Origin of the sequence: Pseudomonas laurylsulfatiphila (genome assembly GCF_002934665.1) — a bacterium.
Taxonomy (GTDB): Bacteria; Pseudomonadota; Gammaproteobacteria; order Pseudomonadales; family Pseudomonadaceae; genus Aquipseudomonas; species Aquipseudomonas laurylsulfatiphila.
On the sequence record NZ_NIRS01000006.1, the window covers coordinates 345,192 to 460,534 of the forward strand.

A 115,343-nucleotide genomic window follows, 5' to 3' on the forward strand; every position below is an offset into this window, starting at 1 on the left:
CGCTGTACAACGACTCCGAAGACTTGGAACGGTTTTTTGAAGCCCTGGATCAGGCGCTGGAGCTGCTGCGATGAACCTGCCTGTCGATGCCGTGACCGCACTCGATACCTTTGGCAAAGCCGCCGGCTGGGAACAACGCGCACGCCTGCTGATGCAATGGGGCGAGCGCCTGCCTGCCTTGAGCGACGCGCAAATGTGCGACGCCAACCGGGTGTACGGTTGTGAAAGCCAGGTGTGGCTGGTGGGCGAATTGCGCGACGGCCATTGGCAGTTCAGCGCCAACAGCGATGCACGGTTGATTCGCGGGTTGGTGGCGTTGCTGCTGGCGCGGGTCAACGGCTTGTCGGCGGCTGAATTGCAGCAGGTGGATTTGCCGGACTGGTTCAATCAGTTGGGGCTGGGACGACAATTGTCCGAGTCCCGCAGTAATGGCTTGAATGCCGTATTGCAACGCATGCGCGAGTTGGCTGCCTGACTTTATGGATGCGTGAAATGTCCTTGTAGGAGCCGGCTTGCTGGCGACCCAGGCACCGCGGTGTATCAGGATCGCCGCCATCGCTGGCAAGCCAGCTCCTACAAGGATTGTGTTTCAGGCCTCAGGTTTGATGCGCTCCGCGGGCCGCCGCACTCCCGCCACGATCTTGTCCACAGCCTTGGTCGCCGCGACCATGCCAAAGGTCGCCGTCACCATCATCACCGCGCCAAACCCGCCGGCGCAGTCGAGCTTCACGCCATCACCGACAAAACTCTTCTGCAGGCAAATGCTGCCGTCCGGTTTCGGATAACGCAGCTGCTCGGTGGAAAACACGCACGGCACGCTGTAATGGCGGGTCACGGTGCGTGAGAAACCGTAGTCGCGGCGCAGCGTAGAGCGCACTTTCGACGCCAGCGGGTCGTTGAACGTGCGGTTCAGGTCGCAGACCTGAATCAAGGTCGGGTCGATCTGCCCTCCCGCACCGCCGGTCGTGATGATCTGGATCTTGCGACGCTTGCACCAGGCGATCAACGCAGCCTTGGCGTTGACGCTGTCGATGCAGTCGATCACGCAGTCGATGTTCGGCGTGATGTACTCGGCCATGGTGTCGCGGGTGACGAAGTCCGGTACCGCGTGCACCGTGCAGTCCGGGTTGATCCCGCGCAGACGCTCAGCCATCACCTCGACCTTGGGTTTGCCGACGGTACTGTCCAGCGCGTGCAACTGACGATTGGCGTTGCTGACGCAGACGTCGTCCAGATCGAACAGCGAAATCTCGCCCACGCCACAACGGGCCATGGCTTCCGCTGCCCAGGAACCGACACCACCGACGCCGACAATCGCCACATGGGCTGCGCGCAGGCGCTCAAGGCCTTCGATGCCATACAAACGGGCGATGCCAGCAAACCGCGGATCTTCTGTACTCATGACCATTACCCCAAAAACCGGCGCGCATTATAGGGCTTCGCAGCAACAAGATTTAAGTTTCAAGCGACAAGTGTAAGAACTTATGTGAAAGCCAATTGCCCAACGTCAGGCATTTCCCTGTCCGATGTACGTTCAGTGAGCTGCCGGTGTAGGATGCGCGCCCCTTGGCGGCAGCCAACCGTTCCTTCGTTCCACAGCCTTTGGAACCTGAAATAACCATGTCATCGCGTAAATTTGGACTCAACCTGGTCGTGGTGCTCGCCATCGCGGCCTTGTTTACCGGCTTCTGGGCGCTGATCAATCGCCCGGTCACCGCCCCCAACTGGCCGGAGCAGATCTCCGGTTTCTCCTACTCACCGTTCCAGCAAGGACAATTCCCACAGAAGGATCAGTATCCATCCGACGATGAGATGCGCCGTGACCTGGAGATCATGAGCAAGCTGACGGATAACATCCGCATCTACTCGGTCGATGGCACCCTGCAAGACATCCCGAAACTGGCGGAAGAATTCGGTTTGCGGGTGACACTGGGGATCTGGATCAGCCCGGACCAGGAGCGCAACGAACGGGAAATCACCCGCGCCATCGAAATCGCCAACTCCTCGCGCAGCGTGGTTCGTGTGGTGGTCGGCAACGAAGCGATCTTCCGCAAGGAAATCACCGCCGCCGAACTGAGCGTGATGCTCGATCGCGTGCGCGCCGCCGTGAAGGTGCCGGTGACCACGTCCGAGCAATGGCACGTCTGGGAAGAACACCCGGAACTGGCCAAGCACGTCGACCTGATCGCCGCGCACGTCCTGCCTTACTGGGAATTCATTCCAGTGGACAAGGCCCAGCAGTTCGTTCTGGATCGCGCCCGCGACCTGAAAAAGATGTTCCCGAAAAAGCCGCTGCTGCTGTCCGAAGTGGGCTGGCCGAGCAACGGCCGCATGCGCGGTGGCGCCGATGCCTCACCGGCAGACCAGGCGATCTACCTGCGAACCCTGGTCAACAAGCTCAATCGCCAGGGTTTCAACTACTTCGTGATCGAAGCGTTTGACCAGCCGTGGAAAGCCAGCGACGAAGGTTCCGTAGGGGCCTACTGGGGCGTGTTCAACGCCGCGCGCCAGCAGAAGTTCAACTTCGAAGGCCCGGTGGTGGCGATTCCGCAGTGGCGCGTACTGGCCGTAGGTTCGGTGGTATTGGCGCTGTTGTCGCTGACCCTGCTGATGATCGACGGCTCGGCCCTGCGCCAGCGTGGTCGCACCTTCCTGACCTTCATCGCTTTCCTCTGTGGTTCGGTGCTGGTGTGGATCGGTTACGACTACAGCCTGCAATACAGCACCTGGTTCAGCCTGACGGTGGGCTTCCTGCTCGCCCTCGGTGCGCTCGGGGTGTTCATCGTGCTGCTGACCGAGGCCCATGAACTGGCCGAAGCGGTGTGGGTGCACAAGCGCCGCCGCGAGTTCCTGCCGGTGGAAGGCGATTCCAGCTACCGCCCGAAAGTGTCGATTCACGTGCCCTGCTACAACGAGCCGCCGGAGATGGTCAAACAGACCCTCAACGCCCTGGCCAACCTCGACTATCCGGACTTCGAAGTCCTGATCATCGACAACAACACCAAAGACCCGGCAGTCTGGGAACCAGTGCGCGACTACTGCGCAACCCTTGGCCCGCGCTTCAAGTTCTTCCACGTGGCACCGCTGGCCGGCTTCAAGGGTGGCGCGCTGAACTATCTGATTCCGCACACCGCCAAGGACGCCGAAGTGATTGCCGTGATCGACTCGGACTACTGCGTCGACCGCAACTGGCTCAAGCACATGGTGCCGCACTTCGCCGACCCGAAAATCGCCGTGGTGCAGTCGCCGCAGGACTACCGCGACCAGAACGAAAGCACGTTCAAGAAGCTCTGCTACGCGGAATACAAAGGCTTCTTCCATATCGGCATGGTCACCCGCAACGACCGCGACGCGATCATCCAGCACGGCACCATGACCATGACCCGCCGCTCGGTGCTCGAAGAGCTGGGCTGGGCCGACTGGTGCATCTGTGAAGACGCCGAGCTGGGCCTGCGCGTATTCGAGAAAGGCCTGTCGGCGGCGTACTACCACACCAGCTACGGCAAAGGCCTGATGCCCGATACCTTCATCGACTTCAAGAAACAGCGTTTCCGCTGGGCCTACGGAGCGATTCAGATCATCAAGCGCCACACCGCCAGCCTCCTGCGCGGCAAGGACACCGAGCTGACCCGCGGCCAGCGTTACCACTTCCTCGCGGGCTGGTTGCCGTGGGTGGCGGACGGCATGAACATCTTCTTCACCGTCGGTGCACTGTTGTGGTCGGCGGCAATGATCATCGTGCCGCAACGGGTCGATCCACCGCTGCTGATCTTCGCAATCCCGCCGTTGGCGCTGTTCGTGTTCAAGGTGGCCAAGATCATCTTCCTCTACCGTCGTGCGGTCGGGGTGAACTTGAAGGATGCCTTCTGCGCGGCGCTGGCCGGTCTGGCGTTGTCCCACACCATCGCCAAAGCGGTGCTGTACGGCTTCTTCACCAGCAGCATTCCGTTCTTCCGCACACCGAAAAACGCCGACAACCATGGTTTCTGGGTGGCGATTTCGGAAGCACGCGAAGAGGTGTTCATCATGCTGCTGTTGTGGAGCGCGGCGCTGGGGATTTATCTGGTCAACGGCATGCCGAGCAACGACATGCGCTTCTGGGTCACCATGCTGCTGGTGCAGTCGCTGCCGTATCTGGCGGCGCTGATCATGGCGTTCCTGTCGTCGCTGCCGAAACCGGCCGCCGAGCCTGAAACGGCACCTGTCGTCTAAATATCCGCGGATACACTAAACGGCGGCCAATGGTCGCCGTTTTGCTTTAAGATAACCGCCATTTTGCGGGGCTTGGCGGCATGCGGTTTCCAACCGGACCCGAGACCTGTGGGAGCGAGCCTGCTCGCGAATGCGTTGTCACAATCAATGTTTATGTTGACTGACACGCCGCTTTCGCGAGCAGGCTCGCTCCCACATTCAACCCCAAGCCCATATTTCATGATTCCGGAGTTTTCCATGACGGCCCACGCCGACCTTTCGCCGACCCTTCAACTCGCCATCGACCTGATCCGCCGTCCGTCCGTGACGCCGATCGACGCCGATTGCCAGAAGCAGATGATGCAGCGCCTGGGCGATGCCGGTTTCACCCTGGAACCGATGCGCATCGAAGATGTGGATAACTTCTGGGCCACCCACGGCCAGGACGACGGTCCGGTGCTGTGCTTCGCCGGCCACACCGACGTGGTCCCGACCGGCCCGGTGACCGCCTGGCAGATCGAACCGTTCAACGCGCTGATCGACGAACACGGCATGCTCTGCGGCCGTGGCGCCGCCGACATGAAAGGTAGCCTCGCCGCCATGACCGTCGCGTCCGAGCGCTTTGTCGCCGACTACCCGAATCACAAGGGCAAAGTCGCGTTCCTGATTACCAGCGATGAAGAAGGCCCGGCGCACCACGGCACCAAGGCAGTGGTAGAACGCCTCGCCGCGCGCAAGGAGCGTCTGGACTGGTGCATCGTCGGCGAACCGTCGAGCACCACCCTGGTGGGTGACGTGGTCAAGAACGGCCGTCGCGGCTCCCTCGGCGCCAAGCTGACCGTACGCGGCGTGCAAGGTCACGTGGCTTACCCGCACCTGGCGAAGAACCCGATCCACCTCGCCGCTCCGGCCCTGGCAGAACTGGCCGCCGAGCATTGGGACCACGGCAACGATTTCTTCCCGCCGACCAGCTTCCAGATCTCCAACGTCAACTCCGGCACCGGTGCGACCAACGTGATCCCGGGTGACCTGGTGGCGGTGTTCAACTTCCGTTTCTCCACCGAGTCCACGGTCGAAGGCCTGCAAAAGCGCGTCGCCGACATCCTCGACAAGCATGGCCTGGACTGGCACGTCGACTGGGCCTTGTCCGGCCTGCCGTTCCTCACCGAGCCAGGCGCACTGCTGGACGCGGTGTCGTCGAGCATCAAGGACATCACCGGTCGCGACACCAAGGCGTCCACCAGCGGCGGCACCTCCGACGGGCGCTTCATCGCGACCATGGGCACGCAAGTGGTTGAGCTGGGCCCGGTCAACGCGACCATCCACCAGGTCAATGAGCGCGTGCTGGCAGCCGACCTCGATGTGCTGACCGAAATCTACTACCAGACCCTGATCAAGTTGCTCGCCTGATGCTTGCCTGCCCTATCTGCAGCGCACCGCTCAACGCGGTGGACAACGGTGTGGTCTGCCCTGCCGGGCACCGGTTCGACCGTGCGCGCCAGGGTTACCTGAACCTGCTGCCGGTGCAGCACAAGAACAGCCGCGACCCTGGGGATAACCAGGCGATGGTCGAAGCCCGCCGTGATTTCCTGAATGCCGGGCACTATGCGCCGGTGGCCAGGCGTCTGGCGGAGCTGGCCGCCAGCTATGCGCCGCAGCACTGGCTGGACATCGGTTGTGGCGAGGGCTACTACACCGCGCAGATCGCCGAGGCGCTGCCGGATGCCGAAGGTTTTGCCCTGGACATCTCCCGCGAAGCGGTCAAACGCGCCTGCAAACGCAACCCGCAGCTCACCTGGTTGATCGCCAGCATGGCGCGGGTGCCGTTGGCCTCCGGCAGCTGCCAGTTCCTCGCCAGCGTCTTCAGCCCGCTGGACTGGGAAGAAGCCAAACGCCTGCTCAGCGTCGGCGGTGGCCTGATGAAAGTCGGGCCGACCAGCGGCCACCTGATGGAATTGCGCGAGCGGCTGTACGATGAAGTCCGCGAGTACATCGACGACAAGCACCTGGACCTGGTACCGGAAGGCATGGCGCTGGCGCACAGTGAAACCCTGGAATTCAAGCTGACGCTCCACAGTGGTCAGGACCGGGCGAACCTGCTGGCGATGACGCCCCACGGCTGGCGCGCCAGTGCCGAACGCCGTGCTGCCGTTATCGAGCAGGCCGAGCCGTTCGAGGTGACCGTGTCGATGCGCTACGATTATTTCGTTCTTCAATAACTTCAAACATTTTTGGTCTTGGGCAACGGCTCAAGGCCGGCTAAATCCGCGAATGGATTTTTCAGACCCGCAGTGAGGACATCCATGCGCCAGCCCGATATCGAGATTTACCTGAAAGACGCCGACGTCGATCACAAAGCCATTGCCGCCTGGCTCGGCGCGGCACTTGGCCCGTGTTCGGATTGGGTGCAGAAAGGCCAAACCTACAAGTGCAAGGCCGGCAACGTGCCAGTGACCTGGTTGCCAAAAGCGGTCGGCAAGTGGAACAGCCTTTACCTGGAAAGCGACCAGACCCCATGGGACGACGACATCGCCTGCGCCCGCGCCGCGTTTGCTGCGCTGAACGTCGAAGTGCGTTGCGCGCCGGGAACCTGGGTCGAGGAAGAAGGTGAAGAGACGGCGGACCGCTGGATTCGCATCAGCGCCGATGGTGAAGAAGAGATCACCTGGAAGACCGCTTAAAAGCAAAAAGATCGCAGCCTGCGGCAGCTCCTACAAGGTTATGGTGTAGGAGCTGCCGCAGGCTGCGATCTTTTGATCTTGAAATTACAGACCTACAACATCCTCAGCCTGCAACCCCTTCTGCCCTTCGACCACCGCATACTCAACCTGCTGGCCTTCCGTCAGTGAACGGTGCCCCTCGCCGCGAATCGCGCGGTAGTGCACGAACACGTCCACCCCGTCCTCGCGCTGAATGAAGCCGTAGCCCTTGGCGTCGTTGAACCACTTCACGTTGCCGGTTTCGCGTGTTGCCATTTGTTCATACTCCCTTTTTATTATTGATCGGGCTTTTCGCAGGAAAGCCTCGGGAACGTCAGCCTGCGCATACCGGTCCCATGAGGGCAACGGCGACAGAGCGCCGAGTATATGACAGACGCTGAAACTCTCAATAGCACTTTACTTCGCCGCTTTTTTGCCGATTTTCGACGAATCCGGCACACTACGCAGCGCCCGAGCAAACGCTTGGTTTCATAAACTCACGCAGAAGCCGTATGACCCGTTCCCCGTTCCGCCGTCTTGTGTTTGGCACCCTGCGCCGACTGTTGTACCTCTGGGTTCGCTCGGAGACGATCAACCAGTCGTCGTTCACCCTCAACCTCGACCGCAGTCGTCCGGTGTTCTACGTCCTGCAAAACCCTTCGTTGACCGACCTTGCCGTGGTTGACACCGAGTGCAGCAAGGCCGGTCTGCCGCGCCCCGTGCTACCGGTATCGGTGGGCAACCTGCTGGAACCGGCCGCGTTCTTCTACCTGACGCCGGACCCGGACTGGCTCGGCCGCCAGGACAAGCGCGGCGCGCCGCCAACCTTGACTCGCCTGGTCAGCGCCCTGAGCCAGAACGCTGCCGAAGACGCGCAGATCATTCCAGTCAGCGTGTTCTGGGGTCAGTCGCCGGACAGCGAAAACAGCCCGTGGAAACTCCTGTTCGCCGATAGCTGGGCGGTGACCGGGCGTCTGCGTCGCTTGCTGAGCATCATCGTGTTGGGGCGCAAGACCCGCGTGCAGTTCTCCGCGCCGATCCACCTGCGCGAACTGATCGAGCACAACAAAGGCCACGAGCGAACCGTGCGCATGGCCCAGCGCATCCTGCGGGTGCACTTTCGCAACCTGAAGGCGGCGGTGATCGGCCCGGACATTTCCCACCGTCGCAACCTGGTCAAGGGCCTGCTGAACCAGCCGCAGGTCAGACAAGCGATCCTCGACGAAGCCGAACGCGAGAACATTTCACCGGAAAAAGCCAAGGCCCAGGCCTTGCGCTATGGTAACGAAATCGCCTCGGACTACACCTACACCGCCATCCGTTTTATGGAAGTGGTGCTGAGCTGGTTCTGGAACAAGATCTACGACGGCATCAAGGTCAACCACATCGAAGGCGTGCAGAAGGTCGCCCAGGGTCACGAAGTGATCTACGTCCCCTGCCACCGCAGCCATATCGATTATCTGCTGCTGTCCTACCTGCTGTTCCGCAACGGCCTGACCCCGCCGCACATCGCCGCCGGGATCAACCTGAACATGCCGGTGATCGGCGGCCTGCTGCGTCGTGGCGGTGCGTTTTTCATGCGCCGAACGTTCAAGGGCAACCCGCTGTACACCTCGGTGTTCAACGAATACCTGCACACCCTGTTCACCAAGGGCTTCCCGGTGGAGTATTTCGTCGAGGGCGGTCGTTCGCGCACCGGGCGAATGCTGCAACCGAAGACCGGGATGCTGGCGATCACCCTGCGCAGCTTCCTGCGTTCGTCGCGCATGCCGATCGTGTTCGTGCCGGTGTACATCGGCTACGAGCGCGTACTGGAAGGCCGGACCTACCTCGGCGAGTTGCGCGGTGCGGCCAAGAAGAAAGAATCGATCTTCGACATCTTCAAAGTCATCGGCGCACTCAAGCAGCGCTTCGGCCAGGTAGCGGTGAACTTCGGCGAGCCGATCAAACTCGCGGAATTCCTCGACAGCGAACAGCCGGACTGGCGCCAACAGGAACTCGGCCCGCAGTTCAGACCGGCCTGGCTCAACGAAACCACCAACCGCCTCGGCGAGAAGGTTGCCCAGCATCTGAACGAAGCAGCAGCGATCAACCCGGTCAACCTCGTTGCCCTCGCACTGCTGTCCACCAGCCGCCTGGCCCTGGACGACCGCGCCATGGCACGGGTGCTCGACCTGTATCTGGCGCTGCTGCGCAAGGTGCCGTACTCGCCGCACACCACCCTGCCGGAAGGTGACGGCCGGACGCTGATCGAACACGTGAAGGACATGGACCTGCTGTCCGAGCAGAGCGATGCCTTGGGCAAGATTCTGTATCTGGATGAACAGAACGCCGTCCTGATGACCTACTACCGCAACAACGTATTGCACATCTTCGCCCTGCCAGCGCTGCTGGCGAGCTTCTTCCAGAGCGCCTCGCGCATGAGCCGCGAACAGATCCTGCGCTACACCCGCGCGCTGTACCCGTACCTGCAAGCGGAGCTGTTCATTCGCTGGTCGCTGGACGAATTGGATGCAGTGATCGACCAGTGGCTGGAAGCGTTCGTCGAGCAAGGCCTGCTGCGTTTCGAGAACGACGTGTACCTGCGCCCGGCGCCAAGCTCGCGGCATTTCGTGCTGCTGACGCTGCTGTCGAAAAGCATCGCCCAGACCCTGCAGCGCTTCTACATGACCGTGTCCCTGCTGCTCAACAGCGGCCAGAACAGCATCAGCGCCGAAGAGCTGGAAGACCTGTGCACGGTCATGGCCCAGCGCCTGTCGATCCTGCATGGCCTGAACGCCCCGGAGTTCTTCGACAAGAGCCTGTTCCGCCACTTCATCCAGACGATGCTCGACCTTGACGTGCTCAAGCGCGATGAAGCGGGCAAGCTCAGTTATCACGAACTGCTCGGCGAACTGGCCGAAGGCGCGGCCAAACGGGTGTTGCCGGCGGAGATCCGTTTGTCGATCCGGCAGGTGGCGTTGCATCGCAGTGAAGATGCGGCGGAGTTGGTAACGCCAGTCTGAATCACTCAGATCACTGCGCGTGGGTTTTATGACTGAAGCAAGGACGCTTCTGACTCATGTCAATCCAACTTCGCCCCTATCCGCAGGAATCCCCCTACATTGAAATCGCTACCTCGACCCTATGCTGGGCCCTCGTCACTACCGACGATCAATCGATAAGGAAATCAATATGAGCAGCGAACCCCTCTTCATCATCATCGGCAGAGTGTATTACCTGGAAAAAATTGGGCTGCCGCCTAACTCGACTCTTCATGTCCGCCTGCTGGATGTCAGCCTGCAAGATGTCGTCGCGAAGGAACTGGACGTACAGATCACTACCAATGCAGAAAAAGCCGGGCTGGGCTTCAACCTGGCGTGCAACCTTGCTGATGCCCGGCCCGGCCATACCTATGCGATCAGCGCGAGTATCACCCACTAAGACCGCCTGCTCTTCGCCACCACTCAACAACACCAGGTAGAGCTGGGGGATGATGTAGAGCAGGAAGTGCTGGTCAACCTCGTCTGAAAACACCCCCGAGGCAAGTTGGGCGATATCCTCGGTAAAATCCGTTAAATTGTCGTTGGCGCCGGTCTTCTTCGGGCGCCAATGACAAGGATCCGCTTCATGAAAAAACTCTCTCTCCTCGGGCTTACGGTTTTGCTCGGCGCCTGCCAATCCCTGCAACCTGCCCCGAAGACCAGCCTCTACGGCGAAGTCTTTTACCTGCAACGCAGCGCTCTGCCGCCCACAGCTACCCTGAGCGTGAGCTTGCAGGACGTGTCTCTGGCCGACGCACCGGCCATTGTCCTCGACGAACAGAACGGTCCGGTCAAAGGCCAGGTGCCACTGCCGTTTCATCTGAGTTACGATCCGGCACAGGTCAAACCAGGCCATCGCTACTCGGTCAGCGCGCGCATCGAAGTCGACGGAAAGCTGATGTTCATCACCACCGAACACCATGCCGTGCGTCTTGATGGCAAGGACCCGCAACCGCTGAAAATCCGCGTCGACGCCGTTCGCTAACTCTCTCTTTTCTGAACAAGGAAGCTGCCATGCTCCGCCCTACCCTTCGTTTTGCCGGCCTGTGCGCAGGTTTGATGATCTGTGCCAACGCCCTGGCGCTATCCCTCAGCGACCTGTCGCAGAAAGACGCCACCGGCGGGCTCAAGGACGCACTGACCCAAGGCGCGCAACTGGCCGTGAAACAGCTCGGCACCCCGGGCGGCTTCAGCAACAACCCGGATGTAAAAATCGAACTGCCGGGCAAACTGGGCAAGGTCGCGAGTAAAATGAAACAGTTCGGCATGGGTGACCAGGTCGATGAACTGGAAGCCAGCATGAACAAAGCGGCCGAAACCGCCGTGACCCAAGCCCAGCCAATCCTCGTCGATGCCGTGAAGAAAATGACCGTGGAAGACGCCAAGGGCATCCTCAGCGGCGGCAACGACTCGGCCACCCAATACCTCAACAAGACCAGCCGCGAACAGATCCGCGCCAAGTTCCTGCCTATCGTCAAGCAAGCCACCGACAAGGTCGGCCTGGCCCAGCAGTACAACTCGTTCGCCGGACAAGCGGCAACCATGGGCGTATTGGACGCGAAGAATGCCAACGTCGAAAACTACGTCACCGAACAGGCGTTGAATGGCTTGTTCGAAATAATCGGCAAACAGGAAGAAACCATCCGCCAGAACCCGGCGGCTGCGGCGACCAGTTTGGCGAAGAAGGTATTTGGGACCTTGTAATTTTCAACTGACGGCAACAACCAAAAGCCCGCCGACCTTCAAAGGTTCAGCGGGCTTTTCCGTTGGGCTATTGAGGCGAATCCAATTGATCCAGCACGCGATTCACCGATAGCTGCGCCAGGACAATCATCTGCTGAATGCCGAGTGCCAGATTGCAGGTTGGGCCGGTCAGGATGGACGACAGTTCGGTTGCCATTACATTGGCTGAGGCGAGGGTTTCGTAGGCATGGACCAGCAGGGTTTCGGAGTCGACGCCTGGGTGGATGGTGAAAATTGGGCAGGGGCGGTTTGAAATTCTCGTTTGTTTCTCGGATTCAGAGGCAGAGTAATCAGGACTGTCTTTGATCATTGCGAAGCTCCCAAAGTAGGCGCCTAACGACTATTCGCGGGCTTGCAGTCCCGGTCGCTGAATTGGCAGCGACGGACAAAGGCTAGAGATCGTGCTTCTGACGGGCAAGCTGAAAGTCTTGTGGGAATGGTCTGAATGGTTGGCTTGGGCGGTAAACGTTGTTGACTGTTGGGCAGCCATCGCGAGCAAGCTCGCTCCCACAGTTGGGCCGGGGACATCTGAAAGAAATTGGTCGGCTGTCAGGCCGCCTTCGCGAGCAGGCTCGCTCCCACAATTTGACCGAGTACATCTGAAAGAAATTGGTCGGCTGTCAGGCCGCCTTCGCGAGCAGGCTCGCTCCCACAGAAGAGCAAAGGCAGATCGGCGTACACCTTCGATCTTCACCACTCAACAGGCCGAGCGTTAGCTCGCCTGCCGCTCTTGATCTTGATCCACCCGCCCCCTCGGCAGGCTGAGTGGAGGCGTTCATCCGGGGGTGGGCGCGCAGCGCCGTTCGGCGAAGCCGAACACATCGAGAGGAGGTCGAAGCGAAGCCGACCGGAGGCGATGCCCCCGGATGAATGCCGGAGCGAAGGAACCCCGAGCCTCAGCGAGGGGCCGTACGTAAGGGGCGAGACCTTTGGTTACTTTGGGGCGTTTGCCAAAGTGACCCGCTGTAAGAGCGGAACCATAAGCAATGGGATGGACTCCTCCTCACCTCGGCATCTTGAGTGCCAGACTGAAGGTGCGAACCGCAGTCAACCGTGAGAAGGAGTCCACACATGAAGCTTATGCGCATTGGGGTCGACTTGGCCAAGAACGTGTTTCAGATCCACGGCGTGGATCGTCATGAGCAGCCAGTCTGGCGGCAGCGTCTGCCTCGCGATCGCTGGCTGCAAACGGTGCTGGAGAAGATCGAACCCGGCTGTGAGATCGGCATGGAAAGTTGCGGTGGTGCGCACCATTGGGCGCGGCAACTACAAGCACGCGGATTTCGGGTGAGGCTGATCGCGCCGCAGTTCGTCAAACCGTACGTCAAGAGCAACAAGAACGACGCCAACGATGCCGAGGCAATCTGCGAAGCGATGAGCCGCCCCAGCATGCGCTTCGTCGCCGTCAAGACCATCGAACAACAGGATATCCAGGCGACGCATCGCATCCGGGCCGGCTTAATCGAGCAGCGGACGGCCAAAGCCAATCAGATTCGTGGGCTGATCGCCGAGTACGGTCTCGTTGCGCCGAAGGAATTACTGATGCTGCGTCGCGCAATACCGTGCTGGCTAGAAGATGCAGATAACGGTTTGACGGCACGCTTTCGTCGTCTGCTGAATGGCTTGTGGGATGACCTGCGCGCACTTGATGAGCGCGTGAGCGAACTCGATGGCGAGATATCTGCGATCGCGGCAAGTGAGCCATCGGCCGTCCGTTTGCAACAACTGCGTGGCGTCGGCCCGATGATTGCCACTGCGCTAGTTGCTGCCATCGGTGATGCCAGTCAGTTTGCTAACGGCCGACAACTGGCCGCCTCGCTAGGGCTGACGCCAAAGCAACACAGCTCTGGCGGCAAGGATCGACTGCTTGGCATCAGCAAACGTGGGGATGCTTATCTGCGAACGCTGATGATCCACGGTGCGCGGTCGGCACTGCGCACAGCCAAATCCAAAGACGATCGACTCAGCCAATGGGCTGTCCGTTTAGCCGAGCGCTCACATCCCAACGTGGCCGCCATCGCACTGGCCAACAAAACTGCACGCATGGCTTGGGCGATGCTGCGCAATGGCACTGATTACCAACCGGGTCGGGCAGCGGCCTGATCCATTCATCCCGGGAGAAGCCCCACACACCACGATTGCGAAGCAACCCGAGCAATGGCAAACCGGTCGAACCGGCGTCGGCAAAACCCTTTAACGTCCAGGTGCGTAAAGCACGTAAAAGCGATTGGGAGCTGACGCGCGAATAGCCCATCATGGCCCTGCATCAAAACGATGCCGCAGTAAGAGGTCGAATATACGTGTGCAGTCGGCACGGGCGCCAAAGCGAAGGAGGCTTGCAACGAGGAGGAGTCCATATACGGCCGTTACCGCAGAAACGGATATGTACTCAATCAACCAGGAACCTGGTCGGCCCGAAGGCCGCCAAGGTCAAACGGGTTCTTCGCGAACGCGGAACCAGGCCGCATAAAGCGCAGGCAAAAACAGCAGCGTCAACGCCGTAGCAACGATCAACCCCCCCATGATCGCCACCGCCATCGGCCCAAAGAACACACTGCGTGACAACGGAATCATCGCCAGAACAGCCGCAAGTGCCGTCAACACAATCGGCCGGAACCGCCGCACCGTCGCCTCGATGATCGCCTGCCAAGGCTTCAACCCGGCAGCAATGTCCTGCTCGATCTGATCCACCAGAATCACCGAGTTACGCATGATCATCCCCGACAAGGCGATAGTCCCCAGCATCGCCACGAAACCGAATGGCTGGCGGAACACCAACAGAAACAGCGTCACCCCGATCAACCCCAGCGGCGCCGTCAGAAACACCATCGCCGTGCGCGAAAAACTGCGCAGTTGCAGCATCAGCAAGGTCAACACCACCACGATGAACAACGGCACGCCGGCCTTCACCGAGTTCTGTCCACGCGCCGAGTCTTCAACGGTGCCGCCGACATCCAGCAAGTAGCCGTCAGGCAGTTCGGCGCGGATCGGATCGAGGGTCGGCATGATCTGCTGCACCAGTGTCGCCGGTTGCTGCTTGTCATAGATGTCTGCGCGAACCGTCACGTTAGGCAGGCGGTTGCGGTGCCAGATGATGCCCTCTTCAAAGCCGTACTCCAGGGTCGCGATCTGCGACAGCGCGACGCTGCGACCGTTATCGGTCGGCACCGCCAGGCTCGGCAGCAATGACAGCTCGGTGCGTTCATGCACGGTGCCGCGCAACAGGATCTCGATCAACTCGTTGTCTTCACGGTACTGGCTGACGCTGGAACCGGTGAGGGAGCTTTGCAGGAACTTCGACAGGTTCGCCGTGCTCACGCCCAGCGCCCGCGCGCGGTCCTGATCGATGTTCAGGTACACCACCTTGCTCGGTTCTTCCCAATCCAGGTGGACGTTGACCACATGCGGGTTCTCGCGAACCTTGGCCGCCACTTTGCGCGCCAGCGCCCGCACCTCCTCGATGTGTTCCCCGGTCACGCGGAACTGTACCGGGTAGCCAACCGGCGGACCGTTTTCCAGACGCGTGACCCGCGAGCGCAGAGCGGGGAATTGCTCGTTGAGGGTGGAGATCAACCAGGTGCGCAGGGCTTCCCGTTCTTCGATGGTTTTCGCCAGAACGACAAACTGGGCGAAGCTCGCCGCCGGCAGTTGCTGATCCAGCGGCAGGTAGAAACGCGGCGAACCGGTGCCGACGTAGGCCACATAGTTGTCGATCCCTGCCTTGTCCTTGAGCAGCGCTTCGAGGCGTTTGACCTCGTCGGCGGTGTTGCTCAGCGAAGCACCTTCGGCCAGTTTCAGGTCGACCATCAACTCCAGGCGACCCGATGCCGGGAAGAACTGCTGCGGCACAAACTTGAACAGAACAATGGATGCGATGAACAACAGCACAGTCGCGGCGATCACGGTTTTGCGCCAGCGCACACACCATTCCACCAAACGCCGGACGCGCTGATAGAACGGCGTGCCATACGGATCGGGTTGGCCGGCACCGTGCTTGGCGGCGTGAATCTTCGCCAGGTCCGGCAGGAGTTTTTCCCCGAGATACGGCACGAAAACCACAGCAGCCACCCACGACGCCAACAGCGCGATGGTGACCACCTCGAAGATCGAACGGGTGTATTCGCCAGTGCCCGATTGCGCCGTGGCAATCGGCAGAAAGCCGGCCGCGGTGATCAGCGTACCGGTGAGCATCGGGAACGCAGTGCTGGTCCAGGCGTAACTCGCGGCCTTGACCCGGTCGAACCCCTGCTCCATTTTGATCGCCATCATTTCCACGGCGATGATCGCGTCGTCCACCAGCAAGCCCAGCGCCAGTACCAATGCACCGAGAGAAATCTTGTGCAGGCCGATGCCGAGGTAATACATGCTGGCAAACGTCATCGCCAGCACCAGCGGAATCGCCAGGGCCACCACCATGCCGGTGCGCACGCCGAGGGAGAAGAAGCTCACCAGCAACACGATGGCCAGCGCCTCGACCAGCACTTGCACGAACTCACCGACACCGGTTTTCACCGCCGCCGGCTGGTCGGAGACTTTGCGCAGCTCCATACCGGCCGGGAGGTTTTTCTGGATGCGGGCGAATTCGACTTCCAGTGCCTTGCCCAATACCAGGATGTCACCGCCGTCCTTCATCGCCACCGCCAGGCCGATGGCGTCCTGCGCCATGAAGCGCATGCGCGGCGCCGGAGGATCATTGAAACCACGCCGCACATCAGCCACATCGGAGATACGGAAGGTGCGATCGCCGACGCGGATCGGGAAGTTCTTGATCTCCTCGACCGTCTGAAAATTCCCTGTCACCCGTAGCTGCAAGCGCTCGCTGCTGGTTTCGAAGAAGCCTGCCGTGGACACCGCGTTCTGCTCTTCAAGGGCTTGCTGGACAGCCGCCAGCGGCAAGCCGAGGGTGGCGAGCTTGACGTTGGAGAGTTCGATCCAGATTTTTTCGTCCTGCAACCCCAGCAATTCGACCTTGCCCACATCCTTGACCCGTTGCAGCTGGATCTGGATACGGTCGGCGTAATCCTTGAGCACGGCGTAGTCGAAACCCGCGCCGGTCAGGGCGTAGATGTTGCCGAACGTAGTACCGAATTCATCGTTGAAGAACGGCCCCTGAATCCCCGGCGGCAAGGTATGACGGATGTCGCTGATTTTCTTGCGCACCTGATACCAGAGCTCCGGGATCTCATTGGAGTGCATGGAATCACGCGCAATGAAGGTGACCTGGGATTCCCCGGGCCGCGAGAACGAAACAATGCGCTCGTACTCGCCGGTTTCCATCAGCTTTTTTTCGATGCGTTCGGTGACCTGGCGCGACACTTCCTCGGCGGTCGCGCCCGGCCAGTTGGTGCGAATCACCATGGCCTTGAAGGTGAACGGCGGGTCTTCACTCTGGCCGAGTTTGGTGTAGGAAAGTGCGCCGACGATGGCCAGCAACAGCATCAGGAACAATACGATCTGGCGATTACGCAGCGCCCATTCGGAAACGTTGAAGCGCATCGGGGCTTACTCCTTGTCCGCCAGATTGACCACGCGATTGGAGCGATCCACCGGACGCACCTGCTGCCCGTCGAGAAGCACATGGACACCGGCGGCCACGACCCAGTCGCTGGCGTTGAGCCCCTCGAGCACCGGTACGGTTTTCTCACCGAAGGCACCCACTCGCACCGGGGTTTTCTTCAAGGTGTTGTTGGCGCTGACGACCCAGACATAGGTCACACCGTTTTCTGCGGTCAGCGCCGACAGTGGAACGGACAGAGGCACCACGTCGGCGGCCTGCACGAACACCCGGGCGCTCTGGCCCAGCTCCACCGGCACCTTGCCGGAGGTGAAGGCGATGCGCGCCGCGAAGGTGCGGGACTTTGGATCAGCCGCTGGCGACAGCTCACGGATGCGCCCTTCGAAACGCTGGCCGGGCTGGGTCCAGAGCTCCACCGCCACCGGCTCACCGACCTTGAAACGGCCGAAGTTCTGTTCCGGCAAGCTGATCAACACTTCACGCTCGCCATCGGTCGCCAGTGTGAACACCGTTTGCCCCGCGGCCACGACTTGCCCGACTTCCACCAGTCGCTTGGCCACGACGCCATCCTGCGGCGCACGCAGTACCGCGTAGCTGGCCTGGTTATTGGAAACGTTGAATTCGGCCTTGATTTGCTTGAGGCGCGCTTCGCCGGAGCGGTAGAGGTTTTCGTGATTGTCGTACTGCGAACGGCTGACCAGCTGACGCTCCATCAGGGTTTTGTAGCGATCACGCTCGGCACGCACCATGCTCAAATTGGCTTCAGCTGCAGCGACCTGGGCCCGGGTGGCCTCCAGTTGCAGGCGCACGTCCTGAGGGTCGAGCTCGGCCAAGGGTTGATCGGCCTTGACCCGCTGCCCTTCCTCGACCAGTCGTCGGCTGACTTTACCGCCGATGCGGAACGCCAGGTCCGGCTCATAACGCGCACGGACTTCACCTGGATAACTCTCCATGGCCTGTGCCGAAGGCTCTGGCTGAACCACCATGGCCGGGCGCACGCTGACTGGCGGCACTTCGTCGGAGCCACACGCAGACAATAAAAAAGCCAGGGTGACTGGCAACGCGAGGGGCAAGGCATAGCGGAACATGGTGAAGGACCTTTCGCTAATGGTGCTTTGAATAATTATACTGAGCAGTATGTTATTAATAGCAAACTCACCAGTCCAGTAATAAAAGCGAATATGCCAAACAATCTTTCAGCACCCAATGGCCCAGGCAGACCCAAGGATCTGGTCAAGCGCCAGGCGATTCTCGATGCGGCGAAAGTGCTGTTTCTGAGTAAGGGTTATGCCAATACCAGCATGGATGCCGTCGCAGCCGAGGCCGGTGTGTCGAAGCTGACGGTCTACAGCCACTTCAACGACAAGGAGACGCTGTTCTCCGCCGCCGTGGTGGCCAAGTGCGAGGAGCAATTGCCCCCGCTGTTCTTCGAATTGCCCGAAGGCGTGGCAGTGGAAACCGTGCTGCTGAACATCGCGCGCGGTTTTCATTCGCTGATCAACAGTGACGAATCAGTGAACCTGCACCGACTGATGGTGACCTTGGGCAGCCAGGACCCGAAACTCGCGCAAATCTTCTTTGAGGCGGGCCCGGAGCGCATGCTGCATGGCATGGAACGCTTGCTGAGCCGGATCGACGAAAGTGGCGTGCTGAGCATCGACAAGCCGCACAACGCCGCCGAGCACTTCTTCTGCCTGCTCAAGGGCGCCGGGAATTTCCGCTTGCTGTATGGCTGCGGCGAGCCGCCGGTCGGTGAGGAGGCGGAGAGCCATGTGCGGGAAGTGGTGGGGTTGTTTATGCGGGCTTATCGGCCTGAGACAGTCTGATCGATTGAGGGTGTCCGGTCTGACGCTTTCGCGGGCAAGCCCGCTCCCACAGGGTCTGAGGTGCTCCCAAGTCTTGGGCCAGACACAAAACCTGTGGGAGCGTGGCTTGCCCGCGATGAAGGCGACTCGGTCTTAAGGCTTGAGCGCCTTCTTCGGATAAATATCGTACCGGCTCGACTTGCCATCCAGCGCATGGCTCGGCTTCGGCCCGTCGATGCACGGCGCCTTGCGCGGGCGCTTGACCACCACCCGGTGGCTGGCCAGGGCCAACGCCGCTTCGAGCAAGGCCGGCGCATCCGGGTCATCGCCCACCAGCGGCCGGAACAGGCGCATTTCCTTCTTCACCAGCGCGGTTTTTTCACGGTGCGGGAACATCGGGTCCAGGTAGATCACCTGCGGCGGTTCACCTTCCCAATTGCGCATCACCTCGATCGAGTTGCCCTTGAGCAGCCGCATGCGCGCCACGATCGGCGCCACGTCGAAATCTTCCGCGCCACGGGCCAGGCCATCTTCCAGCAAGGCGCCGATCAGCGGCTGACGCTCGATCAGGCTCATCTCGCAACCGAGGCTGGCCAGCACGAATGCGTCCTTGCCCAGCCCTGCCGTGGCATCCAGTACCCGCGGGCGCACGCCCTGGGCGACGCCAACAGCCTTGGCGATCATCTGCCCGCTGCCGCCGCCATACAACCGGCGATGGGCCGCACCGCCCTCGACGAAGTCCACCCGCACCGGTCCCGGCGCATCCGGCCCCAGCTGTTGCAACTGCAAGCCCTGGTCACCCACCTGCAAGGCAAATTCGCCGTCCGCCACTTGCATCGGCAAGCCCAGGCGCTCGGCCCATTGCTCGGCTTGTGGCTCGAAAGCCGCGTCCAGCGCCTGGACATGGATGCGGCAGGCCGCGGGTTGATCAATCATCGGAAAACACGCTCAAAAAATTAATGATCGGCAAAAACTGCCGATAACAAAACTATCGAGCATTTTGCCAGAGCTGAGCGTCGACCGAGAGAAATGTCAGACATTCAACCCACAATCACAGGTTTTATATCGCCCTACGGCAATTACAACCTGCGAAACACCCAGGCACTGAGCGGTGTCAGTCACATCTGGCAGGATTTCTTTGCCCGTGCGCTGGCCGATCAGTCGGGTGATGTGCTGCCTGAATCGCTGAATTTCCCACCGGTCGATCTCCAAAGCCCGGTCGAGCCGACCGTTGGCAGCGAGCTGCTGGAACACATCGTTTCCCAGCGTGAGTGCGACGTCAAAGAGACCGAGGTCCGCCCACCAGAGCCTCTGTTCCTGCCCATTGCCGAATTCGAAATGGAGCTGGCCGACAAGCCATCCCCACCGTTCCCGGCGGATGAAATCGTCGCCCAGCAAAAACAACAGGACTTCGACAGCGGTTGGGTTCGCCCGATCGTGCTCAACGCCGGTCAGCCGCTGCCGGAAGCCGGCCCTGCCCCGCAACCACGTCCGCTGCACCTGCCGATTGCCGAATTCGAACTCGATCTGCTCGACAAGCCGTTCCCTCCGTTCTCGCCAGAAGAACGGCGGGAACAGCAGAAACAACTGGATTTCGACAATGGTTGGGCGCGCCCGATCATCCTGCAAAACCTGCGTATCGCCGCCTGACCCTCAGCCTTTGAAGAACTGATTGGCCTTCTGGTACGGCATCGACCGCGAAGTGAAGCCGAACGTGCCTGACGTCTGGATTTCTTCGGCGGCACGAAAGAATTCACCATAGGCCGCCAACGCCAGTGCCGAACCGACGCTGATGCGTTTGACGCCCATTTCAGCCAACTGCGCGACCGTCAGCTTCAAGCCGCCCGACATCAACACATTCACCGGTTTGGGCGCCACCGCGCGCACCACCGCCAACACATCCTCGGCGCTGCGCAGACCGGGTGCGTAAAGCACATCGGCACCGGCCTCGGCGAATGCCTGCAAGCGGCGGATGGTGTCGGCCAGATCAGGATTGCCGTGCAGGAAGTTTTCGGCCCGGGCGGTCAATGTGAAGGGGAACGGCAAACTGCGAGCGGCAGCCACAGAGGCCTCGATGCGCGCCACAGCGTGATCGAAACAGTAGATGGGGCCTTCTTCGCGGCCGGTGGCGTCTTCAATCGACCCCCCGACGGCTCCGGCCTCTGCCGCGCGCAAGATGCTTTTCGCGCAGTCGGCCGGGTTGTCGGCAAAGCCGTTTTCCAGATCCACGGCAACCGGCAGGTCAGTGGCGGCGACAATCGCCTGAACGTTCATCAGGGTATCGTCGAGGCTCAAGCCGCCATCGGCACGGCCCTGGGAAAAGGCATAACCGGCACTGGTGGTCGCCAGCGCCTCGAAGCCGAGGCTGGCGAGCATCTTCGCTGAACCCGCATCCCACGGATTGGGAATCACAAAAGCGCCGGAGCGTTCGTGAAGGGCTTTGAACGCCTGGGCTCGAAGGGTTTGCGCATCCATGGGGCAGGCTCCTGAAGAGGGGGAAAGAATCCGCCTCAGAGCAGGCCAAGTTGCTCGGCGACGGGTTCTCTGTATAGCTCAGGCAGCGCCGGCAAGCCAGGCAGACGCAGCATCAGCCTGGCGTGAAAACGCTGCGCCAGTTTCGCGGCCAGCAGGTTGTCGGCGGTGTGCAGGAAGATATACGGCGTTCGCCCTTGTTCGATCCACAGCGCGATTTTCTCGACCCAGGGCTCCAGGAACGGATCGTTGGCCTCAAGCACCGGATGGCCGATAAAACGCACCTGCGGACACTGCGTGAACGCCGCCGGACGCGGAGGCACCCGGGGCTTCTTCGATTGGGCATGAAGCACCGAAAGCTCGGTCGATGTGCAACTGAACAACGCACGGGGATCAAGACAGATACGCTCAACACCGCGATCCAGCAGCAGACGATTGAGCATTCGCTCGCTGTCACCCTTGGCGAAAAAATCGCCATGGCGCACTTCAACGGCCAGCGGGCGCTGCAGGGCATCGATAAACCCGGCCAGCTCGGGCAAGCGTTGGGGCGTGAAGTTTTTCGACAGCTGCAACCACAATGGCGACACCCGTTCACCCAGCGGACTGAGCAATTGCAGGAAGGTTTCGGCGGCTGTCAGCTGTTCGCGCAGATCGCCACCGTGGCTGATCTCGCCGGGAAACTTGGCGGTAAAGCGAAAGTGCTGCGGCATGGTTTCGGCCCAACGCTGCACAGTGCTGGCAGCCGGGCTGGCGTAGAAGGTCGTGTTGCCTTCTACGGCATTGAAAACCTGGCAATAGAGATCAAGAAACTCGGCGGGTCTGGCGTGCGGCGGATACAGGTAATCGCGCCAGGCGTTCTCGCTCCAGGACGGGCAACCGAGGTAATACGGAAGCAACATCAGATGTACAGGTCGAGACCCAGCACATCCGCATCCCAATCGACGAAACCGGCGGTACTCAGGTAGCTGGCCAGCGCCGTCGCCACGCTTTTGCTCATGGCACGGTGGTAAATCATGTCTTGCTGACGGGCGGGAAGATTGCTCAGTTTTTGCGCAGAGGCTTTGGCGGCGCGGGCAGCCAACTGCTCTTCAGTCGGGAATTCCGGCTCGCCTTCGATATCAACGGCGTCGTCTTCCACCACACGGCCTTTGCCTGGCTTGCGCTTGATGGGGTAGGACTGAGAGGAAACGCCGTCGATACGCATACGTGCATACTCGGAATCAGTGATGGCAGTTTAGTGGCGCAAAACCCACTTCGCAAACCGCCGAGTGATAACTAGAACACATTAAAGGCAAAAGGTTTAAAAGCTGGGGTTAGAAAGTGACGATTGGTGGTGGGTGGCACATTTTGTGGCGAGGGAGCTTGCTCCCGCTGGGCTGCGAAGCGGCCCCAATCCTTATCAAGTCCACCGCATAGCCTGATTTGCGACTGCTTCGCAGTCGAACGGGAGCAAGCTCCCTCGCCACAAGAACGGTCTTGATCAACGCGCTTTAGGTGTCGCCACCTTGTCACGCAGATAAACCGGCTGCGCCTCGTCGGCCACGATCGCCTCGCCACGCGCCCAGGCAAATCGCGCCAGGGTCAGCAGGTCTTCGGCATGGGGCAACATGGCCGCGTCCTGGCCGCTCAGGTTGACCGCGATGCGTTCGCCATAACCCCAACCGGTGCCAGCGCCGAACCACTCGCCGCCAGCATCGGCCGGCAATGCCGCGGACTCCGGCGGCAGTACCGCTTCAGCGCCCACCAGACGCATCTCCCCGGCCGTTTCGCGGTAGCACCCCCAATACACTTCATCCATGCGCGCATCGATGGCAGCGGCGACCTGAGTGGCGCCGTGTTCGCGCAATGCACGTTGCGCCAGCACGGCCAGGTTCGACACCGGCAGCACCGGGCGATCCAGGGCAAACGCCAGGCCTTGCACCACGCCGATGGCGATGCGCACACCGGTGAAGGCTCCCGGGCCACGGCCGAACGCAATGGCATCGACCGCTTGCAGGGTTGTCCCAGCATCGGCCAGCAATTGCTTGATCATCGGCAACAGCTTCTGCGCGTGCAGGCGCGGGATCACCTCGTAATGGCTCGTGACCTTGCCGTCATGCAGCAAGGCAACGGAGCAAGCTTCAGTCGCGGTGTCCAGGGCCAGCAAGGTGCTCATCGATGTATCCGTAACAAGAGGTCAGAAAAAGTGCGTCAGTATAAACAACTACGGCCCGCAAGCGGGCCGTAGAAGATGAAGCGATTCAGACTTTTCAGCTCAGGGCTGCAAGCACCTTGGCGGTGATCGCTTCAACCGAACCGACGCCTTCGATATGGCTGTACTGCGGCTTGCCATTGGCAGCCGACAGCTTCTGGTAGAAATCCACCAGCGGCTTGGTCTGGGAGTGGTAGACCGACAGGCGATGACGCACGGTTTCTTCGGTGTCGTCCTTGCGCTGTACCAGCTCTTCACCGGTGATGTCGTCCTTGCCGGCGATTTTCGGCGGGTTGTAGACGATGTGGTACACGCGGCCGCTGGCCTCGTGAACACGACGACCGGCGATACGCTGGACGATTTCTTCGTCTTCGACGGCGATTTCAACCACTGCGTCCAGCTCGACGCCGGCAGTCACCAGGGCTTCAGCCTGGGGAATGGTGCGCGGGAAGCCGTCGAACAGGAAACCGTTGGCGCAGTCGGACTGGGCGATGCGGTCCTTGACCAGTGCGATGATCAGGTCATCGGACACCAGGCCACCGGCATCCATGATGCTCTTGGCCTTGATGCCCAACTCGGTGCCGGCCTTGACCGCTGCACGCAGCATGTCGCCGGTGGAGATTTGCGGAATGCCGAATTTTTCGGTGATGAACTTAGCCTGAGTACCTTTACCGGCCCCGGGAGCTCCCAGCAGAATGACGCGCATCGATGTGCTCCTCAATTTTTTATATGGATAACGTCAGATTCGCCTCGTGGGGCCAATCTCAAAAAAGGGTCGTGGCCGCCCAAACGGCCAAAGGCTGATCAAGATACACAGCAGGCTGCGCCCACACAAGACGCCAAAAGTCGGAGAAACCGCTGCCTCCTGCGACCATTGCGCACGGTTCCCCAAGTCGCAACCCCAACATTAACTGTCGCCTGACAGCACTTTTCAACCCGTCCTGCGGCGGCATCCGCCTCACCTGCCGGATGCCTGACCCCATGGCAAAAACCTTAGCCGGTGTTACGCAAACCGGCGGCAATCCCCGCGACAGACACCAGCAGGGCCTGTTCTACCGGGCTGCCCTGCGCCACGTCCTGCACGCGTGAACGGGCCAGCAACTCGGCCTGCAATAGATGAAGCGGGTCGAGGTAGGTGTTGCGCAAGCGGATGAATTCAAGGGTCGCTGGGCTATGTGCCAGCAGCTGCGACTGCCCGGTCAGGCCGAGGACGATGGAGCACGCCTGCGACAATAGGTCGCGTAAGTGCGCACCCAATGGCAACAGATTCGGCTCCACCAGACGCTCGTCATAGGACCGGGCAATGTCGGCATCCGCCTTGGCCAGGACCATTTCCAGCATATCGATGCGGGTGCGGAAGAACGGCCATTGCTCACGCATCTGCCCCAGCAGTTCACCTTCACCCCGCTCCAGTGCCTTGCTCAGGGCAGCTTCCCAACCCAGCCAGGCCGGCAGCATCAGGCGCGTCTGGGTCCAGCCGAAGATCCACGGAATCGCCCGCAGACTTTCGATCCCCCCGGCCCGGCGCTTGGCCGGGCGACTGCCCAGCGGCAAACGACCGAGTTCCTGTTCCGGCGTGGATTGGCGGAAATACTCCACGAACTGCGGATTTTCCCGCACCACGGCGCGGTAGGCGCTGACACCGTCTGCGGCCAGTTCGTCCATCAAATGACGCCACTCAGCCGTTGGTGGCGGCGGCGGCAGCAAGGTCGCCTCAAGCACGGCGGCCAGGTACAGGTTGAGGTTTTGCTCGGCGATGTCCGGCAGGCCGAATTTGAATCGAATCATTTCACCCTGTTCGGTGGTGCGGAAGCGCCCCGCCACCGAACCCGGCGGCTGCGACAGGATCGCCGCATGGGCCGGACCGCCGCCACGCCCCACGGTGCCGCCACGACCGTGGAATAGCAGCAGCTCCACTTGCTGCGCACGGCAGATATCCACCAGTCGCTCCTGCGCCCGGTACTGCGCCCAGGCCGCCGCGGTGGTGCCGGCGTCCTTGGCCGAATCGGAATAGCCGATCATCACTTCCTGCGGCCCTTGCAGGCGCGAGCGATAGCCCGGCAACAGCAGCAGCTTCTCTATCACCGGGCCGGCGTTATCGAGGTCGGCCAGGGTTTCGAACAGCGGCACCACGCGCATCGGCCGCAGCACGCCGGATTCCTTGAGCAACAATTGCACCGCCAGCACATCGGAAGCGGCACCGGCCATCGAGATCACATAGGAACCGAGGGACGCCCCCGGTGCAGCGGCGATTTCCCGGCAGGTCGCCAGCACTTCGGCGGTATCGGCGGAGGGTTTGAAGTACGCCGGCAGCAACGGCCGGCGGTTATTCAGTTCACGCATCAGGAAGGCGATGCGTTCTTCCTCGCTCCAGTCCTCGTAGCGCCCCAGGCCGAGGTAGTCGGTGATTTCCGTCATGGCAGCGGTGTGTCGCGACGAATCCTGGCGCACATCCAGACGAACCAGGAACAGGCCAAAGGTCACCGCCCGGCGCAGGCAGTCGAGCAACGGCCCGTCGGCGATCACGCCCATGCCGCACTCGTGCAACGAGTGGTAGCACAGCTCCAGCGGGTCGAGCAGTTCGCGGTTGTTTTGCAGGACGTCTGACGGTGCCGGCGTGGGCGTCGTCAACGAGGTGTGCGCCCAGTTGCGCGTCGCCCGCAGGCGTTCGCGCAGCTGTTTGAGCACTGCCCGGTAAGGTTCGGCGCTGTCACCCGCCTTGGCCTTCAATTCATCGCTGGCCTGCTGCATCGACAGTTCAGCCGCCAGGTGATCGACATCGCGCAGGTACAGATCTGCCGCCATCCAGCGCGCCAACAGTAAAACCTCTCGGGTAACCGCCGCCGTCACATTGGGGTTGCCGTCGCGGTCGCCGCCCATCCACGAGGCAAAGCGAATCGGCGCCGCCTCCAGTGGCAAGCGCAGGCCGGTGGCGGCATGCAGGGCCTGGTCGGCCTTGCGCAGGTAATTGGGAATGGCCTGCCACAGCGAATGCTCGATCACCGCGAAACCCCACTTGGCTTCGTCCACCGGTGTCGGACGCGTGCGGCGGATTTCCTCGGTGTGCCAGGCTTCGGCGATCAGGCGCTGCAAGGTGGTTTTGATCTGCTCGCGCTCGGCACGGGTCAGGTCGCGGTGATCCTGCGCCGCCAGTTGCGCGGCGATGGCGTCGTACTTCTGAATCAGCGTGCGGCGCGCGACTTCGGTCGGGTGCGCGGTCAGCACCAGTTCAATCTCCAGTCGCCCCAATTGCCGGGCCAGTGCGTCGGCACCATGACCCTCGGCGCGCAGGCGAGCGAGCAATTCGGGCAACACCCGGGCTTCGAACGGCGCCTGTTGAGACTCCTCCCGACGGTGAATCAACTGGTATTGCTCGGCGATATTGGCCAGGTTGAGAAACTGGTTGAAGGCCCGCGCTACCGGCAACAGTTCGTCTTCGGTCAACTGGTTGAGGCTGGCGCTGAGCTCGGCGTCCATGGAGCCGCGCCGGTCCGCCTTGGCGCCCTTGCGGATCTGCTCGATCTTGTCGAGAAAACCATCGCCATATTGCTCACGAATGGTGTTGCCCAACAGCTCACCCAACAGGTGAACGTCCTCGCGCAAGCGTGCATCAATATCGGTCATCAGCAGGTCTCCAGCAAAAAATCCGGGCGGCTTGGAACCTAGAGAGTGCCGCCCCAGACAGGTTCTTACAAGCAAGACGACGAAGGGCCTTCAAACCTTGCCTGTTGAAGCTAGTCTGAAGATAAGCCGTACAACGGCTGTCGCCGGCCAATGCCGGACACTCACCCTGCCCGCCACGAGCGGTCGCGCCATGAGGTCAATATGAAAATCCGCGAGCTTGCCCACCACTGGGAAGAAAACGCCAAGGGTCGCCTGACCGACACCGGCTACTCAATTCATCTGGATGTGGAGTCCGCCGCACGGCTGGCCGCGCTCGTCGAGATGTACCCCAAGCGGCATCCCGAAGAACTGCTCGGCGATCTGATCGGCGCCGCGCTCGAAGAGCTGGAAAGAAGCTTCCCGTACGTCAAAGGCTCGACCGTGGTCGCCACTGACGAAGAAGGTGATCCGCTGTACGAAGACATCGGGCCGACCCCGCGTTTTCTGGCGCTGTCGCGTCGGCATCTGCACGATTTGTCGATGCCGGACGACAAACAGAAACACTGATTCCTTGCCCGCACGCCTCCCTGTGCAGGAGCGATCCTGCTCGCGATGGTCGTTAACGAAACCGCGTGATGACTGAGTAAACGCGGCGTAGTGAAGTCCATCGCGAGCAGGCTCGTTCCTGCAATTATGCGATTTAGAGCCCTGTCGACTCGGTCATAGTTTTTTCGATAGCAGGCTAAATTCTCTGAACTTTCAAAAAAAGCCTCGGGTCAACCCAAGTAACCACGCCTGGGACGAGCGTTTCAAAACACCCCGCAATTGATGGCTTCAGCGCCCTGCCCAGGATGGATTCAATGCTTTTCAGGAGTTAGCCCAATGGAGTTGAAGACCATGAAAACCCGAACCGGCACATCCTCGTTCACTCATTCGCGCGGCCTCCAGCTGGCGGCGCTGGCCCTTGGCAGCAGCCTGATCCTGGCCGGTTGCGCCGGTAACCCGCCGACCGAGCAGTACGCGGTGACCCAATCGGCCGTCAACGACGCCGTGAGCGCCGGCGGCACCGAGTTCGCCGCTGTGGAAATGAAGTCGGCCCAGGACAAGCTCAAGCAAGCCGAAATCGCCATGCACGACAAAAAATATGACCAGGCCCGGATGCTCGCCGAACAGGCCGAGTGGGACGCTCGTGTCGCAGAGCGCAAGGCCCAGGCGATGAAGGCCGAACAATCCGTGAAGGACGCGCAGAAAGGCGTTCAGGAATTGCGTCAGGAAAGCCAGCGCACCGTTCAGTAAGCGGCGCGGCACCACGCATTCCCACTCGACTAAAAGGACGAAATCATGAAACACAATCAACTGATGATCCCTGCCCTGCTGGCTGCCACCGTAGCCCTGGCGGCCTGCTCCACGCCGCCCAACGCCAACCTCGAGCAGGCCCGCACCAACTACACCGGCCTGCAAGCCGACCCGCAGGCCAGCAAAGTGGCAGCCCTGGAAACCAAGGAAGCCAGCGATTATCTGGACAAGGCCGACCAGGCCTACAGGGACAAGCAGGACGCAGCCAAGGTTGACCAGCTTGCCTATCTGACCAACCAGCGGGTTGAAGTTGCCAAGCAGACCATTGCCCTGCGCACCGCTGAAGCCAATCTGAAAAACACGTCGGCACAACGGGCCGAGGCCCGCCTGGCAGGCCGCGATCAGCAGATCAAACAACTGAAGGACAGCCTCAACGCCAGGCAGACCGAGCGCGGGACGCTGGTGACTTTCGGGGATGTGCTGTTCGCCACCGACAAGGCCGAACTGAAATCCAACGGCCTGATGAACATCAACAAACTGGCGCAGTACCTCCAGGAAAACCCCGACCGCAAAGTGATTGTCGAGGGTTATACCGACAGCACCGGGACGGTATCGCACAACCAGTCGCTCTCGGAACGTCGTGCGGATTCCGTGCGAGCGGCCCTGGTGAAGATGGGCGTTGATCCGGCGCGTATCGTTGCCCAGGGGTACGGCAAGGAGTATCCGGTGGCGGATAACTCAAGCACCTCAGGTCGGGCGATGAACCGTCGGGTGGAGGTGACCATTTCCAATGACAATCAACCGGTGATGCCGCGTTCGGCGGTAAGCGCGAACACTCAATAGCTGGCCGGCGAGTTAAACAAAAGCCCCGCCTGATCTGTTCAGCCGGGGCTATTTATTTTTACGCCGCTGGTCGTCACTGTTATTTCTGACAGCAGATAAAACTCCTCGCAAAAGTTATGAAGGGTCTTCAGAGCTTTGAGGAAGGAACCATGAAACTGTCAGCTGCTTTATTACTGTCCTGTTTGATCGCAACAACGATGGCTTGCGTGAGCACGCAAGATGTCGTGGAGGACGATGCCATACCCACCAATACCCCCTTGCCTAAAGCCGGCGTTAATCAGCGGCCCGTTGTTGGGGAAAAAACAGTCTTGTTGGTGGCTACACACTGGCTAGACAGTAAAGAAGTCGATATGCAAAAGCTTTATGCAGATACCGCATCGGAGGAACCCGGATCTTACAGTGATTACCTAAAACAATCCTCGATGGGAAAGTTAACGCTTAAATGGACAACAATTTCGGTCAGAATCGACAAACCATACCCTCAAAACTTCAGCGGCGCTCTTCGTGACGCTGAAGAAGCCGCCCTGAAGCAGGGCTATGATCAAAAATCATACGACTATTTTTTTGTTCTCGAAAACAGCGTCGGTGGAGGTGAAGCATACATGCCGGGAAGGTCATTGATTGTGCGAGGGCAGTATAAGGGCCACCACAGGGGGGGGGCACTACATATGGGCACATGAGTTCGGTCATAACCTTGGATTCAATCACGGAGAAACCTACACGAAATGTCCAAAAGACAACGATACGATCTTTGCTCCCGATCAATGCGAGATCAACCCGGCTATCCCCGCAACTGACACCGGGGATCCAGTATCACAGGGCAGAGGCCTTTATCCTGCAAATTATCGCTGGTATGCCGGTTGGCTGGATAACTCTCAAGTAGCGGTAATCGAACGATCAGGCCTATATCGCCTGGGCGTACTGGGCCAAAGTGGACCACAACTTTATCTCATCAATCGCACCGGATTGACTCCCAGGCAAGTCGCCCTGGAGTACCGCAAGCCCACCCATTACGATAATTTCCCACCGACCGAAAATCGAGCGAATGGCGTTTGGGTGAGGTATACAACCATGGGAGGAACCGTAAAAAACTTTCAGCTTGATGGAACGCCAGAAACAACCACGACAACTGATCCGGCATTACTGCCCGGTAAGACTCTTAAAGATCAACATGCGGGTATCACCATTTCGGTATGTACTGCGTCCCCTGATGGAGCGACCGTCGCCGTCGCCGTAAATGGAGAGGCAGTGCCAACATGTTCAACGGTAGTGCTATCGCCTCCGGTTGTTCAAATACCGACAGTCGGAGCTCCCGCGGCCCCTAACCCTGTCGTTTTTTCAGGCACAAGCCGCCCTGGCGCGATAATACAGTTTTTGTATAGAGCAGATGGAGGGACAACCTGGACTTCGATACCTGAAACCATTGCGGATGCAAAAGGTGACTGGCGTATACTTTTACCGACGTTGGAGGCGGGCCAGTATGAATCAATCACAAGGCAACTTATCGGTAAAAGTGCCTCGCCGTACAAATCTCGTGACTTTAAAGTGACGCCATAACGACCTGCACCGTGCCGAACCGGTTCTGCATGCACGGCTGATTCAACGCAAACACCTCCCGCCGGGTTTAGCATTGCCGAGTAAAAAGCGGGAGGCGCCAGTCAATTACTATTTATTGCTCCAGCTTCTGTGGCGTCTCCTGCCCCATGCAACGCACGGCTTTTTTCTTGCTGTCGACCAGCACGCCGGTCAGGCCTTTCTGTTCCATGTCAAACAGCACGAGCACACCATCGATGCATTGCGCCACTTGCGCGGCCGGTTCCAGTGAGACTTTGTAGTCTTCGCCCGGAATCGTCTTGAGCATGGTGAATTCGTTGAGCAGCAACGCATCCTCGGGCTTGGCGAAGTGCAGGTAGCCGTACCACCACAGGGCACCGACGGTGCCGAGGATGCTGCAGATACCGGTGATTATCAGCGGGATGGCGTTACGTTCTTCACTCATTGCGGACTCTCTGGTGGTTCATCTTCAGAATTCGGGGGTGCCGGGTAATTGGGGATTTCACCCAGGCGGCGCAGGCCGTTGAAATGCTGCGGGTCATCGAGATAGCGCAGCATGACGTTACGCCAGACCGGGTCGGCGAACGTCTGCACATGACCGCCACGGGTCAGTTGCAGCACCCGCGGCGGCGGCGCAGCTTGATACAGTCGGATGCCGTTGGAAAGAGGCACGATCGGATCGTCGATGCTGTGGTAGATCAGTTTCGGCACATCTTTAAGCTGCGCCATAGAGTTGATCGCGCTGTCGCCGTCCGGCACCAGCCACGACAACGGCACCTGGAACGTCCAGAACACCCATGAATTACTCAGCGCATACCGACCGACACTGCGATAACTGGCGGGCACACCGTCGAGGACAAAAGCCTTGAGTTGTTTCTGCCGTTGCGGGTGCTGGACCAGGTAATGCACGGCCATCGAGCCACCGAGACTCTGGCCGAGCAGGATCAGCGGCTTGCCTTGAACCTCCGGCGCCTTGTCCAGCCAGGCAAACGCCGCATCGATGTCCTGGTAGATCGCCGGCAGGCTCGGTTCGCCTTCGGACAGGCCATAACCGCGATAGTCCACAAGCAACACCTGGTAACCATTTTTCGGCAACCAGAAGCTACCGCCAAGGTGCATGGGCAGGTTTCCGCCATTGCCGTGCAAGTGCAGCACCGTGCCCTTGACCTCAACCCCCTGCTTCACCGGCAGCCACCAGGCATTGAGCTTGAGGCCATCGGCGGTGTTCAAGGTGATGGTGCGATACTCGAGCCCGGCCTTTTCCGGGGTGAACAACTGGCCGGGTTCCGGATAGAACAGCAGCGAGCTGCAGCCATTCAAGACCAGGAAAAGGCAAAGGATGCCGAGGATTCTCATCCGTTGAAACCTCGCAAGTATTGGGCTGGAACACATCACCTGTGGGAGCGAGCTTGCTCGCGATGGCGGTGTATCAGACAACAGAAGTGTTGAATGTGAGACCGCTATCGCGAGCAAGCTCGCTCCCACAGGGGAATTCATTGTTCACAAGATATTCGAGTAATCCGCCTCGATCCGGTCCAGGCTCAGGTGGTTGAGGAAGTTGGAGAAGCACATCCAGGCCGACAACGCGTTCATGTCGCGGAACTGTTCCGGCAGGTACTTGGGCGGCACCACCAGGCCTTCGTCCACCAACTGACGCAAGGTACGCATGTCTTCCAGGGTGGTCTTGCCGCAGAACAACAGCGGTATCTGCTCCAGCTTGCCTTTGCGCACGGCCAGTTGAATGTAGTTGTAAATCATGATGAAGCCCTTGAGGTAGGACAAGTCTTTGGTAAATGGCAGACCTGTCGGCACCGAGCCGCGGAACACGCGGCTGGCGTTGCTGTAGCTCTCGGGCATCTCGAAGCCTTGCTCGCGGAAGAACTCGAACACCTGCAGGAAATCCGCGCCCTCTTCCACCATGTGAATCGCACGCGTACGGTTGGTCAGTTTGCGCAGACGGCTCGGGTAGGAGGCGAAGGTGATGATTTCCATCAGGATCGCCAGGCCTTCCTGGGTGACCGTCGACGAGGGCGGGCCTTTGGCGAGGAAGGTGCAGATCGGCTGGTTCAGGCCGTTGAGCGTGGTGCCGACGTGCACCAGCCCTTCATGGACCTCCAGGGCGCGCACATCGCGCTGGTTGAACATCGCGTCGGAGCGAATCTTGATGTAGTCGGCGCCGGCCGCCGCATCGGCGACGATCCCGTCGGACTCGAACACCCGGATGGTTTCCTCGGCTTCGCCAAACACCTTGTTCAGGCGATGCTGCAACATATCGACCGCATCCTTGGCGGTCAGCGTCTTCGGTTCGTCCTTGAGGTCGCCACGGCCGTCGATGTTGTTCAGGTATTCGGACAGCATCATGCCCAGGTCGGACAGGGTCGGGTCGCCGGCATGGAACGCGTCGGACGCGGCGCCGTACAACTCCTGGGAAATCAGGCCGAAATCCTCGGTGCCGCGCGCTTCGAGCATGCGCACCACCATGCGGTACTCCTTGCACATGCGCCGCATGATCTGGCCGACGGGGTTGAACTGGCCGAGCTGACGGGTGATGTCGCGCTCGATGTTCTGGAACTCCAGCTTCACTTTGCTGGAGTCGAACGCCAGCGGCCGGTTGAGGTAGTAGTCGCGGTCCACCGCCGGCATTTCCTTGCCCTTGGCCTTGAGGAAGCCCTTGCGAATGTTGTCGTCCCATTTGACCGCATCGAGTACGCGGATCGGCGTCTGTGCCAGCACGATGCGATCGGACAAAATGCGTATCGACTGTTGGTAATCGTCCACGCGAAACTCCTGTAGAAACCTGTGGGTGCCGGTTATTTGGCTTTGGCCTGGCGCTGATAGCGCACCGCTTCGACGAACACATCGGAATTGGCCGGGTCGTCGAGGTAGGCGGTGACTTGATTCATGTGGCTGTCGATCAATACACCATCGCCATCGCTGGTCTGGAAGCTTTCACCGCTCAGGACTTTTTGCTTGATGGCCTGGTTGATCTGTTCGAGGTCGAGGTTGTAAACCACCAACTCATGTTTGTCGGTCAGCTCAAAACCGCCCAGGGTGAAGTGCCCGCCGAACTGCGCCGGCACCTTCGCCGACAGGTACCAGCGGCTGCCATGACGCGACACTGTGAAGGGATAGGCCTCCCGCTCCCCGGGCCTGGCCCGGTAATAGCTGACGGCCTGATAGCGGTTGTCGCCGAGGCGGGTCAGTTCGAGATTGAGCGCCTCGCCCCAGGCATTGGTGCTGGTCCATTTGCCGAGTAATCCTTTGGGCGCGGGGTCGCTTGCAGGCAGCGGCTCCTTGAAGGACACCAGACAGCCACTGAGCAGCAAGAACGACAAGGCGATCACAACGACACGCCAGGCTTTCATTCAATACTCCCTATGAATACACCGCCGACTGTAGGAGCTGCCGCAGGCTGCGATCTTTAAAAACAAGATCAAAAGATCGCAGCCTGCGGCAGCTCCTACAGGGATCGGGTCACACCGACGCCAGCACCAGGTGCATGTAGCGCGTCAGGATGCCGAGCATTTCCTCTTCGGCGGCAGGCTCGTCTACGTTGAGCAGGCCCTGATATTCCATCCGGCCGATAATCGCCGTCAACACCTTGGCATCCTGATGCGGCTCGCGCGAGCCCAGCACCTGGAACAGCTGGCAAGAGCCCTGCAACAGGATCTGCTGATGCGAACGCACCAGTTCGGCCAGGCGCGGGTTAAGCAACGCTTCCTGGCGGAACGCCTGCTCGGCCATCAGGTGTTCGCGGCGATTGATCAGTTGCCGGTGAACGTAATCGGTCATCAGCCGTGCGATATCGTCCGCCAGTTTCGAGCGCGCCTGCGGGCTGCCATCGCCACTGGCGATCATGTCGCGCAGCAGGCCCTCGTTGTTCACCCACAGTTTGCCCATGTACGCGGCACTGCGCTCCACGTATTGAGCGAAGGTATCGGTGAGCAGATCATCAATATCCTTGAAATAGTAAGTGGTGGCCGACAACGGCACCTGCGCCTCGGCGGCCACCGCACGGTGCCGAACGGCGCGCACGCCATCGCGCACGACAATGCGCATCGCGGCGTCGAGAATGTCCTGTCGACGCTGCTCACTGCCCTGTCGGCTGGCCTTGCGACCCTGGTACTGAACACTTTCAGCGACCGCAGTGGCGATACCCGCTGCACCTTCTTGAGCCATTGCACGAATCACGACAGGTATTTCCTCTCAGATGAAAGTAACAAGTTGATACGTTTGTACCAGACAGGCAATAAAAAAGCCGCCTGAAAAGGCGGCTTTTTTAGTTGAAGCACTTACGCTTGCGGCCGCATGTGCGGGAACAGGATCACGTCGCGGATCGACGGGGAGTTGGTCAGCAGCATCACCAGACGGTCGATACCGATGCCTTCACCCGCCGTTGGCGGCATGCCGTACTCCAGCGCGCGCACGAAGTCGGCGTCGTAGTGCATGGCTTCGTCGTCGCCGGCGTCCTTGTCGGCCACCTGGGCCATGAAACGCTCGGCCTGGTCTTCCGCGTCGTTCAACTCGGAGTAGGCGTTGGCGATTTCACGACCACCGATGAACAGCTCGAAACGGTCGGTGACGTTCGGGTTCTCGTCATTACGACGTGCCAGCGGCGACACTTCGAACGGGTACTGGGTAATGAAGTGCGGCTGTTCCAGCTTGTGCTCGACCAGCTCTTCGAAAATCATCACCTGCAGCTTGCCCAGGCCTTCGAAGCCCAGCACCTTGGCGCCGGCTTTCTTGGCGATGGCGCGAGCCTTGTCGATGTCGTTCAGGTCGTCAGCGGTCAGCTCGGGGTTGTACTTGAGGATCGAGTCGAACACCGACAGGCGAACGAACGGCTCGCCGAAGTGGAACACCTTGTCGCCGTACGGCACGTCGGTGCTGCCCAGAACCAGCTGCGCCAGTTCGCGGAACAGCTCTTCGGTGAGGTCCATGTTGTCTTCGTAGTCGGCGTAGGCCTGGTAGAACTCCAACATGGTGAATTCAGGGTTGTGACGAGTCGAAACGCCTTCGTTACGGAAGTTGCGGTTGATCTCGAACACCTTTTCAAACCCGCCGACAACAAGCCGCTTGAGGTACAACTCAGGCGCAATGCGCAAGAACATGCCCATGTCCAAGGCGTTGTGGTGAGTTTCGAACGGCTTGGCTGCCGCGCCGCCCGGAATGGTCTGCAGCATCGGCGTTTCCACTTCCAGGAAGTCACGCTTCATCAGGAAGCTGCGGATGTGGGCGATGACTTGCGAACGCACGCGGAAGGTCTGGCGCACGTCTTCGTTGACGATCAGGTCAACGTAGCGCTGGCGGTAGCGCTGTTCGGTGTCGGTCAGGCCGTGGTGCTTGTCCGGCAGCGGGCGCAGGGATTTGGTCAGCAGGCGCACGTTGGTCATTTCAACGTACAGGTCGCCCTTGCCGGAACGGGCCAGGGTGCCTTCGGCAGCAATGATGTCGCCCATGTCCCAGGTTTTCACCGCGGCCAGGGTTTCTTCGGACAGGGTCTTGCGATTGACGTAGACCTGGATACGACCGGTCATGTCCTGGATCACCATGAACGAGCCACGGTTGAGCATGATACGACCGGCAACCTTGACCGGGATCGCAGCCTCTGCCAGCTCTTCCTTGGTCTTGTCCGCGTACTGTTTCTGCAGTTGTTCACAGTAGTTTTCGCGGCGGAAGTCGTTGGGGAAGGCATTGCCCTTGGCGCGCTCGGCAGCAAGCTTTTCCTTGCGCAGGGCGATCAGGGAGTTTTCTTCCTGTTGCAGGGCTTGCGGGTCGAGTTCTAGGTCGCTCATGTCTTTAAATATTCCATCACGGGTTCGTTGCCCCCAGGCCTGCGGCCTGGGGATCGCCGGCAAGCCGGCTCCTACATGGGATCGCGGGGAGTCAGCCGATCCAGTATTGCATTGCTTACAGCCCGGACTTCAGGCTCGCTTCCAGGTATTCGTCGATGTCGCCATCGAGCACCTTGTCACAGTCGCTGCGTTCGATGTTGGTGCGCAGATCCTTGATCCGCGAGGCATCGAGCACGTACGAACGGATTTGATGACCCCAGCCGATATCGGACTTGGTGTCTTCCAGCGCCTGGGACGCCGCGTTGCGCTTCTGCATTTCCTGCTCGTACAACTTGGCCCGCAGCATTTTCATGGCGGTGTCCTTGTTGGCGTGCTGGGAACGTTCGTTCTGGCAGCTGACCACGGTATTGGTCGGTACGTGGGTGATACGTACGGCCGAGTCGGTGGTGTTTACGTGCTGACCACCGGCACCCGAGGAACGATAGGTGTCGATCCGCAAGTCTGCCGGGTTGATTTCGATTTCCACCTTGTCATCGATCTCTGGCGAGACGAACACCGCGGAGAACGAGGTGTGGCGACGGTTGCCGGAGTCGAACGGGCTCTTGCGCACCAGACGGTGTACGCCGATCTCGGTCCGCAACCAGCCAAACGCGTATTCGCCCTTGATGTGCACGGTCGCGCCCTTGATCCCGGCGACTTCACCGGCGGACAGTTCCATGATGGTCGCGTCGAAACCGCGTTTGTCGGCCCAGCGCAGGTACATGCGCAGCAGAATGTTGGCCCAGTCCTGGGCTTCGGTGCCGCCGGAACCGGCCTGGATGTCCAGATAGGCGTTGTTCGGGTCCATTTCGTGGCTGAACATGCGACGGAATTCCAGCTTGGCCAGACTTTCCTCGAGTCGGGCCAGCTCGGCGACGACATCGTCCACTGCGCCTTCGTCGTTTTCTTCGACGGCCATGTCCAGCAGGTCGCGGCAATCGGCCAGACCGGTGTTCAACCCGTCGAGGGTATCGACGATTTGCGCCAGCGCAGCGCGCTCGCGGCCCAACTCCTGGGCGTATTCAGGTTTGTTCCAGACACTCGGATCTTCAAGCTCGCGATTGACTTCGGTCAGACGCTCATGCTTTTGATCGTAGTCAAAGATACCCCCGAATAGTTTCGGAGCGCTCGGACAGGTCCTTGATGGTGTTCAGGATCGGGTTGATTTCCATGACGGGCAGCACTCGTTGGCGAACTTTTGAAAGCCGGCGAGTATACCGGGAAACAGCCGAAAACGGCAGTCCGCTTGGCCGAAATGCCAAGTCCCTGTAGGAGCGAGCTTGCTCGCGAGAAACGCTCAGGCACCGCGTTTATTCAGATAGCCATCGTCATCGTTAACGACCATCGCGAGCAGGCTCGCTCCTACAGGGGCGTGGTGCTTACCCGATCCCCACCTGATTGCGCCCGTTATTCTTCGCCGAATACAGCCCCTTGTCCGCCGCCAGGATCAGGTCACGGCAGTTGCTGCCCGCTTTCGGGGTGATGGTCGACAGGCCGATGCTGATGGTCAGGCTCGACCCTTCGGCTGGCGAGTTATGCGGGATCTTCAAGGCTGCCACGGTCTGGCGCAGCTTCTCGGCGACAAGCCGCGCGCCGCCCTGGGAGGTGTTGGGCAGCACCAGGGCAAACTCTTCGCCACCATAGCGGGCCGGCAGGTCCGAAGGCCGGGCACTGGCCTCCTTGATCGCCGTGGCGACCTTGCGCAGGGCTTCATCGCCTTCCAGGTGGCCGAAACTGTCGTTGTAGGCCTTGAAGTAGTCGACATCGATCATCAACAACGACAACTGGCTCTGCTCACGCAGCGAACGGCGCCACTCCAGTTCCATGTACTCGTCGAAGTGCCGACGGTTCGACAGCCCCGTCAGGCCATCGGAGTTCATCAGGCGTTGCAGAACCAGGTTGGTGTCGAGCAGTTGCTGCTGGCTGACCCGCAACGCGCGGTAGGCCGCGTCCCGTTGCAGCAGGGTCATGTAGGACCGCGAGTGATAGCGGATGCGCGCGACCAGTTCGATGTTGTCCGGTAGCTTGACCAGGTAATCGTTGGCCCCGGCCGCGAAGGCCGCGCTCTTGATCAGCGGATCTTCCTTGGTCGACAGGACGATGATCGGAATGTCCTTGGTCGCCGGGTGATTGCGGTATGCGCGCACCAGGCTCAGGCCGTCCAGCCCCGGCATCACCAGGTCTTGCAGAATCACCGTCGGCTTGATGCGCACCGCGTGGGCGATGGCCTGGTGCGGGTCGGCGCAGAAATGGAAATCGATGTTCTCTTCGTTCGCCAGGCCCCGGCGCACGGCTTCGCCGATCATGGCCTGATCGTCCACCAACAACACCATGGCGGCGTTTTCGTCGGTCTTGAAGTCGTCGAGCTGTAATTCATTCATGTGCGGTCACCTGAGTACTACCTGAGCCAGGAATGAGGAAAAAGGTGCTCATTTGGCGAAAATCTCCAGCAATCGTGGCGCTATCTTGTCCAGCGGGCGAATCTCCACGGCAGCGTCGATGGCTGCGGCCGCCTTCGGCATGCCGTACACCGCACTGCTGCCCTGGTCTTGTGCGATGGTCAGGAAGCCCTGTTGGCGCATGAGTTTAAGCCCCTGGGCGCCATCACGCCCCATGCCGGTGAGTAAAACCCCCACGGCGTCACCGTTCCAGTAACTGGCCACGCTCTCGAAGAACACATCGATGGAGGGCCGGTAGATTTCGTTGACCGGTTCAGCGGTGTAGGCCAGCGTGCCGTTTTTCAGCAAGCGAATATGGTGATTGGTGCCGGCCAGCAATACCGTGCCGCTTTGCGGCGGCTCGCCTTCCTCGGCCAGGCGCACGTTGAGGCCGCTGGCACTGCCGAGCCATTCAGCCATGCCGGCGGCAAACACCTGGTCAACGTGCTGTACCAGCACGATGGCCGGAGAGAAATCACGCGGCAGGCCCTTGAGCAAGACTTCCAGCGCCGCCGGCCCACCGGCGGATGAGCCAATGGCGATCAGGCTCTGGCGTGAGCCCGAACTGCGCAACGGTGCCGGCGCCGGGCGCGGGCGGTTGCCCTTGTCGCCGATCAGCCAGCCGATGTTCATGATCTTGCGCAACAACGGCGCAGCCGCTTCCTGGGCATTGCCAGCGCCGACGGTCGGGGTGTCGACCACGTCCAGCGCACCGTGGCCCATGGCCTCGAACACCCGGTGCACGTTCTGCTGGCGATCCACGGTGACGATGACAATGGCGCACGGGGTCTCGGCCATGATCCGGCGCGTGGCCTCGACGCCATCCATCACCGGCATGATCAGGTCCATCAGGATCAGGTCCGGCGTGTCCTGCGCGCACAGGCGCACCGCTTCGGCGCCATTGCCGGCGACCCAGACCACCTCGTGTGTCGGCTCGAACGCCAGGGCGCGGCGCAGGGCCTCCACCGCCATGGGCATGTCGTTGACGATTGCAATCCTCATGCCCGCGCTCCTCCAATGAGCTCGACCACTGCATCGAGCAAGGCGTCGTCATGAAAACTGGCCTTGGCTAGATAATAGTCGGCCCCGGCATCCAGTCCACGGCGCCGATCCTCCTCACGATCCTTGTAGGACACCACCATCACCGGCAGCGATTGCAGGCGATTGTCCCGACGCAGCAACGTAACCAGCTCGATGCCGTCCATGCGCGGCATATCAATGTCGGTGATCAGCAGATCGAAATCCTCCGAACGCAACGCGTTCCAGCCGTCCATGCCGTCTACCGCAACCGCCACGTCGTATCCGCGATTGAGCAACAGCTTGCGCTGCAACTCTCGCACGGTCAGGGAATCGTCCACCACCAGAATTCGCTTGCGGGCCGCCTCGACCACCTGATTGCTGTGGCGGGCAATGCGCTCCAGACGCCCGGTGTTGAGCAGTTTGTCTACCGAACGCAGCATGTCTTCGACATCAACGATCAGCACCACCGAGCCGTCGTCGAGCAGGGCCCCGGCGGAAATGTCCTGAACCTTGCCCAGACGTTCATCCAGCGGCAGCACCACCAATGTACGCTCACCGATAAACCGCTCCACGGCCACGCCATAGATCGCATCGCGCTCGCGAATCACCACGACTTTCAGGGTTTGCCCACTGTTCTGGCTGGCCGGGCGATGCAGCAACTGACTGGCCGCCACCAGCCCGACATGCCGGCCTTCGTGCCAGAAATGTTGGCGACCTTCGACCTGCACGATGTCCGCCGGCTCCAGATCACACATGCGCTCAATGTGCGCCAGCGGAAAGGCATAGGCCTCGTCGCCAACTTCCACCACCAGGCTGCGCACCACCGACAGGGTCAACGGCACTTCAAGATGGAAACGACTGCCCTCTCCCGCCGTCTGCTCCAGCACCACCGCACCGCGCAACTGCCGGACCATGTGCTGCACCGCATCCAGGCCGACGCCACGACCGGACACCTCGGTGACCCTGTCACGCAGACTGAAACCGGGCAGGAACAGGAACGTCAGCAGCTCTTCTTCGCTCAACTGCGCGGCGGTTTCTGCGGGGGACAGATTTCGTTCAACGATACTGCGACGGAGCTTTTCCAGGTCCACACCATTACCGTCATCGCTCAATTCAAGCACCAGCAAACCGGCCTGATGCGAAGCGCGCAGGCGAATCAAACCTTCCGCCGGCTTGCCGGCCAGCAGGCGTTGTTCCGGGAGTTCGATGCCGTGATCGACCGCGTTGCGCAACAGGTGAGTCAGCGGCGCCTCGAGCTTTTCCAGCACGTCGCGATCGACCTGGGTCTTCTCGCCTTCAATCTCCAGACGCACCTGTTTGCCCAGGTCGCGCCCCAGATCACGGACCATGCGCACCTGCCCGGTCAGCACATCGGCAAAGGGCCGCATGCGACAAGCCAGCGCTGTGTCGTACAACACCTGCGCCCGCTGGCTGGCCTGCCAGGCGAACTCATCGAGTTCGGCGTTCTTTTCCATGAGCAATTGCTGGGATTGCGCGAGCAAGCGCCGCGCATCCTCAAGGGCTTCCTGGGCTTCCAGGCTCAAGGCGTGATCCTTGAGGTGAACATTGAGATTCTCCAGCGCTCGCAGGCTGTTGCTTTGCATGCGCTTGAGTCGCTGCATGGTCGCCAGGTGCGGTTTGAGCCGCTGGGTTTCCACCAGGGATTTGCTCGACAGGTCGAGCAGGCTGTTCAGGCGCTCGGCGGTGACGCGCAACACACGTTCGCCATTTTCGGTGGTGCGTTTGGTCTGGCGCAGGGCTGGCGCCGGAGGCGGTTCGACGACAGGCGCCGGCGGCTCGACCTCGGGCGCGGGTGCTTCGAGCATGAGCTCGGACATAACCGGGTCGGCCATGACCGGCTCGGCAGGCGCAACCAGCGGCGCTGTCGGATCCAGCAAGCTTGCCATCAAGGTTACGTAAGCCTCAATGTCCACGACCTCCGGGGTGTTGCCCGGCGTGGCGATGCGCATCAGCAGATCGGTGCCTTGCAGCAACGCATCGATGTGTTCGGGGCGCAGCAACAGGCGCCCTTCCTGGGCACTGACCAGGCAATCTTCCATGACGTGGGCGACGCTGACCCCGGCATCGACGCCCACGATCCGCGCCGCCCCCTTGAGCGAGTGCGCCGCACGCATGCAAGATTCAAGCTGATCGGCCAGGGTCGGGTCGCGCTCAAGCGCCAGCAGGCCGGCACTCAAGACCTGGGTCTGGGCTTCGGCCTCCAGGCTGAACAGCTCCAGCAAAGAGGCGTCACGCATTTGCTCGGGGGTCATGTGAGGCTCCGGGTCACGGCGGACAACAGCTGTTCTTCATCCAGCCAACGCAGGCTGCGACCTTTGAATTGCAACACGCCACGGGTGTATTTGGCGCTGGCCTGGGCCCCCGAGCGCGATGCGCTATCGAGGATATGCTCGTCGATGGCGTGAATCCCGTCGACTTCGTCCACCGGCACCACCACCGGCCCGCCGTGGGCCGCGATGATCAGCATGCGCGGCATGACCCGCGCACCCGGTGTCACATTGACGGTGCCGTCGAGCCCGAGCAGTTCCACCAGCGACAGGCAGGCGACCAGCGCGCCGCGCACATTCGCCACGCCGAGCAAGGCCCGGGAGCGCTGGTGCGGCAAAGAGTGAATCGCCTGCAACGGCGAGACTTCCACCAGGCTGCGCGTGGCCAGGCCCAACCACTCCTCCCCCAGACGGAACATCAACAACGAGCGGGTTTTCACCTCACTTTCGAGCGCGACGGACACTGGCCCGCGCTCTTCCTGCTGCAAGGCATAACGATCGAGCAGACGCGTCGCGGCTGCCGAATACACCGCACAATTGCGGCAATGAATATGTTCGGCCAGCAACGGGCAGGACTTGTCGCCGTGGATACCGATGCGGTTCCAGCAGTCGTCGATGGCCTGGGCATCCCGGGTGACGCTGAAGGTGTCGGAGGCGATCATCGTTTACGCTCACTGTCGGCGGCGCGTGCGCTGCGGGCGGCACGTTCCTGCAATCGTCTGGCCCCCGCCGCGTCACCCTGGGCCTGCAGCAATGTGGCCAGGTGCACCAACGCTTCGGGATGTTGCGGTTCGAGGTACAACGCCTTGCGATAAAAGCCCTGGGCCTCCAGGACGTTTCCCGTTACATCACTGAGCAGTCCCAGCCAGTAGAACACCTGGGCTGCCGGTTCATGACTGCGCAAATAACTTTCACACGCGGCCTTTGCCTCGGCGCTTTTGCCTTCGTTGGCCAGCCCGGCGATGTTCGCCAGCAGCACAGCCGTATCGGTGCCAGAGGCTTTCGGCACTGACGCCAGTGGCACAACACCGGCGAACGGACGACTGCGCACCGGCGCAGTGGGTCGATTGCGCAGCGGTTGCGGCACAGGCAAGGGGGTTGGAATGAATGCCGGCAGGGGTTCAGGCGCCGCAGTCCCTTGTCGACTGAAGGCGAAGGACTGCGCGATACCGATCGAGCGCATCCCCAAACGCCCCAGCAGACTGCCTTCGGCCGGGCCGATAAACAGCACGCCGTCATCATGGGTCAGGCGCTTGAGCACTTCAAAGACTTGCTTCTGGGTCGGCTGGTCGAAATAGATCAGCAGGTTGCGACAAAACACGAAATCGAATGGCGGTTCACCGGCCAGCAAGGCCGGGTCCAGCAGATTGCCGACCTGCAAGCGCACCTGTTCCTGCACCCGCGGGTCCAGGCGATAGCCGTCGCCTTCGGCAATGAAATGGCGGTCGCGAAACGCAATGTCGTCGCCCCGAAAGGAATTCTTGCCGTACAAGGCTCGCCTGGCTTTATCCACCGACAACGGGCTGACGTCCATGCCGTCGACCTTGAACTGGTACGGCTTGAGCCCGGCATCGAGCAACGCCATGGCAATTGAATACGGTTCTTCACCGGTGGAACACGGCAGGCTGAGAATCCGCAGCGCGCGCAGGTTGTTGATTTCGCCCAGACGCTTGCTCGCCAGTTTCGCCAGGGTGGCGAAGGATTCCGGATACCGGAAGAACCAGGTTTCCGGAACGATCACCGCTTCGATCAATGCCTGCTGCTCGTCCCGTGAGCCCTGCAAAGTATGCCAATACTCATCGGCCGAGGCTGCTTGCGCAGCGACGCTGCGCTGGCGCACCGCCCGCTCGATGATTGCCGGCCCCACCGAGGTCACGTCGAGTCCGATACGCTCCTTGAGGAAGTCGAAAAAACGCTGGTCGCTGCTCATGGCCGCACCTCCAGCAGCGCCGGATCCATTGGCGGCGAAGGAAACAACAAGGCGCGCACCTGATCGTTCAGCAGATCACTGACCCGCACCCACTGCAACAAGCCTTGCTCGTCCTTGCGCACCGGCCCCAGGTAAGGCGCCTGGCGATTGTCCAGGCCGTAGGGCTGAAAATCCGCCGGATCACAGCGCAAGGTGTCAGTCGCCTGTTCCAGAATCAGCCCGAGCAGTTGTGTCTCGCCGGTTTCATCCGGGCGGTAGTTGACCAACACCAGCCGGGTGCTGGTACGGGCCTGTGCCGGCGCGCCAAACGTCAGTGCACTCAAGTCGATCACCGGCACCACGGCGCCCCGATAGGCGAACACCCCGGCGACCCAGTCGGGGGCATGGGCAATGGGCTTCAAGGGCAGGCGCGGCAGCACTTCAGCCACTTCGACCGCCTTCAAGGCATAGCGCTCGTTGCCGATGCGAAACACCAGAAACAATGCATGAAGCGCCTGCTTCACGGCAGAGCGCTTGGCCGTGATTTCGCTCATCAGACTTTGAATCGCGAAACGCCGCTGCGCAGCCCGACGGCCACCTGGCTCAGTTCATCGATGGCGAAACTGGCCTGGCGCAATGACTCGACCGTCTGGCTGCTGGCATCACCCAACTGCACCAGCGCATGGTTGATCTGCTCGGCACCGGTAGCCTGGGCCTGCATCCCCTCGTTGACCATCAGCACCCGCGGCGCCAGCGCCTGGACCTGATGGATGATCTGCGACAATTGCTCACCGACCTGCTGCACCTCGGACATGCCGCGACGCACCTCTTCGGAGAACTTGTCCATGCCCATGACTCCGGCCGATACCGCCGACTGGATCTCGCGCACCATTTGCTCGATATCGTAGGTGGCCACCGCCGTCTGGTCCGCCAGACGCCGTACTTCGGTGGCGACCACGGCAAAACCGCGCCCGTACTCACCGGCCTTCTCGGCCTCGATGGCGGCGTTGAGCGACAACAGGTTGGTCTGGTCGGCCACCTTGACGATGGTCACCACCACCTGATTGATGTTGCCGGCCTTCTCGTTGAGGATCGCCAGCTTGGCATTGACCAGGTCGGCTGCGCCCATCACCGAGTGCATGGTTTCCTCCATGCGCGCCAGGCCCTGTTGCCCGGAGCCGGCAGCCACGGAAGCCTGATCGGCGGCGGTGGAGACCTCGGTCATGGTGCGCACCAGATCCCTGGAGGTAGCGGCGATTTCACGGGAGGTCGCGCCGATTTCCGTGGTGGTGGCGGCGGTTTCCGTGGCAGTGGCCTGTTGCTGCTTGGAGGTGGCGGCGATCTCGGTGACCGACGTGGTCACCTGCACCGACGAACGTTGTGCCTGGGACACCAGCGAAGTGAGCTCGGTCATCATGTCGTTGAAACCGGTCTCCACCGCGCCGAATTCGTCTTTGCGCTCCAGGTTGAGACGGCGGCTGAGATCGCCCGTACGCATGACTTCGAGGATCTGCACGATACGGTTCATCGGCGCCATGATCGCGCGCATCAACAACAGGCCGCAGAGACCGGCAGCCAGCACCGCCACCAGCAGGGAAATGCCCATGATGGTTTTTGCTGTGAGTACCGCATCGTCGATGGCCGCGATATCCCGATCCGCCACTGCTTTGTTTTCGCTGATGATGTCGTTGAGTTTCATGCGCCCCGCGGTCCAGGCCGGGGTCAATTGTTCGTTGAACATCCGGATCGCTTCAACGGCCTGATTGCGCTTGTGCAGGTCGAGCACGGCAGCCAGGACTTTGCTGTAGTCATCGTGAAGCTTTATGAAGGCGGCGTACTCGACCTTGTCTTCATCCGTGGTGACCGTGTCGCTGTAGTTCTTCATCTGTTCTTGCAGGCGGGTTTCGAAGGTATTGAAGTTTTCCGCCTGTTGAGCACTCAACCCCTGCCCTTCACTGAATCCGAGTATTTCCTGGGCCCGAAGGTAACTGTCCACCCAGGCGCTGCGAACCATGGAGCTGTAATACAGCCCGGGAAGCGCGTCTTCACGTACGCTCGCTTCACTGCTTTCGATCTTCAGCAACCGCGAATACGAGACGACCACCATCAACAACATGATGGCGATAATGACCGCAAAACTCGCCAAAATGCGTTGGCGCAATGTCCAGTTCTTCACAGTCAATCCTCAGGCCTGATTCGAAATGCGGGGAGTATAGCCGAGGGCGGTGTTTCATTTATAAGACGGATGCACGCCACCTCTCATCCCGTTGAAAAAAGGCGGGATGGGCTCTGGATGGGACTGTCCGCTAATTGAGGGAAGGGGTGTTAGGGGTGATTGGGTAGAATCGGGCGATGGATCGGCCATTGGGGATGTGCCGTGGCTGAAAACGCCTTCGCGAGCAGGCTCGCTCCCACAAGTTATACACGGTCAATGTGGGAGCGAGCCTGCTCGCGATGACGGACTGAAGGTTTACAGGGAAGCCTGGCGCACCTGCTTCTCCAGTTCAGCCTTCAACCCCGGCTCCAGCTTGAGTTGCCGCGCCAGTTCATCCAGGTAGGACTTCTCCATGAAGTTCTCCTCGTCGACCATCATCACACTCGCGATGTACATCTCGGCGGCGGTCTCCGGCGTGCGCGCAGCACGGGCGACGTCGCTGGGGTCCAGCGGCTTGTTGAGTTCGGCATGCAGCCAGTGTTGCAGCTCCTGGTCATTGTCGAGCTTGATGAACTCGCCCTCGATCAGTGCACGCTCACGTTCGTCGACGTGCCCGTCAGCCTTGGCCGCGGCCACCAGCGCCTTGAGAATCGCCTGGCTGTGCTGCTCGACTTGCGCGGCAGGCAAGCGGTCGAGGGTTTGCGGTTCAGTTTCTGGCGCAGTGCCCTGCTGGGCCTGCCAGTTGCCGTAGGCCTTGTAGGCCAGCACGCCCAACGCGGCGAGGCCGCCGTAGACCGCAACCTTGCCGCCCACCTTGCGGGCCTTCTTGCTGCCGAGCAGCAAGCCCATGGCCCCAGCCGCCAACGCCCCGCCGCTCGCGCCGGAAAGCAAACCGCCGAGGGCACCGGTGCCACCGCTCGCGGCCTTTTGCTGTGAGCCGCCGGCCTTGTTCTGCAGCAGGTCCTGGCCGGACTTGAGTAGTTGATCGAGCAATCCACGGGTGTTCATTTGCTGCCTCCACAGGACGTTTAACCTGAAATCAAGGGCACCAGCCTAGATCGAAAGTGCCGACGCCCCGTGCGCGAGAGTGCTTCCAGATGTTGCATCGCCAGGGCACCTGGCGCTGACCATCGAAAAAAAAGATATACACTCCAACAAATCGATAAAAACAGCCCACCGGGTGCTTCCCCCATGATGACCTTGCGTCAGATTCGCCATTTCATCGCTGTGGCCGAGACCGGTTCGATCTCCGCCGCCGCGCAAACCGCGTTCATTTCCCAGTCGACCCTGACCCTGGCCATCCAGCAACTGGAGGAGGAAATCGGCGTCAGCCTGTTCAGCCGCCACGCCAAGGGCATGACCCTGACCCACCAGGGTCATCAATTCCTGCGCCAGGCACACTTGATCCTGGCCACCGTGGATAACGCCAAGCGCAGCCTGCAACAGAGCACCGACCAGGTCGCCGGGCAATTGATCGTCGGCGTGACCAGCCTGGTGGCCGGTTATTACCTGGCGGATTTACTCACCCGCTTCCAGCGTGCCTACCCCAACGTGGAAATCCGCGTGATGGAAGACGAGCGCCCGTACATCGAGCATTTGCTGGTCAGCGGCGAGATCGATGTCGGCGTGCTGATCCTCTCCAACCTCGAAGACCGCCACGCCTTGCAGACCGAAGTGCTGACCCACTCGCCGCACCGGCTATGGCTGCCGGCCCAGCATCCATTGCTGGAACACGACAGCATCAACCTCGCCGACGTTGCACGCGAACCATTGATTCAACTGAACGTTGATGAAATGGACCGCAACGCCCAACGCATGTGGTCCGCCGCCTCGCTGCAACCGCGCATCACCCTGCGCACGGCCTCGACCGAAGCGGTGCGAAGCCTGGTGGCCGCCGGATTGGGCGTGTCGATCCAGCCCGACATGACCTATCGCCCGTGGTCACTGGAGGGCGACATCATCGAAGCGCGGCCGATTGCCGACCTCAGCCAGCCCCTGGATGTCGGCCTTGCCTGGCGTCGCGGCACGGCCCGGCCGGCGCTGGTGGACCCGTTCCTGACGGTCGCCCGCGAACAACCCCATGGCGGACGCAAGCCATCTATTTAATCGAACGCCACCTTCAGTATTTAGTATTTGTTGTCCTCGGGCCCGCGAACTAGTCTTGTTACATCTATATAAGACGGCCGGGTCCCAACCACTGGGAACACCATGGCCACACAAGAAAAGAGAACCCGAAAAATGGCCGGCGCGCAGACCCCGTTGTTCACCGCATTGTTGATTGATGGTGAATTAGTCGCCGGTCAAGGCTGTGTCGAGCCGATTCTCAACCCGGCCACCGGCGAAATCATCACGCAAATCGCCGAAGCCAGCACCGAGCAAGTCGAAGCCGCGATCCTCGCCGCCCACCGGGCCTTTGCCGGCTGGTCACGGACCACGCCACAGCAACGTTCGAACCTGTTGCTGGACATCGCCAACGCTATCGAAAAAAACGCCGACCTGCTGGCCCGCCTTGAGTCCATGAACTGCGGCAAGCCGTTGCACCTGTCCCGCCAGGATGACCTGAGTGCCACGGTCGACGTGTTCCGCTTCTTCGCCGGCGCCGTGCGTTGCCAGACTGGCCAGCTCAGCGGCGAATACCTGCCGGGCTACACCAGCATGGTGCGCCGCGATCCTATCGGGGTGGTGGCGTCGATTGCGCCGTGGAACTACCCGATCATGATGGCCGCGTGGAAAATCGCCCCGGCCCTCGCCGCCGGCAACACCCTGGTATTCAAGCCGTCGGAACACACGCCGTTGTCGATCCTGGCCTTGGCACCCGCGCTCGCCGAGATACTGCCACGGGGTGTGATCAACATCGTTTGCGGGGGTGGCGAAGGCGTCGGCAGCCACCTGGTGAGCCACCCTAAAGTGCGCATGGTGTCGCTAACTGGCGATATCGTCACAGGGCAAAAAATCCTCCAGGCCGCATCGAAAACCCTCAAGCGTACCCACCTCGAACTCGGCGGCAAGGCTCCGGTGATCGTCTGCAACGATGCCGACATTCAGGCGGTGGTCGAAGGTGTGCGCACTTATGGCTACTACAACGCCGGCCAGGATTGCACCGCCGCTTGCCGCATTTATGCCCAGGCCGGGATTCACGACCGTCTGGTGGCCGAGCTCGGCGCGGCCGTCAGCAGCCTGCGCTTCGCCGGCAAACGCGACGCCGACAACGAAATCGGACCGCTGATCAGCACCCGCCAGCGCGACCGCGTGGCCAGTTTTGTCGAACGCGCCCTCGGCCAGCCGCACATCGAGCGGGTGACCGGCGCGGCCGTGCATTCCGGCGCCGGCTTCTATTACCAGCCGACCCTGTTGGCCGGCTGCAAGCAAAGCGATGAGATCGTCCAGCGCGAAGTGTTCGGACCGGTGGTCACCGTGACCCGTTTCGATGAACTGGAACAAGCGGTGGACTGGGCCAACGATTCGGAATACGGCCTGGCGTCGTCGGTCTGGACCCAGAACCTCGACAAGGCCATGCAGGTCGCGGCGCGCCTGCAGTACGGCTGCACCTGGATCAACAGCCATTTCATGCTGGTCAGCGAAATGCCCCATGGCGGCCTGAAGCGTTCGGGCTACGGCAAGGACCTGTCCAGCGATTCGCTTCAGGACTACAGCGTGGTGCGGCACATCATGGCCCGCCATGGCGAGCATCTCTGACTACGCTAATAACAAGCCATCAACGGCATGCTTCACCACGTTCAAAACACTGCCCCGACCATAATTAAAGAAGAGGGAATTCCCATGTTCGTGCACAAGACCGCACTGCTCAGTGCAATCACCACCGCGCTGCTGGCCAGTGCCAGCATCCAGGCCGCCGAGCCGCTCAAAGCTGTCGGGGCTGGCGAGGGCCAACTGGATATTGTGGCCTGGCCTGGCTACATCGAACGTGGCGAGAGCGACAAGGCCTACGACTGGGTGACCGGTTTCGAGAAGGAAACCGGCTGCAAGGTCAACGTCAAGACCGCGGCCACTTCCGATGAAATGGTCAGCCTGATGGCCAAGGGTGGTTACGATCTGGTGACGGCGTCGGGCGACGCCTCTCTACGCCTGATCGTCGGCAAGCGTGTGCAGCCGATCAACACCGCGTTGATCCCGAACTGGAAAAACCTCGACCCGCGTCTCAAGGATGCACCCTGGTACGTGGTCAACAAGCAGACCTACGGCACCCCCTATCAGTGGGGCCCGAACGTGCTGATGTACAACACCAACGTGTTCAAGACCGCGCCGACCACCTGGGGCGTGCTGTTCAATGCCGAAAACCTGCCGGACGGCAAGCCGAACAAGGGGCGCGTGCAAGCCTATGACGGCCCGATCTACATCGCCGACGCGGCGCTGTACCTGAAGACCGCCAAACCGGAACTGGGCATCCAGAGCCCGTACGAACTGACCGAAGCCCAGTACAAGGCGGTGCTCGACCTGCTGCGCGCCCAACAGCCGTTGATCCATCGCTACTGGCACGACACCACCGTACAAATGAGTGACTTCAAGAACGAAGGCGTGGTTGCCTCCGGCGCGTGGCCGTATCAAGTCAACGGCCTGATGAACGAGAAACAGCCAATCGCCTCGACCATCCCGAAAGAAGGCGCCACCGGTTGGGCCGACACTACCATGATGCACACCGAGGCCAAGCACCCGAACTGCGCCTACAAGTGGATGGACTGGTCGCTGCAACCGAAAGTCCAGGGTGACGTAGCGGCATGGTTCGGCTCGCTGCCTGCGGTCCCTGCGGCGTGCAAGGAGAGCGAACTGCTCGGCGCCGAAGGCTGCAAGACCAACGGTTTCGACCAGTTCGACAAGATCGCCTTCTGGAAAACCCCGCAGGCTGAAGGCGGCAAGTTCGTGCCGTACAGCCGCTGGACCCAGGACTACATCGCGATCATGGGCGGCCGTTAAGCCCTCTTCTCAAGATCAAAAGATCGCAGCCTGCGGCAGCTCCTACAGCTACCGCAGGCGCCGAAGATCCGAAGCCTTCTGCAAATCCTGTAGGAGCTGCCGAAGGCTGCGATCTTTTCGATGCCACAACTGATTCAAATTTTTAGAAAACGCGCCTTTTTGGAGCACCGCACCATGACGCTTGCAGTCCAGTTCACCAACGTTTCCCGTCAATTCGGCGAAGTGAAAGCCGTAGACCGGGTTTCCATCGACATCCAGGACGGCGAGTTCTTCTCCATGCTGGGGCCTTCCGGCTCGGGCAAGACCACCTGTTTGCGCCTGATCGCCGGTTTTGAACAACCGAGCGCAGGCTCCATCCGCATTCATGGCGAAGAGGCCGCCGGCCTGCCGCCGTACCAGCGCGACGTGAACACCGTGTTCCAGGATTACGCGCTGTTCCCGCACATGAACGTTCGCGACAACGTCGCCTACGGTTTGAAAGTCAAAGGCGTGGGCAAGGCCGAACGCCTGAAGCGCGCCGAAGAAGCGCTCGATATGGTGGCCCTCGGCGGCTATGGCGACCGCAAGCCGGTGCAGCTCTCCGGCGGTCAGCGCCAGCGTGTGGCCCTGGCCCGCGCCCTGGTCAACCGTCCTCGCGTACTGTTGCTCGACGAGCCACTCGGTGCACTCGACCTGAAACTGCGCGAGCAAATGCAGAGCGAGCTGAAAAAACTGCAACGCCAGCTCGGCATCACCTTCATCTTCGTCACCCACGACCAGACCGAAGCACTGTCGATGTCCGACCGCGTGGCGGTATTCAACAAGGGCCGCATCGAACAAGTCGATAGCCCGCGCAACCTGTACATGAAACCGGCCACTACCTTCGTCGCCGAATTCGTCGGCACCTCCAACGTGATCCGCGGTGATCTGGCGAAGCAAATCAGTGGCAATCCGCAGCCGTTCTCGATTCGCCCGGAACACGTGCGTTTCGCCGAAGGCCCGCTAGCCAGCCACGAAATCGAAGTCAGCGGTTTGCTGCACGATATCCAGTACCAGGGCAGCGCCACCCGCTATGAACTGAAACTGGAAAACGGCCAGACCCTGAACATCAGCCAGGCCAACAACCAGTGGCTGGACACCAGTGCGCAACACCAGACCGGTCAGCGCATCAGCGCACGTTGGGCACGCGAAGCCATGATCCCGTTGCACGACACCGTTGCAGGCGGGGTGTGAGATGAACACCGTAGCTATCCCTCAATCTCCGGCCAGCGGCTCGCTGCTGCGCAGGTTTTCCAACCTGCTGTATCGCCGGCCGAATTTTTACCTGTCGTTACTGCTGGTACCGCCGCTGCTGTGGTTCGGCGCGATCTACCTGGGCTCATTGCTGGTGCTGCTGTGGCAAGGTTTCTACACCTTCGATGACTTCACCATGGCGGTCACCCCCGACCTGACCCTGGCGAACTTCACCGCGCTGTTCCAGCCGTCGAACTTCGACATCATCCTGCGCACCCTGGGCATGGCGATTGTCGTGTCGATTGCCAGCGCCATCGTCGCGTTCCCGATTGCCTACTACATGGCGCGCTACACCACAGGCAAGACCAAAGCGTTTTTCTACATCGCGGTGATGATGCCAATGTGGGCCAGTTACATCGTCAAGGCCTACGCCTGGACGCTGCTGCTGGCCAAGGGCGGCGTAGCGCAGTGGTTCGTGCAGCACCTGGGGCTGGAACCGGTCCTGCAATTGGTGCTGGGCATTCCCGGCGTCGGCGGCAGCACCCTGTCGACCTCGCACCTGGGCCGCTTCATGGTGTTCGTCTACATCTGGCTGCCGTTCATGATCCTGCCGATCCAGGCTTCGCTGGAACGCCTGCCGCCCTCACTGCTGCAAGCCTCCGCCGACCTCGGGGCCAAGCCGCGCCAGACCTTCATGCAAGTGATTCTGCCGCTGTCGATCCCAGGCATTGCCGCCGGTTCGATCTTCACCTTCTCGCTGACCCTGGGCGACTTCATCGTCCCGCAACTGGTCGGCCCGCCCGGCTACTTCGTCGGCAGCATGGTCTACGCCCAGCAAGGCGCGATCGGCAACATGCCAATGGCTGCCGCGTTCACCCTGGTGCCGATCGTGCTGATCGCCATCTACCTGTCCATCGTCAAACGTCTGGGGGCCTTCGATGCACTCTGAAAAAGCCTCATTAGGCCTGCGCATTGCCGCCTGGGGCGGGTTGGTGTTCCTGCACTTCCCGATCCTGATCATCTTCCTGTACGCCTTCAACACCGAAGACGCGGCGTTCAGTTTTCCGCCCAAGGGCTTCACCCTGAAGTGGATCGGCGTGGCGTTCTCCCGGCCGGACGTTCTCGAAGCCATCAAGCTGTCGTTGCAGATCGCCTCGATTGCCACGCTGATCGCCATGGTCCTTGGCACGCTGGCTTCGGCAGCGTTGTACCGCCGGGACTTCTTCGGCAAGCAGGGCATCTCGCTGATGCTGATCCTGCCGATCGCCTTGCCAGGGATCATCACCGGGATCGCGTTGCTGGCAACCTTCAAGACACTGGGCATCGAGCCGGGGATGTTCACCATCATCGTCGGCCACGCGACCTTCTGCGTGGTGATCGTCTACAACAACGTCATCGCCCGCTTGCGCCGTACGTCCCACAGCTTGATCGAGGCCTCGATGGACCTCGGCGCGGACGGCTGGCAGACCTTCCGCTACATCATCCTGCCGAACCTCGGCTCGGCGTTGCTGGCTGGCGGCATGCTGGCGTTTGCCCTGTCGTTCGACGAAATCATCGTCACCACCTTCACCGCCGGCCATGAACGCACCCTGCCGCTGTGGCTGCTCAACCAGCTCAGCCGCCCACGGGACGTGCCGGTGACCAACGTCGTGGCGATGCTGGTGATGATCGTGACCATGCTGCCGATCCTCGGCGCCTATTACCTGACCCGCGGCGGCGAAAGCGTTGCGGGCAGTGGCGGGAAGTAAATCAATAACCGACAACAACAATCCCCTGTAGGAGCTGCCGCAGGCTGCGATCTTTTGACTTTTCTTTTCAAAAACAAGATCAAAAGATCGCAGCCTGCGGCAGCTCCTACAGGGGGCATAGCGAGGACATGAAGATGCAAACCAAGTTACTGATCAACGGCCAACTGCTCGATGGCGAAGGCCCCGCCCAACCGGTGGTCAACCCGGCACTGGGTCGCGTGCTGGTGGAAATCAACGAAGCCAGCGAAGCCCAGGTCGATGCCGCCGTGCGCGCCGCCGACGCCGCCTTCGACAGCTGGTCGCAGACCCCGCCGAAAGAACGTTCGCTGCTGCTGCTCAAACTCGCCGATGCCATCGAGGCCCACGGCGAAGAGCTGGCCAAACTGGAATCGGACAACTGCGGCAAGCCTTACAGCGCCGCGCTGAACGACGAGATCCCGGCGATTGCCGACGTGTTCCGCTTCTTCGCCGGCGCCAGCCGCTGCATGAGCGGTTCGGCCGGTGGCGAATACCTGCCCGGCCACACTTCCATGATCCGCCGCGACCCGGTGGGCGTAATCGCCTCCATCGCGCCGTGGAACTACCCGCTGATGATGGTCGCCTGGAAAATCGCCCCGGCCCTGGCCGCCGGCAATACCGTGGTGCTCAAGCCGTCGGAACAGACCCCGCTGACCGCCCTGCGCCTGGCCGAACTGGCGGCCGACATCTTCCCGGCCGGCGTGCTCAACCTGGTGTTCGGCCGTGGTCCTAGCGTCGGCAGCCCGCTGGTCACCCACCCGAAAGTGCGCATGGTGTCGCTGACCGGTTCGATCGCCACTGGTTCGAACATCATTTCCAGCACCGCCGACAGCGTCAAACGCATGCACATGGAACTGGGCGGCAAAGCCCCGGTGATCATCTTCGACGACGCCGACATCGACGCCGCCGTCGAAGGCATCCGCACCTTCGGTTTCTACAATGCCGGGCAAGACTGCACCGCCGCCTGCCGCATCTACGCGCAGGAAGGCATCTACGAGAAATTCGTCGAGAAGCTAGGGGCTGCGGTCAGCAACATCAAGTACGGCTTGCAGGACGATCCGTCGACCGAACTCGGCCCGCTGATCACCGCGCAACACCGCGACCGCGTTGCCGGTTTCGTCGAGCGCGCCATCGCCCAGCCGCACATTCGCCTGATCACTGGCGGCAAGGTGGTGGACGGCAATGGCTTCTTCTTCGAACCAACGGTGCTGGCCGATGCCCAGCAGGATGACGAGATCGTGCGGCGCGAAGTGTTCGGGCCGGTGGTGTCGGTGACCAAATTCAGCGATGAAGCGCAGGTGCTGGGCTGGGCGAATGATTCGGACTACGGCCTGGCCTCCTCCGTGTGGACCGCCGATGTCGGCCGCGCCCATCGGATGTCGGCGCGCTTGCAGTACGGCTGCACCTGGGTCAACACGCACTTCATGCTGGTTAGCGAAATGCCCCATGGCGGGCAGAAGTTGTCCGGGTATGGCAAGGACATGTCGATGTATGGGCTCGAGGATTACACCGTCGTGCGGCATGTGATGTTCAAGCATTAACAGCGAAAAGATCGCAGCCTTCGGCAGCTCCTACAAAGAGCGCCGTACACCCTGTAGGAGCTGCCGCAGGCTGCGATCTTTTCAGCAGACACACGGATGATGTCGGCGATCCAAACAAGGGATTCACCGCAATACCAAAAAACAATAACCACCGATCCTGGCAGTGCCCTCAAGGCCCCGTCACGGTTTCGGACATCCGAAATCTGCCGATTTTCCGGAGCAATTACACATGAGTGCATCACCCGATCTCTCTGCAATCCTTGCCGACAGCGATGCCGAGCAACTGCGCAAACTGGGTTACACCTCCAACTTCAATCGCAGCATGAGCCTGTGGGAAAACTTCGCCCTGGGCTTCACCTACCTGTCCCCGGTCGTCGGGGTTTATACCCTGTTCGGCCTGTGTCTGGCCGCAGGCGGACCACCGATGTTCTGGGCCTATTTGCTGGTCGGTTGCGGCCAGTTGCTGGTGTGCCTGATCTTCGGCGAAGTGGTTTCGCAGTTCCCGATTTCCGGTGGCGTGTACCCATGGGCCCGCCGTCTGGTGGGCAAGCGTTGGGCGTGGATGGTCGGCTGGATCTACTCCATCGCCCTGTGCGTGACCATCGCGGCGGTTGCCGTGGGTGCCGGTCCGTACCTGGCCGCCATGATGGGCTTTGAACCGAACAACAACACCAACATTGTCATCGCCCTGGTGCTGACGCTGTTCGCTACCCTGGTCAACCTCAGCGGCACCAAAGTGCTGGCGCGCATCGCCATGTTCGGCTTCCTCTGCGAACTGGTCGGCGCAGTCATCGTGGGTGTTTACCTACTGATCTTCGAGCGTCATCAATCGATCAGCGTGTTGTTCAACACCTTCGATATCAGCGTCGACGGCTCGTACCTGCCGGCGTTCCTCACCGCTTCGCTGGCAGGGATGTTCCTGTACTACGGTTTCGAGGCCTGCGGCGACGTGGCCGAAGAAACCCCGAACCCGAGCAAGCAGATCCCGGTGGCGATGCGCATGACCATCTACATCGGCGGCATCGCGGCGATGTTCGCCTGCCTGGCGCTGATCCTGGCCGTACCGGACATGCAAGCGGTGATCAACGGCACCGACAAGGACCCGGTCACCACCATCCTCAACAACGCGTTCGGGCCGGTGGGTTCGAAAGTGGTGATGGGCGTGGTGATGATTTCCTTCATCTCCTGCGTGATCAGCCTGCAAGCGGCGGCCAGCCGCCTGCTGTATTCCTACGCCCGTGATGAGATGGTCATCGGCAGCCGACTGCTGAAGAAGATCTCCCCTACGACGCAGGTTCCGGTTGCCGCATTGTTCGTGTCCGGTGTCCTGCCGGCGCTGATCATCATCCTCGGCTTCTTCCTGCAGGATGCGGTCGCCACCATCGTCAGCTTCGCGGCCATCGGCATCTACCTGGCGTTCCAGATGATCGTGCTCGCGGCCCTGTACGCCCGCATGAAGGGCTGGAAACCGAGCGGCAAATTCACCCTCGGCGCCTGGGGCTGGGCGGTGAACATCGGCGCACTGGTCTATGGTGTCGGGGCCATTATCAACATGGCCTGGCCACGGACACCGGATGCCGCGTGGTACATCAACTACGCCATGGTACTGAGCACGGCCATCGTGATTGGCCTGGGCCTGCTCTACATGTGGATCGCCAAGCCGTATGACCACGGCACCGCCCCGGCGGGCGATGCGTGGAAGGTTAGTCACTAATGAAAATCGCCCCAGGATCAAGTGCGATCTCGGGGCGAGTTTTGTCCAGTGCAAAAACAGGAAATTCCTACAGACGCAGCCTTCCTGAAAAACCCTCGATTCCTACAACACGCGTCGCCAGAGTAGACTTGGCGCCGCGAGCGCCTGACCAATAGGCTTCATCCCGTCGCTGCCAAATCAGCGACCCGGAGTCGAAGCCGGAACCAGTCAAAACGGTGCTCGCGTGCCCCCATAGAACTGTGGCTGTTTTATGCCTCATTTCTGTTTTATGGCGGGCCGTGTGGCGCGGGCCTTCCGGCTTCCGTTTTGATTGGAGGTGTCCCGACTTCGAACGCCACTCGGTCCGCCACCCAACCTGTCGAAGGGTTGGTGGCGACTTTCCAAGTCAAAACGGAAATCGCGCCATGCCAATGCATCCTCAAAGCTCGCCTCTGCCCTATTTCGATCCCACCGTCTTCACCCGCCACAACCGCTTCCTCCATGCCTTCATGCAAAACAACCAAGCCTGGTTCTGCGCCCAGGATCTGGGTCGCTTGATGGGCAAACCACTCAATGAACGCCTGACCCTGAAACTCGATCCCGACCAACGTCGCAGCGTCTGTCTGCTCAAGGACGGCAAAACGGTCGAAACACTGATGGTCAGCGAATCAGGTATGTACGCCTTGTTGGTTCACCACTTCGTCCCGGAAAACCGCAATCTGCGTCAGTGGTTGAGCAACGAAGTCATACCCTCGCTCCGTGATGTGAAATCAGAGCCTGTGGAAAACTTGCCAAGCCTGAGTTCCTTGAATTGGGCGGGAGTTTCGGTGCCCTTGCTGCATTACCAACATCACGCCTGGATCAAGTGGCGAGACATGCCTGAGTTGATGCAAGTGCAGCGACCCTTCCCAATCGCTGGCACTTGCCGTTGAAGGGATAAATCGAGCTGATCAAAAAGGGACAGACTTCACAGTCCGTCCCTTTGGTTTGAGTCCTCTCGATTAATTGTCCTGCTGAATGAGCTATATCCACATGAACGATACTCACAGCGTCAAACGAAACATCATCGAAATGATTCCATGTGATAGCCCTTTTGCAGAAGCGTATCTCCATAAGCTCGACCAGCAATCTGTCCTACAGCAAGCAATAGACGCTGGCATAGCCGACGCTGATGCAGGCAGGTTAACCAGCCTGGCTACCGTGAAGGCCAAATGGACCTCACGGTAACCCTCCCTGCTTCAAAACCGCGAAACACTCCTCATCGCATCCACCAGATACCTCATCGCGATCCTGTCGCTCTCCGACAGCTCCCTATACCGCTCCACCAGTTTCATTTCCTCGTTATTGAGCCGGCGCCTGCGTCGCCCGATGGCCAGGCACGGAAAGATTCCCAACATTTCGGTGATGCCTTGTACTTTCGACATGGACGATGTCCTTCTCTATACGTCAAAGAAAACTGCAAAAAACCGCATCGCCCTATCCCTTTTTCAGCAGCCGCTGGGTGCCCGCTGAACCGCACCGGTCCGAAGGGCATAAACCGGTCATGTGCACAGAATAGAAATATTCCGGGCGCTGAAAAGCGGTTTTTAGAGTAATTAGTCGAAAAAAGCAGAAATGCCCTGTAAATCAGAAACCCCTGTCGGAATTGTTTCCCGACATGTCTTGTTTCATTGCCGAATCGGCGCTGTGCCATCAATCAATTTTGCTCTGCAATCGAACGGTTTAAGCTGTCGGGCATCTGTTTTACAGTCCGTTGCGTTTGGCCGAAGGCATGTCCGAACCGTTTTTTCTGATCCAGCACGTGCCAGGAAGGGCGCGGGATTGCTCACGACAGGTTGTATTTATGCACCGCAGGAACTTGCTCAAAGCCTCCATGGCCATCGCGGCCTACACCGGTTTGTCCGCCACGGGGCTGTTGGCCGCCCAAGCCTGGGCTGCCAGCGGCGGCACCGCTGATGGCGAGGCCAGCGCATTCGATTTCGAGGCGCTGAAGCTCCAGGCCAAACAGCTCGCCAGCAATCGCTACCAGGACACCAAGCAACAGTTGCCGCCGACCCTGGCGACCATGACGCCGCAGAACTTCAATGCGATCCGCTACGACGGCAATCATTCGTTGTGGAAAGAACTCAAGGGCCAACTGGACGTGCAGTTCTTCCACGTCGGCATGGGCTTCAAGCAGCCGGTGCGCATGTACAGCGTCGACCCGAAAACCCGGATGGCCCGCGAGGTGCATTTCCGCCCGTCGCTGTTCAACTATGAAAACACCACGGTCGACACCGCCCAGCTCAAGGGCGACCTGGGTTTCTCCGGCTTCAAGTTGTTCAAGGCCCCGGAACTGGACAAGCACGACGTCGTGTCCTTCCTCGGCGCCAGTTATTTCCGTGCGGTGGACGCCACCGGCCAGTACGGCTTGTCGGCCCGCGGCCTGGCCATCGATACCTACGCCAAGAAGCGCGAAGAATTCCCCGACTTCACCAAGTTCTGGTTCGAGACGCCGGACAAGGACAGCACCCGCTTCGTGGTCTACGCCCTGCTCGACTCGCCGAGCGCCACCGGTGCCTACCGCTTCGATATCGACTGCCAGGCCGAGCGCGTGGTGATGGAGGTCGATGCCCACGTCAACGCACGCACCGCCATCGATCAACTGGGCATCGCACCGATGACCAGCATGTTCAGTTGCGGCACCCACGAACGCCGCATGTGCGACACCATTCACCCGCAAATCCACGACTCCGACCGCCTGGCCATGTGGCGCGGCAACGGCGAGTGGATCTGCCGTCCGCTGAACAATCCGGCGACCCTGCAATTCAATGCCTTTGCCGACAAGGACCCGAAAGGTTTCGGCCTGGTGCAGACCGACCACGAGTTCGCCAGCTATCAGGACACCGTCGACTGGTACAGCCGCCGCCCGAGCCTGTGGGTCGAACCGACCACCGCATGGGGCGAAGGCTCGGTCGATCTGTTGGAAATCCCTACCACCGGCGAAACCATGGACAACATCGTCGCCTTCTGGACCCCGAAGAAACCGGTGGCTGCCGGCGACTCGCTGAACTACGGCTACAAGCTCTACTGGAGCGCGCTGCCACCGGTTGGCACGCCGCTGGCGCGGGTCCATGCCACCCGTTCCGGGATGGGCGGTTTCACTGAAGGTTGGGCGCCGGGCGAGCATTACCCGCCCGTCTGGGCCCGTCGTTTTGCCGTGGACTTCACCGGCGGCGGCCTGGACCGCCTGCCCGAGGGCGCCGGCATCGAGCCGGTGGTCACTTGCTCGAACGGCGAGGTCAGGGATTTCAGCGTGCTCAAGCTCGATGACATCAAGGGTTACCGTGTCCTGTTTGACTGGTACCCGACCAATGACAGCGTGGAGCCCGTCGAACTGCGCCTGTTCATCCGCACCAACGACCGCACGCTGAGTGAGACCTGGTTGTACCAGTACTTCCCGCCAGCGCCCGACAAGCGCAAATATCCCTGACGATCCCCCCGTAGGAGCCGGCTTGCTGGCGATGGCGCCCTTGAGAGCGCTATCGCCGGCAAGCCGGCTCCTACAGGAAGCGATGCAGGCAATCCGCCATTCGGTTTTCCGAACACGACCTACGGGTCGGTTCGGTTAACCGGATCACTTCACTGACATCTCAACGCAAAAAATATTTAATTCCTTTACAAATCAACACTTTGACTAATTCAGACTGGTCTGGCACGAGTCATGCTCTACACTTCTTCGACGAATGTCCTTTGCGCTCACTCATCGTGGCGCTCAGGTGTTTTGCAGCACAAAAGGGCCGATGAACTGGCTCCATAAAAAAAACAAAGTCGAGGAAAATTTGATGCGCATCGTTCCCCATATCCTGGGCGCAGCCATTGCTGCCGCTCTGATCAGCACTCCGGTTTTCGCCGCCGAACTCACCGGCACCCTGAAGAAGATCAAAGAGTCCGGCACCATCACCCTGGGCCATCGCGACGCTTCCATTCCGTTTTCCTATATCGCGGATGCCACCGGCAAACCGGTCGGCTACTCCCACGACATCCAGCTGAAAGTCGTCGAAGCGCTGAAAAAAGACCTCGACATGCCGAACCTCCAGGTCAAATACAACCTGGTGACTTCGCAAACCCGTATCCCGCTGGTGCAGAACGGCACCGTGGACCTCGAGTGCGGTTCCACCACCAACAACGTCGAGCGTCAGCAGCAAGTTGACTTCTCCGTCGGCATCTTCGAAATCGGTACTCGCCTGCTGTCCAAGGCAGACTCCAAGTACAAGGATTTCCCTGACCTGGCCGGCAAGAACGTCGTGACCACCGCCGGCACCACGTCCGAGCGCATCCTCAAGGCGATGAACGCCGACAAGCAGATGGGCATGAACGTTATTTCCGCCAAAGACCACGGCGAGTCGTTCCAGATGCTGGAAACCGGCCGCGCTGTAGCCTTCATGATGGACGACGCCCTGCTGGCCGGTGAAGCAGCCAAGGCCAAGAATGCGAAAGACTGGGCCGTGACCGGCACTCCACAGTCCTACGAAATCTACGGCTGCATGGTGCGCAAAGGCGACGAGCCGTTCAAGAAGGCTGTGGATGACGCCATCAAGGCCACCTACGCATCGGGCGAGATCAACAAGATCTACGAAAAATGGTTCATGCAGCCAATCCCGCCAAAAGGCCTGAACCTGAACTTCCCGATGAGCAACGAACTCAAGGCCCTGATCGCCAATCCGACTGATAAAGCGGCTGACGACAAGAAGTCCTGATTTCTGACTAACCTTATCCCCTGAAAGGGCCATAGCCCTTTCAGGGGAATGCACTCCCTGCTGGCATTTCTGGAAACACTCGAACCGGTGGCTGTCGAGCCGAGCGCGTGTGCCTGTCCCCCAAGGACAGGCGGGAACGGAGCTTCCCCCAAGCGGGCATTTGTACATCGATCGAATCCGAGGGGAGACCCTAATGAATTACAACTGGGACTGGGGCGTGTTCTTCAAGTCCACCGGCGTGGGCAGCGAGACCTATTTCGACTGGTACGTGACCGGCTTGGGCTGGACCATCGGCATCGCCATCGCGGCCTGGATCATCGCCCTGACACTGGGCTCGATCCTGGGCGTCATGCGTACCGTGCCGAACCGCATCGTATCGGGCATCGCCACCTGCTACGTCGAACTCTTCCGTAACGTGCCGCTGCTGGTTCAGCTGTTCATCTGGTACTTCCTGGTACCCGACCTGCTGCCGGCCGACCTGCAAGAGTGGTACAAGCAGGACCTGAACCCGACCACCTCGGCCTTCCTCAGCGTCGTCGTGTGCCTGGGCCTGTTCACCACCGCCCGGGTTTGCGAACAGGTGCGCACCGGCATCCAGGCCCTGCCCAAAGGCCAGGAGTCCGCGGCCCGCGCCATGGGTTTCAAGCTGCCGCAGATCTACTGGAACGTGCTGTTGCCCCAGGCTTACCGGATCATCATTCCGCCGCTTACCTCGGAATTCCTGAACGTCTTCAAGAACACTTCCGTGGCCTCGCTGATCGGCTTGATGGAATTGCTCGCGCAGACCAAACAGACTGCCGAGTTCTCCGCCAACCTGTTCGAAGCCTTTACCCTGGCCACGCTGATCTACTTCACCCTGAACATGAGCCTGATGTTGCTGATGCGCCTGGTCGAGAAGAAAGTCGCCGTACCGGGCCTGATCTCCGTAGGGGGTAAATGATGGAATTCGATTTCTCGGGCATCATCCCGTCCCTGCCAGGCCTGTGGAACGGCATGGTCATGACCCTGCAACTGATGGCACTGGGCGTCGTCGGCGGGATCATTCTCGGCACCATTCTGGCGTTGTGTCGCCTGTCCCACAGCAAACTGCTGTCGAACCTGGCCGGCGCCTACGTCAACTACTTCCGCTCGATTCCGTTGCTGCTGGTGATCACCTGGTTCTACCTGGCGGTGCCGTTCGTGCTGCGCTGGATCACCGGCGAGGACACCCCGATCGGCGCGTTCGCCTCGTGCATCGTGGCGTTCATGATGTTCGAAGCGGCGTACTTCTGCGAAATCGTCCGTGCCGGTGTGCAGTCGATTCCCAAGGGTCAGATGGGCGCTGCCCAGGCCCTGGGCATGTCCTACGGCCAGATGATGCGCCTGATCATCCTGCCGCAGGCGTTCCGCAAGATGACGCCGCTGTTGCTGCAGCAGAGCATCATCCTGTTTCAGGACACCTCGCTGGTCTACGCCGTCGGCCTGGTGGACTTCCTCAATGCTTCGCGCGCCAGTGGCGACATCATTGGCCGCTCCAATGAGTTCCTGATTTTCGCGGGTCTCGTGTACTTCATCATCAGCTTTGCCGCCTCGCAGCTGGTCAAGCGTCTGCAAAAAAGGTTCGCCGTATGATCTCTATCAAAAGCATCAACAAGTGGTATGGGGACTTCCAGGTTCTGACTGATTGCAGCACCGAGGTCAAAAAAGGCGAAGTGATCGTGGTGTGCGGGCCATCCGGTTCCGGCAAGTCGACCCTGATCAAGTGCGTCAACGCCCTGGAACCCTTCCAGAAGGGCGACATCGTGGTCGACGGCACCTCCATCGCCGACCCGAAGACCAACCTGCCGAAACTGCGTTCGCGCGTGGGCATGGTGTTCCAGCACTTCGAGCTGTTCCCGCACCTGACCATCACCGAAAACCTGACCATCGCGCAGATCAAGGTATTGGGCCGCAGCAAGGAAGAAGCCACCAAGAAAGGCCTGCAACTGCTCGAGCGCGTCGGCCTCTCGGCTCACGCCCACAAGCACCCGGGCCAATTGTCCGGCGGTCAGCAGCAGCGCGTGGCGATTGCCCGTGCGCTGGCGATGGACCCGATCGTCATGCTGTTCGACGAACCGACCTCGGCGCTGGACCCGGAAATGGTCAACGAAGTGCTCGACGTGATGGTGCAACTGGCCCACGAAGGCATGACCATGATGTGCGTGACCCACGAAATGGGCTTCGCCCGTAAAGTGGCCGACCGGGTGATCTTCATGGACGCCGGCAAGATCATCGAAGACTGCAAGAAAGAAGAGTTCTTCGGCGACATCAACCACCGTGCCGAGCGTACACAGCACTTCCTCAACAAGATTCTGCAGCACTAAAGCCACACCGCCGTCGCCCCTGTAGGAGCTGCCGCAGGCTGCGATCTGTTGATCTTGCTTTTGATTCTGGCGAACGTCCGGTCACAAAAGATCAAGATCAAAAGATCGCAGCCTGCGGCAGCTCCTACAAGGACGCGTCAAGACGGTAGTGGTGGTTGACCCAAGGCATCTGTGATGAAATGCGACCCTAATCTTTATCGCGCAGCGTCGCCATCACTCGCCGTGAAACCCCGTCTGGTTCGTCATTTGTTCCTGCCGCCACTGATCATCGCCATGATGATCGGCCTGGGCTATATCGGCTTCTGGATCAGTGAGCACTATGGCATTCGCAACCTCGGCGAGAACGGCCAGCGTCAGCTGGAACTGCACGCCCGGGCCGTCGAAAGCGAAATCAGCAAATACACCTACCTGCCCAGCCTGCTGGAGCTCGAAACCAGTGTTTCGCAGTTGCTGGCCGACCCGACCCCGGAACACCGGCAAACGGTCAATGATTACCTCGAAGGCCTGAACCGGCGCAGCCGCAGTCGGGCCATCTACGTGATGGACACCACCGGCCGCGTCATGGCCACCAGTAACTGGCGCGATGTCGACAGTTACCTGGGTGAAGACCTGTCCTTCCGCGCCTATTTCCAGAACGCCGTGCGCGGTCAACCGGGGCGTTTCTACGGCATCGGCAGCACCAACGGCGAACCCGGTTACTACCTGGCCCATGGCCTGGAAGAACACGGCAAGATCATCGGCGTCGCGGTGGTCAAGGTGCGTCTGGAGGCCATGGAAGAGCGCTGGCAGCGCGCTCGGCTGGAAGCCTTCGTCAGCGACGAGAACGGCATCATCATTCTCTCCAGCGATCCGGCTCGACGCTTGAAATCGGTGGTGCCGCTGAGCGAAGAAACCAAGGAAAAACTTGCCCGCAGCCTGCAGTACTACTGGTTCCCGCTCAACGAACTGCAGCCGCTGGCCCGGGAAACCCTGTCCGAAGGCGTGGAAAAACTCACGTTCCCGGCCAACAGTGAACTGGTGTCCGATGATGAAAACATCAGCTACCTGTCGCAAACCCGGCCCTTGAGCGATACACCGTGGAATTTCACCCTGCTCACGCCGCTCCAGGACCTGCGCCGCGAAGCGATCAACCAAGGGATTCTGGTGGCCGTGGCATTTGCCCTCTGCGCCTTTCTGTTGATCGCCTGGAACGAGCGGCGCAAGGTGATCGCCACCCGCCTCGCGGCCCGGGAAGCCTTGCAGGAAGCCAACAATCAGCTGGAACGTCGGATTACCGAACGCACCACCGACCTGCGCGCCAGCAACGAACGGCTCAAGGGGCAGATCCGCGAACGCCGGCAAGCCGAAGAGACCTTGCGCCGCGCCCAGGACGAACTGGTACAGGCCGGAAAACTCGCGGCCATCGGCCAGATGTCCACCAGCATCGCCCACGAACTGAACCAGCCGCTGGCGGCGCTGCGCACCTTGTCCGGCAATACCGTGCGCTTCCTCGAACGCGGCCAGCTCGACGTCGCCAGCACCAACCTCAAGACCATCAACGAACTGATCGATCGCATGGGCCGCATCACCGCCAGCCTGCGCTCGTTCGCCCGCCGCGGTGACGACAAGGGTCAGGCCTGCCTTGGCAAAGCGGTGGACGCGGCCCTGCAATTGCACGGCGCACGGGTGGAAAACACGCCTTTGCAATTGCACCGCCATTTTGACGCTGTGCAGGTGCAAATCGACCAGACCCGCCTGGAGCAGATTCTGGTCAACCTCATCGGGAACGCCCTGGATGCGATGCAAGCGCAGCCGCTGCCGGAGTTGTGGCTCGAAGGCGAAACCTTCGATGGCAAATACCGGCTACGCGTGCGTGACAACGGCCACGGCATCGACGCCGAAGCGCGCAAGCACCTGTTCGAACCCTTCTTCACCACCAAACCCGGCGAACAGGGCCTGGGCCTGGGCCTGACCCTTTCCGCCAGCCTGGCCGCCGCCACCGGCGGTCACCTGGGTGTCGAGCACCCGGCCAGCGGTGGTACCGCATTCGTCCTCAGTTTACCGTTGGTAAGCCCCACTCCCGCCGAGCCAATATGAACAACGACCTTAGTGTATTGATCGTCGAAGACGACCCCCATGTGCTGCTCGGTTGCCAGCAGGCGCTGACCCTGGAAGACATTCCCTGCATTGGCGTGGGCAGCGCCGAAGAAGCCCTGGAACGGGTCGGCGACAACTTCGCCGGCATCGTCGTCAGTGACATTCGCCTGCCGGGCATCGATGGCCTGGAACTGCTGACCCGGCTCAAGGAGCGCGACCGCAGCCTGCCGGTGGTGCTGATCACCGGCCACGGCGACATCTCCATGGCCGTCGGTGCGATGCAGAAAGGCGCCTACGACTTCATGGAAAAGCCGTTCTCCCCGGAGCGCCTGGTGGACGTGGCCCGCCGCGCCCTCGAGCAACGCAGCCTGGCACGGGAAGTGTCGTCGCTGCGCCGACAACTGGCCGAGCGCGACTCCCTCGAAGGGCGGATCATCGGGCGCTCGCCGGCCATGCAGAACCTGCGGGAACTGATCGCCAACGTCGCCGATACGTCGGCCAACGTGTTGATCGAAGGCGAGACCGGCACCGGCAAGGAACTGGTCGCGCGCTGCCTGCATGATTTCAGTAGGCGGCACACCAAGCAGTTCGTTGCCCTGAACTGCGGCGGCCTGCCGGAGAACCTCTTCGAAAGCGAAATCTTCGGCCACGAAGCCAACGCCTTTACCGGTGCGGGCAAACGGCGGATCGGCAAGATCGAACACGCCGACGGCGGCACGCTGTTCCTCGACGAAGTGGAAAGCATGCCCCTGCCCTTGCAGATCAAGCTGCTGCGGGTATTGCAGGAACGCACCCTCGAACGCCTCGGTTCGAACCAGAGCGTGGCGGTGGATTGCCGCGTCATCGCGGCGACCAAGTCCGACCTCGTCGAGTCGAGCAAGGCTGGCGAATTCCGCAGCGACCTGTACTACCGCCTCAACGTGGTGACCCTGGAACTGCCGCCGCTGCGCGAGCGTCGCGAGGACATCCTGCAACTGTTCGAACACTTTCTGCAGCAGTCGTCCCTGCGTTTCGACCGCGCGGTGCCGGAGCTGGACAACCAGACCCTTTCAAACCTGATGAGCCACGACTGGCCGGGCAACGTGCGTGAGCTGCGCAACGTTGCCGAGCGCTTTGCCCTGGGCCTGCCGGCGTTCAAGAAAACCGGTGCCGGCGGCAGCAATCAAGGCCTGGCGTTTGCCGAAGCGGTGGAAGCCTTCGAGCGCAACCTGCTCAGCGATGCCTTGCTACGCAGCGGCGGCAACCTGACCCAGGCCAGCCAGGAACTGGGCATGGCCAAGACCACGCTGTTCGACAAAGTGAAAAAGTACGGCCTGAGCCATTGAACTCGATCTGATCGATCGAGGGTTAGAGGAGATTGTGATCGACCACAGGCTCGATCTGCGCCCAGTGCGAAGTGTCTTCACGGTGCTCGCGCAAGTACGGCAACACCGCCGCCAGCAACGGCGCCTTGAACGCCTCCTGGAAACGATGCGCCAGGCCCGGAATCAAGACCAACTGACTGCCACGCAGATGCGCCGCCAGGTGCACCCCGTGCATCACCGGCAGCAATGGGTCGGCCGTGCCATGCACCACCAGCGCCGGCACCCGCAACCGGTTGAGCAGCGCGACCCGGCTCGGCTCGGCCAGAATGGCCATGATCTGGCGTTTCACACCCTCGGGATTGAACGCCCGGTCATAGGACTGCGCCGCCTGATGCAGCAGCACCTGACGATCATCGCTCACCATCGGGCTGCCCAGCGCCGCCAGCAAGTCGGCCTGTTGTTCCAGGGCCACCTCGCGGTTCGGTGCTCCACGTCGCGCCAGCAATTGCACCAGCGCCGCACTCGGCGCCGGCAAGCCTTCGGCCCCAGAGCTGGTCATGATCAGGGTCAGGCTCTCGACCCGCTGCGGGGCCATGGCCGCCATGTGCTGGGCGATCATCCCGCCCATGCTGGCGCCCAACACGTGGAATTGATCGATGTGCAAGGCATCCATCAAGCCCAGGCCATCGTCGGCCATGTCGGTCAGCGAGTACGGCGACGACACCGGCAATCCGAGTTTGTAGCGCAGCACTTCGAACGTCAGGTTGGCTTCGGCCGGTGTTTGTCGCCAGGTCGACAGGCCGACATCGCGATTGTCATAGCGAATCACCCGGAACCCCTGCTGGCACAGGGCAACCACCACCTCGTCCGGCCAGTGGATCAACTGCCCGCCCAGACCCATCACCAGCAGCAAGGCCGGATCCGACGCGCGGCCGATGCTCTGGTACGCCAGGCTTACCTCGGCCAGATCCACCCGCTCGGTCGGAACATTGACGTCACAACGCGAGGCCGCCAACGACGGCAGGCCGAACAACAGCGCGGCCAGAAATATGATTCGTGAAAAGAATGCAGCACCCATGGAAAAACACCAAAACGCAGAACCCCAGTAGAGCGCGAGTCTGATGAAGTTTGTTCAAGCGCGCTGCCACAGTTCCATGACAGTTTGATGAAGAGCGCCGGGCGGTCATCCGGCGCCACACCCGGTTTCGCGATAACTATGTACCGCCCCTCCTCCTGTCGACTGTCGCCTAATGCCCGTACCGCCGGCACGGCCCGGCTTTCTGGAGACTCATCGTCATGGTTGACGAAACCACACCCCTTACGGCCGATTTCGGCCTCATCTACCCATGGCCCGCCAACCCGGACCAGGGCCTGAGCCTGAGCGCCTCGGCACGCTGGGAAGAATGCCGCGAGCAGTGGCTCAGCCTCATGGCGCAAAGCTCGCAAGCCCACCTCGACAGCGCTTGGTGGAACGCACGTGCGCTCGGCACCGATTGCTCGCGTCGGGAACAAGCCATTCGCTTGTATTGCCAGCATTTCGAGGTGTCGAGCCAATGGGCGTTTGCCCAAGGCATCCTCGATGCCGGGCAGATCAAAACCTTACTGACGCTCATCGACCCGCCAGCACCAACACCAACACCAACGCCTGACCAGCACCCCGTGTACGTCGAACAGCTGAATCTCAAAGATGACAACGGTCTGTCTGCCCCGCTGTCGGGCGCGCTGGTCATCACCCGGGATACCGATCAACCGGTCGCTCAGCTGTTGTACCTGCCTTCACACTCATCCGTCTGGATGACCTTTCAAAGCCGGATTGAACTGGAGCGCTGGCTGACCGAGCATCAGCCACAGCGGTTCGACCAGCCCCGGCTGTCGATGGACAAGGGCAGCGTCGGTTACACCGTCCTCGACAAGGCTGTGCTGCGCACCGGCGCCGAAGCCCTGTTGTCCCGCTTGTCCGTCGCCCCCGCGGACCGGCCCGGCAATACTTCCGTGCTGGCCGCGCCCCCCGACCTGCCATTGGCGGAGACGGACGACATCGCTGCCCTGTTCGGCCAGCTCAGTCCCGATATTCCCTTGGGCGTGCGGCACCGCGCGCTGGCACAACAACGCACGGCCCTGGAGAGTCTGCTCGGCGACGACTTTGCGGGTGACGCCAAGGATCCACGCCTGCAACGCCTGCACCAGCAACTCCAGACCCTCAGCGCTGCCGAGCAGGCCAGCAACGCCGCCGCGACGGCGCTGCTGGACAGCGCCGAAGGCCTCAAATGGCTGGAGTTGCGCCACCAGCCGGGCCCACATTACGCCGCCCTGCTCCAGGCACGCCAGGACGGTTTACGCGCCGAAGCCGAACTGCAATTGCGCCTGAATCAGATCAACAGTGAAGAGCATCAATGGCTCATCAGTGTGCTGGATGCCCCCGACCAGCCCCGCCCGGCCGACCTGGTGGTCGCACGGCTGGAACTGTCGGCAACCGACACCGAAGGCGACACCCGCCGCACGCAAACCGAGGAACTGGACGGCGTTCTGCTGTTTGCCAAACCCTCGGCGCTGCTGGCGAATTCGACCGACAGCCTGTTGCTCTACTGGCCCGGACGCTTCGGTGGACTGCAACGGTTTGCCTCTCGACAGATGCTGGAACAATCGCTGTTCAAACGCCCGATCAACGACCCTGCCCTGGCAGTGCACGTTTTGCCGCTGAGCGGCTCGCCGTTTAAATACGCACTGCAAATCCAGCTCCACAGCTGTGAACAACAAGCGGCCCGGATCATTGCAGCCAATCCTGTTCCGCTTCGTACCAGTCAGCGTGCGACCGAACTGGAAAAACTGCGCGAACAGACCCTCGCCTGCCTGACCGTCCCCCAATCCGCCGCCCGGGACTGGGTATACGCACGCATCGTCGAGCAAAACCAGAGCAGTGCGCTGGCCGCTCAATTGCCGTCGTGGCATCGCGAACTGCCCGCCGAGCAGCGTGACCGACTCAAGACGCTGTTCAAATCCTGGATCGCCGCGATGCAGCGCTCCCACGCGTGGTTCGAACGCGAACTACCGCCCCGGGAAGCCTTCGCCATCAAGGCTGTTGACGCTCGGCTGCGCCAGGACTTCGACCTCACTCAAGCGGTACAGGTGCTGCTCGACGTTCCGGACTCAACCAGCTGGCGCAAAGTAGTCATTGAAGGTGCAGCTCCGGGCACCCCTCAACAAAATGTGCTGGTCGCCAGCGAGCAGCGCAGCAAGCTGTCCCTGGGTGAGCTGGCGCTGGGCAACATCGATCAGGAAATGGGGTGGCGGCTGTCGTTCATGCAGGTCGAGGTCAGCGGTGCCGACGCCGCACAACAGCTGCAACTGAAAAGCGCCATCACGACGTCCTGGCTACGCAAGCTGGTTACCGAGCTGGATCTGGCCGGGCAATACGAAAAGCTGATCCGCGAGACGTTCCTCGGCCCCTCGACGGCATCGACGTTTGCTAATGAATATCGGCGCGAATGCCTGAGTGAGCCGTGGCGCCTGATGCTTCGCCTGCAAGGCGAATTCGCCGAGTTGGCAAAGGACATCGATGCCAACGGCCGGCAAGTGCTGGAAATCGCCATCGACGCCAACAGCCGTGAAGCCTTTGCCAGCGACGGCAAGCGCATCGAGTTGCTGCCCGCGCACCTGACCGTGGGCGGCAAGGACACCCACGCCCAGGGACCGAGCACCTTGTCCGGCGTCACCTTTATCGTGGAGCACGTCAGCGGCCTGACCCTGCTGTATCTTCCCGACAGCCCCGACGGCGTTTATCTGCGCCAGTTCGACAGCCTTGAACAGGCACGCATGCGCCTGTTCAACGATTGCCTGCGCAGCTCGATGGTCAACTACCTGGCCGGCCGGGCCTTGACGGGTGATGTCGCCCACCACGTCAGCCGGATCAACCAGGCCCAATTGAAAAACTTCGACGGGCTGATCGGCGTCGGTACGCCCTGGCCGGCCACCACCTCCCTGGCGGCGCATCTGCTGAATGTGCACATGGGCCGTTTGCTGGAAGCCCATCGGGCGACATCGCGCTCCAATGATGCGTTGTACCTGGAGCAGGTCGCCTTGAAGTCCGGCGCAATGTTCAACTACCTGAAAATGGCCGTGGGCATGCTGCCCTTCGTCGGTACGACCATCGCCCTGTACGACGCCTGGAACAGCGCCAACCTGGCGGTGGCGGCCTTCCTGCGCGGTGAAGTCGGCCATGGCCTGGCCGAGGTGGAGGCGGTGCTGTTGTCGCTGATCGACGCGGCCATGGACATTCTCCCCGGCACCACAGCCACCCCAGGTGTCGCCCGCGTCGCCACGCGCAGTCGTCAGTGGCGGGCGCTGGGAAAAAGTCCGCGGGCCCTGCAGGTATCGACGCAACGCCAGGCGCGGCGGTCGCTGGAGCGCTTCAAGGGTTATGAATATGAAAAACCGATTTCCCTCGCGGGCCTGCAACCGGGCAGTGAAGGCATTTATCGCAACGTGTATCGCCACGCCGACGGCGACTTCATGCTCAGCCAGGGACGAATCTATCGCATCGAGCTGGAAGGCAAACCACCCCGCTGGCGTTTGAGCGGCACCAGCAGCCGTACCTACAAGCAGCCAGTCGCCCTCGATGAGTCAGGCCACTGGAACACCCACTACGCGGTGTACGGCACAGTGATCGAAGGGGGTGGCGTGGGCGGTGGCGCGGTGCTCGGGCACATGGCGGACGGGCTTGACCCACTCTGGCCTGCCGCCATTCGCCGCTGGCTGCCGCGCTGGTGGACGGACCGCGCCTTGCGCCGGCAATTGACCCTGACCAATACCGCCGACGCCTACACGCTACGGCTCGATACCCAGACCCGCAGCAGCAACACCCTGCTTGAGCACTATTTCGGCCTCGAACTCCCGCAGCGCCCAGCCCTTCGCACCCGTGCCGATGTCGCCTGCGCGAACGATATCGACCTTGCCCAGGCCCAATACCTGAATCTCGATGAGCTGATGCTGTATAGCCATGGCCGCAAACGCGTGCAGATCGAAGACATCCAAAGTCGCTGCGCCTGGATCATCGTTGACCGTTCGGTGCGGCGGATCGGCCTGGCCAAGGAACGGCTGGTGGAACACCTCAATCGTATCGATCAGCTGATCGCCCGGTCAGATGCCACAGCGATCACCGATACCGCCGCGCACTTGCAGTTCATGGCGCAACGCAAGGAGGTCCGCAAAGAGTTTCTCAAAAACTTCGATCAGCTCCATGCGACGGTCGAGGAAGCCAATCGCTGGAACCGCCGTATCACTAACCCGGCGCAAAAAAAGGAGATTGCGAAGGCCATGACGAACGTAAATGAGAAACTCAGCGAGGCCAATCACTACTACCTGAAAACGGCGCACACCCTGGAAATCATCACCCGTTATGACGCGGTGACCGACCTGTCCTGGACGTACTTCCAATTGCAGTTGAAAGCAGCCCGCAACAAGGTCGGCCGCGCGCTGCTGACGCAACATCAGCTACCCCAGGTGAGCGCCAGCGTCAGCCAGCGCAGTAAAGTCCTCAAAGACTGCCAGGCCACCTATACCGAGTTCCGGCGTCAGCTGGGCGCCTGGACCCTCGGCTATCCGCAGCATCTGGACCTGGAACAGGTCACCGCATTTCTGGACAACCTGGACAAGGTTGAAGATTTTGCACGCCGGGCCACCAAGACGCCCCCTTCGGTGGCACCCAAAGGAAGTCGGTCCGGACAGCAACTGTTCGAGACCGAAGACAACCAGTTGCTGATCGGCATCGCCAGCACCGACGCCGTCACCCGACAAGAGCGCATCACCATCGAAGGGGTCGATGGCCACACGGAAACCTGGCTTCCGCGCTCAAGCGGCAAATATCGCCTCAGCGAGCCAACGGGTTCCGTGCAGCCGGAACTGCCCACCGATGTCGGGCCACTGCTGACAGAAGCCAGGAACAGGCTGGAGGCGGCAAACGCCTACACCCGCAAAGTCGAAGGCTATGCGCGGCAGGACATGCTCCCGGTCGACCTTGAGCACATGATGGGCAGCGAGGCCACGGAGTTGACCATGCGTGCCCAGGCCATCGAACGCTTGTCGCCCACCGATGCCGTAGCGCTGCAACTGCGCAAGCGGGCGGATGAGATGTTGAGCACGGGGCGTACCTTGCGCATCAATCAAAGCATGAGCAGCAAAACCCCGACCGAAGGCTATCTGGACTATTTGGTTGAACAACAGAGGGTGGATATCCGCAAGGAAGGTGGCTTGCGCGACCTGGGCAAACGCGCCGACGGACGACGGGATTTCCTGCAGGAGTACGAGGTGCGCGACCTGCGCAGCGAACCGGCGCAAACCCTGTGGTACGCGCACTTCCACTACACCTCGGCCCAGCCGGCATTCGTTGACTTCGTCAAAGGCCATCTGAAACTGCCGGAACAACGCAACCTCGGCCTGAAATGGCAACAGGCCGTGGCCGCCAGTGGCGGTACGGTCGACGCGATCTGGCGCGGCGACATCGGCAAACCGCTGGGCAACAAACACTTTTCCACGCTGTAAAATGACAACGACGGGGCACGCAATGTGCCCCGTCGTGGACAGCGGCATCAACATGAGACAAACTCAACCTTTTCGGTTTATCTACAAGTTTTACTCATGGAGCAACCCGGTGCTTGAAATCCGTCACCTCAAGACCCTGCACGCCTTGCGCGAAGCCGACAGCCTGGTGGATGCGGCCGATCGCCTGCACCTGACCCAGTCGGCCCTGTCTCATCAGTTCAAGGAGCTGGAAGAGCGCATGGGCATGCCGTTGTTCGTGCGCAAGACCAAACCGGTGCGCTTCACCAGCGCCGGTTTGCGCCTGCTGCAATTGGCCGACGCCACCTTGCCATTGCTGCGCGCCGCCGAACGCGACATCAGTCGCCTGGCCGGGGGTACCGCCGGGCGCCTGCACATGGCCATCGAATGCCACAGTTGCTTCCAGTGGCTGATGCCGACCATCGACCAGTTCCGCGATGCCTGGCCGGAAGTCGAGCTGGACCTGGCCTCGGGTTTTTCCTTCGCCCCGCTGCCGGCCCTGGCCCGTGGCGACCTGGACCTGGTGGTGACCTCCGACCCGCTGGACCTGGCCGGGATCACCTATGTGCCGCTGTTCACTTATGAAGCGATGCTGGCGGTGGCCAACCAGCACCGCCTGGCCGGCAAGGCCTATATCGTCCCCGAAGACTTGCTCCCGGAAACCCTGATCACCTACCCGGTGGAACGGGACCGGCTGGACATCTTCACCCGCTTCCTAGAACCCGCCGACATCGAACCGGCCCAGGTCCGCACCTCGGAACTGACGGTGATGATGATGCAGCTGGTGGCCAGCGGTCGTGGCGTGTGCGGCATGCCCCATTGGGCGCTGCACGAATACAGCTCGCGGGGTTATGTGAAAGGCAAGCGGCTGGGTGAGAAAGGTTTGTTCGCCACGCTGTATGCGGCGATCCGCGCCGACATGCTCGATGCACCGTACATGCGCGACTTCTTGCTGACGGCCAAGGACACGTCGTTTTCTACATTGGATGGTGTGAGTGCGGTTCGATAGCGGTCGTGTGATCAACACCAAACAATTGTGGGAGCGAGCCTGCTCGCGATAGCGGTCTGTCTGCTGATGAAAGTGTGACTGACCAATCGCCATCGCGAGCAGGCTCGCTCCCACAGGGGATCTGCGGCGACTTCAGAGTTCGCGCCACATGTGGATCTTGTCGAAGTAGTCCTCCCCCACCCGCACGGCCATCGGTTCCAGGCCGAACTGGACGAAACCGCAGCGCCGGTAGAGGTTGAACGCGGCATCGTTGCCGGCGGTGACGGTCAACTGGATCAGGCGCAAACCTCCATGGTGCTGCGCCTCGGTCAGTGCCGCCTGAACCAGTTGATAGCCGAGCCCGCGCAGGCGAACCGTTGGCGAGACGTACATGCCAAACAGCGTCACCTTGTGCCGGGCCTTTTCCCGAGGCTCGAACGCGAGGCCGACAATGCCGGCCAACCGGCCGTCCTCGAACGCCCCAAGCACCACGTCCAGCTTGCTCGTCAGGCGCGACTCCCACCAGCCCAGCGGCATCGCCGCCCGCTCGCGCACACTCGAGGTAAAGGCCTGCGGGTGCAGATCGTAGGCTTCGAGCATCAGCGCCCGATAGTCCAGGGCATGGCTGGCATCCAGTCGCTCGATCCACATGCTCACGCCATCCGTTTTTGCTCAAGCATCAGCCGCAGCGCCAGTGCCGACAATACGAAACCCATGAAATAGCGCTGCATCGCCAGCCAGGTGGGATTGTTGACGAACCACGAGGCGATACCCGCGGCAAACATGGCGATCAGCAGGTTGACGCAGAAACTGACGCTGATCTGGGTCAGGCCGAGGATGATGCTCTGGCTGAACACCGAACCGTGCTCCGGCGTGATGAACTGCGGAAACACCGACAGATAGAACACCGCGATTTTCGGGTTCAGGGCACTGGTCAGAAAGCCCATGGTAATCAGCTTGCGCGACGAATCCGGGGGCAACTGCTGGGCCTCGAACGGCGAGCGCGCACCGGGTTTGACCGCCTGCCAGGCCAGCCACAACAGGTACAGCGCACCGGCCCACTTCAACACCTCATAGGCCATCGGCACCGCCAGGAACACGGCGGTCAAACCGGCGGCCGCAGCAAACAGGTGCACGAAAAAACCCGCGACCACGCCGAACAAGGAGATCACCCCGGCCTTGCGCCCCTGGCAGATCGAACGGGAGATCAGGTAGATCATGTTCGGCCCCGGCGTCAGTACCATCAACAACGCGGCAGCAGCAAAAATCAGCAGGTCTTGAAGCGGGATCATGGGCGAGGTCCTTTGCGTGATGATCAGGCGATCGCGGTCAGCGATGCTCGATAAAACGGCAGGATCAGGTCCCGTGTCAATGGCGCCAGAACGATACCACCCTCGGTGGCCGGGTCGATCCAGATCACCTCTTCGATCTCCGCCGCCGGAGTGACATCCGAATCAATGTTCAGTTGAAAGAGCTCGGCGTGTACGACAAAACCCGGCTCGTTGGCCGCCGGTGCCGAGAAGGGACCGAGGTAAACGGCCTGCGCCGGGTCGATGTCCAGACCCAGTTCTTCCTCCAGCTCCCGGGCCAGCGCATGAACCGGCAGCTCGTGAGGCTCGATCTTGCCGCCCGGCTGCATGAACGCCGTGGTACCGCGTTTGCGCACCAGCAACGTGCGGCCGTCAGGACCAATCAGCAGGGCTGCGGCGATGCGGATGGTCCGGGAGGCAGCTATGGAAAACGTCGTCATAAACAGAAGGCCTTTGACTCAAAAGCGGCAAGGATCACATGTCCGCCAGCTGAGATCAAAAGCCTCGTGTAGGAGCTGCCGCAGGCTGCGATCTTTTGATTTTCAGCCCTTGGGAATCAGCAGCTCGCGCAATCCAGATGCATGCTCAACCACCTCCCCAGGCAACTTCAGCCGCTGATCATCCAGGTACCGATAATCCTGACGCGCCGCCGTCAACCGCTTCAGGTCCAGCTCAACGACAAACTGCCCTTCCTCGCGCCCGGCCTCGAACAGCAGCGTGCCCAGCGGATCAACCAGCGCACTGCCGCCGGCAAACAACAAACCGCCATCCCCCTCTTCCACCCGGTTGACCATCAGCGCAAACGCCTGGTTTTCCTGGGCGCGGGCCATGATGGCGGTGCGGTGGGTCGGGCCATAGGGGTCCATGTTGCCGTTGGTGACGATCAACAGCTCGGCGCCCAGTTGCGCCAGGGCGCGGGCGCTTTCGGGGAATTCGATGTCGTAGCAAATCAGTAGGCCCACGCGCACGCCGTTCCACAGGCAAGTGGCGTAGCGATCACCCGCCTCGTACACACCGCGATCCGAGGCCCACAGGTGGGTCTTGCGGTACTTCAGCGCGATGCCTTCAGGGGTGATCAACAGCGTGGTGTTGTAGAAGCGACCGTCGTCGTTCTCGGCCATGCCGATGGCCACGGCGATATTGCGCTCGCGGACGGCGGCGATTACCGCGCTGACGGACGGACCATCCAGCGGTTCGGCGACATCGGCCACGGACTCCGCCGAAGGGAAGCCCATCAAATGGCCTTCAGGGAACATGATCAGCTGCGTGTCGGCTGCGCACGCGGCGATGGCCGCCAGGGTGCGTTCGAGGTTGTAGGCCGTGTCGTTGTCACGGCCTGCCAATTGGGCGAGTTCGACCTTCATGGGTATTCCTTGTTATGGGCCGGGCGGCAGAAAGATTGCCCGGTCGGTGTCTGTGCGCCAGTATGCGCAGCAAGCAACCGGGCGGGGAATCACGCCGCTGGGGTAACACGATAGGGGTAGATGCATGACACTCTCGTTGGACGACATCGCCTGGCACCGCTCGGTGGGGCAGCTGATCGACGCCCTGGACAAGCCCAATTTCTGGACCCAGCTTGTCCGGTTGTTGGATCAGTACGTGTCCTTCGACAGCTGGGTGGCCCTGCTTTTCAGCGCCGATCAGCGTCCACAGGTGTTCGCCGAATGCCCGGGCGAGGACGGCAGCCCCGACCAGTTGTTCCAGGATTACCTGCGTGGCCTCTACCTGCTCGACCCCTTCTACATCGCCTGCCGCGAGCAGTCGCGCAGCGGGCTGTATCGTCTGTCGGAAGTGGCCCCGGAACACTTCGAGCTGACCGAGTATTACCAGCGCTACTTTCGTCTGAATGTGGTGGCCGACGAAATCCAGTTCAATTGTCAGCTCGAAGGCGACCGCACGCTGTGCCTGTCCCTGGGCAGCACTCAGCGCTTCAGCGGCCAGCAGATCGCCTTGTTGTCGTTGATCCAGCCATGGGTGCTCGGCCTGTTACGCCAGCGTCTACCCTATGAAATCAACGAAGCGGTGGCCCTCGCTCCCGCACCGCCGCAAGCCGACTGGCGGGTGCAACTGGAGGCCTCGGTGCAGCAGCTCAAGGGCGCGCAATTGACGGCCCGGGAGCTGGATGTCGGGCGCTTGATGCTCAGCGGTTGCTCCAGTAAAGAAATCGCCCGTAAGCTGGAAATCTCCGTCGAAACCGTGAAAGTCCACAAGAAACACATGTACAGCAAGTTGGGGATCAAGTCCCAGTCCGAGCTGTTTTCGATTTTTCTCCAGGCACAAAATGCCTGAAAAGATCGCAGCCTTCGGCAGCTCCTACATGGATCGCATTCCCCTGTAGGAGCTGCCGAAGGCTGCGATCTTTAAAACCCAAGGAAACCGTATGAGCCTGTCACTCCTGAGCCGCTACGCCTTCTTTGCCGTCTGCGTGATCTTCACCCTCGCCAGCCTGCCCTTTCTTGACTATGACTGGCTCTGGCCGATCACCGCCGTCACCGGCGTCCTCAGCCTGATCGGCCTGTTCGATCTGCTGCAAAGCCCGCACGCGGTGCGGCGCAATTATCCGATCCTCGGCAATATCCGCTACCTGGTCGAAGGCATCCGCCCGGAAATCCGCCAGTACCTGCTCGAATCCGACAGCGACGCCCTCCCCTTCTCCCGGGCCCAGCGCTCGCTGGTTTATTCCCGGGCCAAGAACGAAACCGCCGACAAACCCTTCGGCACCCTGATCGACGTGTATCAGTCGGGTTTCGAGTTCATCGGCCACTCCATGCGCCCGGCACCGTTGAGCGACCCGAGCAGTTTCCGCGTCACCGTCGGCGGCCCGCAGTGCACCCAGCCGTATTCGGCGTCGGTGTTCAATATCTCGGCCATGAGTTTCGGTTCCCTCAGCGCCAACGCCATCCGCGCGTTGAATCAGGGCGCCAAGCTCGGCAATTTCGCCCATGACACCGGCGAAGGCAGTATCAGCCCCTATCATCGGGAACACGGCGGTGACCTGACCTGGGAACTGGGCAGCGGTTACTTCGGCTGCCGCACCAGCGACGGTCGCTTCGACCCGGAACGCTTCGCCGCGCAAGCCCGCACGCCACAGGTGCGGATGATCGAAATCAAGATGAGCCAGGGCGCCAAGCCCGGCCACGGCGGCATCCTGCCCAAGCACAAGGTCACCAAGGAAATCGCCGAAACCCGCGGCATCCTGATGGGCGAGGACTGCGTGTCACCCTCGCGCCACACGGCGTTTTCGACGCCGATCGAACTGATGCATTTCATCGCACAACTGCGTGAGTTGTCCGGCGGTAAACCGGTGGGCTTCAAGTTCTGCCTCGGCCATCCATGGGAGTTCATGGGCATCGCCAAGGCCATGCTGGAGACGGGCATCCTCCCGGACTTCATCGTGGTCGATGGCAAGGAAGGCGGCACCGGCGCCGCGCCCGTGGAGTTCACCGACCACATCGGCGTGCCGATGCGCGAGGGCCTGCTGTTCGTGCACAACACCCTGGTGGGCCTGAACCTGCGGGACAAAATCAAACTCGGCGCCAGCGGCAAGATCGTCAGCGCCTTCGACATCGCCAGCGTGCTGGCCATCGGTGCCGATTGGGCCAACTCGGCGCGCGGCTTCATGTTCGCCATCGGTTGCATCCAGTCACAGAGCTGCCACACCAACAAATGCCCAACCGGCGTCGCCACCCAGGATACCCTGCGCCAGCGCGCGCTGGTGGTGCCGGACAAGGCCCAGCGTGTGTTCAACTTCCACCGCAACACCCTCAAGGCCCTGGCGGAAATGCTCGCCGCCGCCGGCCTCGAGCATCCGTCGCAGTTGTCGGCCAAGCATCTGGTGCGACGCATGTCGGCGACCGAGATCAAGCTGTTCTCGCAGCTGCACGTGTTCCTCAAGCCGGGGGAATTGCTGACCGGCGAAGTGAACGGCGAGTTCTACTCGCGGATGTGGCAGATGGCCCGGGCCGACAGCTTCGAGCCCAACGATGTAGCCGCCGCCTGACCCACCCTGTAGGAGCTGCCGCAGGCTGCGATCTTTTGATCTTCGCCCGTCACCAACGCAACGTTTTGCTCGGGGCCGGCTCCTTCATCACGATAAAACCGTAATCACCAATCAGGTAAATCCGGTAGAACTGGCTGTCCACCAGCGCCGGATAGCCCTGATAGCCAACCCGCGTCGCGTTACGTCGCTCGCGCTCCGCCACCACATTGGTGATGCCCGCTTTCGGCAAGTTCTCGGCCAGCATGTAAAAGTCGATGTTGAGCAGGTAGTGCAGCACCGGCATCTGCTTGAACGAGCCTGCCGCTGCCACCAACCAATAGTCGGAGTAGGTCACCGTGAGGTAAATCCGCCTGGCCTCGCGCAGCGACTGATGGCTGGCGATGTCGTACGCAAGGCTGGCCAGCGCCGTGGACGCGAAGGTTTTCTGCACCGTCAGCACCCGGCCATAGGCGAACGACAAAGACAGCATGGCCAGCAGCGGAATGATCAACAACAGTGGCAGTCGCTCATGAATCGACGCCAGCGCCAGATGGCTCAAATAGCACAGCAACACCAGCAGCACGGCGAAGCCCATCAAGGTGCGGGCGCCCTCGTTGAAGTCGCGGAAAAACAGCGCGACACCGGACACCAATAGCGTCACCACCGGCAATGTCAGCAAGCACATCACGCCGATCAAGACCTTCTTCGGCCCGTCGTCCTGACGCGCCGCCACGTTCAGACCCAGCCGCACCGCCCCGGCTATCGCCAACAACAGCAACCCGCCGAACACCCAGAGCCATCCGCCATTGAACAGCAGCACGACTTTCTCCAGGACCCGGGCAATGTTGATCTGGATCTGCAATAAAGGATGCGCCGTCCAATCGAGCAGCAACGTGCGATTGGAGTCCATGAACGGATAAGCGCTGACGCTGTAGATCAACCCGCCGAGGACGACCTGGGCGGCTTTCCAGCCCAGCAGGTCGCGCCATGGCACCGGGGCGGCTTTATCGTTGGCAGCCCTGAGCAATTCCAGGCAACACAGGCCCAAGAACACATTCAGGCTGATCTGATACAACCCCAGCGCCAGTGCAATCAGAAACGAGGGCACCAGCCATTGCACGCTGCGCCACGGGTGACGAAAGGTGATCGCGTAGATCACCGCCACCAGGCTCAGGGCCGTGGCGGGACCGTCGTATTGATAGGACAGGTTCTGCAGGAAGAACGGGTTGTACCAGAGCGGCAACAGCACCAGGCAGCAAGCGACGGTCGGCTGGCGAAAATAATGGAAGGTCAGGCTGGTCAGCGCGGCCGCCATGGCCAGCGTGGCGATCAACAGGGGCAAGGGAAAGATGTTCGGCGCGGCATGGCTGAAGGTCAGCACGTTGTAGAACAGTTGGGCGAAGAGTCGGCCCTGTTCGGACCAGGCCATGCCCGCCGCCAGCGAGCGCCAGTTGTCGTCGATGTAGGGATAGTCCGCGAGGATCAACGGCAGGACATACACCAGGGTGGCGAGCAGAAAAAACCGCCAGACCTGATGCCGGCTGAGCTCGCGAACGAAAAAGTCGCTGAACCGGCCCATGCTAGTGCCCGCCCCGGTCTTTGCCGCCGACGATGTCCTTGATCACATAACGCGGCCGGTGCTTGGCCTCGATATAGATGCGACCGATGTACTCGCCGAGGATGCCGATGCCGATCAGTTGAACGCCGCCGAGAAACAGGATCGCGGTCATCAGCGACGGATACCCGGGGACGTTGTTGCCGAAGAAAATCTTGTCCAGCACCATGTACACCGCGTAAAGCACCGCGAAAACCGACACCGCGCCACCAACGTAAGTCCACAAGCGCAGCGGCACGGTGCTGAACGAGGTCACGCCTTCCAGGGCCAGGTTCCACAGCTTCCAGCCATTGAACTTGCTGCTCCCCGCCACCCGCCCGGCCCGCTCGTACTCCACCACCACGGTGTTGAACCCGGCCCACGACAACACGCCTTTCATGAACAACTGATGCTCGGGCAGGGAACGGATCACGTCGACCACCTTGCGATCCATCAGCCGGAAGTCCCCGACGTTTTCCTCGATCCGGGTGTAGGCGATGCGATTGAGCACGTGGTAGAAAATCGACGCGCTGTGACGCCTGAGGTAGCCGTCGACGTCCCGATTGCGGCGTTTGGCGAGCACCACATCGGCGCCCTTCTGCCATTGCTCGACCAACAGCGGGATGACGCTGATCGGGTCCTGCAGGTCGACATCCATGGGAATCACGGCATCGCCGCTGGCGTGCTCCAGGCCGGCAAACAGGGCCGGTTCCTTGCCGAAGTTGCGCGAGAAATTGATCAACAGCACCTGCTCATCCGCCTCGGCCAGTGCCGTAGCCTGTTCGGCTGTGCGGTCGGAGCTGCCGTCGTTGATGAAGACGATTTCGACCTCGGCGTCGCCCAGCTTCAACTCGTGGCGCACCGCCTGGTAAAACAGGTTGATCGACTGCTCCTCGTTGAACACCGGGACGATGAGCGAGATTTTCATTGATCACGCTCGCGAAACACCACGTATTTGGCATATAGGAAGCCAAACACCAGGCTCAACGCGGAAAACAGCACGACGGTGAGCAAGCCATGCAGGCGCCACACATCACCCAGGTGACCGACGCCCAGGCTCAGTGTCCCCATGCCCAGAAGAAACAGCAGATAACCGGCGATCGAGGCACTGGCGGCAAAGGTAAATTGCGCGTTCATGTAGAAGGAAAACGACGCAGCCACGCAGAAGGCGCTCAGGTTGCTGATCGCCTGACTGAGGCCGGCCGCCACGCTCAACAGGAAAAAGATCTGCCAGTGAATCAGGGTGTTGGCGACCCCGATCACCGTGTAACTGGACAGCCCTTTCCACAACAGTCTCATGTGAGGCTCCCGCTTGAAGAACGTTGCACTTATGAGTATTTGAGCCTGTTTGCTGTCAGAAATCGCAGATTGACCGACCTTTCAGACCAGCGGTTGAGCCTTGGAGCAACGCCCGAGACATCCGGTAATATCCCGGTTTTGCAATTCACTGCGAATCACGCCACCCTGCGCGCCGCCGACTTGGCGCGCGGCCCTTTGCGCCCGCAGCCAATCCCATTTTCACTCGCTGATACGAGCCTGCTGTCATGACGTTAGCGCGCGATCACCGGATCGACTTTTTTCGTGGCCTGGCACTGATCTTCATCTTTTGGGATCACGTGCCCCACAACCCTTTGGGACAAATCACCCTGCGTAACTTCGGTTTCAGCGATGCGGCCGAGGTTTTCGTGTTTCTGGCCGGTTATGCGGCGGTGCTGGCGTACGGCAAAGTCCTGGCGCGCGAAGGCTTTCTGATCGCCTGCGTGAAAATCCTGCGCCGGGCGTGGGTGCTCTACGTGGTGCATATATTCCTGTTGGCGATGCTGATGGGCATCGTGTTTTTCGCCAACAGCCACGTGGAAACACGGGATCTGGTGGAGGAAATGGGCATGCACCACTTCATCAGCAATCCTCAGCAGGCCCTGATCGATGAACTGCTGTTGCGCTTCAAGCCGAACCTGATGGACCCGTTGCCGCTGTACATCGTGCTGCTGGCAGGCTTGCCCCTGGTGCTGCCGATACTGGTGCGCAAGGCCTGGGTGGTGGTCGCGATGTCAATGGCGCTGTACCTGATGGTGCCACTGGCGGGATGGAACCTGGCGGCCATCAAGGATGGCGTGTGGTATTTCAACCCAGTCGCCTGGCAGTTGCTGTTCGTGCTTGGCGGCGCCGCTGCGATTCACAGCCAGCGCCCGCGCCTGCCCGAAACCCGCCCATTAGTACGCCAGCCCTTGTTTGTGAGTGCGGCGCTGTATGTCGTGGTCGCCGGTATGTTGACCGTCCTGTGGCGTTGGCCGGACCTGCACGATGCCGTGGTACCGATGAGCCTGCAAAACGTCTTCTACCCCATCAGCAAGACCAACCTGTCCCCCGTGCGCCTGCTGCACTTCCTCGCACTGGCCTACGTTACGGCGAAACTGATTCCCGACAGCGGATGGACGCAAAACTGGCTGGCACAGCAAAGCTGCCGCATGGGCCGTTTCTCGCTGGAGATTTTCTGCCTGGGCGTGCTGCTGGCGCCCCTGGCGGACATGGTCAATGCCCTGACCGACGATGCGTTTGCCATGCAGATTTTCACGGCGCTGGTGGGTGCCGGGTTGATGGCGCTGCTGGCAACCTGGCTTGAGTTCAACAAGCGTTTGAACCAGACAATCAACAGATCGCAGCCTGCGGCAGCTCCTACAGAAGCAGACCGCGCGCTCCTGTAGGAGCTGCCGCAGGCTGCGATCTTTTGATCTTCAAAACCCAAAAGCCCCGATCATATCGACCGGGGCTTTTGTCTTTCAGGCATTACAACTTACGAAACCGAACGCACCGCCCCCTGCGACACATTGGTCGGTTGCAGCTTGAACACGTAGAACAACACCGTCAGCAGCACCAAAAACGCAGGCCCCACATACAACGCCACGCGGGTGTCCGGGAAGTACGCCATCAGGCCGACCACCAGCACCAGGAACGCCAGCGCCAGGTACGAACTGACCGGGTACAGCCACATGCGATATTTCAGGCCGGCCGCTTCGCTGGCGCTCAGGCCTTTGCGGAACTTGAGCTGGGCCAGCAGGATCATCACCCAGGTCCAGATCGCGCCGAAGGTGGCAATGGCCGTCACCCAGACAAACACCTTTTCCGGCACCAGATAGTTCAGCAGTACGCCCAACAGCAACGCGCCAATCGACAGCAGCAATGCACGACGCGGCACGCCGTTGCTCGAGGTCTTGGCAAAGCCGGCCGGGGCCTGGCCGTTCTGCGCCAGGCTGTAGAGCATGCGCCCGGTACTGAAGATGCCACCGTTGCAGGACGACAACGCTGCCGTGATCACCACGAAGTTGATGATACCCGCCGCAGTCTTGATGCCCAGACGCTCGAACGTCATCACGAACGGACTGCCCTGGGTGCCGATTTCATTCCACGGATAGATCGACAGGATCACGAACAACGCGCCAACGTAGAACAGCAGAATCCGCCAGAACACCGAGCCGATCGCGTTCGGAATGGTCTTCTGCGGGTTCTTCGCCTCACCGGCTGTCAGGCCGATCATCTCCACACCCAGGTAGGCGAACATCACCATTTGCAGGGACATCAACACGCCTTGCACGCCGTTGGGCATGAAGCCGCCGTGGGTCCACAGGTTGGAAATCCCCAGGGCCACGCCGTCGTTGCCGAAACCGAAGGCGATAATGCCGATACCACCGAACACCATCGCAATGATGGTGACGATCTTGATCAAGGCAAACCAGAACTCGAACTCACCGAAAGCCTTGACCGCGATCAGGTTGATCGAGCCCATGCTGATCAACGCAGCGAGCGCCCAGATCCAGCGCGGTACATCGGGAAACCAGATGCCCATGTACACCGCCACGGCGGTGATTTCCGCGACGCAGGTCACCAGCCACAGGAACCAGTAATTCCAGCCGGTCAGGAAGCCCGCCAACGGACCCAGGTAGTCTTGGGCGTAACGGCTGAACGAGCCGGCAACCGGGTTGTGCACGGCCATCTCGCCGAGGGCGCGCATGATCACCAGGATCGCCAGACCGCCGATGATGTAGGACAGCATGATGGCCGGGCCGGCCATTTCGATGGCCTTGGCCGAGCCCAGGAACAGGCCGACGCCGATACAGGCACCGAGTGCCATCAGGCGAATATGCCGCTCGCCGAGTTCACGTTTGAGCGGACCACCCTGAGCGGTCTCGCCTTGGGGCAGGTGATTGCCTACGGGCATGGGGAACAACCTCGTCTTGTTATTGGATATGACCACCGAGTGGCGAAGCGCAGGCCGATAAGCCATCGCTTCCCGAACCGGCCCTGCCTCGTGGGCAACGCCGTCCTGTAGGAAAAACCCGCAAGATCAGTGGGAAAAGCGGCGCCGAGTATTGCACAACAATGGTGCATCGTCATGCCCCTGCCAAAGCCTGGAAAGCTCTAACTCAGGTGTTTCAGACAGCTACCTACTGTGGCGAGGGAGCTTGCTCCCGCTCGGCTGCGCAGCAGGCGCAAAACCTGTAACTGCAGTTGCAGGGTGTGGGGCCGCTTCGCAGCCCAGCGGGAGCAAGCTCCCTCGCCACAACAGCGCTACCTGGATCCGAATTCCACAATGAGTTGGGAAATTTCACTCAGCCAATACAGGTTCAAGCAGGAAAACGAGGAGCTAGCGTACTTGGACAAAAGTTAAAGGACGCAACGGAATGCACCCACATCCAAACTCTCATCGACTGCGTTACGGACGGTACTCAGAACCAGGACGGGGCTATCTGATAACCGCAGTCGTGCATCAGCGCCGCCGAATATTCGCAAACTGGCAGGTTGGACGCCTTTTGGTTGAAGAACTCAGGCGAGCCGATGATCAAAAATAGGTCAATTCAATGGCTTGGGTCATCATGCCGGACCACTTCCACTGGTTAATCCAGCTTGAGCAGCAAACGCTGGCGCAACTCATGCAAGCCATCAAATCCCGGAGCACCCTCACCATCAACCGGGCATTGAACGAAAGCGGAGCCTTCTGGCAAACCGGCTACCACGACCGGGCCATTCGCGATGGAGAGGACCTTCTACCGTTCGCTCGCTACATTGTTGCTAATCCACTCAGGGCGGGGCTTGTGGATAAAATTGGCGACTACCCGCTCTGGGATGCGTGCTGGCTCTGAATAAAGCTCCCGATGTTTGCTCCTCTTTGTGGCGAGGGAGCTTGAAGGATCGCCGCACCGTCCCGCTCGACTGCGCAGCAGTCGTAAAACCAGAGAACCAGATCAACCGGACGAATCGCATTTATCAGGCTGGGGGCCGCTTCGCAGCCCAGCGGGAGCAAGCTCCCTCGCCACAGGAAACGGCAATAACCCGACATTTTGCCCTGCACATTTTTTTCACCCTCGCCAACCACCGTCTAAGCTTGAGTCAAGTCCGATCAATCTGCGTGAATGGATCAGTCGACTATGGGCGCATTGTGGCAAACCGATTCGAGTAAAACCGTGGTTCCGACTGAGAGTGTGGATGAAGCGCCTATACCTGAAAAACCCCGTCGTTCCAGGCACGGATGGGGAGCGTTCTGGCTATTGCTGTTGATTATCGCGATTGTCGTGGGGCTGGCCGCCATGAGGGAGATGCGCACCTCGAGGTTCCAGGCCCGGGAAGTCAGCAAATACGCCGCGTCACTGAACTATGAGCTCAAACCCGGCCCCAGCGATGCGATTCGCTATCCGGGCGACGGCCCGTTCGATCGGCGCCTGGGCTACAGCTCGCTGGATGAGTTCCTGCCACGCCTGATCAAGCGCAATTTCGTCGTTGAGGCGCAAACCCGCTTTTCTCCGGAACTGTTGAAGTACACCGACAAAGGCCTGTTCGTGCCTTATGCCGAGAAAATCCAGGCCGGGTTGTCGATCACCGATTGCCGCGCAGCGCCGCTGTACCAGTACAACTACCCGCAACAGCTTTACTCAACCTTTGCCTCGATCCCGCCGGTGGTGGTCAACAGCCTGCTGTTCATCGAGAACCGCTTCCTGCTCGACCCCAGGCAGCCGCTCGCCAACCCGGCGGTGGACTGGCCGCGGTTCGGCATGGCGGCGTGGTCCCAGTTGGCCAAGATGTTGCACGTGCCCGGCCAGTCCGCCGGTGGCAGTACCCTGGCCACGCAACTGGAGAAGTACCGGCATTCCCCCGATGGCTTGACGGTCAATGGCGCGGAAAAAATTCGCCAGATGATTTCAGCCACCGTACGCGCCTATCAGGCCGGGCCACAAACCCTGGAAGCGCGGCAGAACGTGGTTCGCGACTACCTCAACAGCGTGCCGTTGTCGGCCGTACCGGGCCACGGTGAAGTGCATGGCATGGCTGAGGGTTTGCGTGTGTGGTACGGCTCCGATTTCGATAGCGCCAACAAGGTACTGAACAGCACCGCGACGGATCCAAAGACCATGGCGGAAAAAGGCCTGGCCTTGCGTGAAGTGCTGTCGTTGATGATTGCGCAGCGCCGCCCGTCGCATTACCTGACCAAGGGCCATGATGAACTGGCCGACCTCACCGACAGCCATATTCGCCTGCTGGCGCAAAACCATGTGATCGACGCCGAGTTCGCCGCCGCCGCCCTGGCCAGCAAAGTGACCTACCGCGACTGGGCCACCCAGCCGACCATGCAACCGATCGAAACCAACAAGGGCATCAGCGTGGCGCGCAGCCGTCTGGCCGGCATGCTCAATCGTCCCCTGTATGACCTCGACCGCCTTGACCTCTCCGCCACCAGCACCCTGCAAGGCGAGTTGCAATCGGAGGCCACCGAGTACCTGAAAAAACTCGCCGACCCTGAGTTTGCCACGCAAATCGGCCTGATCGGCGAACGTCTGCTGACCACCACCAGCACCACCCAGGTGCGCTACAGCTTCACCTTGTTCGAACTGACGCCGGACGGCTCGCGGGTTAGGGTGCAGACCGACAGCACCGACCAGCCCTTCGACATCAACGAAGGCAGCAAACTGGAACTGGGTTCCACCGCGAAAATGCGCGTGCTGACCACCTACCTGCAAATCATCGCCGAACTGCACGACAAATACGCTGGCATGGCCGTGCCGGAACTGAAGAAAGTCGAGGTGCCGGATCAGGACCGCCTGAGCCGTTGGGCGGTTGATTACCTGGTCGAAAACAAGGACCGCGACCTGCAAAAAATGCTCGGCGCCGCCCTGGACCGCAAATACTCCGCCAGCCCCGGCGAGGCATTTTTCACCGGCGGCGGCCTGCATGTGTTCCACAACTTCCGCAAGGAAGACAACGGCCGGATACCGACCCTGCGCGACGCCCTTCGCGAGTCGATCAACCTGCCGTTCATTCGCCTGATGCGTGACCTGGTGCGCTACACCACCTACTCCGGCCCCAACAGCAGTGCCGAACTGCTCAAGGACGACCGCGACCCGCGGCGCCAGGAATACCTGGCTGAGTTCGCCGACCGCGAAGGCACTTCTTTCCTGCTCAAGTTCTGGAAGAAGTACAGGAACAAGGACACCCAGGAACGGCTCGAAACCTTCCTGGACGGCATGCGCCCGACGCCGATCCGCATGGCCGCCGTCCATCGCTACCTGCTGCCACACGCCAGCCAGGAAAGCTTCAACGCCTTCGTGCGCTCGCACCTGACGGGTGCCAAGCTCACGGAAAAACTCACTGACGAACGTCTCGTGCGGCTCTACGAAGCCTACGGTCCCGGCGCCTACGACTTGCCGGACCAGGGCTTCATCGCCAAGGTTCACCCGCTGGACCTGTGGATGATGGGCTACTTGCTCAATCACCCTGACGCCAAGTGGGCCGACGCCGTCAAGGCCAGCCAGTTCGAGCGCCAGGAGGTCTACAGCTGGCTGTTCAAAAGCCGGCACAAGGGCGCCCGTGACAGTCGCATCCGCACCATGCTGGAGATCGAGGCATTCCTCGACATTCACCAGCGCTGGCAGAAAGTCGGTTATCCGTTCGACCACCTGGTGCCGTCGCTGGCCACCGCCATCGGCAGCTCCGGTGACCGCCCGGCAGCCCTGGCCGAATTGATCGGCACCATCCTCAACGATGGCGTGCGCATGCCGACCCTGCGTATCGACAGCCTGCATTTCGCCGCGCACACACCCTATGAAACCCAACTGATCAATGACCCCGACGTCGGAAAACGGGTGATGCCATCCGAAGTCGCCACGGCCATGCGCGAAGCCCTTTCGCAAGTGGTGGATGCCGGTACGGCCAAACGCGTGGCTGGCAGTTTCAAACTGCCGGATGGAACCCCGCTGGCCATGGGCGGCAAGACCGGCACCGGTGACAACCGCATCGAGGCCATCGGTTCGGGCGGACGGATCCTGAGTTCCAAATCACTCAACCGCACGGCCACGTTCGTGTTCTACATCGGCGATAACCATTTCGGCACGCTGACGGCGTTCGTGCCGGGCCGCTCGGCGGAGAACTTTACCTTCACCTCGGCGTTGCCGGTGCAGGTGCTCAAGGGCATGGCGCCGATCCTGACGCCGTACCTGCAACCGGGTACCCACACGATGTGCCAGCCAAAGGCGACAACCGAGGCAACTGCCCACCGCTAGGCATGGATCGGCAGATACGCCCGCGTGGCTGTAACTATGTATTTTTCACTCCTGATTTTTACCGGGTTCGGGGCGCAATCGACGTCGTTCCGAACCGGTTTTTGCGCTTTTTTTGGGACTGCCGCCTGCCTAGTCTGATCGCTCCATCCATGATCAAAGGACGATCAGGCAATGCCCCACACACATCGAATTTCAGACCCGGATCAAAGCATCCACTTCGACCTCGTCAGGAAGGCCATCCCCTCCTGGCTATCAGAGGCTTCAATCCCCCGTATCAACGCACTGAAAACTGACCGGGTAAGCATTCCCGACTGGCAGGCTGACGCCGCAAAAGCGTTACAGGAGCGGTTGAAACAGAGCATCAAGCTCGGCTGGAACGCGCAAAACGATGTCGATAGAGTGTTCAGCAAACTGCAGGATGTCTACGCCTTCGCCAAACCCTTGTTGCAACAGGCACTGAAAGAACGTTTCGGCGTTGAAGATGACGTCGAAGAAACCTGGTTGCGGCTGTATGCACCGGCAGAAACGTCATGGTGGGTGCATGACTTTTCCGGCGGAACCACCAGCCGCACCGTCTCGCTGCTGGATGCCGCCCTGCACAATTTTTCCCGTGACGAGGCGTTCACCCAAGCCTCCGAATTCATCACCCGCCCCGACGCCCGCGGGCATTTCAGCGTGGTACAGCTCAAGCACAAGCTGAGTATCGAGCAGTTCAAGTCGCTGTGCCGCGAGCTGGATATCGGCAGCCGTTACCAACAACACCTGAGAGATTTTCTGCTGCCGCATAACCGGGTGGCCAGCAACGTCCTGCGCCATAAAGTCACCCTCAGTCACAAGGCCGCGCTCAACATCGCGGCGAACATGGCGCTGATGAAAAACGACATCGGGCAGGATGCCTTTGACCTGGTGCAGGGACTGCTCGATGACCGCAAGAACCTGCGCTGGAGGGGCCGCTCCGTCGACTGCTACAACCTGTCGATGATGGACATTCACCTGACCGGCATCGTGCTGATCACCCCTGATGCCAACACCGCGACCGATACCGTGCCCGTGATCGCCTATGTTCCCCATGACCCGCAGCACCCGCTCAAGCAGTACCCGTCGTCGCTCGAGTTCATGGCCGAACTGACACGCCAACTGCGCGATGCCGACGCCCCCGGCAGCTACCAAAAATTCTTCAGCCAGTTCGTGCCCCATCAGCAGCGCGGGCATTTTTTTGCCGGGTTGAACAACCGACTGAGCAAGGTCAAATGGCAACCGGCGCCGGCCGGCTCGAACTTGCCGAGCTGGCGGGAAACGCCGGTGGATAACCCCAACCTGCAATTTCACCTGTCGAGCGTCAGGAACGATCGGGACACTGTTTTCAACGGCGACCTGTGGGGCTACTTCCACCGACAAAAAATCAACAAGGTACTCAACGACGCACGGGACATCGCGATTTCCACCGAGTACGCCGACCGCATGGCCCGCTGGGCCTGGTGGGACAACCTGGAAAAAATGCTCTCGGACATTCTCAATGCCGCGTTGCTGGTGGTGACGCCGCTGGTGCCCGGCATGGGCGAATTGATGCTGGCCTATACCGCGTATCAACTGACCGACGAAGTGGTCGAAGGCCTCGTCGATCTGGCCGAAGGCCGCGTCGCCGAGGCTGGCGAGCAAGCCATCGGCGTGCTGGAAAGCGTTGTGCAACTGGGTGCGTTCGCCGCGGGAGGCGCGATTGGCAACGTCGCAAGGGCGCAACTCTCGCCGTTTTTCGAAAGCTTGAAACCGGTGCAGTTGGCGAACGGTGAGACCCGTCTGTGGAACCCTGACCTCAGCCCCTATCAACGAACCGACGTGAATTTACCCACGGACGCCCGGCCTGATGGACAGGGTCTTCACCAGCATCAGGGCCGGCGCATCCTGCCCCTGAACGATCAACACTTCGAAGTGCTGGAAGATCCGGTCACCGGACAACAGCGCATCCGCCATCCGCAGCGTTTCGATGCCTACGCACCGACCCTGCGCCACAATGGTCACGGGGCCTGGGTCTGCGAAACGGAAAACCCGCGCGAGTGGGAAGGCTCGACATTGATGCGGCGCCTCGGCCACAGCGTCGATGGTTTCGACGATGAACAACTGGAACAGATTCGCCAGATCAGCGGTACCCATGAAGCCGCACTGCGGCGGATGCACATGGACAGCTCGGCACCACCGCCATTGCTGAGCGATACCCTGCAACGCCTGGGCTCACCCGTGCCTGCCAGCACCCCGCTACCCGCCGACAGCGTTGCGCTGTTCAGCGAATTCCCCGACCTGCCCGACACGGTGGCGCAAGGCATTCTCGCCAACGCCAGCGCCGCGGAACGCCAACAGATCGAGCAGAAAAAGCGCCTGCCGCTGCGCCTGAAAAGCCAAGCGCGGGAACTGCAATTCGAGACGCAATCGGTGCGCGCCGCCCACGGTCTGTACGATGACGCGTTGATCAACATCGACACGGAACGCCTGGTGCTGGGCACCTTGCGCATCAACAGCGACACCTTCGGTGAGCTGCGCATCGAGATCAGGGAAGGCACATTCGACGGTGAACTGCGCTGCAGCGCCGGGCCCGAGAGCGCAGCGCGGGTCCGGGTGTTGATTCATGATGACGCGGGAAAATATGAGGTGCGTGACGGGTCGAATCAGCCAATCCATGCAGCGCAGGGCTTTTTCGAAGCCTTGCTGCAGGCGACCCAGCACAATGGGCAAAACGCGCTGGGCTTCAAGCCTGGGGACACCGAACGCCTCAGGCAGTGGGCCATGGTCAAGATCGAGCCTCTCGGCGAACGTCGAACGATACTCGCCGCACCGCCCATCCGCGCCGTGCCCGAGCATCAGACACTGCTGCTGGTGCGAGGCGCATTTACCAGCCGGGCCGGTGAAACCCTGCACGAGCGAATCCTCGACCTGCACAAGGATTTCAGTGACCGCGAAGTCGACGCCTTCGCCAACGCCCTGATCGCCCAAGGCGAGCCGATGCAAGCCATCGAGCAGCGGGAAAACGATCTCGATGAACTGCGCGTGATCCTCAATCGTTGGGAATACCAGCAGGAACCCACCTGGGGACCGGGCAGCACGGCTTTTCGTGATGAAGGCGGCCAACATATCGCCGAGAGCCTGCTCAACAGCTTCAAGCGAAAGTACAGCGATATCGGGCGCCGTGCCGATCCGGACAGCTACTCGCTGGATCTCTCCACCGAGATGCTGCCCCTGAATCTGGAAACCTGGTGGTCAAAGCGCCCCCCGGAGCTGCAAAAATTCCTCGACAAAATCACCGTCCTGAAACTCGGCAATACGCGGTTTTCCAGCGAGGCGAACGGCTTGCTCAAAGCCTTCCCGAACCTTCGCGAACTCAGCGCCAGGCGTTGCGACCTGACCAGCCTTCCACACAGCATCGGTTCCCTGCACCGACTGGAACGACTGCAACTGAGCGATAACGCGATCGTGTTGGATGCCGGCGCCGTCAAACAACTCAAGGACCTGACCTACCTGGAAATCCTCAGGCTCGACGGTAATCCACTGGGGTTATCACCAGAAATCAGCCGCATGCCGAGGCTGAAAGTCGTGGCCCTGAACAAAACCGGACTGACCACATGGCCCGAGGGCACGCTGGCGAAAACCAGACCACGCGGTTTCTTGCTGGACCTGCGGGAAAACCCCCTCGACTTGATTCCCGAAGTTGTCCCCGGCTCGGCAAAAGCCTGGGTGATCTCGCGCACCCTGCTGGATGTCGCGGATCTGTCGGAGCTGAATCAGTTGCAATACCAGCAAATCCGACGCTCAGTGAATTTGCCGCCGACGCCCCTCGAGGCATCCACCAGTCTGATAAATGTGGTCATCCACGCCACCGACCCGAACAACTGGACCGATGTGCCCGGCTGGGGAGTGGAGCGGACGGCAAACTGGCTTGAATTGACCGACGACCCGCAGGCCCATCGGTTCCTGACCGTGGTGCACGAAACGAAAAACTCTGCCGATTATCTCGTCGGCGGTGAACCCCGCAGGCAACTGATGCAACGGGTGGTACGCATGCTTGATGCCGTCTCGTCTACATCGACACCGCACTGCGGGAAAAGCTCTACACCATGGCAATCGCCCCGGTCGATTGCGCCGATGCAGGGGCGCAGTTATTCAACAACATGGGCATACAGGTGCTCGCATCCGAGGCTTACTCCTACTCCACGGACCCCGCGGAGCTGGAACGCAAACTGGTCACCCTGGCCCAAGGCGCCGCGCGACTGGAGCACGTCAACGAGATCGCCCGCGCCGATGTCGCCAGTCGTGGCGGCAACCCGGACGACGTCGAGGTCTATCTGGCTTATCAGACCGGTCTGGCGGATCGCTTGCAGCTGCCCTGGCAATCCGAAGGCATGCTGTTCAGGCCGGTATCCGGTGTCAGCGACGCCATGATCGATCAGGCCTACGACACAGTTCTGGCGTTGAGCGAAGGTGATGGCCTGGTGAACAAGATGCTTGAGCAGGCATTCTGGGAAACCTGGCTGGGTGAAACTTACCCGATTCAAATCGAGGCGAACAAACGGGAGTATCTGAACAAATACGAGTTGCTGGAAACCCTGCGATCCACCCAGCGCGAATGGGTCGAATCCACGCAATTGACGGACGTGGAACGAGCGGCACTGCGCAACAGGCTTAAAGATCTGGCCAACAAGCTGCCGGTCGCCGAGACGGTTGTCTTCGCCGATGAACCGATAAGCGAAGCGAACTTCGACCGGTTCCTCGTCGATCTGGGGGACGGCGAAAAAGAACTGTCCAGGCGTTTGACGCGCGCGGCGTTGAGCAGGGCCGGGTTGTAATAGCGGCGGCATCGTGAGGCAAACCTGACGGCATTCATTGCGGTCAGGTTTGCCGCAACCACATCAGATATCCGAATCCCAGATCACCGTGACATTGCCGGAATAGCGGCTGGCCACGCCCGGTTGCAGCATGAACTCCATCTGGTTTTTTGCAATTTCGAAATGCAGAGTCCCTGGTGCCCGATCGACATAGAAACCAGGTTGAAACTGTTGCGAATTGGCTTGCCCGGTTCGCAGGCGCTGACGCCTGACCGGTTGCCCGGACAGGTCCGTCAGGCCATTGGGCAGACTGACGCTGACCTGAAGTTCGACTGATCGCCTGGAGACAGGATCATTCAACATGCATTCGTAGGGAAAGCCGCCGAACTGACATTCAATATGCATCTTGAAGCGCGATGACGCCGAGATATTGAAGGTCTGGTCGCGAAACAGGCTCACTGGCCGGCGGCCTGCCTGCAGCCAGCTCTGCCAGCCACCCACAGGTACCAGTTGGACCTTGTTGCCACCCGGCGGAATATCGACCTTGAGCGTGTGTTGAACGTCGAGGTTGAAGTTCATGGTCAGGGTTGAACTGCTCGGCAGCATGACGTCACCAAAATCGAAGTCGCCGTTCGGGCCAACCGTGTAAGTCAGTGCGCCGCGGTAATTCCCCGCAGACATGCCCAAAGGATTTGGGGTTACCAGTTCATAGGCAAAGTCGAGGTAGTCCAGGCGCAGCCAGGGAACATCGAACTTTGCCTGTTTTGCACATACATTTTGTTCCGGAGTCTTCCAGAAGAATCTGTAAGAGGTCGAATTAAACCAACCCACACCACTGTAAACACAGGGCGCCGGGCTATACACCCAGCTCGTTCCCCATAAAAGATTGTGCGCGACCCGATAGTCTTCGGCGCCCCCCACCAATTGCATGACGTCCTGCGTCACATACTGGGAGCCGATACCCACGATCCTGACCTTTACCGTTTCCGGTTCGCCGGTGGTTTCGTGCGCGACCGTCAGCTCTCGCCATTGCGCCGGTACTTTCAACATCGCCCCCTCTCGAGGCGAGGCATGGTTGGCGCGAATGGGAGCGCGTGAATCAAATTGAATCGGCACCTGCAAACTGAAGGTCTGGTGTTCTTCGCATTGCCCTGGGTAATTGGCGCAATAACCACTGAGCGGCGTGGTATTGAGGAACTTGTTCATATGCGGGCGCGCCGAATCCGGCTTGAACAATGCGGTGATATCCACCTGCTCGGCCTGCACCGGCGCCGCGATCATCCCCAGCACCCAAGCGCTCGACAACCAATGAGCAATCTTCATCTTTCCCCGACTCCAGTCATGCTGTTCGTTTTGGTGCAAACCCGACTTCAAGGCGCCGCCGCACTGAAGACCAGATTCACGTTGCCGTAGTAGCGGCCCGACTTGTACCCGCCCGCGGGCACCTTCGGCTGGATCTGCAGGGCAAAGCGCCCGCCCGCGACAGCCTGCTCGCGAGAGAGCACTTCAAGGGGTTGCGGGTCGTGGCTCAACGTCTTGCCGTTGAAGCTGACGAGCAGGTAGATGTTCTGCTCATCGCGGCCGTTGGACAGGTAGGGCTCGCTCTCGAGCCGCGCGTGGATGGCGCTGGTGTCGTGCTTGACGTCGAAGTTCTTGCGCATCCCCTCCAGCGACCGAGTGTGGATGTTCCACGGCAGAACTTGCTCGCGATGAATCCAGTCCGACTCGGCCGGTATCACGTAGAAACCCAAGGTCGGAATATCCACCGACACTTCGAATCGGTGCTCTTCTCGGGCGGCGAATACCGGGGAACTCATCAGTGCTGCGACGCCTGTCCACAGGGCGATGGCCGATAGCTTGATCATTTCAGGTACCTGTTACGTCAAAAAAAGCGGCGGGCAATGGCGGTCACTCGTGTGTGCCGGCGGTTATTGGCTGGCAACGCGCAAGGCCTTTTTCGATGCGCCCTCGACCAGGTTGAAGCGGTATTCACGTCCCGGCTTCTTGTCGAATGCGAACTCTTTGCCCGCACGTATGTGGTGCTTGGTGGTGGGCTCGCACTCGTTTTCCTGCTTGATCGAGCAGTTGCGGAACTCGTCGACGACCACCGACGTGTTGCCGTTATTGCGAATGCGATAAGTGCTGGCGCCGTTGTCGATCTGGCTGTCGTACCGGCTGTTGTTCGGCCTGACGAAGAACACCGTGCCGAACCCGGTCATGACGTTGACACCGGCCGAGAGGTTTTTTTTGTAGTTCTCGCGCTCGTCGCTGGACACCGCGAATTCGTCTTCCTTTTCCGGCACCACCGGGATGAAGCGCACGCGGAAATAGCGCTCGGTGTCGCGCTCGCCCATGAACAACAGCCGAGTGCCCTGCATGCCGTTGGCCGGAATGATCAGGCGTGCGGGGCTGGCCATCAGCCCGTCGCGCGATGCCGCGCCCGGGTCGCTTTTGACCGGCACTTCGCTAGGGGTGCCCTCGGCGTCGTAGACGATTTCCAGAATGTTGACCTTGACGAAGGCCGTGCTGTCGCCACTGTTGAACACGCGCTTGAGGTAGGTGCTTTTGTCGCCATCCAGATAGTCGTACACCGTTCCGACGTTGATTTGCGGCCCGGCTTGAAGGCCCAGGGAAAATCCGCTCAAACCGATCAATAAAAACACACGCTTCATAACTTTTAGTCCTTGGTCATTGAACACACTGCCGGTACGACTGATCGATGCGTTGGCCATCAGATTTCCGAGTCCCAGATCACAATGACAATGCCGGTATAGGTGCCGGCAACACCGGGCCTCAGCATGGATTCCATGTACGATTGCTCAACTTCGAAATGCAGGGTTCCCGGTGCCCGGTCCACATAGAAGCCGGGCTTGAACTGCTGCTCATTCCCCGCACCGGTCCTCAATCGCAGGCGTCTCACGGGTTGGCCTGAGAGGTCGGTTATGCCATCAGGCAGGCTTACGCTGATGTGTAAGACGACTCGACGACCGTTATCCGCACTGTTCTCCAGTCCGCATTCGCCACCTATTCCGGGCCCGCATTGCATCAGTATCTTGAATCGCGTCGAGGCCGATATATTGAAAGTCTGGTCACGGAACAGTCGCACCGGCCGGCGTCCAGCTTGCAGCCAGCTTTGCCATCCGCCTTGCGGCTCCAATCGGATTTTGTTACCACCTGGAGGGATATCGACCTTGAGCGTGTGCTGAACATCAAGGACAAAACTCAGCGTCAGATCGGAATCGTTGGGCACCATCACGTCGCCCATGTCAAAGTCCCCGCCCGGCCCGATGCGATAAGTCAGGTCGCCGGTGTAGAGCCCTGAAGACATACCAAGCGGATTGGGCGTACGCAGTTCATAGGCGAAATCCAGGTACTCGTAGTACATGGCCGGAATCTTGAAACTGGCGGTTTTTACGCAGGTACCCTGAATCGGGGTTTTCCAGAAAAACTGGTAAAAATCATCGGTGTACCAACCGACGCCGCTGTACTGGCACGGCGACGGGGGGTTCACCCAGCTGCCATACGGGCCGCCCCACAAGGCCCGGTGCCCTTCAAGCGTATTGGGTGCACCTGTAAGGTTGGTGACCTTGTCGTCGAGCACGTACCGCGATCCAAATCCGGCAATGCGCATCTCGACCTGTTCCGCCTCACCGGTTTCGGCATTCGTAACCGTCAATGCACGCCATTGCGCCGGCACGGTGAACATCGAACTGTTGCGCTGCGAGTCATGGGGTTGCATGGCCCTTACGGAATCGAACCGTATGGGCAGGCGGATGCTGAAGGTCGCGTTCTGTTCGCACTGATCGGGATAGTCCGCGCAGTAACCACTGACCGGGGTTTTGTTGATGAACGTATTACGTTGCGGGTTTGCCGGGTCAGGCCGGAACAACGCCCTGATCTCCTGATTGACCGCCTCGGCCGTGGGCGCCACAAACAGCGCCAGCAAGCACAGCCACTGCGGCATACACGTCTTGAAATTAACCATTCAACTGGCCTCCTGGCGAGTCAATGACGCATCCGCCAACGTATCCGGCGAGCAGCGCAGGTCGCCGATCATCAACACGTTGTTTTCACTGCGGTGCTTGTCCGTATCAAGCCGGAACTGGCACAGCAACTGGTCGGCGTAACGCACTTCCAGCGTCGGTGAGCCGGCGTGCATTTCCATCGAGAAGAAGCCATCGACTTCACTCACCCCACGACTGGCGTGATTGATCACGTGGTGGCCCTTGAGCGGCCGGCCTTGTGGGTCGACGAGACGTCCGAGCACGGTCAGGGTTTTCATCACCCGCACCTTGCGGTACTCCACGCCGCCCTTGTTCAGGTGATAGCGGGTGCGAGCCGGCTCGATGCTGGCCGCTGGCGCGTGATTGCCTTCGAAATCGAAGCTCACCGAGCTGTTCCTGTAGGCCGTCAGCGGTATGAAATTGCGCCCCGGACGCAATGCCGCGCTGCCGCCGCTGAGGTCGTCGGCGCGTAACGCGATGCCGTCGATATCAGACTCGACATCGACGATCATCCCGGCCCCTCGTCCTTGATGCTGACTGGTCAGGGCCATGCGCTGGCCACCGACGACCACGGTGCTGTCCAAGTTCAAGCCGCCGGTGAAGTTGTCGTTGAACGACGAGCGCTGGATAAAGCCGTCGCCGTTGATCGCGTCGGTGCGAAAGTTCGCCAGGCTCGACAGGCCGACGCCGTAGGTGTCGGTCAGCGCAGTCACCGAGACGCTCTGCAGGATGTGGTCTTGCAGGTCTTTGCGATAACCGAGCGAGGCGTTGGTGTCGCGGCTGCCATCACGGGCGGTGCGGCTGCCGATGCTGCCCGAAACCTGTTGACCCGGCCCGCCGAGCGCCACGCTGATGCTCAGGTCGACCCCGCGATTGCGCGCGTCGCCACTGCTGTAGCTGCCGGGACGATCGAACAATGACAACCGCCAGTTGGCGTCGCTGCCCAGCAGCATCGTGCGCTGCGTCCAGCCCAGGTCGACGCCGACGCCTTCAACGTTGCCGTCACTGTGGGAGACCCGCGCGTTAAGCGAGTTCTTGCGGCTGATGCGGTGGTTCAGCGCCAGCGATGAATTGCTGGTCTCGCCGGTGAACACATTGCGTTGGCGCACGCGGGTGCCGTCGGGCAGCGTGTCGAAGGTGTTGGTGGTGTCGAGCCAGCTGCGGTTGTGGCTCACCACCAGACTGCCGGAACCATAGTTGTAGAGCGCTTGCAGATCGGCACCGGTACCGTGGTCTTCAGTCTGGTACAGATTGGCATAGAGGCTGACGCTGTTGGCCAGGCTCCAGTCGATGGAACTGCCGTACTGCAGCGTGTTGCGCACCTGACGTGCCGAGAGCCCGAGGATTACCCGCGGATGCAGCAGGTAATTGATCGCGGCACCCGCCGTCGCATCACCACTTTCCTGTTGATCCCAGTTGCTCAGCAGTTTGCTTTCCTGGCCGGCGAACAGGTTGTAACGCCAGCGCTCGTCATGGTTGCGCCAGTTGGTCGGTTTGTAGATCAGCTCCTGAGTGGTGGAGGTGACCTGGCCGTCTTCTATCAAGCGCACTTCCACGTCGTAGATGCCGCCGGGCAACGGGCGGGTATCGAGGGTTTGCAATCCGGCGGGCACCGATTGGGTGTTGAGCAGCAGACCATCGCGATAAATCTCCACCGACGCCTGGCGATTGGCGGTGACATAGATCGGATAAACGCTGGGTTTGGGGCTGTCGATCGCCAGGCTGTCGGAACTGCCGTACATCACGCCAACGGCGGTGTCGGGGCTGGTGCCGAACGAACGGGGTTGGCGGCTCAGGCCTTCGGAATTGGGAGTGAAGTAGCCCAGGCGGAAAAAACTGCCTTGCAGTTCGCGCTGGGTGTAGAGCTCATGCACCGCATGATAAGTCTTGTCATCCGGCCCGCCGAGACGCGCCAGTTGCATGTTGAAGGTCTGGCTCCAGTTGCCCAGGCTGCCGCTGGCCTCCAGGCCATAACGCCCGCCGAGGTTCTGATCCTGGCCGCCGTTGAGGTTGAGCTGGTTGCGCACCATCAGGCCGCTGCTGCCGCCTTCGGGCTGGTCGTAGAAACGCTTGGCCTCAGTGTCGCGCTCGGCGTTTTCGGTGACGATCGACAGCAGTGAGTTTTCCAGGTTGTAGTGCACCGCCAGCATCTGCTCGGGGCATTGGCCGCTGCAGGTGCCCAATGCCACGCCGGGTTTCAGAATGCTGGCCCAGGTGTCGCGTTCGCCGGCGCTGAAACGGCTGTCGCTGGTGTCGGTGAAATCGAGCAAGGTGACCCGGTCATCGCGGGACAACACGATCATCGCCTCGCCGAGGGGTTGTTGATCGAGTTCGATCCGCACGGCCAATGGCACATCGAAGAAATGTTCCTCGAAATCGGCCGGCAGACCCTTGGCCTGAGCCAGTAAACTTCGAGGCGTATTATCAACGGAAGTCGGCGCCGCAAATGCGCTGCTACATAACAGCAACGCAAGCGTTGCCGCGATGGGCGTCATCGGGAACATGAACAAATACTCTGATTACAAGGAAGTCAAAGCCCGGCCGGTAAACTTGATAGTTTGCCGGCCGGTTACGTTACTTTGAGCAAGTAAACGCTTTACCGTCGCAGCTGTTACTTATACGGAAGGTTCAACGACCAGCATGACGACACCGGTGTAATCACCTGCATCAGGTTTACCGCCCAGTGCACTGATCTTGAACGGCGCGCGATAGCGGACGTTGGACTCAGCTTCGCCAACAACTTCCTGCGAATTGGTGGTCAGCGTCTTGCCGTTGAGCTCGACTTTCAGGTCGATGGTCTTGTTCCCGGCGATCAGTTTCGGCACGCCTTCCAGGCGGGCGTTCACTTTGCCGGCGGTGTGCAGCACATCAAAGTGCCCGTCGACGGTCTTCATGGAATCAGTACCCGGGTTGTAGCTCATGTCCTGGTCTTTGTTGACCAGGTCCGAATCAACCGGCACCGCGTAGAAATCGTCGGATGGAACATGGGCCACAATGCTGATGGAGTGTTTGGCTTCGGTGGCGGCAAACGCCATCGAGGAACTCAGAGCCAGAACAGCCAGAGGAGCAGCGAACGCGATTTTCTTGAACATCTTTCAGTACCTGTCGTTTAAAAAAAGGATCTAAGTATTGAAAGTTTCGCTGAAGCAAAACAGTCACGAGCAGTGATGTTCCAGCGCAACTCTCAACGCCGAAAGATGATCGTTCAAACAATCTGGAAAGTAAGCAGGCAAGTTCCTCAAAGCGCGTAGCCAAAGGGCCACGACAGTGGCATGAAAAATACTTGAATATTGATAAAGTCACTGTTTGGCTGTCAGATTCAGACTACATAAAGCCAATACACAGGCAGTTAAGGCCGGCAACGACACAGTAACTTCTGTAGGAGGGATATTACAAATCCAATGTATTAAGGCGTGAATCGTTAATTTAGAGAGTTAACACTAATTTAAACTTGTGCGCCCGCTTTAAAAGCCTTTTTCGGCGCCGCGAAAGCGCCATTTTCAGTGGCGGTTTCGCCTGGCATGGTGATCAGCCGTTGGTCGGGGGGTCTTGCGGACCACTAAAGATATATCTTAAGTTGTATCTAAACACGACGAGAGAGAACGAAAAAAATGAGAGACCATCATTCCCCCCACCGCGAACACGGCGACGGCCGCGACGGCTTCGAGAAACGCCCCGGCCGCGAACGCGGTGGTCGTGGCCCGCGGGTATTTGCCCCCGGCGACCTGAAACTGCTGCTGCTGGCGTTGATCGCCGAACAGCCGTGCCACGGCTACGACCTGATCCGCCAGATCGAAGGCATGTTCGACGGTGCCTACAGTCCCAGCCCCGGCGTGATCTACCCGACCCTGACTTTTCTTGAAGAAAGCGAATTGATTACCGGCGACGCCGAAGGCGGGAAAAAACGCTACAGCGTGACCGACGCCGGACGCCAGTCCCTGACCGAGCAAGCCGTCGCCCTTGAAGGTGTGCGGGTGCGCATCGATGTCAGCAAGCGTTCGTTGCGCGGCCATGATCGCCCGGCCGAAATCCACGAGGCGGTGCACAACCTGCGCCATGCCCTGCAACTGCACCACGGCCGCTGGAGCGCGGAAGAAATCCAGCGCGTCGCGGCCCTGCTCAACGACACCGCCAAAGCCATCGTCGACGGCCCTGCCGTTCAACCCGTTCAGGAGAAAGCCGAATGACTGAAGTGATCACGCAATCCATTCACCGCGTCATGCATGAGATCAAACGCCGTCGCCTGGAAGTGTTGCGTGTGGTCGACCTGACCCCGCGCATGCGCCGGATTACCCTGGGCGGGCCGGAGCTGGCAGGCTTCGTCAGCCTGGGTACCGACGATCACGTCAAACTGTTGTTCCCGCAGAACGCCGAGCAGGCTGCGGCCCTGGAAACCCTGGTGCTGGGCGCCGGCAAGGACAACGGCCCGCTGCCCGAGATGCGCGACTACACGCCGCGCCGCTATGACCTGAACACCCTGGAACTGGACATCGACTTCGTGCTGCACGGCGACGGCCCTGCCTCGACCTGGGCCGAACAGGCCAAACCGGGGCAGTTCCTGCACATCGGTGGGCCGCGGGGTTCGATGATCGTGCCGGACATGTTCGACAGTTACTTGCTGATCGGCGACGAAACCGCCCTGCCCGCCATCGCCCGACGGCTCGAAGGCCTGGCGGCCAACCGCCGTGCGCTGGTGATCGTGGAAGTGGAGAACGGCAAGGAGCAGCAAGTGCTGGAAAGCGCTGCCGAGGTCAATGTGATCTGGGTGCTGCGCGAAGGTGGCAAGGACAATCTGCTGACCACCGTGCGCCAGATCCAGGTGCCCTCCGGCAGCCTGTACGCGTGGGTCGCGACCGAGAGCAAGGTGTCGCGGCAGATTCGTCGGGTATTGCTCGATGAGCACGGGCTGGATGAGCAGTTCGTCAAAGCGGTGGGTTACTGGCGGCTGGATGGCAGTCTTGAAGAGTGATTACATGCTGTAGGAGCCGGCTTGCCGGCGATGGGGCCTTGAGGACGCCATCGCTGGCAAGCCAGCTCCTACAATTGATGACGACGATCCACCGCAACCACCCCCAGCGCAATCAACACAAACCCCGCCAACAATCCCCCGGCGTTGATGAACACCTGTGGATAACCCAGTTTGTCCACGTCAATGAACGGGTACGGATAGGTCGCCAGCAAATGCCCGCGCAGCAACGAGTAAGCGAAGTACACCAGCGGATAAATCACCCACAACGCGATATGCCCCCAGCGCAACGAGCCTTTCGGTACGCAGAACCACCAATACCCCAGAAACAGCAGCGGCATGACGTCGTGCATCAGCTCATCGGCCAGCCATTGCCAGCCTTCGGGATGCCATAGATGGCGAAGCAATACGCTGTACGCCAGGCCGACGACAGTGATGCTCACAGCAACGCCAGTACTGACCCAGGGCTGTAAAAACCAGCGGCGCGCAGAGGACTCGCGGGACGTCAGTTCACAGGTCAGCACCGTCGCCACCAGGGTGTTGCTCAGCACGGTGAAGTAGCTGAAAAAACTCATCAGCCCACCGATCAGACTGGCCCCCAGCGTCCAGCGCGAATAGAAAATCAGGTACATCTGGATGCTCAATCCCGCCCAGCCGAGCATGGCAGCCACGACCACAAAACGGCGGCGTAACGCGCACGGATTGACCATGTTCAGAGCGGTCGTTTGGTGCGCATCAACTTCACATACAGACGTTCGACCTTTTCCCGCGCCCACGGGGTTTTACGCAGGAACGTCAGGCTCGACTTGATGCTCGGGTCGCTCTTGAAGCAGCGGATATCGATGCGTTCGGCCAGCCCCGACCATTCGTAGTGTTCAACCAGGGCGTTGAGGATTTGCTCCAGCGTCACGCCGTGCAGCGGGTCGATGTTGTGTTCGGTCATGCCGGGCCTTCAAGCAGAGTGGGAATTGGAAGTCGCGCACCTTACGTTAAATGTAGGTGAAACGGAAAAGATCGCAGCCTTCGGCAGCTCCTACATTGGAATGCGATCCCCCTGTAGGAGCTGCCGAAGGCTGCGATCTTTTGTCACTGTTACCAAATCCGAAAGGCTGCATGTCAGTAAAAGCCCTTTCTCTATTTGTAACAGATCATTATCCTTGCGCCTGCTTTAGCTGAAACGCTTCTGCTAGTCATTTCTTCCGTTTAATCCCCAGAAAAAGATCAAGAATTTCTTCTCTATGCCTGATTTCCAGCTTTCGAAAGACAGCGCTGTCTTCAAACCTGTTGCCTGCCGAAAAACCTTGAACCTGATAGGCGGACTCACCGCTTTGGGCCTTGCCACTTGCGCTCACTCGGCTCCGGCCTTCGATAGCGATTCACCGTGGATGCTCGGCGACTGGAACGGCACTCGCAGCGAACTTGCGGAAAAAGGCTACGACTTCAAAGTCGATTACACCGGTGAAATGGGCAGCAACCTGCACGGCGGTTACGACCACGACCGCACGGCCCGCTACAGCGACCAGTTCGGCCTGGGCACCCATCTGGACTTGCAGAAAATCCTCGGCTGGGACAACGCCGAGTTCCAGTTGACCATCACCGAACGCAGCGGCAACAACATCAGCAACGACCGCATCAACGATCCGCGTGTCGGTGGCTTCACCTCGGCCCAGGAAGTCTGGGGCCGCGGCCAGACCTGGCGCCTGACGCAGATGTGGTATCAGCAGAAGTTCTTCGACGAAAAACTCGACATCAAGGTCGGCCGTTTCGGCGAAGGCGAAGACTTCAACAGCTTCCCTTGCGACTTCCAGAACCTGGCATTCTGCGGCTCCCAGGTCGGCAACTGGGCGGGCGATATCTGGTACAACTGGCCGGTCAGCCAGTGGGCAATGCGGGTCAAATATCACCTGACGCCAGAGCTTTATGCACAGGTCGGCGCGTACGAGCAGAACCCGTCGAACCTGGATCGCGACAACGGCTTCAAGCTCAGCGGCAGCGGCACCCAGGGCGCGGTCCTGCCGGTGGAACTGGTGTGGACGCCGAAACTCAACGGCCTGCCGGGTGAATACCGCGCCGGTTACTACTACAGCAGCGCCAACGCCACCGATGTCTACAAGGACAGCAACGGCCAGCCTGCCGCCCTGAGTGGCGAAGCCTACCGCAGCGCCTCGAGCAAACACGGCATGTGGCTGGGTCTCCAGCAGCAAGTCACCAGCCTGGCCAGCGATCATTCCCGCGGCCTGAGCCTGTTCGCCAACGGCACGATGCACGACAAGAAGACCAACGCCATCGACAACTACGTCCAGGCCGGTCTCGTCTACAAAGGCCTGTTCGACGCACGGTCCAGGGACGACATCGGTTTTGCCATGGCCCGCGTCCACGTCAACCCGGCCTATCGCAAGAACGCTGAGGCGACCAACCAGGCCCACGCCGTCTTCGACTACGACAATCCGTCCTACCTGCCACCCCAGGACACCGAATACAGCGCCGAACTCTATTACGGCGTGCACGTGACCGACTGGCTGACCGTGCGCCCGAACCTGCAATACATCCGCCATCCCGGCGGCGTGAACGAGGTCGACGACGCGCTGATCGGCGGGATCAAGGTCCAGTCGTCGTTCTAAAAAACACCGCAAAACCCTGTAGGAGCGAGCCTGCTCGCGATGGTCGTCAACGATAACGCTTCGAGCCTGACACCCCGCGGCGCTCTCAGGTTTTTCGCGAGCAGGCTCGCTCCTACAAGGACTGCGTCAACCACACCGGTTTTATGAACCATGCCCGCGCCGGATCGTCATCTACAGTGAACTGGCGCAGGACTACTTGAAACATCACGGAGAATCACACTATGAGCACTGATGGTGCCTTGGGTCGAAGCCGTCTGTTGCCGACCCTGCTCGGCATACTGCTTCTGCTAATGGGCCTGGCCATGCTGGCCGGGGGGATCAAGCTGAGCATGCTCGGCGGCTCGCTGTACTACCTGCTGGCCGGCATCGGCATCGCTTTGAGCGGCGTGTTGCTGATCGCCGCCCGCCGCGCGGCGCTGGGCCTGTACGCACTGGTGCTGTTCGCCAGTACTGTTTGGGCGCTGTGGGAAGTCGGCCTCGACTGGTGGCAACTGGTGCCGCGCCTGGCGCTGTGGTTCGCCCTCGGCGTGGTGATGCTGCTGCCGTGGTTCCGTCGTCCATTGCTGATCAACGGCCCTGCCCCCATGGGCACTGGCGCCTTGAGCGTGGCCGTGGTCCTGGCCGGTGTCACCGCCGTGGCCAGCCAGTTCACCCACCCGGGCGAGACCTTGGGCGAATTGGGTCGTGACTCGGCTGACATGACCAGCACCGCGCCGCAGATGCCCGAAGGCGACTGGCAGGCCTATGGCCGCAGCGAATTCGGTGACCGCTACTCGCCGCTCAAGCAGATCACCCCGGCCAACGTCGGCAAGCTGCAAGAAGCCTGGCGTATCCAGACCGGCGATCTGCCAACCGCCGATGACCCGGTGGAACTGACCAACGAAAACACCCCGCTCAAGGCCAACGGCATGCTCTATGCGTGCACCGCCCATAGCAAGGTGCTGGCGCTGGACCCGGACACCGGCAAGGAACTGTGGCGTTTCGACCCGCAGATCAAGAGCCCGGTGGGCTTCAAGGGCTTCGCCCACATGACCTGCCGTGGCGTGTCGTACTACGACGAAGCGGCCTACGCCCAGTCTGAAAACGCGGCCTCCGCCGTGATTTCCGAGGCCGGCAAAGCCGTCGCCCAGGCCTGCCCGCGTCGTCTGTACCTGCCAACCGCCGATGCACGCCTGATCGCACTCAACGCCGACACCGGCAAGGTCTGCGAAGGTTTCGGTAAAAACGGTGTGGTTGACCTGACCCAAGGCATCGGCCCGTTCACCCCCGGTGGCTACTACGCCACCTCGCCGGCAGCGATCACCCGTGACCTGGTGATCATGGGCGGCCACGTCACCGACAACGAGTCGACCAACGAGCCCTCCGGCGTGATCCGTGCCTTTGACGTACACGACGGTCATCTGGTGTGGAACTGGGACAGCAACAATCCTGACGCGACCGAACCGCTGCCAGAGGGCGAACACTACAGCCGCAACTCGGCCAACATGTGGTCGCTGGCCAGCGTCGACGAAAAACTCGGCATGGTCTACCTGCCACTGGGCAACCAGACCCCTGACCAGTGGGGCGCAGACCGCACCCCGGGTGCCGAGAAGTTCAGTGCCGGCCTGGTTGCGCTGGACCTGGCCACCGGCAAGGTGCGCTGGAACTACCAGTTCACTCACCATGACCTGTGGGACATGGACGTCGGCAGCCAGCCAACCCTGCTGGACATGAAAACCGCCGACGGCATCAAGCCAGCCGTAATCCAACCGACCAAGCAGGGCAGCCTGTACGTCCTCGACCGTCGTGACGGCACGCCGATCATCCCGATCAAGGAAATCCCGGCTCCGCAAGGCGCCGTGAAAGGCGATCGCACCGCACCGACCCAGGCCCGTTCGGACCTGAACCTGCTGGCCCCGGAACTGACCGAAAAAGCCATGTGGGGTGCCAGCCCGTTCGACCAGATGCTGTGCCGTATCCAGTTCAAGGAATTGCGCTACGAAGGCCAGTACACCCCGCCGTCGGAACAGGGCAGCCTGATCTATCCGGGTAACGTTGGCGTCTTCAACTGGGGCGGCGTTTCGGTCGACCCGGTTCGCCAGATGCTGTTCACCAGCCCGAACTACATGGCCTTCGTCTCGAAAATGGTGCCTCGCGCCGAAGTCGCGGCCGACAGCAAGCGCGAGAGCGAAACCGCGGGCGTGCAACCGAACACCGGCGCACCTTACGCGGTGATCATGCACCCGTTCATGTCGCCGTTCGGCGTACCGTGCCAGGCGCCGGCCTGGGGCTATGTAGCCGGCATCGACCTGACCACAGGCAAAGTCGTGTGGAAACGCAAGAACGGCACCAGCCGCGACAGCTCGCCATTGCCTATCGGCCTGACACTCGGCGTACCAAGCATGGGCGGTTCGATGGTCACTGCTGGCGGTGTCGGCTTCCTCAGCGGCACGCTGGATCAGTACCTGCGCGCCTATGACGTCAACACCGGCAAGGAGCTTTGGAAAGCGCGCCTGCCGGCTGGCGGTCAGGCTACGCCGATGACCTACACCGGCAAGGACGGCAAGCAGTACGTGCTGTTGGTCGTCGGTGGCCACGGCTCACTGGGCACCAAAATGGGTGACTATGTGATTGCGTACAAACTGTCCGAGTAAGTTTCAGCGGCAGTCAAAACAAAGGCGACGCCCTCACAGGCGTCGCCTTTTTTATTATCACCACCATCCTCTGTAGGAGCTGCCGCAGGCTGCGATCTTTTGATCCTGGAAAATCAAAAGATCGCAGCCTGCGGCAGCTCCTACAAAATCAAAAGATCGCCGCCTTCGGCAGCTCCTACAAAAGCAAAGGCGCAGGGTGTCGCGCCGAAATCCAGCTAACCTGTCTCTGCGCTGAACACGCCTTCGAAACACGGCATTGCAGAAAATGACCGTTGAAACCACCGCCAACCTGCCCCATCTAAGACCCATACCCATTGTGCAGGTGCCCCCATGAGCGACCAGCAAGAATTCCCCGAAGACCCGAGCGAATACGCCGATCCACAAAGCGCTCCACAGCACAAACCCGGCAAAGGCCTGGCCCTGCCCGGCCAGAACCTGCCGGACAAGGTCTACATCATCCCGATCCACAATCGGCCATTCTTCCCGGCCCAGGTCCTGCCGGTCATCGTCAACGAAGAGCCGTGGGCCGAGACCCTCGACCTGGTGGCCAAGTCCGAACACCACTCCCTGGCCCTGTTCTACATGGACACGCCCCAGGAAGATCCGCGCCACTTCGACACCTCGGCCCTGCCGCTCTACGGCACCCTGGTCAAGGTGCACCACGCCAGCCGCGAAAACGGCAAACTGCAATTCGTCGCCCAGGGCCTGACCCGTGTGCGTCTGAAAACCTGGCTCAAGCACCATCGCCCGCCGTATCTGGTGGAAGTCGAATACCCGCACCAGCCCACCGAGCCAACCGACGAGGTCAAGGCCTACGGCATGGCGCTGATCAATGCGATCAAGGAACTGCTGCCGCTCAACCCGCTGTACAGCGAAGAGTTGAAGAACTACCTCAATCGCTTCAGCCCCAACGACCCGTCGCCGCTGACCGACTTCGCCGCCGCGCTCACCTCGGCCACCGGTAGTGAGCTGCAGGAAGTGCTCGACTGCGTGCCGATGCTCAAGCGCATGGAAAAAGTCCTGCCGATGCTGCGCAAGGAAGTCGAGGTCGCGCGTCTGCAAAAAGAGATTTCCGCCGAAGTTAACCGCAAGATCGGTGAACATCAGCGCGAGTTCTTCCTCAAGGAGCAACTCAAGGTCATCCAGCAGGAGCTGGGCCTGACCAAGGACGACCGCAGCGCCGACCTCGAACAGTTCGAGCAGCGGCTGGTGGGCAAAGTCCTGCCGGCGCAGGTGCAGAAACGCCTCGAAGAGGAAATGAACAAGCTGTCGATCCTCGAGACCGGCTCGCCAGAGTATGCGGTCACCCGCAATTACATCGACTGGGCGACCTCGGTGCCGTGGGGCGTGTACGGCGAGGACAAACTCGACCTCAAGCACGCGCGCAAGGTGCTGGACAAACACCACGCCGGCCTCGACGACATCAAGGACCGCATCCTCGAATTCCTCGCCGTTGGTGCCTATAAAGGCGAAATCAGCGGTTCCATCGTATTGCTGGTGGGGCCGCCGGGCGTGGGCAAGACCAGCGTCGGCAAATCCATCGCCGAATCCCTGGGCCGGCCGTTCTATCGCTTCAGCCTTGGCGGCATGCGTGACGAAGCAGAGATCAAGGGCCATCGCCGCACCTACATCGGTGCGCAGCCGGGCAAGCTGGTGCAAGCGCTGAAGGACGTCGAAGTGATGAACCCGGTGATCATGCTCGACGAGATCGACAAGATGGGCCAGAGCTACCAGGGCGACCCGGCTTCGGCCTTGCTGGAAACCCTCGATCCGGAACAGAACGTCGAATTCCTCGACCACTATCTGGACCTGCGGATGGACCTGTCGAAGGTGTTGTTCGTGTGCACCGCCAACACCCTCGACTCGATCCCCGGCCCGTTGCTCGACCGCATGGAAGTGATTCGCCTGTCGGGCTACATCACCGAAGAAAAAGTCGCCATCGCCAAGCGTCACCTGTGGCCCAAGCAGCTTGAGAAAGCCGGCGTGTCCAAGGGCAGCCTGAGCATCAGCGACAGCGCGCTCAAGGCGCTGATCGACGGCTATGCCCGTGAAGCCGGCGTGCGCCAGCTGGAAAAAAACCTCGGCAAACTGGTGCGCAAAGCGGTGATGAAACTGCTCGACGATCCGAAAGCGGTGATCAAGCTCGGCCCGAAAGATCTCGAAGCGTCGCTCGGCAAACCGGTGTTCCGCAACGAGCAGGTGCTGGCGGGGGTCGGCGTGATCACCGGCCTGGCCTGGACCAGCATGGGCGGCGCGACGCTGCCGATCGAAGCCACGCGCATCCACACCCTCAACCGTGGGTTCAAGCTCACCGGGCAATTGGGTGACGTGATGAAAGAGTCGGCGGAGATCGCCTACAGCTACGTCAGCTCGCACCTGAAGTCCTATGGTGGCGATCCGAAGTTCTTCGACGAAGCCTTCGTCCATCTGCACGTGCCGGAAGGCGCCACGCCGAAAGACGGCCCGAGCGCCGGCGTGACCATGGCCAGCGCCCTGCTGTCGCTGGCACGCAACCAGCCACCGAAAAAAGGCGTGGCCATGACCGGTGAGCTGACATTGACCGGGCATGTGCTGCCGATTGGTGGGGTTCGCGAGAAGGTGATTGCAGCGCGGCGGCAGAAGATTTTCGAGCTGATCCTGCCGGAGGCCAACCGGGGTAATTTCGAGGAGCTGCCGGAGTACCTGAAGGAGGGCATTACGGTGCACTTTGCCAAGCGCTTTGCGGATGTGGCCAAGGTGTTGTTCTGATGCTCTTGTAGCGCCTGCTCCACCGCTATCGCGAGCAGGCTCGCTCCCACAGGATTGAGTCGGTCACAGAATTTGTGTACCCCCTTAATCACTGTGGGAGCGAGCCTGCTCGCGAAGGCGTCCTCCCTGACACCGCTGTACAGGCTGACCGTCACACTTTGTCTCATCTTCAGTTATGCTCGCCGTTCGTCGCCAACGCCGGAGCCACTGATCTCATGTCCCCCACTCGCCTGTTTGTCCCCCTCGCCTTCGCCTTGCTGGCCGCATGCGCCACGCAACCTGCGCACAACGTGACTGTGGAAAAACAGAGCGAATGCCCGGTGAAACTCACCAACGGGCAAAACCTGATCCTGACCCTGCCGAGCAACCCGACCACGGGTTATCGCTGGGCGATCCAGGATTCGGCCGGCGGCGTACTGCACGCCTTGGGGCCAGAGGTGTATCGAAATCCGGAAGATGCCGGCATCGTCGGGTCCGCCGGGGTTTCGACCTGGCGCTTCCAGGCTTTTGCGACCGGCACGGGGCGTTTGCGCCTGACCTCGCAACAGCCGTGGGCCCCGGAAGTGCTGCCGGTGGACTCGTTCGACTGCACGATCTCGGTTAACTGACCGTGGGCTGGCTGATTCTGGCGCTGATGGGCGCGGTGACCTTTCTTTATGGCCTGAGCGTGCACGCCTCCATGCTGTGCCTGCTGGTCAAGCCGTTGCCGGTGCTGGCCTTGCTCGGCTGGCTGCACGACGCACCACCCGGCGAATATCGGCGCTGGATCAGCCTGGGCCTGATTTTCTCCTTGATCGGCGACGTGTTGCTGGCCTTGCCGGGGGACTTGTTCGTGTTCGGCCTCGGCGCATTTCTGGTCGCCCACCTGGCGTATCTGAAAGCCTATTTGAGCGATTGCCGGCGTCTGGCTCTTTTACCCTTGATCATCGCCCTCGGCGTTGGTGCGGTGCTGCTGGGGATTCTGATTGCTCATGGACTGGGGCCACTACTGGTTCCGGTGATCGTCTACGGCCTGGCGATCAGCGCCATGCTCTGGCGCGCGCTGGCGCGGCTTGGCAGTGATGTGCCCAAGCGTTCGGCCTTGCTGGCTGCCGGTGGTGCGGTAGCGTTTGTGTTTTCGGACAGTGTGATTGGCATCAGTCGCTTTGTGGTGCCGTTCGATGCGGCACCCTATGTGATCATCCTCAGCTACTGGCTGGGGCAGTGGGGCATCACGGCATCGGCGTTCGATCAGAAACAGCGCTGAACCTGTAGGAGCCGGCTTGCCGGCGATAGCGCCCTTCATGACGCCATCGCCGGCAAGCCGGGCTCCTACAAAGGCCATTGTGGGTCGATGACTGCGCCGCTTTATCAGACAACCCGCGCATCCCCGCGCCAACTTGGCTAAAATGCCGGCCTTTTCACCGATACCGCTGGAACCGCCGTGAGCAAAGAACCCGATCGCCTTTTCGCCCAGCCTTTGGCCCAGGTGCCTGACTTCGCCTTTAACGAGGACGTGGTGCGGGTGTTCCCGGACATGATCAAGCGCTCGGTGCCGGGCTATCCGACCATCGTCGAAAACCTCGGCGTGCTCGCCGCGCAGTTCGCCCAACCGGGCAGCGTGCTCTACGACCTGGGCTCGTCGCTGGGTGCCGTGACCCAGGCCTTGCGCCGGCATGTGCGCACCGACGGTTGCCGCGTCATCGCTGTGGATAACTCCGCCGCCATGGTCGAGCGCTGCCGCGAATACCTCAATGGCCAGGACTCGATGTTCCAGGAGTTACTGCCGGTCGAGGTGATCGAGGGCGACATCCTGGCGCTGGAGTTCCAGCCGGCCTCGGTGGTGGCGTTGAACTTCACCCTGCAATTCATCGCCCCGGACCAACGCACCGCGCTGTTGACGCGTATCCGTCAGTCGCTGTTGCCCGGCGGTGCCCTGATCCTCTCGGAAAAACTGCGCTTCGAAGACGAGCAGGAACACGCGTTGCTCACCGACCTGCACATCGCCTTCAAACGCGCCAACGGCTACAGCGAGCTGGAAATCGCCCAGAAGCGCAGCGCCATCGAAAACGTCATGAAGCCCGACAGCCTCGAAGAACACCGCGAACGCCTGTTGGCCGCCGGGTTCTCGAAAGTCGTGCCGTGGTTCCAGTGTCTTAACTTTGCCTCGTTGATTGCCCTGCCATGATTGATCTGTCTCCCCTCGCCCGCCGTCTGGCCGGCACGCCGCTGGCCGAATGGGCCAACACCCTGCAGGCGCAACTCGACAAGAAAATGGAAAAAGGCCATGGCGACCTGGAGCGCTGGCAAAGCGCGCTGGACGCCCTGCCAAAGATCCAGCCGAGCGAAGTCGATTTGCTCAACGGCCTGAAGCTGGACACCGATTGCGACGATGCAACCCGCGCGCAAATGCGTTCCGCGTTGA

General features: G+C 60.8%; 93 protein-coding genes and 3 pseudogenes (2 of these 96 cut by a window edge). 51 read left to right on the top strand and 45 right to left on the bottom strand.

The window, feature by feature from the left end:
- Positions 1-74, top strand: partial view of an aminotransferase class V-fold PLP-dependent enzyme gene (locus CD175_RS23860; protein WP_104450686.1) — the 3' end only. The gene continues 1,132 nt to the left of window position 1, outside the view; 74 of the gene's 1,206 nt are visible here — the last part of the coding sequence; the start codon falls outside the window, past its left edge; the stop codon is at positions 72-74.
- Complete coding sequence (locus CD175_RS23865; RefSeq protein ID WP_104450687.1) at positions 71-475, top strand: SufE family protein; 405 nt, start codon at positions 71-73, stop codon at positions 473-475. Before CD175_RS23860 ends, CD175_RS23865 begins: the two co-directional genes overlap by 4 nt.
- Before the next feature lie 114 nt (positions 476-589).
- Here CD175_RS23865 and tcdA read toward each other — a convergent pair whose 3' ends face one another.
- Positions 590-1,408, bottom strand: a complete 819-nt coding sequence (gene tcdA, locus CD175_RS23870) for a tRNA cyclic N6-threonylcarbamoyladenosine(37) synthase TcdA (protein ID WP_104450688.1) — start codon at positions 1,406-1,408, stop codon at positions 590-592.
- Positions 1,409-1,620: 212 nt separating this feature from the next.
- Here tcdA and CD175_RS23875 point away from each other — a divergent pair, with 212 nt between their 5' ends.
- The 4 genes from CD175_RS23875 to CD175_RS23895 all read left to right on the top strand — a co-directional run bounded on the left by CD175_RS23875 (position 1,621) and on the right by CD175_RS23895 (position 6,872).
- Positions 1,621-4,212 carry a glycosyltransferase gene (locus tag CD175_RS23875; protein ID WP_104450689.1) on the top strand — a complete coding sequence of 864 codons (2,592 nt, stop codon included), beginning with the start codon at positions 1,621-1,623 and terminating at the stop codon, positions 4,210-4,212.
- Positions 4,213-4,449: 237 nt separating this feature from the next.
- Complete coding sequence (dapE, locus tag CD175_RS23885) at positions 4,450-5,601, top strand: succinyl-diaminopimelate desuccinylase (RefSeq protein ID WP_007995764.1); 1,152 nt, start codon at positions 4,450-4,452, stop codon at positions 5,599-5,601.
- Positions 5,601-6,410: a putative RNA methyltransferase gene (locus CD175_RS23890; RefSeq protein WP_104450691.1), complete on the top strand. Its 810-nt coding sequence runs from the start codon at positions 5,601-5,603 to the stop codon at positions 6,408-6,410. The genes dapE and CD175_RS23890 overlap by 1 nt, the downstream gene beginning before the upstream one ends.
- A gap of 84 nt (positions 6,411-6,494) precedes the next feature.
- Positions 6,495-6,872, top strand: a complete 378-nt coding sequence (locus CD175_RS23895) for a hypothetical protein (protein WP_007978418.1) — start codon at positions 6,495-6,497, stop codon at positions 6,870-6,872.
- 84 nt (positions 6,873-6,956) lie between these two features.
- Here CD175_RS23895 and CD175_RS23900 read toward each other — a convergent pair whose 3' ends face one another.
- Positions 6,957-7,166: a cold shock domain-containing protein gene (locus CD175_RS23900; RefSeq protein ID WP_007954750.1), complete on the bottom strand. Its 210-nt coding sequence runs from the start codon at positions 7,164-7,166 to the stop codon at positions 6,957-6,959.
- 236 nt (positions 7,167-7,402) lie between these two features.
- On the opposite strand from CD175_RS23900, the gene plsB reads away from it, so the two are divergent.
- The 4 genes from plsB (at position 7,403) to CD175_RS23920 (ending at position 11,617) form a co-directional block, all read left to right on the top strand.
- Complete coding sequence (gene plsB, locus CD175_RS23905) at positions 7,403-9,895, top strand: glycerol-3-phosphate 1-O-acyltransferase PlsB (protein WP_104450692.1); 2,493 nt, start codon at positions 7,403-7,405, stop codon at positions 9,893-9,895.
- A 169-nt stretch (positions 9,896-10,064) separates the two neighbouring features.
- Complete coding sequence (locus CD175_RS23910; protein WP_240629024.1) at positions 10,065-10,313, top strand: YbaY family lipoprotein; 249 nt, start codon at positions 10,065-10,067, stop codon at positions 10,311-10,313.
- 186 nt (positions 10,314-10,499) lie between these two features.
- Positions 10,500-10,898 carry a YbaY family lipoprotein gene (locus tag CD175_RS23915; protein WP_104450693.1) on the top strand — a complete coding sequence of 133 codons (399 nt, stop codon included), beginning with the start codon at positions 10,500-10,502 and terminating at the stop codon, positions 10,896-10,898.
- Positions 10,899-10,927: 29 nt separating this feature from the next.
- Complete coding sequence (locus CD175_RS23920) at positions 10,928-11,617, top strand: DUF4197 domain-containing protein (RefSeq protein ID WP_104450694.1); 690 nt, start codon at positions 10,928-10,930, stop codon at positions 11,615-11,617.
- A 67-nt stretch (positions 11,618-11,684) separates the two neighbouring features.
- On the opposite strand, the gene CD175_RS23925 is transcribed toward CD175_RS23920, so the two are convergent.
- Positions 11,685-11,966, bottom strand: coding sequence for a DUF6124 family protein (locus CD175_RS23925; protein ID WP_104450695.1), 282 nt, complete (start codon positions 11,964-11,966; stop codon positions 11,685-11,687).
- 761 nt (positions 11,967-12,727) lie between these two features.
- On the opposite strand from CD175_RS23925, the gene CD175_RS23935 reads away from it, so the two are divergent.
- Positions 12,728-13,759, top strand: coding sequence for an IS110 family RNA-guided transposase (locus tag CD175_RS23935; RefSeq protein ID WP_104447599.1), 1,032 nt, complete (start codon positions 12,728-12,730; stop codon positions 13,757-13,759).
- Positions 13,760-14,086: 327 nt separating this feature from the next.
- On the opposite strand, the gene CD175_RS23940 is transcribed toward CD175_RS23935, so the two are convergent.
- Together CD175_RS23940 and CD175_RS23945 are read right to left on the bottom strand one after the other, a co-directional pair.
- Positions 14,087-17,152, bottom strand: a complete 3,066-nt coding sequence (locus CD175_RS23940; RefSeq protein WP_104450696.1) for an efflux RND transporter permease subunit — start codon at positions 17,150-17,152, stop codon at positions 14,087-14,089.
- A gap of 6 nt (positions 17,153-17,158) precedes the next feature.
- Positions 17,159-18,259, bottom strand: coding sequence for an efflux RND transporter periplasmic adaptor subunit (locus CD175_RS23945; protein ID WP_095965023.1), 1,101 nt, complete (start codon positions 18,257-18,259; stop codon positions 17,159-17,161).
- Between the two features lie 93 nt (positions 18,260-18,352).
- On the opposite strand from CD175_RS23945, the gene CD175_RS23950 reads away from it, so the two are divergent.
- Entirely contained in the window at positions 18,353-18,997 is a 645-nt protein-coding gene (locus CD175_RS23950; RefSeq protein WP_104450697.1) for a TetR/AcrR family transcriptional regulator, read from the top strand.
- A 132-nt stretch (positions 18,998-19,129) separates the two neighbouring features.
- Here CD175_RS23950 and CD175_RS23955 read toward each other — a convergent pair whose 3' ends face one another.
- Entirely contained in the window at positions 19,130-19,912 is a 783-nt protein-coding gene (locus tag CD175_RS23955) for a class I SAM-dependent methyltransferase (protein WP_007995774.1), read from the bottom strand.
- 93 nt (positions 19,913-20,005) lie between these two features.
- Here CD175_RS23955 and CD175_RS23960 point away from each other — a divergent pair, with 93 nt between their 5' ends.
- Positions 20,006-20,626 (top strand): energy transducer TonB, encoded by a 621-nt coding sequence (locus tag CD175_RS23960; protein WP_104450698.1) that lies wholly within the window; start codon positions 20,006-20,008, stop codon positions 20,624-20,626.
- Positions 20,627-20,629: 3 nt separating this feature from the next.
- On the opposite strand, the gene CD175_RS23965 is transcribed toward CD175_RS23960, so the two are convergent.
- The 6 genes from CD175_RS23965 to ppc all read right to left on the bottom strand — a co-directional run bounded on the left by CD175_RS23965 (position 20,630) and on the right by ppc (position 27,263).
- A complete protein-coding gene (locus tag CD175_RS23965; protein ID WP_104450699.1) occupies positions 20,630-21,451 on the bottom strand; it encodes an isocitrate lyase/PEP mutase family protein in 822 nt (273 codons plus the stop codon).
- A gap of 35 nt (positions 21,452-21,486) precedes the next feature.
- Positions 21,487-22,347, bottom strand: coding sequence for a DUF72 domain-containing protein (locus CD175_RS23970; RefSeq protein ID WP_104450700.1), 861 nt, complete (start codon positions 22,345-22,347; stop codon positions 21,487-21,489).
- Positions 22,347-22,652 carry a hypothetical protein gene (locus CD175_RS23975; RefSeq protein ID WP_104450701.1) on the bottom strand — a complete coding sequence of 102 codons (306 nt, stop codon included), beginning with the start codon at positions 22,650-22,652 and terminating at the stop codon, positions 22,347-22,349. Before CD175_RS23975 ends, CD175_RS23970 begins: the two co-directional genes overlap by 1 nt.
- Before the next feature lie 276 nt (positions 22,653-22,928).
- On the bottom strand, positions 22,929-23,603 hold the full coding sequence (gene tsaB / locus CD175_RS23980; RefSeq protein ID WP_007975013.1) for a tRNA (adenosine(37)-N6)-threonylcarbamoyltransferase complex dimerization subunit type 1 TsaB: 675 nt from the start codon (positions 23,601-23,603) through the stop codon (positions 22,929-22,931).
- A 94-nt stretch (positions 23,604-23,697) separates the two neighbouring features.
- On the bottom strand, positions 23,698-24,345 hold the full coding sequence (adk, locus tag CD175_RS23985; RefSeq protein ID WP_007990793.1) for an adenylate kinase: 648 nt from the start codon (positions 24,343-24,345) through the stop codon (positions 23,698-23,700).
- A gap of 287 nt (positions 24,346-24,632) precedes the next feature.
- Positions 24,633-27,263: a phosphoenolpyruvate carboxylase gene (ppc, locus tag CD175_RS23995; protein WP_104450703.1), complete on the bottom strand. Its 2,631-nt coding sequence runs from the start codon at positions 27,261-27,263 to the stop codon at positions 24,633-24,635.
- 201 nt (positions 27,264-27,464) lie between these two features.
- Between ppc and CD175_RS24000 the strand changes: the two genes are divergently transcribed.
- The 4 genes from CD175_RS24000 (at position 27,465) to CD175_RS24015 (ending at position 30,061) form a co-directional block, all read left to right on the top strand.
- Positions 27,465-27,809, top strand: a complete 345-nt coding sequence (locus CD175_RS24000) for a pilin assembly protein (protein ID WP_104450704.1) — start codon at positions 27,465-27,467, stop codon at positions 27,807-27,809.
- A 315-nt stretch (positions 27,810-28,124) separates the two neighbouring features.
- Positions 28,125-28,538, top strand: coding sequence for a DUF4398 domain-containing protein (locus CD175_RS24005; RefSeq protein WP_007975021.1), 414 nt, complete (start codon positions 28,125-28,127; stop codon positions 28,536-28,538).
- Between the two features lie 45 nt (positions 28,539-28,583).
- A complete protein-coding gene (gene lptF, locus CD175_RS24010; protein WP_104450705.1) occupies positions 28,584-29,381 on the top strand; it encodes a lipotoxin F family OmpA-related lipoprotein LptF in 798 nt (265 codons plus the stop codon).
- Positions 29,382-29,530: 149 nt separating this feature from the next.
- Positions 29,531-30,061: a hypothetical protein gene (locus CD175_RS24015; protein WP_104450706.1), complete on the top strand. Its 531-nt coding sequence runs from the start codon at positions 29,531-29,533 to the stop codon at positions 30,059-30,061.
- 989 nt (positions 30,062-31,050) lie between these two features.
- Here the strand turns inward: CD175_RS24015 and CD175_RS24020 are convergent.
- The 15 genes from CD175_RS24020 to CD175_RS24090 all read right to left on the bottom strand — a co-directional run bounded on the left by CD175_RS24020 (position 31,051) and on the right by CD175_RS24090 (position 47,587).
- A complete protein-coding gene (locus CD175_RS24020; RefSeq protein WP_008051386.1) occupies positions 31,051-31,380 on the bottom strand; it encodes a PA3694 family proteiin in 330 nt (109 codons plus the stop codon).
- Entirely contained in the window at positions 31,377-32,291 is a 915-nt protein-coding gene (locus CD175_RS24025; protein ID WP_104450707.1) for an alpha/beta hydrolase, read from the bottom strand. The genes CD175_RS24020 and CD175_RS24025 overlap by 4 nt, the downstream gene beginning before the upstream one ends.
- A 144-nt stretch (positions 32,292-32,435) precedes the next feature.
- Positions 32,436-33,713: a flavohemoglobin expression-modulating QEGLA motif protein gene (locus CD175_RS24030; RefSeq protein WP_095965012.1), complete on the bottom strand. Its 1,278-nt coding sequence runs from the start codon at positions 33,711-33,713 to the stop codon at positions 32,436-32,438.
- Between the two features lie 32 nt (positions 33,714-33,745).
- Positions 33,746-34,300 carry a hypothetical protein gene (locus CD175_RS24035; protein ID WP_104450708.1) on the bottom strand — a complete coding sequence of 185 codons (555 nt, stop codon included), beginning with the start codon at positions 34,298-34,300 and terminating at the stop codon, positions 33,746-33,748.
- A 109-nt stretch (positions 34,301-34,409) separates the two neighbouring features.
- Positions 34,410-35,126, bottom strand: coding sequence for a TetR/AcrR family transcriptional regulator (locus tag CD175_RS24040; protein ID WP_041474790.1), 717 nt, complete (start codon positions 35,124-35,126; stop codon positions 34,410-34,412).
- A 101-nt stretch (positions 35,127-35,227) separates the two neighbouring features.
- Entirely contained in the window at positions 35,228-36,730 is a 1,503-nt protein-coding gene (gene lysS / locus CD175_RS24045) for a lysine--tRNA ligase (protein WP_104450709.1), read from the bottom strand.
- A gap of 115 nt (positions 36,731-36,845) precedes the next feature.
- Positions 36,846-37,941, bottom strand: a protein-coding gene (gene prfB, locus CD175_RS24050) for a peptide chain release factor 2 (RefSeq protein ID WP_104450710.1) whose coding sequence is annotated in 2 segments (ribosomal slippage) — positions 36,846-37,868 and positions 37,870-37,941 — 1,095 coding nt in all. Because the reading frame shifts where the segments join, the coding sequence is not laid out codon by codon here.
- A 207-nt stretch (positions 37,942-38,148) separates the two neighbouring features.
- On the bottom strand, positions 38,149-39,150 hold the full coding sequence (locus CD175_RS24055; protein WP_104450711.1) for a response regulator: 1,002 nt from the start codon (positions 39,148-39,150) through the stop codon (positions 38,149-38,151).
- 48 nt (positions 39,151-39,198) lie between these two features.
- Positions 39,199-40,209 (bottom strand): chemotaxis response regulator protein-glutamate methylesterase, encoded by a 1,011-nt coding sequence (gene cheB / locus CD175_RS24060; protein WP_104450712.1) that lies wholly within the window; start codon positions 40,207-40,209, stop codon positions 39,199-39,201.
- A complete protein-coding gene (locus CD175_RS24065) occupies positions 40,206-42,500 on the bottom strand; it encodes a hybrid sensor histidine kinase/response regulator (RefSeq protein ID WP_104450713.1) in 2,295 nt (764 codons plus the stop codon). Before CD175_RS24065 ends, cheB begins: the two co-directional genes overlap by 4 nt.
- Positions 42,497-43,177 (bottom strand): chemotaxis protein CheW, encoded by a 681-nt coding sequence (locus CD175_RS24070; RefSeq protein ID WP_104450714.1) that lies wholly within the window; start codon positions 43,175-43,177, stop codon positions 42,497-42,499. The genes CD175_RS24065 and CD175_RS24070 overlap by 4 nt, the downstream gene beginning before the upstream one ends.
- Complete coding sequence (locus tag CD175_RS24075; RefSeq protein ID WP_104450715.1) at positions 43,174-44,445, bottom strand: CheR family methyltransferase; 1,272 nt, start codon at positions 44,443-44,445, stop codon at positions 43,174-43,176. The genes CD175_RS24070 and CD175_RS24075 overlap by 4 nt, the downstream gene beginning before the upstream one ends.
- Complete coding sequence (locus CD175_RS24080) at positions 44,442-44,978, bottom strand: chemotaxis protein CheW (RefSeq protein WP_104450716.1); 537 nt, start codon at positions 44,976-44,978, stop codon at positions 44,442-44,444. The genes CD175_RS24075 and CD175_RS24080 overlap by 4 nt, the downstream gene beginning before the upstream one ends.
- On the bottom strand, positions 44,978-46,600 hold the full coding sequence (locus CD175_RS24085) for a methyl-accepting chemotaxis protein (RefSeq protein WP_104450717.1): 1,623 nt from the start codon (positions 46,598-46,600) through the stop codon (positions 44,978-44,980). Before CD175_RS24085 ends, CD175_RS24080 begins: the two co-directional genes overlap by 1 nt.
- Before the next feature lie 294 nt (positions 46,601-46,894).
- Complete coding sequence (locus CD175_RS24090; protein WP_104450718.1) at positions 46,895-47,587, bottom strand: tellurite resistance TerB family protein; 693 nt, start codon at positions 47,585-47,587, stop codon at positions 46,895-46,897.
- A gap of 183 nt (positions 47,588-47,770) precedes the next feature.
- Here CD175_RS24090 and CD175_RS24095 point away from each other — a divergent pair, with 183 nt between their 5' ends.
- The 9 genes from CD175_RS24095 (at position 47,771) to CD175_RS24140 (ending at position 58,655) form a co-directional block, all read left to right on the top strand.
- On the top strand, positions 47,771-48,685 hold the full coding sequence (locus CD175_RS24095) for a LysR family transcriptional regulator (RefSeq protein WP_104450719.1): 915 nt from the start codon (positions 47,771-47,773) through the stop codon (positions 48,683-48,685).
- Between the two features lie 102 nt (positions 48,686-48,787).
- Complete coding sequence (locus tag CD175_RS24100; RefSeq protein ID WP_104450720.1) at positions 48,788-50,275, top strand: gamma-aminobutyraldehyde dehydrogenase; 1,488 nt, start codon at positions 48,788-48,790, stop codon at positions 50,273-50,275.
- Positions 50,276-50,359: 84 nt separating this feature from the next.
- Complete coding sequence (ydcS, locus tag CD175_RS24105) at positions 50,360-51,511, top strand: putative ABC transporter substrate-binding protein YdcS (protein ID WP_102699049.1); 1,152 nt, start codon at positions 50,360-50,362, stop codon at positions 51,509-51,511.
- Positions 51,512-51,685: 174 nt separating this feature from the next.
- Positions 51,686-52,723, top strand: coding sequence for an ABC transporter ATP-binding protein (locus tag CD175_RS24110; RefSeq protein WP_104450721.1), 1,038 nt, complete (start codon positions 51,686-51,688; stop codon positions 52,721-52,723).
- Between the two features lies 1 nt (position 52,724).
- Positions 52,725-53,672: an ABC transporter permease gene (locus CD175_RS24115; protein ID WP_104450722.1), complete on the top strand. Its 948-nt coding sequence runs from the start codon at positions 52,725-52,727 to the stop codon at positions 53,670-53,672.
- Positions 53,662-54,471 carry an ABC transporter permease gene (locus tag CD175_RS24120; protein WP_102699051.1) on the top strand — a complete coding sequence of 270 codons (810 nt, stop codon included), beginning with the start codon at positions 53,662-53,664 and terminating at the stop codon, positions 54,469-54,471. Before CD175_RS24115 ends, CD175_RS24120 begins: the two co-directional genes overlap by 11 nt.
- A 134-nt stretch (positions 54,472-54,605) precedes the next feature.
- Positions 54,606-56,030, top strand: a complete 1,425-nt coding sequence (locus CD175_RS24130) for a gamma-aminobutyraldehyde dehydrogenase (protein WP_104450818.1) — start codon at positions 54,606-54,608, stop codon at positions 56,028-56,030.
- A 229-nt stretch (positions 56,031-56,259) separates the two neighbouring features.
- Complete coding sequence (locus tag CD175_RS24135) at positions 56,260-57,744, top strand: APC family permease (protein ID WP_104450723.1); 1,485 nt, start codon at positions 56,260-56,262, stop codon at positions 57,742-57,744.
- Positions 57,745-58,148: 404 nt separating this feature from the next.
- Positions 58,149-58,655, top strand: a complete 507-nt coding sequence (locus CD175_RS24140; protein WP_104450724.1) for a BRO-N domain-containing protein — start codon at positions 58,149-58,151, stop codon at positions 58,653-58,655.
- Positions 58,656-58,961: 306 nt separating this feature from the next.
- Here the strand turns inward: CD175_RS24140 and CD175_RS24150 are convergent, their stop codons facing one another.
- On the bottom strand, positions 58,962-59,147 hold the full coding sequence (locus tag CD175_RS24150) for a hypothetical protein (protein WP_007975077.1): 186 nt from the start codon (positions 59,145-59,147) through the stop codon (positions 58,962-58,964).
- Positions 59,148-59,566: 419 nt separating this feature from the next.
- On the opposite strand from CD175_RS24150, the gene CD175_RS24155 reads away from it, so the two are divergent.
- The 7 genes from CD175_RS24155 (at position 59,567) to aauR (ending at position 68,205) form a co-directional block, all read left to right on the top strand.
- Positions 59,567-61,195, top strand: a complete 1,629-nt coding sequence (locus CD175_RS24155; RefSeq protein WP_104450726.1) for a glucan biosynthesis protein D — start codon at positions 59,567-59,569, stop codon at positions 61,193-61,195.
- A gap of 352 nt (positions 61,196-61,547) precedes the next feature.
- The gene (locus tag CD175_RS24160; protein WP_104450819.1) at positions 61,548-62,462 is read left to right on the top strand and encodes a glutamate/aspartate ABC transporter substrate-binding protein; all 915 of its coding nucleotides are present in this window, start codon (positions 61,548-61,550) and stop codon (positions 62,460-62,462) included.
- Positions 62,463-62,655: 193 nt separating this feature from the next.
- Positions 62,656-63,402, top strand: a complete 747-nt coding sequence (locus CD175_RS24165; RefSeq protein WP_007985720.1) for an amino acid ABC transporter permease — start codon at positions 62,656-62,658, stop codon at positions 63,400-63,402.
- Positions 63,402-64,073, top strand: a complete 672-nt coding sequence (locus CD175_RS24170) for an amino acid ABC transporter permease (protein ID WP_104450727.1) — start codon at positions 63,402-63,404, stop codon at positions 64,071-64,073. The genes CD175_RS24165 and CD175_RS24170 overlap by 1 nt, the downstream gene beginning before the upstream one ends.
- The gene (locus tag CD175_RS24175) at positions 64,070-64,804 is read left to right on the top strand and encodes an amino acid ABC transporter ATP-binding protein (RefSeq protein WP_104450728.1); all 735 of its coding nucleotides are present in this window, start codon (positions 64,070-64,072) and stop codon (positions 64,802-64,804) included. The genes CD175_RS24170 and CD175_RS24175 overlap by 4 nt, the downstream gene beginning before the upstream one ends.
- Positions 64,805-64,978: 174 nt before the next feature.
- A complete protein-coding gene (aauS, locus tag CD175_RS24180) occupies positions 64,979-66,880 on the top strand; it encodes a two-component sensor histidine kinase AauS (protein ID WP_104450729.1) in 1,902 nt (633 codons plus the stop codon).
- Positions 66,877-68,205 (top strand): two-component response regulator AauR, encoded by a 1,329-nt coding sequence (gene aauR, locus CD175_RS24185; protein ID WP_104450730.1) that lies wholly within the window; start codon positions 66,877-66,879, stop codon positions 68,203-68,205. The genes aauS and aauR overlap by 4 nt, the downstream gene beginning before the upstream one ends.
- A gap of 22 nt (positions 68,206-68,227) precedes the next feature.
- Here aauR and CD175_RS24190 read toward each other — a convergent pair whose 3' ends face one another.
- Positions 68,228-69,262, bottom strand: a complete 1,035-nt coding sequence (locus CD175_RS24190) for an alpha/beta fold hydrolase (protein ID WP_104450731.1) — start codon at positions 69,260-69,262, stop codon at positions 68,228-68,230.
- Positions 69,263-69,480: 218 nt separating this feature from the next.
- Between CD175_RS24190 and CD175_RS24195 the strand changes: the two genes are divergently transcribed.
- Together CD175_RS24195 and metR are read left to right on the top strand one after the other, a co-directional pair.
- Complete coding sequence (locus tag CD175_RS24195) at positions 69,481-74,721, top strand: dermonecrotic toxin domain-containing protein (RefSeq protein WP_104450732.1); 5,241 nt, start codon at positions 69,481-69,483, stop codon at positions 74,719-74,721.
- A 109-nt stretch (positions 74,722-74,830) separates the two neighbouring features.
- Positions 74,831-75,748 (top strand): transcriptional regulator MetR, encoded by a 918-nt coding sequence (gene metR / locus CD175_RS24200; protein ID WP_008000240.1) that lies wholly within the window; start codon positions 74,831-74,833, stop codon positions 75,746-75,748.
- Between the two features lie 132 nt (positions 75,749-75,880).
- Here the strand turns inward: metR and CD175_RS24205 are convergent, their stop codons facing one another.
- The 4 genes from CD175_RS24205 to CD175_RS24220 all read right to left on the bottom strand — a co-directional run bounded on the left by CD175_RS24205 (position 75,881) and on the right by CD175_RS24220 (position 78,401).
- Entirely contained in the window at positions 75,881-76,378 is a 498-nt protein-coding gene (locus CD175_RS24205) for a GNAT family N-acetyltransferase (protein ID WP_104450733.1), read from the bottom strand.
- A 2-nt stretch (positions 76,379-76,380) separates the two neighbouring features.
- Positions 76,381-77,019 (bottom strand): LysE family translocator, encoded by a 639-nt coding sequence (locus CD175_RS24210; RefSeq protein WP_104450734.1) that lies wholly within the window; start codon positions 77,017-77,019, stop codon positions 76,381-76,383.
- A gap of 23 nt (positions 77,020-77,042) precedes the next feature.
- Entirely contained in the window at positions 77,043-77,477 is a 435-nt protein-coding gene (locus CD175_RS24215) for an NUDIX hydrolase (protein WP_104450735.1), read from the bottom strand.
- Between the two features lie 102 nt (positions 77,478-77,579).
- Positions 77,580-78,401 (bottom strand): carbon-nitrogen hydrolase family protein, encoded by an 822-nt coding sequence (locus CD175_RS24220; protein WP_104450736.1) that lies wholly within the window; start codon positions 78,399-78,401, stop codon positions 77,580-77,582.
- Between the two features lie 124 nt (positions 78,402-78,525).
- Here CD175_RS24220 and CD175_RS24225 point away from each other — a divergent pair, with 124 nt between their 5' ends.
- Together CD175_RS24225 and CD175_RS24230 are read left to right on the top strand one after the other, a co-directional pair.
- The gene (locus CD175_RS24225) at positions 78,526-79,326 is read left to right on the top strand and encodes a helix-turn-helix transcriptional regulator (protein ID WP_104450737.1); all 801 of its coding nucleotides are present in this window, start codon (positions 78,526-78,528) and stop codon (positions 79,324-79,326) included.
- Positions 79,327-79,417: 91 nt separating this feature from the next.
- Positions 79,418-81,037, top strand: a complete 1,620-nt coding sequence (locus CD175_RS24230; RefSeq protein ID WP_104450738.1) for an FMN-binding glutamate synthase family protein — start codon at positions 79,418-79,420, stop codon at positions 81,035-81,037.
- A 49-nt stretch (positions 81,038-81,086) separates the two neighbouring features.
- Here the strand turns inward: CD175_RS24230 and CD175_RS24235 are convergent, their stop codons facing one another.
- The 3 genes from CD175_RS24235 to CD175_RS24245 are packed head-to-tail and all read right to left on the bottom strand — an operon-like array spanning position 81,087 to position 83,909.
- Complete coding sequence (locus CD175_RS24235; protein ID WP_104450739.1) at positions 81,087-82,595, bottom strand: glucosyltransferase domain-containing protein; 1,509 nt, start codon at positions 82,593-82,595, stop codon at positions 81,087-81,089.
- Between the two features lies 1 nt (position 82,596).
- Entirely contained in the window at positions 82,597-83,538 is a 942-nt protein-coding gene (locus CD175_RS24240; RefSeq protein WP_104450740.1) for a glycosyltransferase family 2 protein, read from the bottom strand.
- Positions 83,535-83,909, bottom strand: a complete 375-nt coding sequence (locus CD175_RS24245; RefSeq protein WP_104450741.1) for a GtrA family protein — start codon at positions 83,907-83,909, stop codon at positions 83,535-83,537. The genes CD175_RS24240 and CD175_RS24245 overlap by 4 nt, the downstream gene beginning before the upstream one ends.
- A 245-nt stretch (positions 83,910-84,154) precedes the next feature.
- On the opposite strand from CD175_RS24245, the gene CD175_RS24250 reads away from it, so the two are divergent.
- Positions 84,155-85,315, top strand: coding sequence for an OpgC family protein (locus CD175_RS24250; RefSeq protein ID WP_104450742.1), 1,161 nt, complete (start codon positions 84,155-84,157; stop codon positions 85,313-85,315).
- 89 nt (positions 85,316-85,404) lie between these two features.
- Here CD175_RS24250 and CD175_RS24255 read toward each other — a convergent pair whose 3' ends face one another.
- Positions 85,405-86,826 (bottom strand): amino acid permease, encoded by a 1,422-nt coding sequence (locus CD175_RS24255; RefSeq protein ID WP_104450743.1) that lies wholly within the window; start codon positions 86,824-86,826, stop codon positions 85,405-85,407.
- A gap of 463 nt (positions 86,827-87,289) precedes the next feature.
- Between CD175_RS24255 and CD175_RS31800 the strand changes: the two are divergent.
- From CD175_RS31800 to CD175_RS24270, 3 genes and pseudogenes are all read left to right on the top strand, one after another.
- Positions 87,290-87,748 (top strand): annotated as a pseudogene (locus tag CD175_RS31800) (REP-associated tyrosine transposase).
- A gap of 285 nt (positions 87,749-88,033) precedes the next feature.
- Positions 88,034-91,156 carry a transglycosylase domain-containing protein gene (locus tag CD175_RS24265; RefSeq protein WP_104450745.1) on the top strand — a complete coding sequence of 1,041 codons (3,123 nt, stop codon included), beginning with the start codon at positions 88,034-88,036 and terminating at the stop codon, positions 91,154-91,156.
- Positions 91,157-91,327: 171 nt separating this feature from the next.
- A pseudogene (locus tag CD175_RS24270) lies at positions 91,328-95,988 on the top strand (dermonecrotic toxin domain-containing protein).
- A gap of 63 nt (positions 95,989-96,051) precedes the next feature.
- Here the strand turns inward: CD175_RS24270 and CD175_RS24275 are convergent.
- From CD175_RS24275 to CD175_RS24300, 6 genes are all read right to left on the bottom strand, one after another.
- Positions 96,052-97,290, bottom strand: coding sequence for a hypothetical protein (locus CD175_RS24275; RefSeq protein ID WP_104450746.1), 1,239 nt, complete (start codon positions 97,288-97,290; stop codon positions 96,052-96,054).
- A 47-nt stretch (positions 97,291-97,337) separates the two neighbouring features.
- On the bottom strand, positions 97,338-97,832 hold the full coding sequence (locus tag CD175_RS24280) for a CS1 type fimbrial major subunit (RefSeq protein WP_104450747.1): 495 nt from the start codon (positions 97,830-97,832) through the stop codon (positions 97,338-97,340).
- A 63-nt stretch (positions 97,833-97,895) separates the two neighbouring features.
- Complete coding sequence (locus CD175_RS24285) at positions 97,896-98,639, bottom strand: pilus assembly protein (protein WP_104450820.1); 744 nt, start codon at positions 98,637-98,639, stop codon at positions 97,896-97,898.
- 59 nt (positions 98,640-98,698) lie between these two features.
- Positions 98,699-99,952 (bottom strand): hypothetical protein, encoded by a 1,254-nt coding sequence (locus CD175_RS24290; protein WP_104450748.1) that lies wholly within the window; start codon positions 99,950-99,952, stop codon positions 98,699-98,701.
- Positions 99,953-102,475 carry a CS1-pili formation C-terminal domain-containing protein gene (locus CD175_RS24295; RefSeq protein WP_104450749.1) on the bottom strand — a complete coding sequence of 841 codons (2,523 nt, stop codon included), beginning with the start codon at positions 102,473-102,475 and terminating at the stop codon, positions 99,953-99,955. It lies immediately after the preceding gene.
- A gap of 111 nt (positions 102,476-102,586) precedes the next feature.
- Positions 102,587-103,063, bottom strand: coding sequence for a CS1 type fimbrial major subunit (locus CD175_RS24300; protein ID WP_007975130.1), 477 nt, complete (start codon positions 103,061-103,063; stop codon positions 102,587-102,589).
- A gap of 519 nt (positions 103,064-103,582) precedes the next feature.
- Between CD175_RS24300 and CD175_RS24305 the strand changes: the two genes are divergently transcribed.
- Positions 103,583-104,158, top strand: coding sequence for a PadR family transcriptional regulator (locus tag CD175_RS24305; RefSeq protein ID WP_007975131.1), 576 nt, complete (start codon positions 103,583-103,585; stop codon positions 104,156-104,158).
- Entirely contained in the window at positions 104,155-104,940 is a 786-nt protein-coding gene (locus CD175_RS24310) for a siderophore-interacting protein (RefSeq protein WP_104450750.1), read from the top strand. Before CD175_RS24305 ends, CD175_RS24310 begins: the two co-directional genes overlap by 4 nt.
- Before the next feature lie 68 nt (positions 104,941-105,008).
- On the opposite strand, the gene CD175_RS24315 is transcribed toward CD175_RS24310, so the two are convergent.
- Both CD175_RS24315 and CD175_RS24320 read right to left on the bottom strand, forming a co-directional pair.
- The gene (locus CD175_RS24315; protein ID WP_104450751.1) at positions 105,009-105,647 is read right to left on the bottom strand and encodes a Pr6Pr family membrane protein; all 639 of its coding nucleotides are present in this window, start codon (positions 105,645-105,647) and stop codon (positions 105,009-105,011) included.
- Positions 105,648-105,649: 2 nt separating this feature from the next.
- Positions 105,650-105,880, bottom strand: coding sequence for a VF530 family protein (locus tag CD175_RS24320; protein ID WP_007975135.1), 231 nt, complete (start codon positions 105,878-105,880; stop codon positions 105,650-105,652).
- Between the two features lie 295 nt (positions 105,881-106,175).
- Between CD175_RS24320 and CD175_RS24325 the strand changes: the two genes are divergently transcribed.
- The 8 genes and pseudogenes from CD175_RS24325 to cmoB form a co-directional block, all read left to right on the top strand.
- Positions 106,176-107,558 carry a carbohydrate porin gene (locus tag CD175_RS24325; RefSeq protein ID WP_104450752.1) on the top strand — a complete coding sequence of 461 codons (1,383 nt, stop codon included), beginning with the start codon at positions 106,176-106,178 and terminating at the stop codon, positions 107,556-107,558.
- A gap of 39 nt (positions 107,559-107,597) precedes the next feature.
- A pseudogene (locus CD175_RS31805) lies at positions 107,598-107,675 on the top strand (outer membrane lipoprotein carrier protein LolA); the annotation flags it as partial.
- Between the two features lie 104 nt (positions 107,676-107,779).
- Positions 107,780-110,191, top strand: a complete 2,412-nt coding sequence (locus tag CD175_RS24330) for a glucose/quinate/shikimate family membrane-bound PQQ-dependent dehydrogenase (protein WP_104450753.1) — start codon at positions 107,780-107,782, stop codon at positions 110,189-110,191.
- Positions 110,192-110,521: 330 nt separating this feature from the next.
- Positions 110,522-112,939, top strand: coding sequence for an endopeptidase La (gene lon, locus CD175_RS24335; protein ID WP_104450754.1), 2,418 nt, complete (start codon positions 110,522-110,524; stop codon positions 112,937-112,939).
- Between the two features lie 215 nt (positions 112,940-113,154).
- The gene (locus CD175_RS24340) at positions 113,155-113,547 is read left to right on the top strand and encodes a protease inhibitor I42 family protein (RefSeq protein WP_104450755.1); all 393 of its coding nucleotides are present in this window, start codon (positions 113,155-113,157) and stop codon (positions 113,545-113,547) included.
- Between the two features lie 2 nt (positions 113,548-113,549).
- Positions 113,550-114,185, top strand: a complete 636-nt coding sequence (locus CD175_RS24345; RefSeq protein WP_104450756.1) for a lysoplasmalogenase — start codon at positions 113,550-113,552, stop codon at positions 114,183-114,185.
- A gap of 177 nt (positions 114,186-114,362) precedes the next feature.
- Entirely contained in the window at positions 114,363-115,106 is a 744-nt protein-coding gene (cmoA, locus tag CD175_RS24350; RefSeq protein WP_015093665.1) for a carboxy-S-adenosyl-L-methionine synthase CmoA, read from the top strand.
- Positions 115,103-115,343 carry the 5' end (the start) of a tRNA 5-methoxyuridine(34)/uridine 5-oxyacetic acid(34) synthase CmoB gene (cmoB, locus tag CD175_RS24355; protein ID WP_104450757.1) on the top strand. The gene runs 716 nt beyond the window's last position, so 241 of the gene's 957 nt are visible here — the first part of the coding sequence; the start codon lies at positions 115,103-115,105; its stop codon lies off the right edge, out of view. Before cmoA ends, cmoB begins: the two co-directional genes overlap by 4 nt.

What these genes read in the sequence shown, in the direction of transcription:
- CD175_RS23865 (WP_104450687.1), top strand. Translation starts at nt 71, where the DNA reads ATGAACCTGCCTGTCGATGCCGTGACCGCACTCGATACCTTTGGCAAA.
- tcdA (WP_104450688.1), bottom strand. Translation starts at nt 1,408, where the DNA reads ATGGTCATGAGTACAGAAGATCCGCGGTTTGCTGGCATCGCCCGTTTG.
- CD175_RS23875 (WP_104450689.1), top strand. Translation starts at nt 1,621, where the DNA reads ATGTCATCGCGTAAATTTGGACTCAACCTGGTCGTGGTGCTCGCCATC.
- dapE (WP_007995764.1), top strand. Translation starts at nt 4,450, where the DNA reads ATGACGGCCCACGCCGACCTTTCGCCGACCCTTCAACTCGCCATCGAC.
- CD175_RS23890 (WP_104450691.1), top strand. Translation starts at nt 5,601, where the DNA reads ATGCTTGCCTGCCCTATCTGCAGCGCACCGCTCAACGCGGTGGACAAC.
- CD175_RS23895 (WP_007978418.1), top strand. Translation starts at nt 6,495, where the DNA reads ATGCGCCAGCCCGATATCGAGATTTACCTGAAAGACGCCGACGTCGAT.
- CD175_RS23900 (WP_007954750.1), bottom strand. Translation starts at nt 7,166, where the DNA reads ATGGCAACACGCGAAACCGGCAACGTGAAGTGGTTCAACGACGCCAAG.
- plsB (WP_104450692.1), top strand. Translation starts at nt 7,403, where the DNA reads ATGACCCGTTCCCCGTTCCGCCGTCTTGTGTTTGGCACCCTGCGCCGA.
- CD175_RS23910 (WP_240629024.1), top strand. Translation starts at nt 10,065, where the DNA reads ATGAGCAGCGAACCCCTCTTCATCATCATCGGCAGAGTGTATTACCTG.
- CD175_RS23915 (WP_104450693.1), top strand. Translation starts at nt 10,500, where the DNA reads ATGAAAAAACTCTCTCTCCTCGGGCTTACGGTTTTGCTCGGCGCCTGC.
- CD175_RS23920 (WP_104450694.1), top strand. Translation starts at nt 10,928, where the DNA reads ATGCTCCGCCCTACCCTTCGTTTTGCCGGCCTGTGCGCAGGTTTGATG.
- CD175_RS23925 (WP_104450695.1), bottom strand. Translation starts at nt 11,966, where the DNA reads ATGATCAAAGACAGTCCTGATTACTCTGCCTCTGAATCCGAGAAACAA.
- CD175_RS23935 (WP_104447599.1), top strand. Translation starts at nt 12,728, where the DNA reads ATGAAGCTTATGCGCATTGGGGTCGACTTGGCCAAGAACGTGTTTCAG.
- CD175_RS23940 (WP_104450696.1), bottom strand. Translation starts at nt 17,152, where the DNA reads ATGCGCTTCAACGTTTCCGAATGGGCGCTGCGTAATCGCCAGATCGTA.
- CD175_RS23945 (WP_095965023.1), bottom strand. Translation starts at nt 18,259, where the DNA reads ATGTTCCGCTATGCCTTGCCCCTCGCGTTGCCAGTCACCCTGGCTTTT.
- CD175_RS23950 (WP_104450697.1), top strand. Translation starts at nt 18,353, where the DNA reads ATGCCAAACAATCTTTCAGCACCCAATGGCCCAGGCAGACCCAAGGAT.
- CD175_RS23955 (WP_007995774.1), bottom strand. Translation starts at nt 19,912, where the DNA reads ATGATTGATCAACCCGCGGCCTGCCGCATCCATGTCCAGGCGCTGGAC.
- CD175_RS23960 (WP_104450698.1), top strand. Translation starts at nt 20,006, where the DNA reads ATGTCAGACATTCAACCCACAATCACAGGTTTTATATCGCCCTACGGC.
- CD175_RS23965 (WP_104450699.1), bottom strand. Translation starts at nt 21,451, where the DNA reads ATGGATGCGCAAACCCTTCGAGCCCAGGCGTTCAAAGCCCTTCACGAA.
- CD175_RS23970 (WP_104450700.1), bottom strand. Translation starts at nt 22,347, where the DNA reads ATGTTGCTTCCGTATTACCTCGGTTGCCCGTCCTGGAGCGAGAACGCC.
- CD175_RS23975 (WP_104450701.1), bottom strand. Translation starts at nt 22,652, where the DNA reads ATGCGTATCGACGGCGTTTCCTCTCAGTCCTACCCCATCAAGCGCAAG.
- tsaB (WP_007975013.1), bottom strand. Translation starts at nt 23,603, where the DNA reads ATGAGCACCTTGCTGGCCCTGGACACCGCGACTGAAGCTTGCTCCGTT.
- adk (WP_007990793.1), bottom strand. Translation starts at nt 24,345, where the DNA reads ATGCGCGTCATTCTGCTGGGAGCTCCCGGGGCCGGTAAAGGTACTCAG.
- ppc (WP_104450703.1), bottom strand. Translation starts at nt 27,263, where the DNA reads ATGACCGATATTGATGCACGCTTGCGCGAGGACGTTCACCTGTTGGGT.
- CD175_RS24000 (WP_104450704.1), top strand. Translation starts at nt 27,465, where the DNA reads ATGAAAATCCGCGAGCTTGCCCACCACTGGGAAGAAAACGCCAAGGGT.
- CD175_RS24005 (WP_007975021.1), top strand. Translation starts at nt 28,125, where the DNA reads ATGGAGTTGAAGACCATGAAAACCCGAACCGGCACATCCTCGTTCACT.
- lptF (WP_104450705.1), top strand. Translation starts at nt 28,584, where the DNA reads ATGAAACACAATCAACTGATGATCCCTGCCCTGCTGGCTGCCACCGTA.
- CD175_RS24015 (WP_104450706.1), top strand. Translation starts at nt 29,531, where the DNA reads ATGAAACTGTCAGCTGCTTTATTACTGTCCTGTTTGATCGCAACAACG.
- CD175_RS24020 (WP_008051386.1), bottom strand. Translation starts at nt 31,380, where the DNA reads ATGAGTGAAGAACGTAACGCCATCCCGCTGATAATCACCGGTATCTGC.
- CD175_RS24025 (WP_104450707.1), bottom strand. Translation starts at nt 32,291, where the DNA reads ATGAGAATCCTCGGCATCCTTTGCCTTTTCCTGGTCTTGAATGGCTGC.
- CD175_RS24035 (WP_104450708.1), bottom strand. Translation starts at nt 34,300, where the DNA reads ATGAAAGCCTGGCGTGTCGTTGTGATCGCCTTGTCGTTCTTGCTGCTC.
- lysS (WP_104450709.1), bottom strand. Translation starts at nt 36,730, where the DNA reads ATGAGCGACCTAGAACTCGACCCGCAAGCCCTGCAACAGGAAGAAAAC.
- CD175_RS24055 (WP_104450711.1), bottom strand. Translation starts at nt 39,150, where the DNA reads ATGAATGAATTACAGCTCGACGACTTCAAGACCGACGAAAACGCCGCC.
- cheB (WP_104450712.1), bottom strand. Translation starts at nt 40,209, where the DNA reads ATGAGGATTGCAATCGTCAACGACATGCCCATGGCGGTGGAGGCCCTG.
- CD175_RS24065 (WP_104450713.1), bottom strand. Translation starts at nt 42,500, where the DNA reads ATGACCCCCGAGCAAATGCGTGACGCCTCTTTGCTGGAGCTGTTCAGC.
- CD175_RS24070 (WP_104450714.1), bottom strand. Translation starts at nt 43,177, where the DNA reads ATGATCGCCTCCGACACCTTCAGCGTCACCCGGGATGCCCAGGCCATC.
- CD175_RS24075 (WP_104450715.1), bottom strand. Translation starts at nt 44,445, where the DNA reads ATGAGCAGCGACCAGCGTTTTTTCGACTTCCTCAAGGAGCGTATCGGA.
- CD175_RS24080 (WP_104450716.1), bottom strand. Translation starts at nt 44,978, where the DNA reads ATGAGCGAAATCACGGCCAAGCGCTCTGCCGTGAAGCAGGCGCTTCAT.
- CD175_RS24090 (WP_104450718.1), bottom strand. Translation starts at nt 47,587, where the DNA reads ATGAACACCCGTGGATTGCTCGATCAACTACTCAAGTCCGGCCAGGAC.
- CD175_RS24095 (WP_104450719.1), top strand. Translation starts at nt 47,771, where the DNA reads ATGATGACCTTGCGTCAGATTCGCCATTTCATCGCTGTGGCCGAGACC.
- CD175_RS24100 (WP_104450720.1), top strand. Translation starts at nt 48,788, where the DNA reads ATGGCCACACAAGAAAAGAGAACCCGAAAAATGGCCGGCGCGCAGACC.
- ydcS (WP_102699049.1), top strand. Translation starts at nt 50,360, where the DNA reads ATGTTCGTGCACAAGACCGCACTGCTCAGTGCAATCACCACCGCGCTG.
- CD175_RS24110 (WP_104450721.1), top strand. Translation starts at nt 51,686, where the DNA reads ATGACGCTTGCAGTCCAGTTCACCAACGTTTCCCGTCAATTCGGCGAA.
- CD175_RS24115 (WP_104450722.1), top strand. Translation starts at nt 52,725, where the DNA reads ATGAACACCGTAGCTATCCCTCAATCTCCGGCCAGCGGCTCGCTGCTG.
- CD175_RS24120 (WP_102699051.1), top strand. Translation starts at nt 53,662, where the DNA reads ATGCACTCTGAAAAAGCCTCATTAGGCCTGCGCATTGCCGCCTGGGGC.
- CD175_RS24130 (WP_104450818.1), top strand. Translation starts at nt 54,606, where the DNA reads ATGCAAACCAAGTTACTGATCAACGGCCAACTGCTCGATGGCGAAGGC.
- CD175_RS24135 (WP_104450723.1), top strand. Translation starts at nt 56,260, where the DNA reads ATGAGTGCATCACCCGATCTCTCTGCAATCCTTGCCGACAGCGATGCC.
- CD175_RS24140 (WP_104450724.1), top strand. Translation starts at nt 58,149, where the DNA reads ATGCCAATGCATCCTCAAAGCTCGCCTCTGCCCTATTTCGATCCCACC.
- CD175_RS24150 (WP_007975077.1), bottom strand. Translation starts at nt 59,147, where the DNA reads ATGTCGAAAGTACAAGGCATCACCGAAATGTTGGGAATCTTTCCGTGC.
- CD175_RS24155 (WP_104450726.1), top strand. Translation starts at nt 59,567, where the DNA reads ATGCACCGCAGGAACTTGCTCAAAGCCTCCATGGCCATCGCGGCCTAC.
- CD175_RS24160 (WP_104450819.1), top strand. Translation starts at nt 61,548, where the DNA reads ATGCGCATCGTTCCCCATATCCTGGGCGCAGCCATTGCTGCCGCTCTG.
- CD175_RS24165 (WP_007985720.1), top strand. Translation starts at nt 62,656, where the DNA reads ATGAATTACAACTGGGACTGGGGCGTGTTCTTCAAGTCCACCGGCGTG.
- CD175_RS24170 (WP_104450727.1), top strand. Translation starts at nt 63,402, where the DNA reads ATGGAATTCGATTTCTCGGGCATCATCCCGTCCCTGCCAGGCCTGTGG.
- CD175_RS24175 (WP_104450728.1), top strand. Translation starts at nt 64,070, where the DNA reads ATGATCTCTATCAAAAGCATCAACAAGTGGTATGGGGACTTCCAGGTT.
- aauS (WP_104450729.1), top strand. Translation starts at nt 64,979, where the DNA reads ATGAAATGCGACCCTAATCTTTATCGCGCAGCGTCGCCATCACTCGCC.
- aauR (WP_104450730.1), top strand. Translation starts at nt 66,877, where the DNA reads ATGAACAACGACCTTAGTGTATTGATCGTCGAAGACGACCCCCATGTG.
- CD175_RS24190 (WP_104450731.1), bottom strand. Translation starts at nt 69,262, where the DNA reads ATGGGTGCTGCATTCTTTTCACGAATCATATTTCTGGCCGCGCTGTTG.
- CD175_RS24195 (WP_104450732.1), top strand. Translation starts at nt 69,481, where the DNA reads ATGGTTGACGAAACCACACCCCTTACGGCCGATTTCGGCCTCATCTAC.
- CD175_RS24205 (WP_104450733.1), bottom strand. Translation starts at nt 76,378, where the DNA reads ATGTGGATCGAGCGACTGGATGCCAGCCATGCCCTGGACTATCGGGCG.
- CD175_RS24210 (WP_104450734.1), bottom strand. Translation starts at nt 77,019, where the DNA reads ATGATCCCGCTTCAAGACCTGCTGATTTTTGCTGCTGCCGCGTTGTTG.
- CD175_RS24215 (WP_104450735.1), bottom strand. Translation starts at nt 77,477, where the DNA reads ATGACGACGTTTTCCATAGCTGCCTCCCGGACCATCCGCATCGCCGCA.
- CD175_RS24220 (WP_104450736.1), bottom strand. Translation starts at nt 78,401, where the DNA reads ATGAAGGTCGAACTCGCCCAATTGGCAGGCCGTGACAACGACACGGCC.
- CD175_RS24225 (WP_104450737.1), top strand. Translation starts at nt 78,526, where the DNA reads ATGACACTCTCGTTGGACGACATCGCCTGGCACCGCTCGGTGGGGCAG.
- CD175_RS24230 (WP_104450738.1), top strand. Translation starts at nt 79,418, where the DNA reads ATGAGCCTGTCACTCCTGAGCCGCTACGCCTTCTTTGCCGTCTGCGTG.
- CD175_RS24235 (WP_104450739.1), bottom strand. Translation starts at nt 82,595, where the DNA reads ATGGGCCGGTTCAGCGACTTTTTCGTTCGCGAGCTCAGCCGGCATCAG.
- CD175_RS24240 (WP_104450740.1), bottom strand. Translation starts at nt 83,538, where the DNA reads ATGAAAATCTCGCTCATCGTCCCGGTGTTCAACGAGGAGCAGTCGATC.
- CD175_RS24245 (WP_104450741.1), bottom strand. Translation starts at nt 83,909, where the DNA reads ATGAGACTGTTGTGGAAAGGGCTGTCCAGTTACACGGTGATCGGGGTC.
- CD175_RS24250 (WP_104450742.1), top strand. Translation starts at nt 84,155, where the DNA reads ATGACGTTAGCGCGCGATCACCGGATCGACTTTTTTCGTGGCCTGGCA.
- CD175_RS24255 (WP_104450743.1), bottom strand. Translation starts at nt 86,826, where the DNA reads ATGCCCGTAGGCAATCACCTGCCCCAAGGCGAGACCGCTCAGGGTGGT.
- CD175_RS24265 (WP_104450745.1), top strand. Translation starts at nt 88,034, where the DNA reads ATGGGCGCATTGTGGCAAACCGATTCGAGTAAAACCGTGGTTCCGACT.
- CD175_RS24275 (WP_104450746.1), bottom strand. Translation starts at nt 97,290, where the DNA reads ATGAAGATTGCTCATTGGTTGTCGAGCGCTTGGGTGCTGGGGATGATC.
- CD175_RS24280 (WP_104450747.1), bottom strand. Translation starts at nt 97,832, where the DNA reads ATGATCAAGCTATCGGCCATCGCCCTGTGGACAGGCGTCGCAGCACTG.
- CD175_RS24285 (WP_104450820.1), bottom strand. Translation starts at nt 98,639, where the DNA reads ATGAAGCGTGTGTTTTTATTGATCGGTTTGAGCGGATTTTCCCTGGGC.
- CD175_RS24290 (WP_104450748.1), bottom strand. Translation starts at nt 99,952, where the DNA reads ATGGTTAATTTCAAGACGTGTATGCCGCAGTGGCTGTGCTTGCTGGCG.
- CD175_RS24295 (WP_104450749.1), bottom strand. Translation starts at nt 102,475, where the DNA reads ATGTTCCCGATGACGCCCATCGCGGCAACGCTTGCGTTGCTGTTATGT.
- CD175_RS24300 (WP_007975130.1), bottom strand. Translation starts at nt 103,063, where the DNA reads ATGTTCAAGAAAATCGCGTTCGCTGCTCCTCTGGCTGTTCTGGCTCTG.
- CD175_RS24305 (WP_007975131.1), top strand. Translation starts at nt 103,583, where the DNA reads ATGAGAGACCATCATTCCCCCCACCGCGAACACGGCGACGGCCGCGAC.
- CD175_RS24310 (WP_104450750.1), top strand. Translation starts at nt 104,155, where the DNA reads ATGACTGAAGTGATCACGCAATCCATTCACCGCGTCATGCATGAGATC.
- CD175_RS24315 (WP_104450751.1), bottom strand. Translation starts at nt 105,647, where the DNA reads ATGGTCAATCCGTGCGCGTTACGCCGCCGTTTTGTGGTCGTGGCTGCC.
- CD175_RS24320 (WP_007975135.1), bottom strand. Translation starts at nt 105,880, where the DNA reads ATGACCGAACACAACATCGACCCGCTGCACGGCGTGACGCTGGAGCAA.
- CD175_RS24325 (WP_104450752.1), top strand. Translation starts at nt 106,176, where the DNA reads ATGCCTGATTTCCAGCTTTCGAAAGACAGCGCTGTCTTCAAACCTGTT.
- CD175_RS24330 (WP_104450753.1), top strand. Translation starts at nt 107,780, where the DNA reads ATGAGCACTGATGGTGCCTTGGGTCGAAGCCGTCTGTTGCCGACCCTG.
- lon (WP_104450754.1), top strand. Translation starts at nt 110,522, where the DNA reads ATGAGCGACCAGCAAGAATTCCCCGAAGACCCGAGCGAATACGCCGAT.
- CD175_RS24340 (WP_104450755.1), top strand. Translation starts at nt 113,155, where the DNA reads ATGTCCCCCACTCGCCTGTTTGTCCCCCTCGCCTTCGCCTTGCTGGCC.